Here is a 115,343-nt window from a genome sequence, read left to right as displayed (position 1 = left end):
AACCGGCGATTGTATTACAATCGTACATCTGGCCAGACGCGCAAAGCAGGCGGCTCATTAGGATTTCAAAGTCTTCGAAACCTTGTGCTGAGCCAATTTGTGAATCTAGTTTAATGAAATGGGATTTACCTATCCTGTGTAAATTTGCCTTAGGATCAGGAAGCGTTTCAGACTGACAATAGTGTTCGAAAATAGTTGTGTTTAGTCGCGAATGCTCGAAAATATTCGTGTTTGTTCGAGAATGTTTGACAACTCCGCGTGTTTGGTCGAGATGGTGTATTGCACTGAAAGTGAATGAAAGAGGCTGATTAGACCATTATCAGCTTATCGTATCAGAGTTAGAATTGTGTCGACATGCAGTCTCTCCTTGACCGTCCGCTTCCACATGGACATGGATCATATTTCGTAGTATCCTTTTTTGAATTATAAAATCCATTTCGTCAGTTGGTTGATACCTTTGAACTGACCAATCGCAGAAGACTGTTTTGTGGCTTATGCGAACCGTATGAATCGTAAAGGTTTATTGTTCGAATAGTAATATTTTGATTATTCGGTGATAAACATGTTTGTACGCTATTGTAACTTTCCAGGTATTTCAAAATCAGAATAATACGATATTTCTACTGAGTATGCAGTGACTCGTTATGTCCTGCCATGAGAATCCGTAGTAATGACCTAGTAGTTTTAAATCAGTGCTTTTTCTTAAACTAGACAACCTCTATATGCGAATGTTAAAATTATTTACTCATGATGGTCGGCAAGGTCCCAATGTGGTTGAAATTAGATAGTATAAAGTTAGTTCACAACCTCCCAATATTGACATTTTACGATTTAGCGCTATGGCTGACAAAAATTACAACATATTCATAAAGAGCGAAATATATCCATCTGCATTGGGAATTTTGGGATTCTCTCCAAAGTCCATTGAAGAAATTAAAGAAGACTGCATTTTTGTTATCGACACCAATGCCTTACTTATACCGTATACAATTGATTCTAAAAGCTTAGAAGAAATTAGAAGCGTCTATTTGAACTTGCGTGATCAAAACCGTTTACTTCTTCCAGCACAAGTTGTTCGGGAGTTTGCGGACAACCGACCTACCAAATTAAAAGAGCTTCACAGCGCGCTATCGAAGAAAATGAGTAGTGTGCAAACTTTGAACTTTGGAAAGTATCCTATTCTTGAAAGAAATGGGATCTACGAAGAAATCTTAACACTTGAAAAAGAGATTAATGCAAAACTCAAGCAGTACCGTAAGCTTTCAAACGATCTAATTAAACACATAAAAGGATGGTCATGGAACGATCCTGTAAGTGTAATCTATAAAGAAATATTTACAGACGACAAGATAATAGAGCTCAATACGAAGCAAGAGGATATCCAAAAAGATCTTGAAAATAGATTACGGCATAACATCCCGCCCGGTTTTAAGGATCATAAGAAAGATGATATGGGAGTTGGGGATCTTATAATTTGGCTCACTATTCTACAAATCGCCAGTCCTGGTAGAAATGTTATTTTTATTTCAAACGATTCGAAGAATGACTGGTTCTATCAAAGTGAGAATAGTTCCTTGTATTCACGATTCGAGCTCTCCCATGAATTTCACAGAATAACAAATGGTGGTAGCTTTCAAATGATTAAGCTTTCCGAGCTTCTAGAATTGTTTGGTGTTGGACAGGAAGTCGTGGAAAATGTAAGGGCGGAAGAGCGATTGCCAGAAAAGTTAGAAGGTGTCGATCCAATTCACAAAGTCTATAGCACAATTGTCGACTATTTCGTGGGCATGCACGAGGAAATAAATTACTCAACTCCATCTCATGGAATTCCAACTTTTCTGTTTGATGCACCAAGTGTTAATGAGGCAGCAGTACAAGTAATATATACTACCACTCACAGGCTAACCAATGATCAAATTTATGTTTTGAACGAATTCTGCGGCTATGCATCTGGAATAAAGGGTCTGACTACTTATGTTGTTGTAGTAACCAGAGGCAATTCTTTTTCTAATGAGGATCTCGAATGGCTCGATGAATTAGTCAAGCCATCTTGGTTACGGATTACGTTAATATTTGGACATTTAGTTTCCGGACATTTTATTCAAGATGCGACCTCAGTTGCTTAGACCATTTTTTATAGTGCCTAGCACACTTGGTGAAATATTGCTTATACATGTTTTTTAAAAAGTCATAGTATCATCGGGCCTCCCTTTCTATTCACGAATCTTGCCGTTTCAATGATGCAAATTAGAATATCTGGAAACGCAATCAGCACTTATAGTCTTTTGGGCCACTCAAGGATCAGCTTCCTGATGCAGCCTAATACAAGCCCAACGAGCCTGGTCGCGAACCGAACTACTATGAGACCTATATCCGGCATTCTGTAAGTGCGCCATGGTAGGAAGCTAGACAACAGCTCGTGAATGTAAGGTGTTGATGTAAGTAACTTAGCCTAAAATTAGCGTTTCCACATATTCACTATTTTGTGTTGTGAAATCGTCATTAAATTCTCCGACTCGTTTGTAACAGCGATTCTCATTAATTGATTTAAAAATGTATATATCCTCTTTATCAATTCGAAATTTTAGAAGTTTTAAAAGTGCCCGGTTTTTGTTTACGAGCGGAATTAACACGGTAATTGGGGAAAATGGATCTGGCAAATCAAATCTGTTCCATGCTATTCGCCTACTATTAGATGAGTCACTACCCAGAAATTTAAGGTTGTCTCAGGGAGATTTTAACCGGTCGCTTCGCAATCGCTGGGAAGGACATTGGATTGTTATTTCGATAGAATTTGAAGATCTCGATCCAAGTGATGAAGCGCAGGCCTTGGCAATCCAAATTGCTGGACGCGTCGACGCCGAAAAAAAGGGAAGCTACGCACTATATTTTCGACCTAAATATCAAGTTCGAAAGCAGCTTTTTGATTTCTCTCAAACTCCTGGCAAAAATGCAGGCGATCTTCAATCGTTGCTAGATCAGATAACTATTAAAGACTATGAGACGGTTTTTTTGTGCCGAGGAGGGGGCGATTTCAGCGATGAGGCGACCTACTTGCAATATGTCGGGGACTTTAATAGAATGACCTTTCCTGATCCTGATATGAAGGAAGAGCTAGTCTACGGGAGTTGGATACCGAAAGAGCTGAGCATTTACAATGAAGTTTCCTGCACATTTATCAAAGCTCTTAGAGACGTAGAAGCGGATTTGAAATCTTATAACAACAATCCATTGGTAAACCTTCTAAGAGGCAGAGAGAAAACTGTCGAGGTTAAAAAACAACAGGATATAATAGGGAGCATAAACGATCTTAATAATCAGATAAGTGAATTGGACGAAGTGCAAGATGTGAAAAAGGGGATAGACCGTAGTATAAAAGAGGCAGCAGGGACAACCTACGCGCCCAACATCAACATCAAGTCGGAGCTTCCCAATGAAATGGAGCGCCTTTTTCAGTCACTTAAACTCTGGGTTGGTGACCCTGACGAGGCAGGGTACGAGGGCCGAATATGGGAGCTCAGTCTGGGTGGGGCTAATCTTATCTATCTGTCTTTGAAACTATTTGAATACGAAAAGGTCAAAACAGATAAAATTGCAAATTTACTGTTGATTGAAGAGCCAGAAGCTCATATTCACACGCACATACAAAAAACGCTTTTCGATAACCTTCGCGAAACTAAAACACAGGTCATCATCAGCACGCATTCCACGCACGTTTCATCAGTCAGTAAGATAAGTTCGGTAAACATATTGAGTAGAGGCAATCAGCACGCAAATGTTTTCCAACCTGCAAACAACTTAGTACCGGATGACATCAATAGAATTGAACGGTATTTAGATGCAGTTCGAAGCAATCTCTTGTTTGCCAAGGGTGTCATTTTGGTAGAAGGGGATGCCGAACAAATACTTATTCCCGAGCTATTTAAAAAAGTAATGGGCTTGTCTCTTGATGAGATTGGGGTAAGCCTAGTTAACATCGGTAGTACGGGCTTTTCAAATATAGCAACGCTGTTTCATCAGGATCGTATAGGGAAGTTTTGCGCGATTATTACTGACGGTGACAAATCCGTCGTCGAGCTCCCAGAAGATCCCGAAGATGACGATGAATATCAGGCCCATTGCCGGGCTTCTCAGGCGAGTGGTCAAAAAAGACAAGCAGATTTAGATTTGTTTTGTGAAGAGAGTGACTACCTAAATGCATATTACGCGGATTATACTTTTGAAATTGATCTGCTGTTATCTGACAACTCCTACGAATTTGGCAAATGCCTTAAAAAAATATACAGCCGCAATGCCGATATCGAAAAGTCCAAAGAGAAGTTGAAAGATGACAATGTTAATGTATCCGGGGTTGAGGCGCTACGGCTCGCTGAAAAAGTCGGCAAAGGCTGGTTTGCACTACTACTTGCGGAGGAGGTTTTTTGTCGAACCTTTCTCCCCGACTACATCTTAAAAGCTATTGCGTTCGCTTCATCCCATATTAATCATGCCTCAAAAGTAAAGGCAATCAAATATCGTTTGGAATGCATGCAAAAATATAAGATGAAGTATACTGAGCAAGCCAAAACTTTTCTTGTCGAAGGGAAATCCGACGTAGAGTTGATTGAAGATTACCGTACAACTTTCGAAGATGATCAATTGACTAAATTTTTGGAGTGCTTATGATTACTGGCAAATTGAGTGACGAGCAGCGTGCCGCTGTAGTTCAAAGCGGTCACGTTGTTTTAACCGCCTGCCCAGGCAGTGGAAAAACGCGAGTTCTCATTCATAAACTCGCATTCGAGTTAGATCGAATACAAGCTCTTTCAAGAAAACGGGTTGCGGCGGTAACATTTACTGTCAGGGCATCCGATGAAATTTATCGAAGGTTGAGCGCGATGGGTATAGACGATCGGAAGGCATGGTCGGGAACCTTACACGCCTTTTGCTTGGAGTGGATAATCAGACCATACTCGTGTTATGTGCCGGCACTTCGCGACGGCTTTTCAATTGCCGATGAAAGCTTTTGTTCAGATCTTTTGGACGAATTAAAGGACAAGCACAAACTACGCGCGATTGAAAGTGTCAACACCCGTCTAAGGAGGGACGGTAGCTTCGTTGAGCAATATCCAGCCCATCGCGATGTGCTTGCTGAATATCATCATACGCTTCGCGCACGTAAACTGATAGATTTTGATTTGCTGCTTTACTACGCTTACCGGCTGCTCGAAGACCACCCTACTATTAGCACCGTCCTTTCGAACATATTTACGCTGATATGCGTAGACGAATATCAGGATACGCAGGATTTGCTTTATGCTATCATATGCAGAATTGTAAAGGTCGGTAAGGGCAAAACATCCCTATTTTTGGTCGGTGATACCGACCAGGCCATCTATGCTTCTTTAGGAGGTCTAGCAAAGTCTTTGGCTGAGGTTCAAGAAGAGATTGGTGGTCAGAATTTGACTCCATTAACTCTTTCCGGTAATTACAGAAGTTGTCAGCGAATCATAGATTTCTACCGGCACTTTCAGACACAACCTATCGATATCCGTGCTCTGGGACAAAGTGCGGCAAATAAGGGAAGGATTACCTTCGACTCCCAAATTAATGAGAAGGATTTGGTGACCGAAATCGCCAGATTGATCAATATGAGTTTGGATAGCGGAATCCCGGAGAGCGAAATTTGTGTTCTCGTCCCGCAATGGTGGTTGATAACAAGAATTACCAGGCAGTTAAGAGCACAGATGCCAGCCGTAGCCTTTGATGCTTCCGGTTTGTCTCCTATGTCTCGGAACAGAGACAATATTTGGTATAAGCTCTCGAGACTGTTTTTGACCACACCAAGTCCGAAGATCTATTCAGCAAGAAATCGTTGGGCCAGTGAATTAATCAGCGATTTTATCTCCGAGGTTGGCGGGCATTTTGATGAACGTTTTGACAATCCACGACAATTGCTCAGATTGATAAATTCAATATCCTCGACTGAAACAGAGGGTATCGATTACCTGCAAGATTGCTTTGCGCAATTTACCGCAACACTGGGACTAGACTATGTTGACTTTCCAGGCCTATCAGAAAACTATACGATATTTTTTGACAATGTGAGTAAGCGACTTACTGATCCTGTATTTAATGTACCAAGCGATGTTGAGTCATTCAAGAGTTTTTATAGAGAAATGACCGGAGTAGTGATCAACACATGCGTAGGGGTAAAGGGAGAGGAGTTTGAGACGGTCATAGCGTATGGTCTTTTAAACGGGTATGTTCCACACTGGAACGAGATATTTAATGGCGATCCGCAAGATGCTTCACGGAAATTATTGTATGTTGTTTGTTCGCGAGCAAAAACGAATCTTCATTTAATTAGTGAAACGGGGAGAACCACTCGGGCAGGAACGCCTCTCTATCCAAACGCGGAATTGGATGCCTTAAAATTTGATTTTGACCAGAATGAATTATAACATGGAGAACCGGCATTAATTGGTAACAATTATGTACTTGCTTAGAACAAACGAATCTTGTTGCCATGCAAAAAGATTACAAATGGAAACGCTTTGACCTTATCAATGACGGTTAAATTTGGGAAAGAAAGTTTATCTCCACGAATTTTTGAATCCCCATCAGTCTAAAAGTAAGCTGATTTTTAGGTTTTTGTTTCGTTCTCCTAGGGTCATGTTCTCCTGATCCAGCAACAATTCAAGTTCACGCGATAGCAAGGTTTCATTCCCTGGCGTCAGCGGTTTTCCTGTGTTCTGCTACCTTCTAAGAAGTTTTCAAGGAAAATTACGCAGCAGTTTTTGCCTAAATTTTGATAGATCACCACCAATTCTGTCAATAGTCGCCCAAGCACCCTGACCAAAAATATTCGACTAATGTTCGACTAAACAAAAACAGGCTTTCAAGTTGTTACACTTAAAGGCCTGTTAATCAATGTTGGGATGACAAGATTCGAAGTTGCGACCCGAGCACCCCATACTACGGCGCTTAGCTTAGAAGACACATTGTTTACATCCCCTTCAACCGCTCCCGCAACCCCTTCATATCCTCACTAATCTTCACATCCAATATCTTCGCATAAATCATAGTCTGCTTCAAAGACCGATGCCCCAGCATTTTGGAAACCGTCTCAATCGGCACCTTATTACTCAACGTCACCGTAGTAGCGAACGTATGCCGCGCAATATGAAAAGTCAGCGTCTTTGAAATTCCGCATAGGTTAGCAATCTCCTTCAAATAAGCATTCATCTTCTGATTACTTAGAACCGGCAGCACAACACCAGCCGCACAGCACTGCGGATGATCCTTGTACTTCTCAATTATTTCCAGCGCGGTATCTAGTAGCGGGATACGTGTAGGCGCATCCGTTTTCTGGCGGGTCGTGTCGATCCACGGCTCGCCATCCATGCCGACAACAATATCCGTCGTCTTCAATTGCTTCACATCCACATAAGCAAGTCCCGTGTAGCAGCAGAATAGAAAAATATCCCGCACCTGGCTGATTCTTTCGACTTCAAACACCTTTTCAGTAAGTCTTTTCAGTTCATCCCTGGACAGCGGATTCTTCACAACCTCTTTCTTAGTCAGCTTGAAGCCTTGAAACGGATCCTTTTTCAGCCACTTATTATTAACGCAGATCAGCACAACCTTTTTCAGATTGCTCATGTATTTGATCGCAGAGTTATGGTTGCAACCTCGAGCGCTACGCAGCCAGAAATTGAATTCAGTAATAAATTCGTAATTCAAATCCCTGATCGCCATATCATCCTTCTTGTACTTCCACTTGATGAAGGAAGCGGTATGCTCCTTGGCGGTCTTGTACCGCTTCAAGGTGAGCGGAGCGAACTCTTGGCCGACCAGTGCTTCCATTTGCTCATTATGGCGCTGGAAGACTTCAAGGATAGTGCGAGTCTCATTGCTTTTACCAAGCAGAACATTCTTCAATGCTTCGGCTGTTAATTCCTTGTCATCCTCGATCAGAATCTTCTTCGCTTGAAATACTTTTGAGCTCAGCATGTCCAGATAGGCATTGAGCGTGCGGGTGTCTTCTTTTTGGCCGGTGGCTCTACCCGCATCTGCATTCCATCTGATAGGGCTCCAAAGCTGTTTTGTGGACATTTCGACAGACTTGCCGTCCACCGTAATTCTAAGGTAAACATAACGTAAACCCTCCTTTTGATACTTGGCGTGTTTCAAATAGAAGAACAGGCCGAAAGTTTTTTCTAACATGACGCTAACATTTAAGTGGTTAAATATCGCGTTACCGGCCTTTCCAAACAAGATGTTTACGGCGTAAACAGGTTGTTAATCAGAAACTTACGAGCATTTTCCAGCGTCTTTTTTCGTCAAGCGTTGAACTACACGAATGACGCTGGAAAACATGGGAATTTTTGCATTTTTTGATATAATCTGAAAAACAAAAATGCCCGCAAATCATTGATTTACAGGCATTTTGTTTGACTTTGAACTTATTTCAAGGGAGGGAGACGGGTCTCGAACCCGCGACCTCTAGAACCACAATCTAGCGCTCTAACCGACTGAGCTACAACCTCCATTTAAGTCGCTCGCACCGGGAAACTCCGTTTCGAGGACACAAAAGTAGCAAAAGGTTTACAGCTTGCAAGCGTTTTTAGCTAAAAATTTCGCAGCTGTAAACCTTCTGCCGACTCTTCAAATATTATTTCGCAGAAGTGTAAAGTGCGTCAGCTGCTTTCCAGTCCACTACATTCCAATATGCGTCAATGTAGTCCGGACGCTTGTTTTGGTATTTCAGGTAGTATGCGTGCTCCCAAACGTCCAGACCGATAATCGGTGTTCCTTTGGTTTCTGCAATGTCCATTAGAGGGTTGTCCTGGTTGGGAGTTGAAGTGATCGCAACGCCGTCTCCCGATTTGATCAACCATGCCCAGCCTGAACCAAAACGGCCTGTTGCTGCTTTTTTGAATTCTTCTTTGAATGCTGCGAATGAACCGAATTTAGCAGTGATAGCCTCAGCTAATTTACCGGTTGGTTCACCGCCGCCGCTTGCAGAAAGCGATTTCCAGAAAAATGCATGGTTCCAGTGACCGCCGCCATTATTGCGTACTGGTGCAGGGGCCTTGCTGATGTTCGCGATGATTTCTTCTATGCTTTTACCTTCCAGTTCAGTGCCTGCTACTGCTGCATTCAGGTTGGTAACGTAGGCCTGGTGGTGACGGTCGTGGTGTATTTCCATTGTCAGTGCATCGAAATGTGGCTCCAATGCATTGTTTGCGTAAGGTAAGGGATCAAGTGTAAATGCCATTTTTAGTGTAGTTTAATGATTAATTAATTAATGTAGGACTAGAAGGCTAACAGCAGAAAAATGCTTTATGTTCTTAATTGCCTAAAAAATTTGAGCAGCAATTCCTGTGACTCTTCGGCGAGAATTCCTTTCACAAGTTGGGTTTTTGGGTGTAAGACCGGTTTTCCGAGGTTTGTAAATCCACGTTTTTCGTCTCTCGCACCAATCACCACACGCTTCATTTGTGTCCAATACAGTGCACCCGCACACATCACGCAAGGTTCGAGGGTTACATATAGTGTACAGTCGGTCAGGTATTTTGAACCGAGGTTGTCGGCGGCGGCGGTGATGGCAATCATTTCGGCGTGTGCAGTTACATCGTTGAGCCGCTCGGTCTGATTATAACCTTTTCCGATCACCCGCTCTCCGATCACAACCACCGCTCCTACCGGTATTTCGCCTTCATCATAAGCCCGCTGCGCCTGCCTGAGGGCTTCTGCCATGAAATAATTGTCAAGTATATCGGCCTGAATATCCATTTAGTATAAACGTTAATGAAAGAAAAAGGACATCCATGTTTTAAATGAATGTCCTTTTTAATATCTATAAAAATAAAAACTAAGGTTTCATCACACGCTGTACCGTGCTCAGATTTCCATTCTGAATGCGCAACAGGTATAAACCAGAAGGATAAGTACTGAAATCTACGTCTGTATTTTTCTGCTCAATAGACTTCACGCCTCTGGACCTTCCGTTCAGGTCAATCACCTCAATACTGGCTTGCTTTGGTTTGATAGTACCTGTAACTTCAACCGTACACACCGACTGCACCAGGGTAGGATAAACTTTCACCCAGTCGGCCGGCTGCTGCGGCTCAACGCCCAAAATGGGGTCAACCTGCACTCTTGCAGATCCGGTGCCTTTACCCGCTCCACACGAATTGGTAACAGCCGTGATCGTATAGGTTACAGTTGCAGGAGGTGCAATCTGAAATGTGTATGGGCTCACTGCCGCAGTGATCAGGGTGTCTTTTGTGCCATTATCCAACCTGAAAGTCCAGGGTGCTTTGCCCGTTGTTTCTACTTTAAGCGTCGCCTTTTCTCCAACCAGGATGGTTTGCGCACCGGACAATGTCGCCACTGGCAGCGGACTTGCAGAAATGGTGATCGAGCTTACGCTGCCTTTTACCAGGAAATCAGGGTTTTCGCCGGAGCTGATGACGCGCAGGTAGTAACTGCCGCCTTTGGTCGTGTCCGGGAATGTGGCGGTTACCGAGTTCTGCGTCGCAACCGAAGGTATTGTATAGAACTTACTGTCCTGATTTTCGCTCGCAATCTGAAGTTTAAAACTGTTTTCAGCAGGGAAATCACCCGATTGCTGGAATGGTACTATGAAGGTTTTTCCGGCACAAGCTTCGGCTACCGACGGATTTCCGGAATTGATGGTCGGTACTTTTACGATTACCATCGCATTTCCAATTGGAACACCTTTTCCGCATGCATTGGAAACCTCAGTGACCAGATAGCTGGTCGTAGTGCTGGGTTTTACTTTGACCTGATGGTTTACCTGATCGGTGGTATTAGTCTCACCATTTGACAATGCATAAGTCCATGGGCCATCGCCTGTAAATTTAATATTTAGTGTAGCCTCGCTGCCTAGGTCAATCGTCGAGCCACCTGAAATCGTAGCAGAAGGCAATGATTTAATGTGGATCTTGATTTCTTCTTTCGGACTCTCGCATTTGTTTTCAAGTCCGGTTTGTGTCACATAAAACGAGTAATCCTGGACTTTGTCTGTAAATGGCGTAAATGGAACGCCTTGCCACTCACCGTCTACGGTTCTGTACCATTTCAAAACCGTTCCTGTTGCATCAAGGACCGGCGCGGTTTCACCCTGGCAGTATTCCAGATATGTTTTGGTAGCCGGCTTTGGTGTGGTATTGATCTTTACATCGATTTTTGCCCGGTCGCCCAGGCAGCCGTCAAGCGTTTGTCCGACGTAATAGGAAATCTGGCCACCTTCGGCAGTGGAAGGCGTAGGAGGAGTATCGCTTGAAGCACCGCCACTGGCATTCGTTCCAAACCAATTCAAAGCCGCTTTGGCCATTGGAGTAGCCTTCAAAGGATCTGCATTTACAAACTGACAGTATTCAATCAATGGTTTTTCGATAGTAGGCAGGCCCGGAAGTGGTTTTACGCGAACCTTTTGAGCGACTCTTGTGGTGCTTTCACAGTCCTTTGCACTCAATTGGGTAACATAATAGGTTGTTTCACCAGATGCTTTAAGGTTAACGCTTGGTGTACTCGTTAATGCAGTTCCGCCACTGGCCGCTGCGTACCACTTCAACTTATTTCCCTCGGTAGCTTTTGTAGGAAAAGTGAATGTTTTGTCTTCACGTTCCTGACAGAAAGCTTCTGACAGGATTGGTAATGCAGCCGGTCTTGGGTTTACAACAACGTCAAGTTTAACGCGTGAGCTTTCGCAGACTAACGAGCCGTATGTGGTAGATTGAGTAACATAATAGGCTGTCGTAGCCGCTGTGGTGGTAGATGGTTTTGGCGCAGTAGTTGTGCCTGTCACATCCGTAGGAGACGAATACCATTTAAATGTGGAGCCGGATGGCGTGAGCGCGGTAGCGGTTTCCCCTATACAATACTCTACCGGAGTTGTAACGGTAGGCTTGGCCGCCTCTCTTACATTGACAACGATTTCAACTCTTTCACTTTCGCATCCTGTCGTTTCACTCAGTTGGCTAACAAAGTAGGAATAAGACTTTGCATCTGTGTTGGGAGGCGTCGGTGCCGTAGGTGATCCTTTACCGCCTGTCTCAGAGGTATACCAAAGTAACGTATGTTTCGCCAGGGGAGTCGCTTTTAGCGGAGCTGCGTCAGCTGGGGCCTGGCAGATTGAAAGCGGAGATGAAACTTTTGGCCCTGCAAACTTCTTGCAAGTTACGGTAACAGTAATTTCTGCTCTTGGGCTTTCGCAGCCGGTTGCATTTGTTTGCGAGACATAGTATTTCGTTGTTCCGGGAGTCGTCGTCGATGGTTTGGGAGCAGCACCCAATGCAGGTCCACCAGTCGCATTTTCATACCATTTAAGATTTGTTCCAACAGCAGTCAAAACCGGTGCATTGTCTCCTACTTCGTAAGTTTTATTAGACACAGTTGGCTTGGCAGGCGGGGTACAGTCAGTGACAGTAACAGTTATCTCCGCTCTTTCACTTTCGCAACCGCTCGCATTCGTTTGTGAAACATAATATTTCTTCGTTCCAACAGTAGTCGTCGACGGTTTCGGAGCAGAGGCTAATGCAGGCCCACCGGTCGCGTTTTCATACCATTTAAGATTTGTTCCAACGGCGGTCAATACCGATGCATTGTCTCCAACTTCGTAAGTTTTGTTTGATACCGTTGGTTTGGCTGGCGGGGTACAGTCAGTGATAGTAACAGTTATCTCCGCTCTTTCACTTTCGCAGCCGCTTGCATTCGTTTGTGAAACGTAATATTTCTTCGTTCCGGCGGTAGTCGTCGAGGGTTTGGGAGCTGAGGCTAATGCAGGCCCACCGGTCGCGTTTTCATACCATTTAAGATTTGTTCCAACGGCGGTCAGTACCGGTGCATTGTCTCCTACTTCGTAAGTCTTATTAGACACCGTCGGTTTAGCTGGCGGGGTACATGCACTCACAGTAACAACTATCTCCGCTCTTTCGCTTTCACAGCCGCTCGCGTTTGTTTGCGAGACATAATATTTTGTCGTCCCGGCAGTAGTCGTCGCCGGTTTGGGGGCTGAAGCTAGCGCAGGTCCGCCAGTCGCATTTTCGTACCATTTAAGATTTGTACCGACAGCAGTGAGAACGGGTGCGTTGTCTCCTACTTCGTAAGTCTTATTGGACACCGTCGGTTTAGCTGGCGGAGTACAAGCACTCACGGTAACAACTATCTCCGCTCTTTCACTTTCACAGCCGCTCGCGTTTGTTTGCGAGACATAATATTTTGTCGTCCCGGCAGTAGTCGTCGCCGGTTTGGGGGCTGAAGCTAACGCAGATCCGCCAGTCGCATTTTCGTACCATTTAAGATTTGTGCCGACAGCTGTCAGCACGGGTGCATTGTCTCCTACTTCGTAAGTTTTGTTTGATACAGTTGGTTTGGCTGGCGCCATGCATGCAATAACAGTCACCACAATTTCAGCCCGATCGCTTTCGCAGGTTCCAACAGTTTGAGAAACGAAATAGCTTTTTTTGCCAGGAGTACTTGTATCTGGGACCGGCTTTGTCGCGCCAGCATTACCACCGGTTTCGGCATCATACCATAGCAAACTCGTTCCGGTGGCAGTAAGTGTTGCTGCCTCACCCTGCTGAACAATTACTTCAGCAGTCACAGTCGGAGCCGCAGGTATTGCATTGATCTTCAATGCAGCACTTTCCGTTCCTTCGAATTTTATGACTGCGGCCAATATCGAAACCACCCTGATTTTATAAGCTGTCCCCGCAGCTGTGGCAGGAGGGATCGTAGCGCTGATAGGGCTGGTAGCTGACGAGCCAATTACAGTTGGTGCTGCTCCGAATGCCCCAGTTGCATCCGATAGTTGCGCCTGGTAGGTCGTGAGCGCAGGTATTGTACCCGCCGCAGTAAATGGAACTTCGACTGTACCACCCTGGCAAACCGTTGTTGGGTCTAATACACCTGTTGTAATGCTAGTCTGTCCGAAGGAAGTTGCCGCGTAGAGAAATGTGGCGAGGAATGTGATTAAAGCGCTTCGGGTAAATGGTTTTTTCATGTATTGATCTGAATATCTTTCCGCTAACCTATTGTCTGGTAAAGTTAGAGATATTTTTCAAATACATTTAAACCACATTAAGGAAGCTGACTTTTTCGCTCACGTAAAGAACTGTATACCACATCCTGGATCCTGCGACGTGTCCGCTGAGTGGTAATACCTGTATTTTCGGCATCCGGGTTGACCCTGTTGGAAAGGAAAACAAAAAGCAGCTCTTCCTCCGGATCCGCCCAAACCATCGTCCCGGTAAAGCCGGTGTGCCCAAAAGAATTGATCGACGCTTGCGAAGATACGTACGAGCTGTTCCCGTCCAGGGGGGCTTTGTCCCAGCCGAGCCCGCGGTGATGGGATTCATCATAAATTCTTGAAAAGAACGGAACTGTGCCCTGCTCAAAATAGCGCTTCCCGGCATAATTGCCTTTCCATAAATTCATTTGGAACAAAATGGCAAGGTCTCTCGCGGTACCAAACAAGCCTGCATGCCCGGCGACACCGCCCACGATAGCGGCCATTTGATCGTGAACTGTACCTTGCAGCAACTGTCCTCTGAACCGGTAATCCTGTTCGGTGGGAGCAATTTGCTTTTCAGGAAAGCGGCTTAGCGGATTGAAACCCAGGTAAGAAAGCCCCAGCGGCTCATAAATATTGGCCGATACAAAAACATCCAGCGTTTGTCCCGTCACTCGTTCTACAATTTTTTGAAGCGTCAGGAAGCCAAGATCACTATACAGATAACCGTAACTGCCCGACCGTTGCCGGCTGTTATTCATCGGCGATTGTATTACCCATTTCCAGACAGAATCACGTAATGCGGCCTTCGCGTAAAGCTTGGGCGCTACCTGCAGATAATAGGAAGTGTCGGATCTGGAGCTGTAATATTCAGGTAACAAGCCTCCCGCACTCGTTTTGGTCCGGTCCCAAAGCGGGGGATAGAATGATACCAGCCCCGACCGGTGTAACAGTAGATCCCGGATCGTGAAATTCTGTTTGTTTGTGCCAGCCAGTTCGGGCAGGTATGCAGATGCTTTTGTATCCAGGTCGATTTGCTTGCGATCATAAAGCAGCATGATCGCCTGTAAGGTCGCCGATACTTTCGTCACCGATGCCAGATCGTAAATGGTTTCAGAGGTAACACGTTCAGGAGTGCGGTAATTGAGCCCGCCGAATTGTTTGTCATAAACGATTTTTCCCCTTCTCGCAACCAAAACCTCACATCCCGGAAAAACACGGTCGTTCATTGCTGCGGTAGCGATTTCGTCTATCCTTTTCAATGAGGCTGCGTCCATACCTACACTTTCCGGCGTACCGAATGCGATCCTGTTGATGGTCGTCGTACTTACTCCGGTGCCTGATTTATAGCTCAGTACAGAAACCGGTAATTGACCCTGCGAACTCAATGCGCCGAAAATAATCTGCGGTACAATTTCCTGCTGGTCTTTTCCATCCTGATTTGCACAGATCAGAACGTCGGTTTCAGGAAAAAAACCAATACTGTAAGGTGTCCCAAAAAGACATAGAATAACCTTTTTATTCTGTTGTTTCAGCTGACTGACAAAATCCGTCATGCCTTTGGTCACCCCATAGTTTTTCGCCGGATTGGAAGATATACCATGAATATCAACAACTACCGTATTGTAAGGATCGAGGTAGTTCAGCATTTCTGTAATCTGGTCCTGTGACGACGGGCTTTCGTAGAAAGAGTAAGACCGCATTGGCTTGTATACCGAAAGCATTTTCTGAAAGGAAGCATTATTACCTTCTCCAATGCTCACGGAAGCCATATTGTTATCGATTACCGAGCCGATCGGAATCAGGTTATTGTCATTTTTAACAACAGTAACAGAAGCTTCACACAATGCGCGATAAAGTTCTTTGCTGCTTTCTTTATTCAAATCCGCATACAAATTGTTGATTTCAACCGGCCTATATTGGTTTAAGCCAGCCCAGTACTTCGCCTGCAGCACGCGTTTTACTTTATCATCGATGATTTTTTCGCTGATGATTTTCTGATCGATCGCATTCTTGATTTTTGAAACTGTTTCGGCGATGTTCTCGGGATAGAGCAATATATCATTTCCGGCCACCAGTGCTTTCAGGTTCACGTCCGCTGGTTTGCCGTTTTTCAAAACACCTTTCATATTCATCGCATCGGTGAAGACCAATCCGCGGAATCCAAGGTCTTTTCTTAAAAGCTGCGTAACCACTTTGTCGGAAAGCGAACTGGCCTGCTGTGGGTTGTTATCCAGAGCCGGAATATTCAGGTGGCCGCTCAAGACGCCCATCAGGCTGTCGGCGATCATGGCACGGTAGGGGTACAAATCCGTTTCCTGAAGTTGTTCGATGGAATGGTTCAGTACGGGCAATGTAAAGTGCGAATCCGCGTCGGTATCGCCGTGACCCGGAAAATGCTTTGCAGTTGCGATCACCTTATTGTGTTGCAGCCCTTTCATGTAAGCAATCGCCTTTCTGGTTACATTATCGCGGTCTTCACCAAAAGAGCGTATTCCGATAACCGGGTTTGCGGGGTTATTATTGATATCTGAAACGGGTGCAAAGTTGATGTGAATACCCATTCTCTGGCATTGTTTCGCAATATCGCGGCCCATCAGGTAAATCAGCTCGTCGTTTTGAATGGAGCCCAAAACCATTTGTTTTGGAAATGAAATGGTGCTGTCCAGTCGCATTCCCAATCCCCATTCGCCGTCAATGCCTATAAAGAGTGGAATATCAGTGTGGGCCTGGTACCGGTTGGTGAGCGAAGCCTGGGCTACCGGGCCGCCCTGAAAAAAGATCAGTCCGCCGATATGGAAATCGTTGACCAGCTTGTCGATATAATTGTAATGAGATTCGTCGCGATTGGAGTAGGTAGCCACCATCAGCAGCTGACCGATTTTCTGGTCAATGTTTAAAGTATTGAGTGTACTGTCTACCCACTGGTTTTCGGGAAGTACGAGAACAGGATCGGCTTTTTTTCGGGGAGATTTAACCTGCTTTTTTATAGACTCGTTACTGGCAGGCATCATAGCTGGTATCCGCGTACCCATGAACTTCCAGGCTACGGAAACCATCGTACTTAAAATAACAAGCAGGATAATGCTTAACGCTACACGAAATCGGCTAAAAAACCATTTCTTCATACCTGAAATCACTGACTTTAACGAGGGAATGTTAGGTTGTTCTGCTTCGAAATAAACATCTCAGATTTTCGATAGTCACAATAATAACAAATTTTATACTCACTAAATGCAACAATATCTCGGTTTTAATACAATTCTAATAATTGCCTTTCCGATTATAGCTACAACAACTACCCTTTTGAGGATCAGCTTATTGTGTCAGCATGCGGAATGTGTCTTCCAGTGATTTGCCATTCTGGCGCAGGCTTTCCAGCGAACTGTCATTGACGACGCGGCCTTTGTTGATAATGATCACCCGGTCGCACAGTGCCTCTACTTCCTGCATGATGTGGGTCGAGAAAAGAACGGTTTTATTTTGCCCGGCGGTACGGATCACTTCCCTGATTTCCTGTAATTGATTTGGATCAAGGCCGGTAGTAGGTTCGTCGAGAATGAGTACTTGGGGGTCGTGCAGAAACGACTGGGCCAGTCCGACACGCTGCCGGTATCCTTTGGAAAGCTGACCGATCTTTTTGCGCTTTTCGGCTTCAAGTCCGCACATAGCCACCACTTCGCCCATCCTTGCATTCAATGCAGTTCCGTGCATTCCATAAAGTTTTCCCGAAAACAAAAGAAACTCGGTAACATACATATCCAGGTAGAGCGGATTGTGTTCGGGCAGGTATCCGACCGATTTTCTTGCCGGCATCGGTTGGCTTACTACGTCAAAATCGGAAACCCTTGCGGCTCCTTCGGTAGGTTTGAGATAGCCGGTCAAAATTTTCATCGTCGTAGACTTCCCTGCACCATTAGGTCCCAGAAAACCAACGATCTCTCCTTTTTTCAACGAAAAAGAAATCCCATCAATAGCCCGCTGCGCGCCGTAAGTTTTGGTCAGGTTAGTTACCGATATTGACATATTTTAATGATTGATTAAACTGGGGAGGAAAGGGAGGATGGAGGAAAGGAGGATGGAGGAAAGGAGGAAGAACATATACTTTTTCCCTTCCTCCTTCCTCCTTCCTCCTTCGTCCCTTTCTTCCTTCCTCCATTCTTCATACTTTCAAAAACAGCTTATTTCTAAAAAGTAAATACATAAATGCCCACTGGACAGCTATGAATGCGATGATTTCACCTACTGCTTCCACCGGCTCGGGGAAATAGCTTAATATGCCGCCAAACAATGCATTTGCTGTGTAGCCAAATGAAATGAAGCTTCCGACCATGTAGATCACGATGGAGTTCATTCCTATTACCACAAAAAACAAAGTCCATTTGCGATAGTTCAAAACATCCACCAGCCAATAGAACAATGCCAGCAGCAACACGCTGAATCCGCCCGCACAAAGCACAAACGAGCTGGTCCACAAATTCTTGTTGATCGGGAGAAAGTAATCCCACACCAGACAAACCAGCAAGCTGATAATTCCTGCAAAAATAAGATAGGATACTTTCGTGTTTTTTGAAATGGTATCCTCGCTCGTACGTAAAAGTTCACCCGCAAAAATTCCCATCAATCCGGTTGCTATCGCCGGGATTGTGGATATCAATCCTTCCGGGTCGTGGATCGTCAAATGGAGGCGGCCGGGGATAATCATTCTGTCAAAATAGCTGGCCGGATTACACTCCATCGTCATGAGTCCGGCGCCGCAGCCTGGTACCGGATAAAACGCCATAAAAAGATAGTAGCCAACCAACAGGCCGGCAAACCAGATCCAGCGGGCTTTCTTGCCTGTATACAAATAGATGATCTGTGCGAACATGCCCGCGAGACCAATGCGCGCCAGTACACTAGGGTAGCGCATATCATGCCATTCGGTCTGGAAAATTCCGTTGTTGTAAATAATGCCCAGGAACACCAGCAAAATGCCCCGCTGCACAACTTTTCGGAGTAGCTCCGATTGCAGTACCCCTTTCTCAAGGCGACTTCCGAGCGAGAATGGTGTGGACACTCCAGCCATAAACAGGAAAGTCGGGAAGATCAGGTCGTAAGCACGAAAGCCGTTCCAGTCAGGGTGGGTGAACTGGTGAGCGATCACGATCGCCCAGGACCAGCCGGTAACTTTTGCGAGCACATGAAAAATTTCTTCGCCGCCGGAAATCCAAAACATATCAAAGCCGCGCAATGTGTCCAGCGACAACAGCCTTTGCGGAGGAGTACTATCTTTCATTTGATTAGAAAAAGGAAGGGAAATAAAATTTGGCCAAAGGGTGACAATTTAAAATAAAACTAATAAGGTTTACTGTAAAGATGTTAAATAATACCACTAATACCCGGTGTTTAAATTTTAAATGACTGTAACTTACTTCTTAGATACTTGCGCCTGTGCCAATTCAATTGCGTATGTAGCGGATTTAGCGTCCAAAAGTCCAGAAATATCTAACCATATTCAAAAATCAGAAACGCTAATAAGGGTCGCGATAAATCGGGACCTTTTTTTGTTGTCCGGATTTATGAAGATTTCGGCAATTACCCCAAGCCCCACTCTCACACGATAACAAATCAAATCGCTCCAGCCGAACGTACAACCACATATCACCTTAGTTCGAAGGTATAATGAGCTTGCCGTGCCTGGAAGGATCAAACTTTTCATATTTATACCTAATCATATATCTCGCATTGCTTTGTCCATATGCATTGGTAATAAAGCTATTCCGAAAGTAATTGACTGATTCGCTATCCTGACGCGACAGATTAGTTGTATCCACTTCCCGCTTATTTCGCATATCAGTTGTGTAAATGTGTTCCTCTTCCGAGAGTTGATTTTGAGAATTGTAGCGGTACCAGATACTGTCCGGCCCCTGGACGATGTAGAATTTGCCAAGATACATGTAGTCAAACCAGGCCAGTGCCAGTCTTCCATCCGAGTCATATGCAAACTTTTGGGAAAAGTGATTGACAGTATCTGGATGAGCAGAATCAGGCGAACTCATCACATAAAGCAGGTAATGGCGCTTCAAACGGTTTTTCTCGTCCCGCTCCCATCGATCGATATGAGCCAATTGTGAGTTGTTCCCGTCAATGCCTTCCAGCCTTTCTATTGTATCCCCTTTGGCCGTGTACGTCAAATGTCGCGCATAGGAGTCACTTTTTGACTCCGGCAATGCACCCCGAATGTGCGTTTCCGAAACCAGCCTGCCATTCGCATCAAACTCCCGCGTCACCGTATCAACCGACACATAGCCAGGTGCCGAGCTATCGCTATGATCATAGTAAATGCTTCTCTTTTGCAGGCCGCCTTCGTAATGATGCAGCTCTTTCGAAGACGACCTTCCGAAATTGAATTTTTCAATAACCCGGCCTTCATGGTCATAAAAGACCGTTTCGATATGGCTACCATCACGCCATTTCGTGCGCAGACTGGCAATTTGATCGGCGGGAGTTTGCAAACGCGGAATAGCCTCATCGAGAAAATACTGCTCAGATGAGCCGCATGCATGCAGTACAAGGATTGCGAAGATCAGGAGCAGAAGTCTTTTCATTGGAATGCAAGGTTTGAAAGACTTTATTGTAAAACAAGAAGATCTGAGGTTAAAATTTCTCTGCGTGGCCGATGCTGTAACAATAAAAAACGAGTTTCGCCAACAGCCCTCCCATTCAAATCCAAGTTCTAACATGAGCACCATAAAATTTTAATAATGTTCGTGAAGTAAATATTGGGGAATATTTTTTTGAAGCAGGATAAAAAAAGCCAACGGTTTCGGATATGTTTTTGCGACCGTTTAATAAATGCCGTGAGTAAATAAGAGCATTGAGAAACTTGAAAAACCATTTATGTAAACCTAATATCAGAAATGGACTTCAAAGATCAAATCAAGCAATTCAGCGATCGGGTATCAAAACTGAAAGACAATATTCATACTGAAGAAGCAACGAAGAATGCATTCATTATGCCGTTTCTTCAAGTTCTCGGCTATGATGTATTTAACCCTCTGGAAGTCATACCAGAATTTATTTGCGACATTGGAATTAAAAAAGGCGAGAAGATAGACTACGCTATTTTTCGAGACGGCAGCCCTATAATTCTGGTCGAATGTAAGCATTGGAAGCAAAAGCTCGATGTACATGACGGTCAATTACTTCGATACTTCCACGTTTCAAAAGCAAAGTTTTCAATCCTGACAAATGGTTTGATATTCAGGTTTTATACTGATCTCGTCGAGCCTAACAAAATGGACGAAAAGCCATTTCTGGAATTCAATATTGAGGAGATTAAGGATGGTCAGATCGAAAAGCTCAAAGAGTTTCACAAAGCTTACTTTGATGTAGACAACATATATCAGTCCGCGAGTGATCTAAAATACATCAATGAAATCCGTCATTTGGTTAGCCAAGAATTCTCTGAACCAAATGACGAGTTTGTTAAATACTTTGCGAAACAAGTTTATCCTTCAGTAGTGACATCGAAAGTATTGGAGTCTTTTCGATCTCTGGTTAAGCGGACCATTACAAATATCATTAATGACACCATTAATGATCGGTTAAAGTCGGCGATATCCAGTAACGATGCACCGATTCAGGAGGAACCTGCGCCCGGTACTCTTACAGCCAGCCCAAGTCAGCAAGACAAAGAAGTTGTCACCACTCAGGAAGAACTTGAAGGATTCTATATCGTAAGGTCTCTTCTAAGACAGAAAGTGCAGTCGAATCGCATTACTCATCGGGATGCTCTGTCATATTTTGCCATTTTTCTAGATGACAACAATCGCAAGCCACTGTGTCGCCTTTACCTCAATAGTCCAAGCAAGAAATACATCGGGCTATTTGACGCTGAGAAAAAAGAGACAAAGGTAGAGATTAAATCACTGGATGAAATCTACAATTTTGGAAAGGAGCTCGATAACACTGTTGAAATCTATATCAAATAGTGCCCATTTTACAACAAATGCAACGAGCCCGAAGAGGTTCGGGATTTGTAAAAAAACTATCTGTCTTGTGAAAAAATCTTCCAACTCGTTCTGTTCTGAATGCCATTTCCCCCAATGACTATTAACACTTTTTGGTACAAATAAGATGATCTCGTCACCAGCATTTTTTATAAACACATAATATGGGAATGCTCAGCCATCATGCGACTTAAAATTTTAGTAATAAATCCTAAAAGGTATTACTAACCCTAAGGGCCAACCATCAACATTTGCATACCCCAGGCAATTCCGTTCTCACCCGACAACTTTGCAAGCGGATTTACTTAGTGATATGAGAGAGTAGGAGCCTGTTCGACATTAAGAAACGATAAGCGGAAGGCGTAGTTTAAGCGAGTTAAAGAAAAATTTGCAAGCGAAAACTTACGCAAGAAAAAGACCCCGAACCTCAGGGTCTTTTCTTGCAATATAACAAACCTAAAGTAATAGACTCTTGGCAGGTCGGCAATGACCCTGCCCCAAACAGTTTTCTATCTTTTCATGCTGACTTTCCCGGTCGGATTTCGGGAACGGGTGTGTTGTTATCTGCGCAGGAGACGACGGCGCGATAAATGCGTGCAAATACGGGAGCGCGATGCTGGGGCCATTTGTTTTTGTGAGAATGTTGAACGTTGCGGTTGAGCGGGCTGAGTACGTAAAACTAGCTCGTTTTATATCAGCATCCGTGAGGCAAAGGACGAAACACCCCCAGAACTGTCCGAATGGGGTAAAATGTTTACCAGAATAGAAATCACGAAGTACAGACACTCCCGCTTCCGTACTTTACTGAGCTTTGGTGCTCAATGTAACAAGCTTACGCTTTGCAAAAACCTTAATCCAAGATACTCGATGACCTTGTGATTTTTGTGTCAGCGTATTGCCACGATTCGTCAAAGGCAGATTTGACGGCTTGGGCTTCAGCGGATTTCTTTTGCTGTACCAGAGAATTGTAAAGACCGATCAGCGCCCAGCCGTTTTTCTTCCACGACAGCAGATCCTGCCGGTAAACCTTTTCTGCCTCTGTACTTTTCCCGACTTTGAGCAATACCGCTCCGAGGTGGTGCCGGACAGAGAAAAACCAGTCTGGCGGCTCGTTATAGTTAAGTTTATCTTCAATGGAAATGGCTTCACCCAGCAGGGCAGTAGCCTTGTCGAGTTGGTTTTGCTGCACAGCAATCCCTGCCGACAAAACTTTGGAAGCGATCTGTACCAGGTCGGCGGTCGTGTTGATGTTCCAGATAGTAAGGTCCTGCAAAGTTGTATCTGCAGCCAGCGAACTAAGCTTGCTCAACTCTTCCCGCCCATTGACCAGGTCATGTTTACCCAGGAAAGCCATGCCCCTTGCGTAATGCCAGATCGCCTGCGGATATACCAGGCCATCGGCAGGTCGTGGCATCGAAAGAATGTCGTCCCACATCGAAAACTTCACTGCTATGTAATAGGGTATTGTATAATAATGCTGGAGCGTGCCCCAGCCGGGTGTCCGCATAACCTCCTTCGCCGTGTACTGCTGAACCTTTCTGGCGGCCAACCAAGCCAGGTGCGAATTCCCTTCCATCGTCGCCGTAGCTGCCAGAAAATGATAGTTGTGCGGAAAATAAGCGAGTGGATAAGCTCCCTGTGCATAACAAGCCGTGATGTAGCCGCTATCGGCTTTCACGGCACGGATATTTGAGAGCGAGCCAAGGTGGTAATCACCGGTGTTGATGTAAATGTGCGACGGCATGTGAAGCAGGTGCCCGGCCCCGGGGACCAGTGAATCGAGCAGCGCGGCAGACCTGATGGCTTTTTCCGGTGTAGCTGAGGCCTCATAGGCGTGAATAAAGAGGTGATTCACGCCCGCATGCCGTGGGTTCTTTTTCAGGAGATCTGCGAGAGTTGCTGTTACTGCCGGTGTCCACGATTTGGGGGCTTTCGTACTTTTCTCATACAAATCCCACGGGTGCAGGTCCATCAGTGACTCCGCATACAAGGCTCCGACATCCGGATCTGAGCGATATTGCGCGTATACTTTCTCCATAGCCCTGGAGTACGCCATGTCCAGAGGTCCCCTGTCGGCCGGCGGTACTTTTGCATACCTGGCCGCAAGTGCCCCGATGAGTGCGCGTTCTTTGGGGGTACATCTGGCCGCCAAAGATTGCGCCTTTTGTCCCGCCTCCCAGGCACGCTGAAAGTTACCCTCCTCCATCCCCGCATTGTAGTTGGGACCCAATACATAGGCAAACCCCCAGTAGGCCATGGCACAGGTCGAATCAAGCCGGATCGCTTCATAAAACGACCGTGCGGCTTCGGCATGGTTAAAGCCGTAGGCCAGCATCATTCCCTGGTTGAAATATGCCTGTGCTTCCGGGTTAGAGGTGGAAATTTTAAAATCGATGCCTTTCAATCCTTCGAGCCGCGGTGCTTTTTTCCCCGAACTATACCACTCCAGGTCGGTGATTTTGGGATTGTAACAAGCCGTGATCCCCAAAGTACTGTCAGACGGTTGGTTTTCTTTCTTCTCCTGTTTCTTGAAACAGGCCAAAGTTATAAAAGCGATCAATGCGAGATAACAATAGCCGGGCTTCATAGAAAACGAAGGTTAAGTGAGGAATTACATGAAAGACTACTCGGACCGATAAGCATAAAGATAACCAGCGTAACACTGCAAATCAGCAAGTTATGCTATTTTATTACTTAACGGTGTCTCATGTAATTCGAATAGCTGAAAGTGACCGCGGTGTGCAGGCGCAGCTATCTTACACTACAACAATATCTTCTTCATCATAATATCCGTCTGCTCATCTTCACCAAATTTAAAGATGTGTTTGTCAAATGCGACAAAGCCATTCTTTTCATAGAACCGGATCGCTTTCAGATTCTCTTCCCAAACACCCAGCCAGATGTATGCTTTCTGTTCCTGCTGTGCTGTTTGGAGTACTTTGTCATACAATAGCTGACCCACTTTTTTACCGTGAAAGGCACTTTTTACGTAAATACGCTCGATTTCAATGGAAGCCGAATCCTTCAATTCCGTTTGCGCGTGGCCAGTATTTAATTTCATATATCCGACCGGATTTTCGCCGAGCCAGGCCATGAAGAATTGCGATTCCGCATTGTTGAGCTCAGCAGACATTTTCGCTTCGCTGAAATTCTCGGCCAGGTATTTATTCATATCTGCCTCCGTATTAGCTTCTGCAAACGTCTCAAAAAATGTTTCTCTGCTGATCTGCTGCACCATTGCCAGACTTTCGGCATTCGCTTTTATTATCCTTATCTGCTCCATTCAATGCGTACTTTTTTTACAAAAGTTTTATAAGAAAGGTCATGCTGCAACGTGCAAACAGCATTGGCCCGCAGAGCAAAGCTAGTAAGACTGGCGATTACTTTATCATAAAGTCTGACCTTTAAGGACTGCCTCGATCTCGGCCTTGGAGGTAGCTCCCTTTTTCTCCCAAACTATCTGTTTGTTCCGGTAAAGTATTAGAGTAGGAAGACCAATAACACCCAATTCTTTCACCAGGCTTTTATTCTCATAAGCCTCAATCTTGATCACCTTCACAGTCGAAGCCTGCTCAGTTTTGATCGAATCAATCGTCGGATCGAGTCTTTTGCAGCCCGGGCAGTAGCGTGATCCGAAATCGACCAGGACCAGCTTATCACTTTGGAGAGAAGCCTGATATTCGTCGAGCGAAAGCCCTTTTCCCGTCGTTGAAACCACAGGCCTGCCGAGCCCGATCCATTTGCTCAGGCCGCCCGGGATCTCGGTCACGTCCCTGAAGCCCGCGTTTCGTAAATCCCTGGCAAGCATGCCGCTGCGCCCGTTACCTATCGAATAGATGAAAGTTGGTTTGTCCTTTTCCAGCTTTGCGGATTGCCTGTCGAAATCGCTCTTATCTTTAACATTGAAACTGATCGCTTTTTCAAGGTGGTTCTGGGCGTATTCCTCCGGGAGCCGTGCGTCCAGGATCTGTGCATCCTTTCCCGCGGCTTTCAATTTAGCTTCGAATGCTTCAAAGGACAGTAGGTCGCGTTTTGTAGTTTGTGAGAATGCATTGGTCATACCAACCAGCATCAACAAGATTAAAAGTCTCAGATTTTTCATTTTCAAATTACAGTTTAGAAGTTGTATCATTCATTCCGGCGCAGATTTGGTATTTTAGTTTCAGGCAAAAACGTAATAGTATATACGCCAGGTCAAAAAGTTGGCGGGCGCCTGTTCGGCCGTGCAGCTGGCGCACCGATCGGGTTGGCCGGCTTGATCTTTTCGTAATCCACAACCCCGGTCCGCTCGGCCCATTTTGCATAGTCAGCCGACAGTTCATTTACGATATCTGTTCTGCTGCCGGCAATGTCCGCTGTTTCGCCGCGATCAGTTTCCAGATCATAAAGCTCCCATTTGTAGGAAGGATAGGTTGACACGATTTTCCATTTGCCTTTGCGGACGGCCCGGTTGCCGGCGCGCTCCCAGAAAATAGGCTCACCCCGCTCTACTTCGCCGGCTTTACCTGTGAGTACCGGCACGAGGCTCTTCCCCGGCAGCGGGTTGATCTGGACACCCTTTTCGGCAGCAGGGTAAGTAGCTTTTGCCAGATCGTAAAATGTGGGTGCAAGATCTATTAAATGTGCCGTGCCTTTCGCAATGGTGCCTGCCTTGATTTGTTTGGGAAACCAGGCGATAAACGGCGCGCTGATCCCACCTTCATGCATATTGTTTTTGTAGCTCGCATGCGGCGTGTTGGAAACATATGCCCAGGGTTGGTCCTGGTACGCATAAGATCCGGCCGACCCCGCCGGACCGGAATTGCGCTGCGGCCTGCGCGCCGACGCACCGGCATATCCTCCCTGCGCCCCATTATCCGAGATAAAGACAATGAGTGTGTTATCGTCTTTTTTCAATGCCTTCAACTTCTCACGCAGCTTGCCAATGTTCTGATCTACGCGGTCGACCATTGCTGCGTAAATCTCCATTTTACGTTCCCAAAGTAATTTTTCATCATAAGGCACATTCTCCCAGGGTGTTACGTCCGGATCGCGATTAGCCAGGGCTTGTTTTGGATCTGTGATCCCGATCGCCTTTTGCCGCTCAATCCGTTCATTTCTAAGCGAATCCCAGCCGATACTATATCTGCCTTTGTATTTGGCAATATCCTCTTCATAAGCCTGCAGCGGCCAGTGCGGCGCATTGAAAGCCAGGTATAGAAAGAACGGTTTCGGCGTTTTGCTTTGCGCTTCGATGAAGGAAATCGCATGGTCGGCAATCTCGTCGGTCAGGTATTTACCGGGTGGCAGATGGATACGTTTGTTATCTTCAACCAGCTCAACCTTCGGGCCTTTACCATATTTACCAATATCAAAATAATTACTGGCGCCATTGATAAAACCGTAAAAACGGTCGAAACCACGCTGGTTTGGCCAGGCCAGACTATCGTTCCCCACGTGCCATTTTCCGCTGAGCAAGGTACTGTAACCAGCCTTTTGCAATACCTCGCCGAACGTGAGCGATTCCTTATTGAGGTAACCCTGATAGGCCGGGAGGCCCAGATTTACATTGAAATAACCTACTCCCGCTTTGTGCGGATACTGCCCGGTAATGAGCGACGCCCGGGTCGGGGCGCAGATGGAATTGTTGTAAAATTCGCGGAAACGGATGCCCTCGCTCGCAAGCTGGTCAATATTGGGCGTTTTAATTTCCGAACCGTAGGCGCCAATGTCGGAATATCCCAGGTCGTCGACCATAATGAGGATAATGTTCGGGCGTTGGTCTGGGGCGGACTTTTTCTGTGCATATGCTCCGGAAAGGCCCAATAATGCAATAGTAAAGAATGTAGAAATCCTCATAGGAAGAGTAGCTTAAAAAAATGTAACAGAGGACGCGCCCTGAGAAGACGCCTCAAGAGTTAAATGTGCGACGGTGTGCAGACCCATGCAGGATCAACAACAGCGACCAAGCGGTGCCGGTAAAATGCAGATAGGAGCCACCATGATCTTCGCAAAAATTATCCGTTCTGAATGTGCATTCATAAGTAGATATGATAAATACTTAAAAGAGTTATCTCTGTTGGTGGCTAACAGAGTATCCTATTAATTTGATAGACAAAGTAAACTTTTAATATTTGAAGAAAAAAGAAATTTGTTCGAAATTTCCGCTGATGTGTGCAAGTAGAGTTGCGGCGATCGTGTTTCGTGCAAGTTTGTAACCATTAAGCCCAAATCGTTTAGTTTTCACCAGACAAAACAACGCACTATGCCTGAGAACAGATTTTCCGATATTATTGAGCTAATCCACTACGCCAGGGAAAACGCTATCCAATCGGTTAACACCGCGCTTATCAATCTCTATTGGCTTATTGGGCAACATATTAGTAGCAAAATAGAAGCTGCTTCGTGGGGTGAAAAAACCGTAGATGAACTGGCAAATTACCTGAAAGTAAGTCACCCGGAATTAAAGGGTTTCAGTCGGCGTGGTTTGTACAGAATGAAACAATTTTATGAAACCTATGCCAGCAGTAAAATACTTTCAGCTCCTCCCAAACAAGGCAATGAAAAAGTGAATGAAATTGTGTCATCGGCGATGACACAATTTGAAAATGGAGGTATAAGAGATTCGTTACTAACACAACTTAGCTGGACGCACCATTTGATATTGCTGTCGAGAGCTAAAACAGAGGAAGAGCGGGAATATTATTTGCGTCTTTGCATTCAGGAACGATACTCTGTAAAACAGCTGGAGAGACAAATTAATAGTGGAACATTCGAACGGGTCATGCTAGGTAACTACAATCATCCTCCCGCGTTGAAAGAACTAAAACAGGATCTCAGCAATGTATTTAAGGACAGTTATATTCTGGAATTTTTGAACATTCCCGAGCCTCACGAAGAAACCACACTTCAGAAAGCGATTATTAGTCAGATGAAGAGCTTTATTCTGGAGCTAGGAAGGGATTTTCTTTTTATAGGGGAAGAATATCGCCTTCAAGTTGGAAATAGCGACTTTAAACTAGATTTACTTTTTTATCATCGTGGTTTACAGTGCTTGGTTGCCTTTGAGTTAAAAGCGGACAAATTCAAACCCGAACATTTGGGCCAATTGAACTTCTACCTGGAAGCTTTGGACCGCGATGTTAAAAAGGATAATGAAAATCCCAGTATCGGAATTTTGCTTTGTAAAGACAAAGATTCAGAAGTTGTCGAATATGCCCTGAGCAGAAATCTTTCCCCTGCACTGGTCGCAGAATATAAAACACAACTACCCGACCGAAACGTATTACAACAAAAGTTGCATCTGCTTTTTGCAAATACCTGAAAAATATTTGGCGAAGAATCAATCGGAATATTACGCTCATTTAATCCCCTCAATCCTTACATCCTTAAACATAAAAGTGTTATCGCTAACCCGCACTGCCTTGCCGCTGGCGGTTGTTACATTCCTTAATACAACCTCTCTGGTTTTTACATAGGGAAATTTCTCCTGGTAAGAGTCATCCTTCATTTCCGGGTTGAAGTTGGTGAAAATAGCCGGGCCCTGATAATTTTCAGGATGCTGCGAGTCTTCGATCCGCAGGTTTTCAATGGTGATTTTTTGAGGCATATAGCAGGTATACCCGAAATCATGCTGCCCTGAGTACGATCCGCTGATCAGAGAAACATTGCCCGGCTTTCCGTTTGCAGGCACAAAGACACAATTGCGGATCACCAGTTCTCCCTGCCAGGTACTGCCGTAGTCGGAACGAAGGTTGACGATGCTCCTGCCCCTGATAGTCGAATTTTCCACCAGTAACATTCCGCTGCCAATCGCATTGATCCCCATATGCCCCAGCGTAGAGTTGCGGATCGTGGCATTGGCTACACCCTGATGGGCGTCAAACCGGGAAAGCGTACAATGGTCGTAAAGCAGGTTTTTGCAGAAGTTGGAACCGAGGATACCCCAGTACGTATTGTCGTTAATGTCATTGGTTTGGGTGCAATTCACAAAGGAAACATTGAGCGCACGGTTAACCGAAAGGTCGTAAGTACCCATTGTGACGGGCTTTCCGGCCGCGCCGATGGTGCTGTAAGTCTTATGTCCGGTCAGCACGGTATTTTTGACCGTCACATAAGAGCAGTCGCCGATATTGATGAAACCTCCATAAGGTGCTCCATGATCGCCTTCGCCCGTAATGCGGTGTTCCAGCCCATCGACAATCACATTTGAACGCCTGATCGCGATGTTACGGTTATAATAGGTATACTTCGATTCAGCTTTATTGGCAATGGTGGTGAAACGTCCGCCTGTGATTTTCAGCGGATTTTCATCAATAGGGAGGGCGGTAATTTCTGTGATCTGATCAAAATCCCAGATGATCGGTGCATTCATATCCACCTTACCATTTTTATCAACTACAAAAATGTCAGTCTGTGACGATCCATTATTCTGGTTCAGCCCAAACCGGATGTATTGCTTTACATTGGCATTCGTGACCGTGATCAGACAGGGGCCAGGCAAGGACGCATCGATTTTTTCCTGGTTCCGTTTAAGTGAAGTTACCGCTTGAAGGTTAAACGGTTTGAGCGCTGAACTGACTGTAAAAACGGCCGCATGGCGATTTTGCACTTCGGTATCGTCAATGATAAATGCCGCCTTACCAAAATCAGTATCGGTCCGGATTACAGCTGTGCGCTCCTTTCCGCTAATATAGTAGGTAGCATTATCGTCGGCTTTTACCCGCAAACCGTGCGCATTGGCAAATGCGTGTGTTGCAGCAATTGCATTAATATCGTCCGTTTTACCATCGGCTTTCGCACCAAAGTCGCTGTACCGGACCAGGCCGGCGGTTTTATATTTGCGGACATCCTTTGGCGATACGTTCATCCGCAGTTGACTATTCTCTTCATATATTCTCGTTTCACCTTTTTCAGATGATATCACTACATTCCCGAGAGGAGTTTTTTGCTGGGCATTGATAGCGGATGCAAAGCACAGGAGGAACATCAGCGGCATATATTTCATGCTAAGGGTCAGTTTGGTTGTTCTCAGTTTCAAAGAAGTTTGTGCACGAACCTTACCCTTCTGCACGATCGGATTTCCATTAAAGTGACTGGTACCATAAAAAGAATAACTAGAATTATTTGTTTAAAATTAATTTGACACAAATAAATAACTGCCTCAATCATTTGTGTATTTTTGGTTACAAAATCACCCTTTTATCTCTTTATCTATCAGTAAATGTTTACCAAATTCCTTGCGGCAGTTGCTGTCTGCACATTACTTTTTGCCGGGTGCGCCCCTAAAATCCGGACCAACATTGCACAAAAATATCCGCCGCTCCATTTTAAGGAAGAGGTATGGACAATCCCCGAGGAAACCGACGCACCAGCCGGGGCCGAACTGCTCGGTACGGTGCATGTAGGCGATGCCGGTATGACTACAAACTGCAGCTTTTCGGTAGTATTGGAAAAGGCAAAAGAAGAAGCCAGAAAATCGGGCGGGAACGCAATCCGTGTCACCGAACACAAAACGCCTAACTTCATGAGCTCGTGCCACCGGATTACCGCCGAAGTATTGCGCCTCAGCCAGGACCAAATCAGTATTTTCCGGCAAGCAGAAGTTGAAACCGACTCGCTGATCGACCACGCCATTCTTTATGTGTACCGGAACGGTGGCGCCGGGGCTTTTGTATCGTATAACGTCAGCATGGGAGACTCGGTCATTTGCCGGGTAACCAACAAATTCCGCCAAAAAATCGAGATCCGCAGCCAGGGAGCTTACGAGTTGTGGGCCAAAACCGAATCGAAGGCTTCCGTCCCCGTGGAGTTCAAAATCGGCCGGACATACTATTTACGCTGCGGAATTGGCATGGGCGTACTGGTAGGCCGCCCTACCCTGGATATTGTAGATGGTCCTACCGGCAAACGTGAATATTTCAGCAAACGCAAATAGCCCCCTTCCATGAAACAAATATTACTCATTTTGCTCGTCTGCCTGATGCGGGCCGGCAGTAGCCTGGCACAGGATCTTATCGTCACAACCGCCGGTGATTCTATTTTTTGCAAAATAACACGTGAACGCGACGGTTACGTTTATTTCAACTATATCAAGGAAGGAGTATCAGCCAACACGCTGATAGCAAGCGACTCCATTGCTGAAAAGCGGATGGGTCTGTATAAAACACGCGTCAGAAATGTGGGGGAGGCAGGCTTTACCCGGTGGCAGTATCGGTTACAAGGCGGTTACTCAAGGCGCATTGCCCGGGTCAGCGACCAGGTGGCCCCCGGTGTAAAAGATTATCTTACCAAAATGAAATCCGGCTACACACTGGGCGGCGACATACACTATTTCATTTCCGAGCCGCTTGGTTTGGGTGTTAAATACAACTTTAACGCTTATCAGTACAAGGACACGGATTTTGAGGATAAGGTTAAAATGCATTACATCGCTATTTCGGCTCTCAATCGACTTGTACTCCGGTCAGATAATGAAATTTCCCTGGGGGTTAATCTGGGTTATCAATCCTACCTCGACCAACTCACATCCCTGGGAACTGACCTCCATATCACGGGCGGCACGCTTGGCGCGGGCCTGGAAGCGGGATATGCTTTCAGAGTTGCCAAATCGGCCAAAGCGTTTTTAAACCTGGCGTGGCTGAGTAGTACTATCACCAAAATCAATGTGGAATCGGGTGGCCGGAAAGAAACCATCAAACTCAGAAAGGACGAGTTCGAAGGTCTCGGAAGGCTGGAAGTGACCGCAGGCCTGCTTTTCGGAAAGTAAGTAACATTCAGCGGCTGGCCTTATTCGCCCCTCAAACTTTTGACGGGATCGAGCAATGCAGTACGAATGGCCTGATAGCTTACTGTTACCAAGGTAATCGCGAGCGTTCCTAAACTGGCCAACGCAAAAATCCACCATGAAATCTGGGTATGGTACGTATACTTTTCCAGCCAGCGATCCATCATATACCAGGCAATAGGCGTGGCCAACAAGCAAGAAACGACTACCAGAATTACAAAATCGCCGGAAAGCAGCTGCCACAGGTTGGCAACGGATGCGCCAAGCACTTTACGGATGCCTATTTCTTTCGTACGCTGCTCGGCAATGAATGACGCCATTCCAAAAAGTCCAAGGCAACTGATGAAAATAGCCAGACCTGTAAATACCGTAGCCAGCTTGCTGATCCTTTCTTCAGCGGCAAACTTTAATGCAAATTCCTGGTCCGCAAACTGGTAACTGAACGGAGAGTCGGGGCTGTATTTTTTAAATACGGCCTCGATGTGTTTTAAAGCCGCCGGTGCATTCGCAGCCGGGTTTAATCTGGCCGTTATAAAGCGGCCGCCTTTCGGATGGATGAAAAAGATGGACTTTTTCACCGGATCGTAAGGCGATTCCATAATCATATCCCTGATCACACCAATAATCTGAAAACGCCTTCCGTCCCAGGTTACCGTTTCTCCGATCACATCATTCAGGTTCTGTTTTCCGAGGCCCATAAACTTCACTGCGGCTTCATTTACCACAAATCCCGCAGAGTCACTGGATAGAGTTTTGGTAAAATCGCGCCCTGCGGTAAACTGCCAGCCCACTGTTTTGCCAAAATCATGTGAAACACCTATGGTAGCAAACTCAGACTGCAGGCCAGGATCTTTGCCTTTCCAGTTGAAGCCTACATTTGCTGAAAATACTTCAGTAGGCGGAGCGGCCGATTCCGCTATTGATATTACACTTCCGGTTTTTACAAGATCATCCAAAGCAGCGTCGAAATGCGTGTGAATGTCCCTGCTATTTGTCAGTATAGTCACAAGTCCCTGCCGGTTGTAGCCGATAGGCCGGTTTTTGGCGTGCAGGATTTGTCTGTAAACCACCACCGTGCCGATGATCAGTGTGATAGAAACTGTGAATTGAAGAACCACGAGGATTTTTCTTGGTAACGTCGCGCGCAATCCAAGCGGCGTCCATTTACCTTTGAGTGCTTTAACTGGCTGAAATGAGGACAAATAGAACGCGGGATAACTGCCCGCAATGAGTCCGGTCAGCAGTGCGAACACGAGGCCGCTCACAAGAAAAACAGGGTCGACCCAGGGAATATGCATTTGTTTGTCTGCAATTGCATTGAATGTTGGCAAGACCAGCCGGGCGAGTACTAATGATAAGAAAAAGGCAAAGAACACCACCAGCAATGATTCCCCGAAAAATTGGCCGACCAGTTGCAGTCTTACGGAGCCGATCGCTTTTCGGATTCCCACTTCTTTGGCGCGTTTCTCGGAACGCGCGGTACTCAGGTTAATGAAATTAATGCAGGCCAGCAGCAGCACAAACAGGCCAATAATTCCAAAAAGCCAAACAAACTGAATTCGTCCACCCACATTAACTCCATTTTCCCATTCGGAATACAGGTGCCAGCGGTTCATGGGATGCAGGAGGATTTGTGGCTTAAATTTTCGCTCACTTTCATCCGCTTTTTTAACTTTAATGTCCCTGATTTTATTGGAAATTGTATTCAAATCGCTATTCTCAGTCAGCTGCACCAGGATTTGGAACGAACTGCTTTCCCATTCATCGTTTTCCATGGCCTCTTTCACCCAGGGAGTAGACGAAACGAACAGATCGAATGGCGCGATAAATCCCAGCTCGTGAAACTCCGAGTTGTAAGGAATATCTTCATAAACCCCCACCACTTTCACATCCAGTTCTTTATTGATCTTCATCATCTTATCCACCGGATCGGCCTGCCGGAATATCGCTTTCGCCACCGATTCGGAAAGCAGGATCGTTGCGGGATCTTTCAGGGAAGCACTTCCGCTGATCATTTTCAGAGACAGCATTTCCGCTGCACCGACAGACATGAAGTTACCCGGTTTTGTAAAACCCGATTCCCCGTAAGTCAGTGTATGTCTTTGAAGCCACGAAGTAATCACGACATGACTAAAATCTGAATGAAAGTTGTTATGCAACTCTTTGAACAGGGGTATCGGCACGTTATTGCCCGTGTTTATTTCTTCATCCAACGTTTGCTGTTGCATGAGCCGTGCAATCCGAGGGTAGTTTTGATGGTATTTGTTAAATGAGAGTTCGTCATAAATCCACAGCCCGATCAACATAGCGACCGCCATCCCCACTGCAAGCCCGCCAATGTTGATTGCGGAGTAAGTGATGTTACCGGCGATACTGCGCCAGGCTATCTTTAAATAGTTACGAAACATGCTGGCAGATAGTTTTTTGAATAGTGAAAGACCATAACCGCAAGTTGTTACTGCCTGATACGAACCTTACGATCACGCCGCAACATTTCCCGCCCTCTTCCGCAACCGGTAACGCATTCAAGCTGGCCCAAATCATGGTATTTCTCCCTTTAACGACATTTATATTCCTTTTCGCGTCATTTCCGGCGATCGGCGAACATATATCTTTGTCTCAATATAATTAGTCTAAATAAGTGAGAAATCCGCTACGCTACTCAGTATTATTAATCTTCCTTCATCTCAGCGCTTTTGCCCAGATGGCATCTCCCAAGCTGGCCACTTTGAAAGGCCGGATCAGAGACGAAAAAGGTTTGGCTGTCGGATATGCGACCGTCCGGCTGAAAGGAAGCGAGATAGCAACGCATTCTGAATCAGACGGGTCCTTCGAATTGAAAAGTGTTCCTTATGGAAATCAGGAGTTGCTGATTACTTCTGTGGAGATCAAAGCTAAAAGCCACAAACTCCATGTCCACAAGACATTCCACGAACTTGGGCTGTCTGTAATCAAATCTGCACATGATCTCAACGAAGTTCAGATCGTTCAGAAAACCGAAAAGAAAGAGATAGAAACACAGGGTTTTGCGGCCAATGTGATCGAAACGAAGACAGTGGCCACCCGTAATTTTCAAACGAACGAACTGCTGGACAGGACTGTGGGCGTGCGGGTAAGACAGAATGGCGGTCTTGGTTCGGCTGTCAATTATAACCTCAACGGAATGTCGGGCGGCTCAGTCCGTATATTCATTGACGGTATCCCCATTTCAACTTTCGGCTCGTCATTTAGCCTGAACAGCATTCCTCCTGCCAATATCGAGCGCATTGAAGTATATAAAGGCGTGATCCCCGCGCATCTGGCCGACGACGCCCTGGGCGGTGCGATCAATGTAATTTTGAAAAAAGGACTGAATAACAGTCTTGCCGCATCGGTTTCCTATGGTTCGTTCAATACGCTTCAAAGTAGCCTGAGCGGCATGTACCGCAATCAAAAAAATGGCCTGACATTCAAAGGATCGGCATTTTACAATTACTCGGACAACGATTACGAGGTCTGGGGAAAATTTGTCCGCAACATTTTGCCGAACGGGCGCTATGAATATGTGCGTGCCAGACGGTTCAATGACGCGTATCGCTCGGTGGGCGGGCAGTTTGAAGCAGGTTTTACGGACGTAAAGTGGGCCGATCAGTTTCTGATCGGTTACAATGGTTCAAGCGACTACAATGAAATCCAGCACGGACAATATATGTCCATTCCCTACATGGGCAGGTTTTCAGAATCGAGTGCGCATGTTTTCAGCTTGAATTATAAAAAGAAGGACTTCCTGACCAAAGGCCTTGAGGCAACGCTCAACGCGATGTCGAGCAACCGGAAAGAAGTCGTTACGGATACGGTTAAATGGAATTACAACTGGTTTGGTGAAAAGAGCCTGGGACTGGGCGGCAACCCGATTCTGCGCCCAACCGGTGCTCAGCAGGGTGCGCCTACGATCAACCACATCCAAAGGAATGTGACCACTATTCGTGGCGGGTTTAATTACGATTTTCACCCCAACCACAGGATCGTGGTTAACCACATATTGTATCAGATAGACCGGAAACAGCAGGATTTTATGCGTTCGGCCGTAGAAAGGGAATTTATAGGGACCCGCGATCTGACTAAAAATATCACTTCCGCTGCTTATGAACTGAAAGCCTTTGATTCTAAGCTCAAAGCAAATGTTTTTGGTAAATACTACCAGCAAAAAATTGAAAGACTGGACCCGAAACTCGTCACAACCAACGGGGAGCAGAAGCGCATCGAGGAGCGGGCCAACAGCAAAAAAGCGACAACCGGCTACGGAGGCGCGGTATCATTTGCCGTCAAATCCAATATCTACCTGCTGACTTCCGCTGAGAAAGCGGTGCGGCTGCCGTCGGAAGGCGAGGTTTTCGGAAGTCCTGGTGAAAATATCATTGAAAACTTCGGAATTCGTCCGGAAGTAAGCAATAACCTCAACCTTGGTTTAAGGGCCGGGCCTTTTTCGGTGAATAAGCACAAATTTTCATTTGCCGCATCCGGCTTCCTGCGCGACACAAGAGACAAGATCGTAAGGCGGGTAAACCCAAGGCTGAACGACGCAGTGCAGACGGACCCATTTGAAAACCTGGGAAAAACAAAGTCTGTCGGTTTCGAGGGAGAAGCAAGCTACATTTTTAACAATAACCTGAACATAGGATTTAATTTTTCAAGGTTCAATTCGGTGTTTAATATGCAATACGACCCGAATGGAAGGGAATATGATTACTATAACAAACAGCTGCCGAACGAACCTTTTTTCACCATCAATGCCAACGCCCAGTATGGTATCAAAGATCTTTTTCTCGAAGATGCGATCCTGAATATTTATTACTCTTTCGGGTTTGTAGAGCGTTTTTACACGACCTGGCTGGATATTGAAGACTTCCGGACGCCCCGCCAGTATATCCAGGACATCGGGATCAGCTATGTGTTGCCCGGCAAGAAATGGGTGGTCAGCGCCGATCTGAAAAATGCTTTCGACCGGCAGGCTTACGACAATTTCGCAGTGCAAAAACCCGGACGTGCCTTTTACCTCAAATTGAATTACACGATTAATAATTACTAATAATTGCAATACAAAATGAAAAGACAATTTCTTAAATTCCTGTTGTGCGGAGCGCTTTTTGTGCCAATGACATTGACCTCGTGCAATGATGACAACCCGAGCAATCCTGAGCCGCAGCCAACCGACGAGCGCTGGATTACAGTGGCAGGCGCATTGATGGGAACCGATCCCGGCGATGGAAATGGCGGCACGATGGTTTATTCCGTAAGCCGGGCCGACGCGCTTAACCCTGACAAAACGATCAGCGTATACGACGATGGTTTTGCTGTAAAATCCAACAGGACAGCACGTTTGCAATCCTCGGAAGACGGAACTACACTTTTCAACATCGCTTATACCGGTGACAATGGCGGGGAATTTTCGAGATATAAAGTAGAAGGCGCGGGCAAGTTCACACAGGAAGATGTGACCGTCAATATTTCGCAGTATGCCAGCACTTCTCCACGCTGGGTGAAGCTTTTCGACGGTGACAAAACAGGTATTGCTGTAAACGTGGCTAACATTGCAGCCAACAACGCTGGTGACGGCACAACGCCAAATGATCCTTTCAAATATTTCCGCGGAACTGCAACCGTCCTTGCATTGAACCTGCAGGATGTTTTAATCTCGGGTTACAAACAATATCAGATCCCTTTAACTCCGGAAGAGGAATTGCTGGGACACGCTATTTTCCGTCTTGACGCGCCTGTTTTGAATAAGGCTCAGAACAAACTGATTATCGGAACCTGGATGCAAAAAAGAAACCCTGCGACGGGCTTGACTGAGAGTGGCTTTACAAGACTTGGATCAAAGGCGGTTATTGTAGATTATCCTTCTCTTGAAAATCCGAAGGTAATCACTTCCACCGTAGGTTTCGGTGACAATAGCGGGTACCGCAGCCACAATTCGTTCCTCGGCACTGATGGAAATATTTACCAGGCTACCCAACGCGATTCCAAAGGTTCTCACATTTTGAAAATCAACCAGAACAATGAATACGACAATTCTTACGTGTTCAGCCTCGACGCGGCATTGGGTGTAAAAGATGTGTACATGGACTGCTGGAAATATGCCGGTGACGGTATCGCCTACGCGCTTTATACGCACGACGGTTCGAGCCAGGGATATGTGGCGCGTCTTGACCTGAATGCAAAAACCGCAACGAAAGTAGACCTGCCTTACGACGAAAGCCTGGATTTCGGCCAATACCAGGGAATGCTGGTAAACGGCGACGAGGTATTCATCGCAGTGACTCCGGTTGGAAAGGATGGTAACATTTATGCTATTAACCGGAAAACAGGTGCTGTAACAAAAGGTGCCAAGCTGGTTAACAAAGCTGGAAACCATTATATCGGTATTTTCTAGTACCTGGTATTAAACGAGTTCTTGTTAAAGGTTAACATTATTTTTAGGATACAGTCGCATTGCGCGGCTGTATCTTTTTGGTTTCGGCTTGTTTTGAATGTTCGTAAAGGTGGAGAAGCACCTGTCATCGAAAAAATAATTTCTCATTTTTTTTCTTCCCCTATGAAAATTCTGAAACATTAATTTACTTTGGAATACAAAGTACTTTTTTGCTTTCAAATACTGCATACCTTAATAGATTCAGCAGTCCATGACAATAAAAGTTCTATCTCTTTCTATATTAACTTTGAAATACAAAGTACTTTTTTGAAAAAAATTACAAGCAATAAATGATAAACAATCTACAATAATCAAAAAGCCTAAGAATGACAGACCATGTTAACTACCGACAAAATGAAAGAACAGATCATTAGTAACATCGAGAATCCCAGACAACTGGAAGAATTGTACCGGGACAACAAAGCGACTTTCAGGGGCGCTTTTAATATGGCTTATGCGGATATCAGGGAGCATATCACTGCCCAGATCTGGCACGAAAGGCTCAACTTCGAAACCAATGAAATCTCCTGGGGAACAGGCAGGGAGTTGATTTTTGTCATCATCGCCTCTTTCCTGTCAGGATTAATTGCAAAAATTCCGGGATTGGCCGGTCTGGACCCTGAATACTTTTACACACGCAACGTACCCTTCATTGTATTTCCGGCACTGTCGGCCTACTTTTTATGGAAACACCATGTAAGGCCGCAGAAAATACTGATCGTAGCCATTGCGATGCTCATCCCTGCGGTATATATCAACCTGCTGCCGGATAACCCCAAAAGTGATACACTGATCCTCGCTTGTATCCATCTGCCGCTTTTTCTCTGGACCGTTCTCGGTTACGCATTTGCCGGTGATAAGCTGAACAGTTACAAAAAGCGACTGGACTTTCTGAGATATAACGGAGATCTGGTGGTCATGACAACGCTCATCCTGATCTCAGGCGGCTTGCTGACCGCAGTATCAAACGGCCTTTTTTCCCTGATAGGCATTCATATTGAAGAATTTTATTTTCAGTACATCGGTATTTGGGGACTCGCCGCCGCTCCTATGGTTGGCACTTATCTCGTGCAGACAAACCCGCAGCTGGTAAGCAAGGTTTCGCCTGTTATTGCCAAAGTGTTCACACCGCTGGTACTGGTAATGCTTACTATTTACCTCGTGGCCGTTGTTTACACCGGCAAAGATCCCTACAATGACCGCGAATTCCTGCTGATATTCAATCTGCTTCTGATAGGCGTAATGGCGCTGATCCTCTTTTCGGTCGTCGAAACCTCTAAAAATTCGGGGGGCAGGATTTCGCTGTTTATGTTGCTTGGATTGGCAGTTCTGACCATAACAGTGAACGGAATCGCATTGTCTGCAATCGTTTTCCGGATTTCAGAATGGGGTATCACGCCAAACAGACTGGCAGTCCTGGGCGGGAATGTACTGATCCTGGCCAATCTGATACTGGTGACTTACAGACTTTTTCAAACGATCCGGAACGATGATTCGATTGAAAAAGTGGAAGATAGCATTGCCCTTTTTCTTCCGATTTACGGCTTTTGGACAATTCTTGTAACATTCGGTTTTCCGTTGATTTTCAGTTTTAAATAGCTTACAATTAAGAGCATTGGGAATTGTGAAGAATGAGGATCGTACCATTTTTGCAGTGACCAAACCGCCGGGCGGCCCCGGTTAAAGAGTTGATTAAACAGTATAATAGACTGACGGCATGGGCCGCCCCGCGATCCCCAGTGGAGTGCAACTTCGGGGTTTTTAGATTTAAAAAGAAAGAGGAGACGTGATTTAAGGGCTATTGTGGATGCTTTGTTGTACATCGTTCGAACAGGCTGTCAATGGAGAAATTTACCGTCTTGTTTTCCCAAATGGCGATCAGTTTACTGGTACTTTAACAGGTGGAAAAGAAATAATGTACTTGCCGAAATCAACGTTTTCCTCAACCAGTCAGACAGAAAAGCCAATAGCAAGGATAAAAACCCATCCGCATTTTGTATTGACAGCCAAAGTGTTAAGCTACCTCCGCCCGGCGGCCCGGCTATGATCTTTGAAAAACGAGGGTTGGATGCGAACAAAAAAGTAAACGCGGGACCGCCCGGCGGCCGTAAAAGGCAGCTGCTGGCTGACACAGACGGTAGAATATGGCATGCACATGTTCAAGCTGCAAATGAGCCGGATGGCGTTACGGCTTTAAGTCTTTCGGCAGAAATCCTTTGTCAAAATGAGCGTCTTGAAAAGATTTATGGCAATCAGGCCGCTTCGGCGGTCCGATTACAACGGAATTTTCGCTCGTAAGGTGAAAGAGTTCGATATAGAATTTGAAAAAGCCTTACGCCCAGAATCGGCAAAGGGGTTTGTGCCGGTAGCAAAGAGGTGGGTGGTCGAGCGATCCATAGCATGGACCAACTTCTTCAGGAAAATTGTAAAAACTACGAATTCCCAACACGTTCTAAACCGATAAATAACCCTCGATACCGGGTAATAATTTTAGTTAATTCTATGCGATTTAATTTGTAATTAGATGCTAGTTATATACAGCTGCTTTAGTAAAAGGCCCCTATTTTAGCGCAATAAGATCAATGATTAGTGTTATCTAAAAAAGCCCAATCGACGAGTACATATAAAATATATCTTCACTAAACATCATTTTTATGAGAAAAATCTTTCGTCTACTATTGGTCTGCGTTTTACTACTCTGCCTGACTATTTCCCCTACTTATGCAAAGAGAAATTGTGAAACTAATGACCTTGTCTATTTCGATAATGTGTTCGCGCTTTCCATATTCAGTTGGTCAGTAAACACAAATAATTGCTGTTCACCGACTTCTGGTAGCGCATTTTTTTCCGCAAATTACTATGATCAGTATGGTAATTATCAATTCACGGTTCAAGGATATATATCAATTGCAAATGCGCAATACCTTTACGGTTGCGATGGCTGGTCTTAATTAAATTCCAAAAATCTATGTATATGAAAACTATCTTGTATGCTATTCTGGCAATCTTCTTCACAGCCTGTGCCAATAAAGAGGAAAAGGTGCCAGCAAATCAAAATCAAGAAATCGTGATAATACCATCCAGTGAAGATCTGGAACTATTTCCAACGTTAGTGGCAAATGATCCGAATTACAGTAAAAGGAACAGTCGGGAGTCGCTGGTAGCTAGTGATTTGAAAATTGCCAGTATAGACCGTGAAGTTGAAGGAGTTGCTCCTTTTCCTACTCTGTCAAAGCCAATAAAGGTGGCAGATCAAATCGAAGCTTTGAAATCCTATAGGAAAATGTCAGCTCATTTTAAAGCAGATCAATTCATTAATGACCCGATTATAATAAGCACATTTCAGGCTTCTTATTCGAAAAAGATTCTATTTGATTACAACTTAATCAATTCAGAACATTATGACCAGATAAAGTTTTTAACAAATGAACTTATTATTTCGAAAATGGGAGATTATTCGACAATAATTGCATCACTTCAGAAGTTGAAAAATAACATCAATGAAAAATCATTTAATGATCTTTTAGAGAGAACAAATGTGCAAATACAACAGAGCTTCGAAAGAGAAAAGGCTACCAAATTGATGATAGAAAAGTTAGTTATTGAATTAGAGACTAAAAACAAATTGGCGGTTTCCAACGGTGCCAGTAAAAAGGCAGCAAAAGAAGTTAGAATGATGCAATTTCATTTAGCCACACTAAAAAATCGATTAAAGGTTGATCGGGTACAATTATTGCATAAATATTCCCAAGAGATTAATGCAATCTAATTGAAACAATAGCTTCAACGCGTATAGTCGGACTGGGCTTTTGCATTTTATGGACTCTAAAAACACCTAGACGATTGGGTAGTGTTTTTAGAGTCCATTTTCGGTAAACACGTTCTAAAAAAAAGGCTCAGAACAGGATGCGGACATTTAGTCTGCCACCTATTTTGAGCCTTTTTTTAGTATGTCTGTAACGAAAATAGCTTTCATTAAAATAACACTTTAACCGAAAGCGAACATGAGCCAGATCAGAAAAGAAGATATCAAACAGGAGGTTTTTGATCTTTACGACGACTATGCGCACGACCGGATCGACAGAAGAAATTTTATGCAAAGTCTGTCTGCCTACGCGGTTGGCGGGATTACCGTAGCATCGTTGATGAGCTTTTTAATGCCTGACTACAAAGGCTTTGTACAAATACCAGCGAATGATCCCCGGTTAAAATCAGATTATATTACTTACGATTCCCCCAAAGGCGGTAAGAGTATCAAGGCACTTTTGTCGAAACCGGAAGGTGCTACCGGTAAACTGGGCGGGATCATTGTTGTCCATGAAAACCGGGGCCTGAACCCGCACATTGAAGACGTTGCACGGAGAGCTGCGCTGGCAGGGTTCGTTTCCCTCGCACCCGACGCACTGACGCCGCTGGGTGGGTATCCGGGAAATGATGATCAGGGCAGGGAAATGCAGAGCAAGCGCGACAGAAATGAGATGTCGGAAGACTTTATTGCTGCCTACGATTACCTCAAAAATCACAAAGACTGTAATGGAAAAGTAGGCGTGGTCGGCTTTTGCTTTGGCGGCGGAATCGCCAATATGATGGCCGTCCGCATTCCTGAACTTTCTGCTTCTGTACCTTTTTATGGCGGTCAGCCTGCGCCCGAGGATGTTCCGAAGATAAAAGCGCCGCTGCTTTTGCACTATGCTTCACTGGATACGCGCGTCAACGAAGGCTGGCCTGCATACGAGAAGGCATTGAAGGAAAATAAAAAAGAATATACAGCCCATATGTATCCTGATGTAAATCACGGTTTTCACAACGATACCACGCCCCGCTACGACAAGGCTGCCGCGGAGCTCGCCTGGAAACGCACAGTCGATTTTTTCAAAGAAAAGCTGGCATAACGCTCAGAACAAGCTCCTGTCACAACTGGTTTTTTTAAGTTTTACCAGCTGGAATAACGGACTGGTGTAAATGGTGTCGATGTTATTTTCAGGGACAAATTCGGCCAGAAGTGAGGGATCGTCGGATAGAATGTAATCGTAACAGAAATCCTTTTGCGCATTTTTCAATACCATCAGCTCCTGGTTATAGCGGATATAAGCCATTTTTCCAGGTTTTTCAACCTTGCTGGCGATCGCACCCCAGAAATGATAGAAACCATTATTGCGTTTTAAAAATATCCCAACGTTCCTGTTGTCTCCTTCAATTTGATCGAGCAGCGGTTTAAAATTAATGTAGTTGTTTGGGTGGCTGAGAAAATAGGCTTTGCCGCGTTCCATACCTATGATATTGGAAGAGCGGTCAAGATCGTAGTAGCCTACTTTTTCAAGCAACCCGAAAACCTTTCGGCGCTCGCTGTAACCTGGCCAGGATTTGAGGGGATGACAGTGATCTGCGCCAGGAAATTGATAATATGCGCCGAGGTATTTTTCGTATAATGCTGCCTGCTCACCGCCCGTTTCACAGATTGCAACCGGAATATGCCCGATCGCTTTTCGGGTTAGAAAGTTGATCGAAACTAGCTCCTTATTCGGATTTCCATAAACGAAAGGAAGAGAAGCCAGCATCAGCGGAATGGCCAGCAACGTCTGTTTCCAGCGAAAATTGGTAAAAACAAATGCGACCAGCAATGCTCCCATTGCAAAAAACGGCATTTGAGTGCGGGTACTCCACAATTGAAATTTCATCAGCGTACAAAAAGCGACAAACCCAAGCACCGCACAGATCCAAAGCCATTTGACATCCCACCGGCCCGGGACAAACAGCAGCATGATACTCATGATCAGAATAATCCAGAAGTGCAGCGTATTGGGCACCATATCCTCATGAACTGAATATTTGACCACAAAATCATCCACACTCAACTCCTGATCATTGATATCTACGCCCATACTTTTGTGGAAATCCCTGATGCCGGTATCTACGAATCGGTTGAAGCGGGTATCGGGTAGTCCGAGGTTCAGACCTGCGTTCTTTATTATTCCGGAGAGCGTATAAGTGACCGAGTGCTTTTGTGTGTTCAGCACTTCGGAAGCGAAGACCGTCGTGCGAAGCGGCCTCATCACGTGCCCGAACAAAGTGTAGTTTCTATAAAAAAGTGGCCCGAAAACTATCATGAGGCACATTATTGCGAGAAGTAATACGCGACCTGCATATAGTAGGCGGTATTGGACGAGAATTTTTACAGCAAAATAGACTGTAAAAGGCAGGGCAAACAGGAAGATCGTGTATTTGGAAAGCCCGCCGAATGCGAGCGACAACAGAAATGCAGCAAGCGTCAGCGCCGACCTCCTATTCAGCAACTGATATCCAAAATAAACATAACAGATGAAAAAGAAGCATGCGCAGTAATCGACCTGCGTACTGGTACTTTCAAAAATCCCGATAGGTAATGTAAGCAGGAACACGGTTGCGAGCAGCTGTCCACCCTGTTTCATACCAAAATGTTTCGCGAGCAGGCCGATCCCCGACAACGATCCCAAAAATGCACCAAACTGAACAAGCCCCGAAAACTGGTCTGAACCGGAGAGCAGAAATGTGTCGAGCACCAGGTATTCTGCAAATACATTGAGGTAAAGTTGTTGCAGGTACATCGTTGGAAAATGGTCCAGATTACCATTATTGATCCACAGCAGGATCCGTGTTAAATGGTAGAGGTGGGAATCGTAGTTATTGGGAGGCGCGTATACAGCCAGGAAAAACAGCGGCAAAACGTAAAATAACAGCGCACATAAAATGATCCATTTATATGCAGGCTGCACACCTTTCAGCTGCGATACATCCACTAACCTAGCCAGGTAGGTATTGCGAATGCGCCCCGCAATATGTACATAAACTGTGAAGCCAATCAATACAAGTACCTCAGCAGACCAGAACATTTTGGCCGTGGAAGCATTGACGGCATCAAGGGCAGAAAAAACTTCATTGTATATGAAAATCACTCCTGCATTTGCAAGCAATGCGTAAATGAACGAAGTCCGGATATTGGTATAAATACTTTCGGCGGGACGGGTAAGCAGGAACAGGACAAAAAATAACGCGACAGAAAGAAGGAGTAAGCAAAAAGCCATTATATCTTGTAAAGTTGTCCAGCTAATATCGGAGGGGCTGTTAATATTTAGAAACCGGCTATTTCTCACCGTTAAATGAGGTAAAAATAGCGAACGCGATCCTGCATGAAAAGCCTTTTATCCATTCTTTTTTGCCTCGGCCCTTTTTGTTCAGCTGCACAGGTTTTTGAATTGAGTATCAAATCATTAACAACATTTGATAAAACACAGCTGAACCCGTCGCTCAGCGAACGTGCGGGAGGGCTATCTGCTATGGAATACCGGGCAGATACAGACAAATGGCTGGTAGTTGCCGACCGCGAAAAGGTGGCAAAAACAAGTACTTTCTTCAACTTAAGGCTGGCAGCTGGTGATATCAATCAGACTTTCGGGGATTTCCAGACCTTACCCGATGTGCAGAACGTAGAGTCGATCCGCTATCATCCCGGTCAGCAAGGTTTTTACTTTGTGATGGAAGAGGATGAAGAAAGCAAAATCGCATTCTGGAAAGAAGGCCGGAAACCGGAAGTGGTTTTCACCGAGTCGCGCCCAGGCATGTATCTTACTTCCAACCGAGGCATTGAGGGATTAGCGATCATGCCCAACAATGATTTGTGGTTCGCATTCGAATCGGGTGGTTCGGCTACCTGCGGGAAGGACAATTTTACGGTTTTTAGAAAAGTAACCTATCGCCAGGGACGCAGGCGGCATTATAATTTTAACAAAAAGAAGAAAAAAGATTACCGCTACGAAATTAACCGCTGCGTCTGTATGGACAGTACGCAAGCTTTTACCTCCACGTTGGGAAACGGAATTTCCGAAATTCTGGCACTGGATGATCAGCACTTGCTGGTGCTGGAAAGATGTTATGATGGCCGCCAAACGGCTGTCAGGTAAAACTATTCCTTGCCACTATCAAGGAAAAACAGGCGATTATTGAAAAAACGAAGATGCTGTTTGATTTTAACGATCCCACATACATGCCTGCTGTTAAAACCGGCTGGCTGCCTGACAATCTCGAAGGGATGACCTGGGGATCAAAGGAAAATGGAAACAGAACACTTTACCTCATTAGCGACGACAATTTCAGGGCAAATCAGCGGACGCAGTTAATCGTACTTGAGGTAAAAAACTGAACAAAGAAATATTGATGGATTAAATCCATATTAATGGAATATTTCCATAAATTTACAACTCCATATTTGATCAAAAATTAAATTGGGTTTAATAGGGTTGTATAATGAAAACACCTTGCCTGCGCTGCGGACAAGGTGTTTCTGCTTTTGAGCTGCTATTTTTGTGTGAGCCGCATTTAAAAATGACGAAAATGGAAAGAAAAGTAAGCTTATTAGTCCGGCACTGGGTGTTTGTCGACGAGGTCAAGTTTTTCGGCCCGGGCAGGCTCGAATTGCTGGAAAAGATCCAGGAAACAGGCTCCATTGTCCAGGCTGCGAAAGCAATGGGAATGTCTTATAAAAAAGCCTGGGCAATGGTAGACCACATGAATACCCACGGACAACAACCCTATGTGATCACCCATAAAGGCGGTCAGCAAGGCGGTGGGACCGAGTTGACAGAAACTGCAAAAAAGGTAATTGAAGCCTACAAAAATCTGAATACCAGGCTCAGCGAGATTGTAGCCGCAGAAAAACAACTTCTATCCCTTATTTGAATTTCCCCTTAGCAATTAAGAATAGCACGCTTTATATTTGCGATATAGTCGTCTGTACATATCGCTTTTATGATCAGAGTTTTTCCTCTTTTAACTTTATTAATACTTTCTGGCCAATCTTTATCTGCCCAGTCGCAGCCAACAGTTTCCAGCAGGACTTTTGACCTCGGGGAAGTGACTATTCCGGGAAAAATGGTGACAGATAGTAGTCAGCGGATTTCTTCCCGGGAGATCGAGCGGTTCAACCGGACGGATATTGCCGGTGCACTGAATACACTTCCCGGTATAAGTATCGGTAATATCGGCCCGCGTAATGAATCTGTGGTGTATGTTAGAGGTTTTGACCTCAGGCAAACTCCTGTTTTTATCGATGGAGTGCCTGTATATGTTCCTTACGACGGTTATATCGACATGGGCAGGTTTACCACTTTCGATCTGGCCGAAATCAATGTCTCCAAAGGTTTTGCATCGATTTTATATGGTGCCAACACCATGGGGGGCGCTATCAACCTGGTATCAAGAAAGCCGGTTGAAAAATTTGAAATCAACGGAAGAGCGGGTATTTACAGCGGAAACGGATATCGCTGGAATGTGAATGTGGGTTCCAGGTTTGATAAATTTTACTTTCAGGCAGGTATTTCCCAGCTAAAACAGGATACTTATCCCCTGTCTGATGATTTCAATTTAAAAAAATTCCAGACAATTCGGGAGAGGGAAAATGCCTATCGCGACGACCGTAAAGCCAGTGCAAAAATAGGTTTCACGCCCAACGCCACCGATGAATATGTGATCGGTTATGTCTATCAGACAGGCGAGAAAGGTAACCCGCCTTATGTGGGCGACGATCCGAAAGTCATGACGCGCTTTTGGAAATGGCCAAAGTGGGACAAACAGAGCCTTTATTTTATTTCAAATACCGCATTAGGCGAAAAAAGTAAGATCAGAAGCCGGCTATATTATGATACTTTCGTCAATTCACTGCTTAGCTACGATGACGCGACATATACTGGACAAACGAAAGGTTATGCTTTCCAAAGCTACTATAACGATTACACCTTTGGCGGCAATGCCGAGTTTGAGTCGCGCGCTTTGGGACGTAACATTTTCAGGGTGAATGTACAGTACAAGCGGGATGTTCACCGGGAAAATGACCTTAATGAACCGGTACAGGCCTATATTGACAACACCGCCTCTGTTGGAATCGAAAATACCTACCAGCTCACACCATCCTTAGCGCTCGTGCCGGGTGTCAGCTTCAATATGCGAAATGCAGCTCAGGCGCAGGAATACAATGCTGCTACAAAAGAACTTACTGATTTTGAAAATAGTACAAACAAGGCAGTCAACGCGCAGCTGGGCCTTTTCTGGGACATGGCAGATAATCAATCCATACGTACTTTGATCGCGCGAAAAACGCGTTTTGCGACCATTAAAGACCGCTATTCTTATAGAATGGGACAGGCAATACCGAACCCGGACCTGAATGCAGAGGTTGCCCTGAACTTCGATCTCAGCTATTCCGGCAAAATTGCTAACAAGCTGAATTGGCAGGCAAGTCTCTTTAACAGCAGCATTACCGACATTATTCAGCAGGTAGACAATGTCCAGCCCGGCAAGTTTCAGCTTCAAAACGCTGGAAAAGCCCGGTTTTACGGAGCGGAAGCTGGTTTGGATTATAACATCCTGAACAATCTCAAAATCGGCTCCAACTATTCTTTTATCAGGAGAAAAAACAAAACTAATCCACAGATTTTCTTTACTAATGTGCCCGAACATAAGGTTTTCGGCTATCTGGATTTCTCGTTTCTCAAACGCGCCGACCTGCTGGTCAGTGCGGAGTATAACAGCGACCGTTACAGTACCAGTTACGGCACGCAGGCAAAAGCTTACATGCTGGTCAATGCAAAGGCTTCGGTCAGGATGTTCAAGTTTATATCCGCGGAGGGAGGTGTGAATAATATGTTCGACAAAAATTATAGTCTGGTAGAAGGCTTTCCGGAGGCAGGTCGAAATTTCTTCATCAACCTGGTATTCAATTATTTAAATAATAAATAAAAAATTAATTCAGACTGAAATATGAAACTAAAAGCATTGAAGAAACTGGCCGTAACATTGTCGCTCCTGCTCGCTTTCGGTAATCTGACATTAGCACAAACCCTCACAGTGAGCGGTGAAGTAGCGACGCAACTGAAGCTAAAAACGGAAGATCTGGCTTCCTATAAACAAGTTACGTGCAAAGTAAGTGACCACGGCACAGAGCATGATTTCAAAGGTGTCGCATTATTTGAAATCCTGGAAAAGGCCGGGGTACCGGCTGGCGGGAAATTGCGGGGGAAAAACCTGCTTAAATATGTGCTGATCAAGGCAGCGGACGGATACGAAGTCATTTATGCCCTACCGGAGATTGATCCCGAATTCACAGATCAGGTAATCATGCTGGCGCTTGAAAAAGACGGAGAGCCGCTCCCAAAAGGCGAAGGGCCGTTTCGGTTGATTGCGCCAAAAGATAAAAAGGCGGCGAGATGGGTTCGGGAAATAGTAGAAATTAAAGTGCTTACTGCAAAAGAATGATCCTTTCCAGGCCAGGGAAAGGATCATCGTCATGTTATAAATCAATCAGGCGCTAGTCAGTTACAATTACTTTTTGCTGAACTATGCCATCCTGGTCTTCCAGCCGGACAATGTATAGCCCGGAAGTAGCCTCATGTAGTGGAATGCTGATCTCACCGCTTTTGCCGGTAATTTCTTCCCGTAAAAAAACCTGCCCGCTCGCATTCACCAGCTCTACGAACTGAAACGAGCGATCAAGGTTTAGGTTCAGCTTGTTATCATTGATAATCGTCGGCCTAACATACGCGCCGGCCATTTTTTCATCTGTCTTTACTGTAATGATCCTGGAATACTCAAAAGTTTCGTCCAGATCAACCATTTTGAGCCGGTAGTATAGGTTTCCTGTGTTTTTTGTCAAATGTGAAAAACGGTAAGCAGAGCCGGTGGCGTGATTTGCAGCCTGCACCGTACCAACATTTTCGAAGTTGCGTGCATTCGTACTGAACTCGACTTCAAAATTTCCAAATGCTTCTTCCATCGTTGTATTCCAGGTTAGGTTAATACCTTCATTACCTTTTTCTCCCTGGAAATTAGCCAGTCTGACGGGCATTGGTTCTTCCGCATAAATCTGATAAACGGCATTCGCTTTCACCGCGTAAATTTCCCCTGCCTCATCTTCGCCAATATCTACGGTACCAGCAAGTTGCCCCTCCTCATAACCAATATAAGACTGACTCCGAAGTATCTTGTGAATATCACCGGAGAAATAATCAGTACCTATATAAAATCCGTACATCAACGGATAAGCCGTTCCCCTGTAAACTACTCCGCCGATTACCGACCTACCACGGTCATCACCATTGGTGTAGGCATAAAGTGGCGCTACATAATTTTCAGGCGGCAAACATCCTGTCTGGTCGATTCCCGGAGTTGGGATATCACCTTCAAAACAACGCCAGCCAAAATTGGAATTGGCGATCAGAGTAGGGGGACGAAAATCGATTTCCTCTCTTGCACCCTGGCCCACATCACCGATCCACATGTCGCCCGTAAGCCGGTCGAAACTCCATCTAAACGGATTGCGCAGCCCCAAAGCAAAAACCGGGCTCCCTGGAATCGGGTTCGTAGCCGGGATCTGGTAAGGTAATGGAGCGCCATCAGGTACATTTACATCGATCCGCAAAATTTTGCCGAGCCAGGTTCCGGGATTCTGGGCGTTGTTTGCATCATCGTTCGCGCCGCCCCCATCTCCTGTAGAGAGATACAGAAAACCGTCCTGCCCGAAATGCAACTCGCCTCCATTGTGGTTGGTAGCACCGGGATGCGGTATCAGGAGAACCTGCTGATAGCTGGCTGATGTGGCAGTATTGCCGGAAGCTGTATATCTGGCTACCACTAGGTTGCCGCCGAGATTGGTATAATAAACATAGAAGAAGCCATTTGTCTCAAATTGAGGATGAAAGGCAATACTTAGCAAGCCATCTTCACCATCCGCGGACCTGACGATAGCAGTTGGATCATTCATGTTAAGGAATGGGACTGCTGTGGTAGGGGCAGCGGGCAAAACCACTTTTACCGTGCCTGCCCTTTCGGCAATAAAAATACGGTTCGTACCATCGCCTGCATGCGTCAGCTGCATTGCATTATCCAGGCCTGAAATAGCCGGGTTATCCAAATCGATCTCCACATTCGGATTTTGAGAGGTCGCTTTTAAGAAAGTAAAAAGTACAAATGCAGCAGTGAAGATCAGTGTTGTTTTGATTCGGCTAAATTTTCTCATAATCAGTATGTTTGATTGAACGAAATACTTAATACTATTTCTACTAACCTGTGAGTTTGTTCTACAATATCTATGCCTTTTAAATATTCTTAAACATAAAAAAGCCTCCCGGGTATTATCCGGGAGGCGCTGGTATCTGATTGTTTTTCTATCAATAAACGAACTTGCCGAATTCGCTTTCAATGGTAAGTTTCTTCTCACGTGCTTCTTCCACCCTTCCTACAACCTGTGCCGCTATTCCGAATGAATCTGCGGTAGCAATTACCTGCGCTGCAAACTCTTCCGGCAAATAGATTTCGAGCCTGTGTCCCATATTAAAAACCTTGTACATTTCCTCCCAGCCAGTCCCGCTCTCTTCGCGGATCATCTGAAAAAGTGGGGGAATGGGTAGCAGGTTATCTTTGATAATGTGAAGGTTATCAACAAAATGTAGAATCTTCGTCTGCGCACCGCCGCTGCAGTGTACCATGCCATGGATATGCGGACGAATTTCATCGAACAATGCTTTGGCCAAAGGGGCGTAAGTGCGGGTAGGTGACAAAATAAGCTGGCCCACATTCAGCGGCGTACCTTCCACTGCATCTGTCAGATTTTTACTTCCGCTGTATATCAGTTCGTCATTTACCTCCGGATCAAAGCTTTCCGTGTATTTTTTCAGATACTTTCCTAAAATATCATGTCGGGCAGAAGTAAGGCCATTACTTCCCATTCCGCCATTGTATTGCGTTTCATAAGTCGCCTGACCATACGAAGCGAACCCAACGATCACATCTCCCGGCCTAATGTTCGCATTATCAACAACTGCTGCGCGTTTCATGCGGGCGATAACCGTACTATTCACAGTCACTGTCCTGACCAGGTCGCCAACATCCGCAGTTTCACCGCCGGTACTGTAAATCTCCACGCCGTAGCTGCGCAACATTTCCAGCACTTCTTCTGCACCATTGATGATTTCCGCTATCACTTCTCCCGGAATACGGTTCTTGTTCCGATCTATCGTAGAAGAATACAGCATCGGGCCCGTTGCTCCTACGCACAGCAGATCGTCGGTATTCATGACTATCGCATCCTGTGCAATGCCTTTCCAGACTGAGATATCGCCCGTTTCTTTCCAGTACAAATACGCCAGGGAAGTTTTGGTACCCGCACCATCAGCGTGCATAACGGTGCAATAGTCGGGATCGCCTGCGAGCGTATCCGGGACGATCTTGCAAAAAGCCTTCGGGAAAATGCCTTTGTCAATTTTTTCAATGGCCTTGTGCACATCTTCTTTCGAAGCCGAGACACCGCGCTGGAGATATCGGTCGGTAGTATTCATCTGGATTTTCATTAAATCGGACAGTTCTTAATCAGGCACAAAAGTAGGCAAAAAGGCTTTTAAAGCTTTACTTTAATGAGTAGGTGCTTAACGCATTACGCTCAGTCATTTACAAAATATTGCCAAAAATTAGTATTAATTAGAATTAGGATACTCAAAATGTTCCTTTTAGTTTTACGTTATACCGTTTTCAATCTGAAAAACCGTAGAATCTATTGTTTGAGAGTTCAAGAGTCGCAACCTCCTACCCTTCATGACATTTGCCAAGCGTTTCGTTTTTATAATTGCCGGTTTGCTTTTCATTCATGCATTTGGTCAGCCTGCTTATAGCAACGACCTGAAATCCAGCAAAGTCGCGGCTGATTCTCTCAATAATGTTCAGTCCCTGGTCAATTTTGCCACGAAACATTTACACATTCCTTACCGCTCGGGCGGCTCTTCCAAAAAAGGTTTTGACTGTTCCGGATTTGTTCGCTACTGCTTCAACAAGCTTGATATTACACTACCACACTCAAGCGCTGCACAGGCCAAACATGGCGAGACCGTCGAACTAGATAATGCAAAGCCCGGAGATCTTATCTTTTTCAAAGGTGAAAGCACGAAAAGTAAGCATATCGGACACGTAGGCATTATTACCGAAGTCGCGCCGGGTTATGTGAAATTCATTCACTCTGCATTCAAAGGTGGCATCCGCTACGATCTGCTGCACGCATCCTACTATCAGAAGCGCTTCGTCGCTATTAAGAGGCTGTTTTAGTCTTGTTTTGTTCCGTTCACTGAAGTGAACGGTCATTGATTTTCGCGGGTTTACCAAACCCTGATCATTACCCGTCGACTTCAGTCGATGGATCGCGCTATACCCTGCGATCTGCGAAGCCCTATTCCGCTCACTGAAGTGAACGGTCATTGATTTTTGCGGTCTTGCCAAGCCCCAATCATTACCCGTCGACTTCAGTCGACGGATCCCGCTATACCCTGCGATCTGCGAAGCCCTATTCCGCTCACTGAAGTGAACGGTCATTGATTTTTGCGGTCTTGCCCAAATCCTGATCATTACCCGTCGACTTCAGTTGATGGATGATTTTAATTCACTTGTGGCCAATTATTTTTCATTGCAAAAGCATTGATCTCTTCTTTGAATGTCTTCGCCGAATGGTGTGCTTCCTGATTAAGAATATAGTGCCTAACCCGGTCGACGTGCCGCTGGCTCACACTTGCGGCCCAGTAGTCGTCTTGCCAGACGAATTTTTTACGTGTCAGTTTATTCTGATTGATCCAGCAGGAAGATTCTCCTTTGATTTGCTGCACGATCTTACTCAGTGACTGCTCACGCCCCATAGAAATCAGACAATGCGCGTGATCATGGTAGCCATTAATCACATCAATATGAATGCCTTTTAAATTAGCATTTTCCTTCATATGAAGAAAAATGGTCAGACGAATCTCGTCGTTGAGAAAACGGTGGCGGTATTTGGTTGCAAATACGACGTGAACCCAAATGTTTGTCCAGCTCATAAATGATGAAGGTTATAGCATTTGGACGATAAACCTTTACAGAAGTAACTGCAGATAATATTGAAAAATCCCAAACCATAAATTTCCGTCAACTTCAGTGGACGGAATAAGGGTTATAATCGCGAATGCGCGTAAATTTGAGGCTCAATTGCTTCCTTTTTAATCCACTAACAGCCACATATTTTGAAACTCTGGCAAAAAGAAAATACTGTTACTTCTGAAAAAATCGAACGATTTACCGTTGGCAGAGACCGTGAAATGGATCTTAACCTCGCGGAATTCGATGTACTTGGCAATATTGCACATGCCATTATGCTCGAAACCATCGGTCTGCTGACCTCTGATGACCTGAAAGTATTGACCGCAGAGCTGAAACATATTTACGAACAGGTTAAGAATGGAGAGTTTGTGATTGAAGACGGTGTAGAAGATGTGCATTCGCAGGTGGAGCTGCTTTTGACCCGAAAACTTGGGGATACCGGTAAAAAAATTCATAGCGGGCGCTCCCGGAATGACCAGGTGCTGGTAGACATGAAACTCTACACCCGCGCGCGGTTATTTGACGTGGCAACTGCTACGGAAAAGCTTTTCAATGTATTAGCTGCAAAATCCGAAGAACATAAAAACGATCTGCTGCCCGGCTATACGCATTTACAAATCGCGATGCCTTCTTCGTTCGGGCTTTGGTTTGGAGCTTATGCAGAGGGATTGATTGATGATATTATACAGATAAATGCGGCTTACCGGCTCGCAAACCGCAATCCGCTGGGATCCGGGGCGGGTTATGGTTCTTCATTTCCGCTCAACAGGCAACTCACCACCGAGTTACTGGGATTTGAAGGGATGCACCACAATGTTGTGTATGCGCAAATGAGCCGCGGCCGTACCGAGCAGGCCGCGCTCACCGCCATTTCGTCGCTTGCTGCTACGGTTTCCCGGCTGGCGATGGACGTTTGCCTGTACAATAGCCAGAATTTTGGATTTATAATTTTACCAGATGATCTAACCACTGGTAGCAGCATTATGCCGCATAAGAAAAATCCGGACGTGGCCGAATTGCTTCGAGCTAAAACCAACCGGATGAAAGCCCTGCCGATGGAGGTAACAATGGTTTTGAGCAACCTGCCTTCCGGCTATCACAGAGATATGCAGCTGCTGAAAGAGATATTGATGCCTGCATTTGACGAAATACTCGACTGTCTGGATATTGCTGCTTTCATGCTGGAAAATATGAAAGTAAAGTCCGATTTACTGAATGACCAGAAGTATGATCTGCTATTCAGTGTGGAGCGTGTAAATGAGCTGGTAATCAATGGTGTACCTTTTCGGGATGCCTATCGCCAGGTTGGGAGTGAAATCGGGGATGGAAGTTACATTGCGCCGCGCGATCTGAAACACACCCACGAAGGTAGTATCGGGAATCTGCAAACTGCCGAGATCAGTGCCAGAATGCAAAAAGAACTTGCGGCATTTGGTTTTGAAAAAGTACAGAAAGCGCTTGATCAATTGATAAGCTGACCATGATGCGCACTCCAGAAAAAGGACTGTTTCTTTCATTCTTGATTTGGAGTGGCTGCCTGTCGGCAAACCTGGCCTGGAAAAGGCCGGAAGTAAATGCTATTGTTTTTACTCAAAAACTACCTGCCGACTCCGTTGCCGAGGGAAAGCTGCTTGCGAAAGATTACTGCCAGCGCTGTCATCTCTTTCCTGAACCGGCGTTATTAGACAAAAATACCTGGGTTACCAGCGTACTGCCCAATATGGGCGAGCGGCTCGGACTTCGATTCGCCGGCCAAAATCCACTTGCAGATTTGATCCCGGAAGAAGAAAAGATCATTCGACAGCTGAATATTTACCCTGAAACACCGCTGATCTCAGAAGCAGAATGGAAAAAGATCGTAGCATATTACCAGCATGAAGCGCCGGTCCAGCCGCTCCCGCAGGTCGCTCAAAAGCCCGTTTCTGATTCTCTTTCGATGTTTTCCGGGCAATATGTGAGTCTTGAGAATATTGCGGTCCCCAAAACCACCTTACTTAAATTCGACGCTACTACCTCGCAACTGTATGTAGGCGACGATCAAAATGCATTGATTACACTCGACATTGCAATGCAGCCGAAAGAAAATTTCTGGATCGACTCCGCTCCTACTGATATCGATTTCCCTGAAAACGCTGCACCGAGACTGCTGACAATTGGCGTTTTCAAACCTTCCGACCAGCGAACCGGCAGATTAATGTCTGTATCGAAAGCCGCTATCCCGACCCAGGAAATCGTTAACATTCAGCAACTTCCGAGGCCTGTACATTTCACCTCCGGCGATTTGAATATGGACGGGAAAGCCGACGCCCTGATCTCCGGCTTTGGTAATCACAGTGGAAAACTATTCTGGCTTGACGATTTTAAATCAGAGAAAGAACATATTCTGAAAGAGCTGCCCGGCGCGAGGAAAACGGAAATTTTTGATTTTAATAAAGATAAAAAACCGGACATAATCGCATTAATGGCGCAGGCCAGGGAAGAGATTTCTATCTTCTATAATTTTGGAAACGGAAAGTTCAGGGAAAAGGTATTGTTGCAATTTCCGCCGTCCTACGGAATGGCTTACTTCGAGCTGGTGGATTTCAACAAAGACGGATTTCAGGATATTCTCGCTACGAACGGCGACAATTGGGATCTCTCACCAGTTGCTAAGAACTATCATGGTGTCAGGCTTTATCTTAATGATGGGAAGGATAACTTCAAGCTCGCGTGGTTTTATCCGCTGCACGGCGCCAGCAAGGCGGTCGCAAGAGATTTTGATAGAGACGGAGACCTGGATATTGCCGCGATCTCCTTTTACAGTGATCTGGAAAATCCGGCACACGGATTTATATATCTTTCCAATGAAGGTAAGTTGACCTTTAACGCTTACTCAACCCCGCCGGCAGCCGCCGGCAAATGGCTTACCATGGAAGTAGGAGACCTGGATCAGGATGGGGATTTCGACATTATTCTGGGTTCGTATTTTCACACAATAGGAGAAATAACCAGCTTAATGGCCCGCGGAACAACTTCCTTTCCTCAGTTACTGGTTCTAAAAAATCTTAAAAGATAATCCTTCACGAAAAAAAAGAGGCAGACCAGCTGGTCTACCTCTTTCTAAATGTTAACTAAATCTATTCTTTTAATCAGGGTCAATTATTTAACATCCCAGAAAATCCGCTGCGTCAATTTATCCGTATCTCTTACAGAAGCGTAGTTTTCAGGGTTGTAAGTAGCCTCATGGCCCGGGTAAGTCCATCTTACCGGAGGCAAAGTCTGGTTGTTCGCATTGTCAGTCTGAAACTGCAATGTAGGCACATCCATTCTGCGCACTTCGGCCCAGTTTTCGTAGGCTTGTACCAGGTTGAAATGCAACCATTTCTGTGTAGCGATCAGGCTTAACTTTGCAGCGGGAGTGCCAGCAGCAGTCCAGTTTACACCTTTTCCTGCGATGTATGCAGTTATCGAAGCATCAGTTGCAGGGCTAGGAATAGTCGCGTCGGAAATGCCGGTTGCATTGGTGATTGCAAGTATGCCGTTGTAGAATTTGACGGATTGTGAAATGGCGGCCTCATAAGCCGTTTTTGCCAAAGCGTCATTTCCAGTGTTCAGATAGTACTCTGCTTTGATCAGGTTCACCTGGGCTGCATTGATGATCACACCTGGGAAAAACTGGTTGTGGCTCAATGTATAGCGGTTGTAGATCGACACCAGTCCATCCTGATACATTGTGAATTGCATCGCATTGGTAGCAAGCGGGTCAATACCTGCATATACTCCCTTCGCTTTTTGGCCAGGCTCGAAAATGATCGGCAAACGTGGATCTGCATTGGTATTCATGTGGTCGATGATCTTTTTACCGGCAGTATTTCCAAACCAATCTCCGCCGCCAGAGGCAATACCATCCTTAAATCCTTTTGAATTGACATCCGTGTTGACGTCATAGACATTCATCTGGATATTTTGCTCGTTGGTTTCAACAATTGGGAAATTGGCTGTGTTCGTCAGAATTTCATTCATCTCGGCAGTAGCTCTTGCTTTGAAATCAGGAGCACCAGACACACGGCTTAGCATACGCAGGCGAAGTGAGTTGCAGTAGCGTTTCCACAGATCAACACTTCCTTTGTTTACTATATCAGCCGTTTTGAATGCTTGTTGATAGTTCTTAAAGCCTGGATTTGCGGGAATGGTATTTAACTCCGTCGCTATTGCTTTAAGATCGTCCAGCATCAGTGTATAGATGGATTCGGCGCTATCAAACTTCGCATTGGATACAGCATAGTCACCATTGTTAGCGCTAAGCATTCCAGCCTCAGTAAAAGGTATTGCACCGAAGATATCTACAAGGCGCTGCGTATAGTCATACAGATAAATCTTTGCAGTGACCAGGAAGATCCGCTTGTCTGTTTGCTCCGCCGCTGGCCTGGTTGCGTATACCCGCTCCATTTCGCGAAACTGCGATAATGTGTGGTAGTAATTAAACCAAAGATCCTGCGCTCCGGCCGAACCAGGAACATAATTTCCAGATTCAAAAGGCCACCCAACCGCCTGTGTGTAACGGTTAATGGACGTGCGTAACGTTACAAAGTAATTTCCGTATCCCGGCAATACCCATTCCCGGTTTCTATACATAATACCTGTATACTGCTTTTCCACGGATGTCTCAGCAATTTTTGCAGGGTCCGGGTACCTTTCAGTAAACTCGGTTTCTTTGCAGGACACTGCCACCAGCATTAGTCCCGCCAATATGAATGATGATATCTGTTTCATTGTCATGATCATTTTAAAATTAGAAGCTGGCTCTCAGCATAACACCCATAGTACGGAAAGAAGGATTGCTACCCGCATTGCTGATGTTCTCATACCACCTGGTACTGATGTTGGTTTGCTCTGCATCCAGGTCTTTTACAGTTCTGTAAAGGAAGAACAGGTTACGTCCGAAAACCGACAGCGAAATATTCTGAGCACCCAGCTTTCTTCCGATGTTGGAAGGAAGGCGATAAGCAAGTGAGAGCTCACGCATTTTAAAATAGGTGTTTTCCTGGATAAACAGCTCGTAACGCGAATTCCCGTACTGAGGACCACCCCAGTTGTAAGTTGCGTTATAGTATGTCGCCTGAGAAACCACGTTTGTATTCACTTCACCAGCTGCTGTTACACCTTCCATCAGCATACCGTCATGATAAACCGGCTGACCTGTTGGTCCGGCTGATTCGGAAGTCTGAACGCCTTTTCCATTTGCATCAACATAGTATGACAAGCCGCCACGCTCTTTATCCATATTGTTAAGGCTTTCTTCAGTCAAACCTCTGGAAGTCATCCAGTTGATACCGGTCGGCATGATGTGACCTCCAATTCTGAAATCCACAACGGCATCAAGCGTGAAGTTTTTGTAGCTGAAAGCGTTGATAAGACCACCGGTTAGCTTAGGCATTGCATTACCTACTTTGATCCAGTTAACTCCGTCCAACTGGTACAAACCGTTTGGTCCGACAACATTCTGTCCTTTCGCATTTTTCAAAATACCATGCGCGTAAATATCTCCCATCGGCTGACCCACGATCGATCGTACCTGAGCAGCGTTTCCATCATAATCAGCGTGCAGCAATTCTTTCGAGTTATTTGCAAGCTTCTCTACTTTATTGATGTTTCTTGCCAGGTTTAAGGTCAGGTCCCAGTTGAAACCGCTTAGATTAGTAGCTCTAACCGGGCTTACATTGAAAGCAACTTCCACACCCTGGTTCCTCAATGTTCCGATGTTGGTCAGAATTGTTCTTGAACCTGTCGTCGTTGCAATATTAAGGGGAAGAATCTGGTCGACGATCTGTGCGTTGTAGTATGCGATATCTAGACCAATGCGGTTTTTGAACAATTTCGTTTCCAAACCAAATTCGAATTCACGTTTTTGCTCAGGACGGATCAGGTCGTTGCCACGCTCATCAGTCATGTAAGTATATAGAACCGACGCGCCGCCTTTTTCCTGAATACCCAGATTACCCTGATTGAATGCCACGTTTGCACGATAGATCTCAGGATAATTACCCACAACCCCGAATGAGCCTCTCAGTTTACCATAGCTTAGGAAGGAAGGCATTGAAAGCGCATCAGTAAATACAAAGCTGGCATTCACAGAAGGATAAACGAATGCATTGTTCCCTTTTGCCAAAGTAGAAGTACGGTCTCTGCGGATAGTACCTTCCACAAACAGGAAGTTTTTGTAATCGAAGTTAACAGTACCCATGTAAGCGTCTCTCAGGTATCTGCTTCTTGTTTCCTTCCCACCTGCAACGTTCACACTTGCAGAAACATCGAAGAAATTTTCAGTGCTCAACCCACCGTTGGTAGATCTTGACACAAATGTGTTCAGCGTTCTGTTAGCTGTATAACCTCCCAATGCCGAAAATGTAGCGTCTTCACCGATTTTTTTGGTATAAGTCAAAAGAACATCACCGTATACATTATTGTACAGGTTGTTGTTCATCCCGAAATCACCGGAGTAACCAAATGCAAGAGGAACAGCGCTGTAACCACGGCTTTCCAATCTTTCATTGGTATAGTCGGTAGCGATACGGCCTCTCAGTTTCAGGCTCTCCAGGATGTCCCAGTGCTGCGTAATACTTGCAATTACACGGTCACTATACTCATATGACTTGTTTTTTCTTGTATTCCAAACGTAATCCGCGATATCGCCTTTGAATCCATTATAACGAATATTTTCGTCAGGAGTCAAACTTTGGGTTCCCGCACCATTTACGAATTTGTATCCCAGACTAGTCTGATATTTTTCATTGTACCAATCAGCTGATTCGAAACGGTCCATCATACCTGTAAAGTTGTTGATCATACGATCCACTTTAAATGGTCTGTTGTACGTGTTCTGATTTACGTAATTCACCATCAAATCCGTTCTCAACTTTTTGTTAAGGTTGAAGCTGGCGGTCAGGTTAGCGATATTCTTGCTGTTTTTGGCGTCATAGCTGATCATTCCATTATCCTGGCGGGTGAATGAAAAGCGGATATTCGCATTGTCAGTAGCTTTCGAGATAGAAAGGTTGATATTGGAGCTGCTCGCATTCTCGAACAAATCAGCATAGCTGTTATTAGAAGCGACATAAGGTCTGATTTTTCCATCCCATGACATTACAGGCTGGCCATCGAACTTAGGGCCAAAGTTTACAGTTGCTCCAAGTAAACCTCTTGTTTCTTTCGTACCGTCACCGTCGGTATCATAGTAGATAAATCCGGCGGCATCCTGGCCACCATTATTGTAGTTCAAAGGATAACCAGGGCCGCGTACATTCTGGTAGCGCGGCAGGTAAGCAATCTTGTCTACATTGTAGCTTGCATTGAAATCAACGCCCAGCCCTTTTTTGCCTTTACCCGTTTTGGTAGTAACAAGCAAAACACCGTTTACCGCTTCCGAACCGTACAATGCAGCAGCAGAAGCACCTTTCAATACCGAAATGTTTTCGATATCGGCAGGGTTCAAATCCAGAAGACCGTTACCGCGCAAACGCTGGTCGCCCCAGTAATCGCCGTTTCTTGACTCGCCGTTACGAATGGGGATACCATCCAATACGAGTAATGGCTGCGTGTTACCGGTAATCGAGCTGAAACCGCGGATGTTGATACTTACCCCGGAAGTTGCGCCACCCGGAGTCGCGTTGATCGTCACACCCGGTGCTTTTCCGTAAAGTGCAGTCGCGAAGTTAGGAGACGCGGTTTTGATCAGCGCTTCATTGTTGACGATCGCAGTTGCATAACCTACTGCCCGCTGCTCTTTGGAAATACCCAATGCCGTAACAACTACTTCACCAAGCTGATTGGCATCTTCCAATAAGGTAATGTCAAGTACCGTCTGGCTTCCAACCGGCGATTCAATCGTTTTGTAGCCGATATAAGAAAATACCAGTGTGTTACCAGAAGTTGCCCCAATAGAAAAATTTCCGGAAGCATCTGTCGTAGTACCGTTTGTCGTGCCTTTTACCAAGACAGAAACACCTGGCAAGGTGGTACCGTCTGTTCCTGATTTGACGGTCCCAGTGATAGTCTGGGCGAAAACAGGACTGCTTAACATCAAAAACATGACGAAAAGCCTGAGTAGATTTTTTCGCATAATTAGGTCGCGTATTAGATGAGGACTATAAAATTAACACAATTTTAACATTAAATTTTTTAACACCTCAATTGTTTTTAAAAAAAATTATTAACTGAGCGCAAAAAGTAGATTTTTTGAAGAAAATAGACAGTTTATTTTGCGGCCATACACTTTTGGCCGAACAAAATTTGGAGTTTAGTAAGAAAATTTTGAATGAACGTCTTTGCGCAGAAAACGATGTTTCAAAGTGTAATTGCAGTGCCAGCCGCCGACCGCGTCGACCTGAGCAGGTCGTCTGCGTGACAGATGCTTACGCGCGTCACCCCGGCGCGCAGCGCAGCAAAAGCATTATCGAGCTTAGGGATCATTCCTTTATATATAGCACCGGAAGATTTGAAAGATTCGTAAGATTCCGGAGTAAGGTTTGAAATGACCGAGTCGTCATCTTCCGGATCGGACAACACGCCTTTTTTCTCGAAACAATAGATCAGATTAACCCCAAATTCTCCCCCCATAGCAACGGCAATAGCGGACGCCATTGTATCAGCATTGGTATTAAGAAGTAACCCTTCATCACTATACGTTAACGGAGCAATGAGCGGAACCAGGTTGCTGTTGAGCAATGCCATGATTTGCTTGGCATTAACCTCCTCAATATCACCCACGAAACCATAGTCGATCGTTTTCAGGGGACGTTTTACGGAACGTATGATTCCACCGTCAGCGCCGGTGAGGCCAATTGCATTGCATTGTAACGCCTGCAACCGGGCAACCAGGTTTTTGTTAACCAAACCACCGTACACCATCGTTACCACATCCAGCATAGGCTTGTCTGTAATCCTCCGGCCATCGACCATCTGCGTTTCGATCTGTAACTTTGCGGCGATCTGTGTAGCTACCTTTCCGCCGCCGTGTACCAGGATCTTTAACCCATCCAGTCTGGCGAAATCAGCGAGGAAACGTTCGCAGGCTTCCGGGTTATCAATTACATTACCCCCGATTTTGACGATGTATAAAGGCTTTGGCATAAGGTCAGATTTGCTTCACGGAATTTCAGTCGGCAAAGGTAACAGAAACCGGGGGCGGAGAAAACCAGAATTTCACTTGATGAATTTTTTTGCCAAAATTACGTTCAATATGAGACCACAGCTCTACTGAATAATAGCTATTGACATGAAACGTATTACCACCCTATTGCTCTGCATTTGCTCCATTATCTCGATTTCGGCAATTGCGCAGCTTCAACAACCAAAGGCAAAATGGACTTATACGCTATCCAAGCCTGAGGTGAAAAAGGGTGAAACTATAGACCTGATCTTTACTGCAACAATCGAAAAAGATTGGTATATGTACTCCTCCGACTTCGATCCTGACCTGGGGCCGATGCTTACGACTTTTACTTTTGAAAAGAACAATACGTACGAAGTCGTTGGGAAACTTAAACCGCAAAATCCGAAGACGAAATTTGAAGAGGTTTGGGGCGGAAATGTTAAGTATTTTGAAGGAAAGGGCGTTTTTAAGCAAACGATAAAGATCCTTACAGATAACCCTGTTATCAAGGGTACATCTGAATACCAAACCTGCAGCCACGTTACCGGCATGTGTATTGCGGGAGGGGAAGATTTCGAATTTAAAGGTTTGAAGGTCGCTGCCGCAGGGGCCGCCCCGCAACCAGAGAATAACGCAACTGATCAAAATCCAGTAGCTTCCGCCGATTCCGCTCAGTCTGTTACTGCCGTTGCTGCACCTGTGCATACCGACAGTACTTTTTCCGAAACCTCTGAAAAACCGGTCTCGGCCAATAACAATCCCGAAGATACTAATGTTGCCGACGGCTCTTTATGGGCTTTTGCGCTGGCTGCATTTCTTTCGGGTCTGGTCGCTTTACTTACTCCCTGCGTGTTCCCGATCATCCCGATGACGGTGAGCTACTTTACTAACCAACAGGGCGGCAAAGTGAAAGCGTTTGTTTACGGCGCGTCGATCATTTTGATATATACATTAATAGGCACATTGGTTTCGAGGCTGAATGGCCCTGCGTTTGCCAATTTCCTAAGTACGCACTGGTTGCCCAACCTGCTGTTTTTCGCCATTTTTATCGTATTCGGACTCTCCTTTCTGGGGCTTTTCGAGATCGTATTACCGAGTGGTTTTGTGAATAAAATGGATCAGAAAGCGGATAAAGGCGGTTATGCCGGCGTTTTCTTTATGGCGTTTACTTTGGTACTGGTTTCTTTTTCCTGCACCGGGCCGATCGTCGGGAGTTTGCTGGTAGCCTCAGCAGGTGGCGAGGTGGTGAAACCTATTATAGGTATGGCAGCATTTTCGGCTGCATTTGCGATCCCGTTTACTTCGTTTGCATTGTTTCCGCAGTGGCTCAAATCTTTACCGAAATCGGGTGGCTGGCTGAATACCGTAAAAGTAGTGCTGGGCTTCCTGGAACTGGCGCTGGCTTTGAAATTTTTCAGTATTGCAGATCAGGTTTATCACTGGGGACTGCTTGACCGTGAGATTTACCTGGCTTTCTGGATCGTCATCTTTGCCATGCTCGGGTTTTACCTTTTGGGCAAAATAAGGACACCTCACGATTCACCTCTAGAAAAAGTAAGCGTGCCCCGGCTTCTGCTCAGCATTATCACTTTCACATTTGTAATATATATGCTGCCAGGCATGTGGGGTGCTCCGCTGAAAGCATTGGCAGGCTACCTTCCCCCCCAGTCTACCATAGACTTTGACCTCAACAAAAGAAGTGCCGGCACCGCTGCTGGCAGCAGCAGTGAAATCGCTGGAAAATATGCTGATCTGTTTCATTTACCGCACGAGCTCAACGGTTTTTTCGACTATAAGGAGGGACTGGAATACGCAAAAAAAGTAAATAAGCCAGTTTTTATCGATTTCACCGGACACGGTTGCGTCAATTGCCGCGAAATGGAGGCGAGGGTATGGGTTGATCCTGCGGTTTTGCAAAGACTTAAAAACGATTATGTAATCGTCGCGCTTTATGTCGACGACAAAACCGAATTGCCGGAATCGCAGTGGTATACTTCCAAATATGATAACAAAATCAAGAAAACGATAGGCGCCCAGAATGCTGATTTGCAGATTGTGAAGTACAACAACAATGCGCAGCCGCACTATTGTCTGGTCGATCACGAAGGCAATTTGCTTGTAAAGCCTAAAAACTACGATCTCAACCCTGCCAACTTTGCATCGTTCCTGGACAGCGGAAAAGCAGCGTTTCTGAACAAGTGAGGCTTTCTCGTCAGCTGAAGCAGATGGGAAGTGACTCGATAATCAATTACCGTCTGCTTTAGCTGACGGTAATTACTAACTTTCGTGCTAATCCTTATTATTGCGAAAGTTTCTTCAACGTCAAATTATCCTAAATCTGCTGGCTCATGAATAGATGCTTGTCTTTTTTGCTACTGTCCCTTACTTCGTTCTCTCTTTTTGCCCAAACATTTCGCCCGCCGGCTACTCCACTTGTTACGATTGACCCTTATACGAGTGTCTGGTCCTTTGGTGATGCGTTGAATGCTTCTGTTACAAAACACTGGACGGGGAAACCGCATCCGATGGACGGGCTGATCCGTGTTGATGGCAAGACTTACAGGTTTATGGGCGCTCCGAGCCCTGTTTTCAAAATCATCATTTCAACTGCAAAACAAGCGAAATATCAGGCCAGCTATACCACCGAAAAACCAGCAGCAGACTGGTATAAGGCAGATTTCAGCGACGCCGGCTGGAAAAAGGGAGACGCGCCCTTCGGCACCAAAGACCGGAATGATGCGATGGTGAAAACAGGTACCGTATTCCCCAAGGAAGTGTGGTACCGCCGCGAGTTCACATTGACAACCGCCGATTTTGAAAAACCAACACTGAACATTTTCCACGACGATGACGTGCAGGTTTATATTAACGGCATTCCTGCATTTGACTGTTCCCCCTGTTACACTGGCGATTACGAATTTAAACCGATTGGCGCTTCGGCAAAAAAAGTGCTTAAAAAAGGTAAAAATATCTTAGCCGCCTATTGCAAAAACGGTGCAGGCCCCGGTTATATCGACATTGGGCTTTCGGATGAAATCATGTTGAAAGGAGCTCAGGTGATTCAGCCCGCGAAACAGATCGCATTCGAGATGAAAGCCACGCAGACGATTTACACCTTCCAGGCAGGGCCTATTCAGTTAAAAGCGCGTTTTGTGGCGCCACTTATCCTCAAAGATTTGCACCTGATCTCGCGGCCTGTCAATTATGTAGTTTACGATGTAGAATCTACTGATAAACAAGCACATGAGGTAGAAATCCTGAATGCAATATCAGGTCTTTGGGCCGTCAACGACAACAGTCAGCAGGTAACGGGCAAACGCGAAGCCCGGGATGATTTTTTCCTGCTGTCCCTCACCAATACGGAACAGAAAGTGCTGGGCCGTAAAGGTGACGATGTGCGCATCGATTGGGGCCGTGCCTTCTTGTCGGCTCCGCATAGATTTGTTAAAAGCTCCGGATTTGGCCCGTCGGAGGAATTAATTGAAATGTTTGCAAAAAGTGGTGCTGTCACTGCAAACCAGCAAACTGCCGCAAATGCAGACACGAGATCTATGGCTTACGTGCTTGCCTTTGGCAACAAAATAGGCCCCGAAAGCAAATCAATTCATGCTATAATAGGATACGATGATGTGTATTCAGTCCAGTATTTTGGGCAAAACCTGCGCCCCTGGTGGAATAAGGAAGGTGACAAAACCATCGAACGTGAGCTGGCAGACGCGGAAAGGGACTTTGATAAAGTGATGAAACAATGTGAGGCCACGGACGAAATGATTTATCAGGATGCGTTGAAAGCGGGCGGAAAACAATATGCCGAGCTTTGCGTTTTGGCTTACAGACAGGCCATTTCCGCACATAAGCTTGTCGCAGATCCTTCGGGCATGCCATTGTTTTTATCCAAAGAAAATTTCAGCAACGGGTCCATAGGGACGGTTGACATCACTTATCCGTCGGCACCGTTATTCCTGCTTTATAATCCAACATTGTTGAAAGGAATGATGGAACCAATCTTCTATTATTCAGAAAGCGGCAAATGGACGAAACCCTTTGCTGCGCATGATGTGGGCACATATCCCCTTGCAAACGGCCAGACTTACGGCGAAGACATGCCCGTGGAGGAATCGGGTAACATGCTGACGCTGACTTACGCCATTTGTAAAGCTGAGAACAATATTGAATTTGCCAAAAAGCACTGGAAAACGCTTTCTGTCTGGGCCAACTATTTGAAAAAAGAAGGCTTCGACCCTGCCAACCAGCTTTGCACCGACGATTTTGCAGGTCACCTCGCCCGCAATGCCAACTTGTCGATCAAGGCTATTATGGGATTAGCTTCTTATGCAAAAATGGCCGGGCAACTGGGTGAAACCAGGGAAGCCACAGAAGTAAATGCATTGGTAAAAGACTTCGCCAAGAAGTGGATGGAGCTGGCTGACAGCGGTGATCACTATGCCCTCACATTCGACAACAAAGATTCATGGAGCCAGAAATACAACCTCGTTTGGGATGAACTTTTGCAACTGAACGTATTCCCGAAAACGGTTGCAGAAAAGGAGATCAAATATTATCTCACCAAGCAAAAACCATTCGGCCTCCCGCTCGACAGCCGCAAAACTTATACGAAGTCCGATTGGATAGTCTGGACCGCAACCCTGGCTAAAAATCAATCCGACTTTGAAGCATTGATCAAACCCGTTTACAAATACGCTATGGAAACCCCGGATCGCATCCCCCTTTCCGACTGGCATGAAACAATGAACGGCAAGTCGGTAGGGTTTCGCGCGAGGTCTGTGGTTGGGGGATATTGGATGAAGGTATTGGGGGAGAAGTGGAAGTGATTTTGATAAATTGTATTAAAGCAAAGGCCGCCTCAGACGATTCCGGGCGGCCTTTTCATTAACATTCATTACAATAATTATCAATCCAACTGTTGCAGCGCGTTTTCTTTCACAAGGATATTAAGGTAAGTGAATACATTCTCAGTATCAGGACGAGAAAAGACGTAAAATCCGTGAGTCTCTTTCGTGGCCGTAAAAATAATGCTATCTGTTATCCATTGCCCCTCTTTCCCAGCGAAGTATATTGTTTTTTTAGCAATGTGGGGATCCAAATCACCTACCCTGACGTCCGCACTTTCACTATATGGCATTTGAGAGCCCAAACGCTTTGAGGTAGAAAGACTGAACGTTACTTTGTATTTTTTCCCAGGGATTAATCCTTTCATTCCAATAGCAGAATGGGCGGGCGCTGACTTAAATGCCTTTATCGTTACAAAACTAGACGGGCCTGGAAATACGACTGGCAAAGGATTTTGCCAAGGGGCCAAAGGATCGCCTAGTATGTTACTGTAATTTGACACGCCAGCAAGTGAGGGACTTTCCACATTCCAACCTGGCAATAAACTAGAAGAACTTGCATTACCTGTAACAGGCCCTTGGGTCGACGGAATTGTGTAACCACGAGTCTTTAAATTCGCGCCCGATGCGACTATGCTTTCAGCATCAGGTTGCCTCGCCGGCGCCACTCCATCTTCCTTCGAGCAGCTGCTCAGCATCATCATGCAAGCCAGCCCTAAACCAATCGGTAATTTTTGTACTAAATTCATTTTTCGAAAAATTTGTAATTGAACATTTGTTTTTGTTACTGGCAACAAATGAAGTGGGCGGGCGGGGAATAAGTCCTTGAAAATGAGTAGCCGTGCAGTAAGGGCTATTCTGCGGTGAAAAGGGACTTATTTGACTTATTTTGTGATTACCGCTTTGTAGTTATTGTGAATTTATCGCTCGACATAACTCGCATCGGACGCTAACAAAAACTGACAGTTTATTCTATAAGCTCTGCCTGGAAATGCCAATTCGCTTTTTCAAGTGGGTTAGTATTGATGCCAGGAGACTCCGATGTTCCTATTTCCGACTGGCATGAAATAGGGGATGGTAAGTAGGTTGAGTGCAGATTATAAAGCAAAGGCCGCCTCAGACGATTCCGGGCGGCCTTTGCATTTGACATTGAAGTACTTAGTTTACTTCTTTGATGGAGTTTTTGTCCACAAAGATATTTGCATATGAATATTCTCCATCTTTTGCGGAGGCACAAGCGAAACCGAAATCAACCTCCGTGGCTCCGATCGTGTCAAATATTATAGTTTTCGATACCCAAACCGCCTCTTTGTTGTTTAAGTCGACATAGTATGCTTTACTAAAAGAACCGTTAGGGCCGGAGTAGCTTAAGGAAATACCTGCTTCTTTGGCATAACCTGATGTAAATGGTGCAGGAACGACATTTTTATGGGTGCTTGCAACATAGAAGGTCAGAGAATATTTTTTTCCCGGTTTTAAATTCTTAATCGTTGTTTTGACAGCCGAGTGGTCAGTGAGATAAAAAAAATTGGATTTGCTGGAAGTAACAGTTACAATTTGACTTCCGTTTGGTACTTCATTGATTGCTTGAATCGCCTTTGTCCAGGGCAATGATGCATTTCCCCACAGGTGGGTGGAGGTTGATGTGCCTGTTGGCAATACATTCAAAGTTAATGCATTAAGATTAGGTATTACCACTCTTTTCCAATGCGCTGGATATATATTAAAACCTGTGGCACCAATTGTCGAAGGAAATACGGGCAATGCCACTACGCCGCCAGTTTCTTCCCTCAACCCCGAACTCTCATTCACCCCACCCACCTGCGGCTCGGGCGCAGATACATCTTCCTTCGAGCAGCTGCTCAGCATCATCATGCAAGCCAGCCCTAAACCGATCGGTAATTTTTGTACTAAATTCATTGTTGAAAAATCTGTAGTTGAACATTTGTTTTTGTTACTGGCTACAAAAAAGGGCATTTGCAAATGAATAATGGTCCTAAAATGAGTTGAGGGACACTTGGGCTTATTCTTCGGCTGAAGCGATAAATCCAAGAACAGTAGTGATAGTCGTATTGTAGTATTTACTAGTGTTATGTTCCAGGTAGCTCGCTCAGGACATTGACAATTTAATGCAAAGAAATGCCGCCTTAGCAAAAGCTAAGACGGCAAGTAATTGAGACAATGAAAGATTTCCTTGGCCTATGCTTATTATTGAACTACCATTGGCTGAAAGGCATTTAACTCCCTTATCGAATTGCGATCCACAAAAAGATGAATGTAAGAATACACATTTCCTAGCGGCGTTAAACCTGAGAAAGAAAATTTGGCTTGATCAGCGTTCGCTTTAAATGTAATTGTCTTTTTTACCCATGTAGCCTCTTGTCCATAAAAGCCGATATTCGTTGTATTGCTTCCGCCGTTAACATTTAAAATTTTGATCTCGGCAGAGGTTGCATACACAGATCTCTCGCCATTGCTTCCAAGCCCATTAACTATGGTACTTGCCACATAAAATGTAACCACGTACGTTTTTCCCGGCTTTAAGTTTTTAAGCCATGTGAATACACTTGATTTGTCACTGCTCTCGGCAGCGGTATGAGCAAAGCTCTTGACTGTTACCACAGTATTTGCCGCTGGAATTCCAGGAACCGCTGGTAATGGCTTCACCCATTTTGGATTCACTAATGGGCTCCAGTTCACAATTCCCCAAAGTGATGTAAGTGACGACGAGCCTGCGGGTATTGATTCGCCTGGCCCTGTCGTTTTGATCCAGTCCATAGGATACTTTTCAAAACCGGTTACCCCAAATGTTGATGCAAAATAAGGGGCTGCTCCTTCCTCTCCCGCATTCGTCTTCGCGCCGGAATGCTCATTCACACTTCCCGCCATTGGTTGCGGTGCCAGGGTGTCTTCTTTCGAACAGCTGCTCAGCATCATGGCGCATGCGAGGCTGAGGGCGATGGGTAATTTTTGTACTAATTTCATTTTCACAATTGTTTTGGTGAAACATTTATTCTATTACTGAGCCACAAGTAAAGGTCTTCTAAAAGAAGATAAAGACTTAAATGAGCCTGCGGAAGACGAGGATTATTCTTTGGAAGAGTCCTGAAAACGCCTTGGATGCGAGAATAAATGAATTGTACTTATTCCGGATTAAACTTGCGAATTAACTCTAAGTTGGAGAGAGATATCAAATGAAAGGCGGCCCGGGAAATTTCGCGGGCCGCCTTTGTCTTATCAATGGATTTAACAATCCTGTATTAATTCACTTGCTTAACTGCTCCGGAGGAAACCAGCAGGTGCGCATAGGCATACTGCCCCGCCTGAGCTGGAGATGCCGAAAAAGCCAAATCCATTTGTGGACCCAATGCTGTGAAAGCGATCACTTTCTGAACCCAGCAAGCCTTGTAGCTAGTCAGATCCACAACAGTTTCTAAAGAAGTGTTTTGATATCCCAGGGTCAACAAGCAGCTTTTTGCAAAAGTCGCGTATGGTATACCGGGAGCCGCTTTAGGGAGAGAGGACCCTACATATACGGTAAGCGCATATTTTTTTCCAGGCCATAGACCAGTGATTTTAGTTTTTACCGACGACTTGTTTGTTTTACTCAGAATGCTCGAAGTAGTCACTGTAATAAATGCGTCAAGATTACTTGCCCATGGGATTAGGGGCATACCTTGCACAAAAAGCTTTGCAGGGTCCCCCCATAAGCGATATCTATTAGAGACGCCTACGGGATATGCCTCAGGATTGGTAGAGAAACCTGTATTATTCCTCTGCCAGCCATTTGGAAGAATAGCCTCTCCCAAGTATTCTGTCTGGGTCGGCAAGATAGAAGGAGAAAGAGACTCCACCTTCTCATTTGAATGCATATTTATACTTTCCGCTTGTGGCTGCGGTGTTGCAATGTCCTCTTTCGAACAGCTGCTCAGCATCAATGCGCAGGCCAGGCCCAGCGCTACTGGTAATTGTTTTGTTAGTTTCATCTTCTTACGTTTTGGTTGAACATTCATTTGTCGGCTACAAAAGAAGGTATTCACCAATAGCAATACGTTGAAAATGAGTGCGTGGGCGGGTGCGATTATTCTGCGGAGTGACTCAATACAGGGTGTGGAAATAGGTATTTTGGAGGCTTATACCTATTACGAATAGGTTCTACGATATAACTCGTATCGTGGACTACTAATTGATTTGCTGCAGGGATTTGCAAAAACTTATGACAGAACCCGCATCGTTTTATCTAACTATTTCAGGTTTACGATTCCGCTAAACCACAAAATACAAAATCCCCTTTCGGGGATTTTGACTGATGAGGAAAACTTGCAATGTTACGCTTCTAAAACCAACTCCTCTTTCCGCTGCTGCTGCTTCTCTTTGCGCTTAGCGAAACGCTCCTTCACCTTATCCACCACATAATACACACTAGGAACAAGAAATATCGTCAGCAACAGTGAGCTTGTCAAACCGCCAATAATCACCCAGGCCATACCATTTTTCACTTCGGCTCCGTCGCCGGATGCTAAGGCGATCGGCAGCATACCGGCGATCATCGCGATCGTGGTCATCAGGATCGGGCGGAGACGTTCTTTTCCGGCTTCGATCAATGCGTCTTTCAATGCGTGGCCTTCTTCTTTCAATTGGTTGGTAAAATCGACGATCAGAATCGCGTTTTTAGCTACCAGACCCAGCAACATGATCATACCTACGATCGAGAAAATCGTTAAGCTTTCCATTGTCAGGGCCAGGGCAGTCAATGCGCCGACCAGTGCGACAGGGATCGAAAACAATACAACGAACGGATAAATGGTACTTTCGTAAAGCGCGACCATGATCAGGTAAATGAGCACGATACCGAGCACAAGCGCCAATCCGAGACTTCCGAATGCGTCGGCCTGGTTTTTCAGGTCACCGCGATATTCGATAAAAACCCCGTCCGGCAACTTCACACTTGCCATTTTTGCCTGAATATCAGCTCCGATAGAACCGGATGGACGACCTACAACCTGTGAATTAATGGTGATCGAAGACAGACGGTCGATCCGCTGCAGCACGCTTTCGCCCATTCCCTCCTTCACCGTTGCAAATTGGGATAGCTCGAATGTTTGTCCAGAGCTATTTACAAAAGTCAGGTGACGGATATCGTCCGCTTTGGAACGGTTGAACTGATCCAGCGTCACCATAATATCATATTCCTTACCATTCTCCTTGAATTTTGAACGGTCATCTCCGCGGAATGCAGTCTGCAGTGCAGCTCCAACTTCGGCGGCATTGATGCCGAGTTGTGACATTTTCTCACGGTCCAGCTGCACACCCACTTCCGGCTTTGGATCATCCACAGAGTAGTCGACGTTGGCAGTTCCAGGTATGGAAGCAACCACTTCTTTTACCTGTGCAGCTGTCTTCCGAATAGTCGCCATGTCAGTTCCCTTTACAGCCACCTGGATAGGCGCCTGGTTGGCGTTACCGGTAATGGAAGTAGGCGCTACCGTCACTTTTACGCCGGGTATTTGCAGGATTTCCTTTTGAATTTCGGTTCCGAAATCATCTGACGACAAAGTACGGTCCTTCTTGTCTACCAATTGAACGGTCAAATCGGCAATGTTACTATTGGAAGTTGTTCCCAAACCGTTATTGGCGTACCCCACATTTGTAAATACTTTGGTTACTTCTTTTCTGGTCAGTAACAGCTTTTCAACGCGCTGTGCAACCTGGTTTGTTTGGTAGATAGAGGCAGTTGGCGCCAGTTCAATTGACACATTCAACTCACCGCGATCACTCTGCTGCATAAATGCTGCTCCGATAAAACCTCCCGGGACCAATGCGATTGAACCAATGATCAAGGCGAGCGATCCAAGGAACACATATCTTTTGTGACCCAAAACCCAGGTCAGCAAACGACCGTACTCTTCTTTTATCCTGTCCAAGAAATTTTCAAAACCAATGTTCAGCTTGCCCCAAAGTGTGTTTTTGTCCAGTATTTCAATTTTACCGAAACGAGAAGCCAGAAGCGGGGTCAATGTAAAGGAGACGAACAAACTCATGAGTGTTGAGAAAACAACCACCAGCGAGAACTCTCTCAGAATATTACCGATCAAACCCTGCGTCATCGCAAGCGGCACGAATACCACGACGTCAACCAACGTGATCGCCAAAGCCGTAAACCCGATTTCAGCACGTCCGTCCAACGCAGCCCTCCATCGGCTCTTGCCCATTTCCATGTGGCGGTTAATGTTTTCCAGCACCACAATCGAGTCGTCAACAAGGATACCCACCACCAGCGAAAGCGCCATCAATGTCATCAGGTTCAGCGAGAAGCCCAGCAAGCTCATCATAATGAACGTCGGGATCATCGAAGAAGGCAATGCCACGAGGATGAACATCGAGCTGCGGAAACTGTGCAGGAACATCAACATCACGATCGACACGATCAGTACCGCCAGTCCAAGGTCAAATACAACCGCGTCGGCCGAGGCCAGTGTGTAAATGGATTGGTCAGATGCAATATTGAATTTCAGTCCGGCCGACTCATATTGTTTTTCCAAAGTCGTCAAACGCTCCTGCGTTAACTTGCTTACTTCCACCGCATTGGCATCAGATTGTTTCTGAATTTGCAACGCTACGGAAGGCTTACCATTAATGTGGTTTACTGCTGTGGCATCTGCTGTGCCGTCAAACACTTCGGCAATGTCTTTCAGAAAGACCTGCCCGCCGGTAGTATTGCGGCCCACGATCACATTTCTCAGATTTTCAACAGTCGTCAGTTTCGCATCAAAACGAATGGAGAGCTGATCTTCCTGTGTTTTCACCTGACCTGCCGGGTATGAGGTATTTGCATTATTAATCGCCGTAGAAACCTGCGCGATCGACAAGCGATAGGCTTTTAATTTATCCTGACTGATATTCACCTGTATCTGACGCTCCGTACCACCAATGATCGTTACCTGGCCTACGCCGGTTACGTTCGAAAGCTGTGGTTTCAACTTCTCGTCGATCAAATCATACAATGCGGATGGCGAGAGGTTGGCGGTAACACCCATTCTCAAAACCGGTATTTCATCGGTAGAAAATTTGTTGATCACGGGACGGTCGGCATCGTCGGGCAAAAGTGAAATCACCTGCTCCACTTTACGCTGCGCTTCCTGCTGCGCCAGATCGACGCTGATACCTTGTTTCAATTGAATTACCACAGAAGAAACCCCTTCCTGAGAAGTTGAATTGATCTGGTCCAAACCTTCGATCGCCGAAACAGCGTCTTCGATATGTTTGGTGACATTAGTCTCAACTTCATCCGCAGCGGCGCCACGGTAAGTCGTCATTACACTTACCACATTCGCCTCAAACTTTGGCAACAAGTTGTAAGACAATTGTTTATAGCTGATCACACCAAATAGTATCAATACTGTGAATACTACTATGATGAAGAGCGGTCTTTTTACTGCTACTTCGGTGATTGACATTTTCTGATTCGTTTACTGATGAAAACTATTTAGTGACATTAACCGCGGCACCTTCGCTGAGGTTGATCTGGCCGGTTGTAATCACCGTTTCGCCCGATTTCAATCCCGACAAAACCTCGATATGATCGCCCACTTCGCGGCCCACCTCGATTTTACGTTTTTTGGCAGCACCATTTTCGACGGTGTACACATATGGATTACGTATACTCTCAACCAATGCACTTCTCGGGATCAGCAATGCATTCTGACTGCTTTTTTGCTTGAATTCCACCGTCACGAATGTTCCGGCGCGCAGTTGATTTGAGTTTTTGATCACGATTTCCACCGGATAGTTGTGCGATTCGTCGCCCTGCGGTGCAATGTATGAGATCACGCCGTCGAGCTTTTTATCAGGGAAAATACTTGTGCTAACTGCCACGTGCTGACCTTCTTTCAATTTATAAACATCATTTTCAGAGATCATCACCTGTACTTTCAGGCGCGAAACATCCAGGATCGTTCCCAACGAAGTTCCTACGTTCACAAACTCGCCCGGCTCTATGTTCTTCTTAATCACGCGGCCGCTTATCGGCGCTGCAATCGAAGCATCATTAATCTGCTGCTTAATCTGCTCAGCCTGGTTCAATGCATTTTCGTAGCTGTATTTGGTATCGTTCACCTGAATTTCTGTCGCCGCATTTCCCGCCAAAAGTTTGGTGTAACGATCCGCGTCTTTTTTCAGTTTGTTGATATTCAATTCAGTTGCTTCCAGTGAAAGCTCTTTGAGTTTACTGTCCACTTTTACAAGCGTCGCACCCTGCGAAACGTAAGTTCCGAGGTCGTATTTAACTGATAAAACTTTACCCGCAGAAGTCGCCATAATCTCGGCTTCTTTGAATGGGATCAGGCTACCGGTACGCACCAGGTCCTGACTTGTGCTACCTTCTTTCACTGCCACCGCAGTTACCGGAATCGTCACATTTTTGTTATCCGGCATTACTTTCTTCGCGTCCATCTTGGACTTGTTTGCTACCAAACGGAACCCGATCAGAAGGCCGATTACGAGTATGGAGCTTATTATGATTATTTTCCTTTTCATGATCAATTTTGAATGACTGAATGACTGAATGTTTTCTTATTGAATATTAATGGCTTATTGACTACCAATGACCTAATGACAACCAATGACCATTTGTGACCTGTTTACGGTAATGCTGTATAGAAGTCATTTAAGCTACCCTGCGATTGTTCTAATCCCAGCTTGGCCTGGTAGTAGCTTAGCATGGAGTTGATGTAGTTGCTTTGGGCCTCTTTGTAGGAAGTTTCGGCATTTAGCAGGTCTGAGAGCGGCACGGTGCCTTCTCTGTATTGCAGTGTGGTTACATCGTATACCTCTTTGGCCAGTGTTACGTTTGCTTCATCGTTGCCCAGGTTCAGTTTCGCTTTTTGAATCTGCGTTGTGGCATTGTGGTTTTGAAGCTCGTAATTCTGAACATTCAATTTCAATTGTTCATTCTGGGTCAGAAGATTCAGATCAGCCTGCTTGTATTGGGCGTCTCTTCTGAAACTATCGAAAATCGGAATGGTCAATTTCACGCCTACCGCCCCAAAGCTGAACCAGTTGTTCCAGGACTCTCCCAAATTATTACCCAGCGCCTGCACGCCGTAACGGCCGTAAACAGACAATTTAGGAAGGTAACCTGCCTTAATCCGCTCTTTCTCCAATCCCTGCAATTCCATATTCAGGTTCTGGATTTTGAAGTCAGTTAGGTTGGCAACATCCAGTTTGGCCGGCTCAAATAATTTGAACGGCTGGTTCAATGGATTGTCAGTCAGTTCCAGCTGCTCTGTCAGCGGCATTCCCATTTGGAATTTCAATTGGTTTTGGGCCAAAACCAGATTGCTTTCCGCAAGTGTCAGCTGTGATTTAATGTTGTTCAAACTCACCTGCGTACGGTCATAATCTACTTTTTTGATCACACCATTGTCCAATTGCAGCTGCAAAGTCCCTAGTATCTGCTGCGTTTTGTCGAGATTGTCTTTCAAAAGATCAATCTGTGCCTGCGTTACAAATACCTGATAATAACCATTAGCTACATTGTAAATGATGTTCTCTTTCGTTTTATGAGAATTTAACTCCGCATTTTCAATGTTGGGCTTGTTGGCTTTTAGTCCAACCAACAGTTGCTGGTCGAAAATCACCTGATCCGCCTGCGCTGCTACGTTCGTTGAGTACTTGGTACCCAGTGCCACGCGGCGATCTTCACCTCCGAACAGCGCCCCCGGAAGTACGGTAGACTGCAGCTTGATATTATTGTCTAATGCGCCGCTACCCGCTACCTGAGGCAGGTAACCCGCCAGCGCCTCCCGGCCTTGCTGCGCCGCAATACTCTCCTGGTACTGTGCGATTTTCACATTCCCGTTATTCTTGATCCCGTAGGCAATGCAATCTTTCAGGCTCAGCCGGGTTTGCGCCCAGGTACTTCCCGAAGTTGCTGCTATTGTGAGGATTGCGATAATCCATGTCCGTTTCATTTCTCTGATTTTCTGATTTAACTATTGTGGCTAACCTCCATTTAGTTGACCCGTCTACTGGTGACATATCAACTATTTATATAAATTTTTTTATTTTTCGATGACTGCTGCTACTCTGTCCAGATAACTGATAAAAGTCTTGCGCTCCTCTTCTGTAAAGTGCTCCATTACCTGGTTATCAAATGCAATAACCAATGCCTGAATGCGCTCGCAGACGAATTTACCACTGGCAGTCAGCGTAACCATATTCTTTCTTTTATCCTCTATATCACTTTCAATCTTCAAGAAACCGTCTTTATGCAAAGTCTGCACCGATCGCTGAATTCCCGCTTTATCCTTTTGGAGCACATTTGCGATATCCTGTTGTGTCATCGCGTGTTCCTGGAAATATACAACCATCAAAATCGGCAGCTGCTCAGCCAGTACCGGAATACCTTCCTGAACAAGCTGCGCATTCATTCTTTTAAAAACAGTTTTGGTAACGAGCCCCAGCTTAAACTGAAGCGAGTTTTTCATTTCGTCTTTCAAACAGGAAAATTTATTTAATGTCGCGTTCATGATGATGCAAAAGTAAATTGTGTTGACATATCAACCAAATTATTTTGAAAATAGTTTTCTGAACGGTAAAATTTTCGGGATGAATGGATTTTGGATTGGGTAACAAGAAAATGCCCGCGAGATGAACACTCACGGGCATTGGTTTGTGATGCTTACCCTCCTACCTTCCCAAGGTTTTAATCAGCGTTCCCTTAGTAACTTTATCTGAAAGCCCCATTCCATTGATGATCGCGAGCTCGTCCAATTTGGCGTCAGCCTGATTGTTGTCCTTCAATGCATCTTTCAATGAACCGTCGCGCTGCACTGTTTTAATGCGGATGCGCTCGGGTTGTCTGTTCAAAATGTTAGGATCAGAGACAGATTTGAAACCTTGCGCCACTGACTTGAACTGCCCCAGGTTACCGGCGAAATTCGCAGCCTGCGCCACGCCGTGGATCACATAAATGTTGCCTCCGTATTGAATCAGCCAGCTCGCTACCTGGATCGAGTTCTGTGTTGGGGCTGCTGGTTGTCCCGACTGCGTCTGAGCTGCCTGAGTGGAGATCATTGCGATCGCAGGGTTCCCATTGATCGTTGTTTTGTTGTTTTCCGAAACCTGCAGACTGTAATTTTTAACAACAGTCTGAGCCGCGTCTTCCAGAGATTTGCCTTCAGCCAACGTAAAAAGCATCATTGACTTTCCGTCTTTCGCCGCCATTTGAAATTGTGCGGGCGAATTTTCGTATTGCCAGCCGCTCGGAACCGGGAACTGGAATTTCAGTTCGGGATGGTAAAACTGGTTTTTTTCTACAAATCCCTGTTTCGGGTCGGTACCATATATAATACCCTCAATTTTGCGCAGATAAGCATCGCGATTGACATTATATTTACCAGGATGCTCAGTTTGATACTGTACCGCCAGCTTATCCACTTTGTTTTTCCTGTCGCCCGGATCCGGGTGCGTTGACTGGAATGTCGGAATCGTCTGTCCTGCTTTTTCGCTGATCTTTTTAAGCGTACCAAAGAAATCGGCCATTTCTTTCGCGTCGTAGCCAATCTTACTGGAATATTCCACACCGATCTTGTCGGATTCAGTCTCGTGCTCCCGGCTGTAACTTAATAATAGCAAACCCAAAGCCTGCTGTGTCTGCTCCGCCAATCCGCGGACTGTCTCCGAAAGCACCATTCCGGCCATTAACCCTACCTGGCCGAAGATCTGGGAAGTCTGCTGACGGGCCGAGTGACGGGCAGTAATGTGACCGATCTCGTGGCCGAGTACTCCGGCGAACTCGGCTTCATTATTAAAATGAGCCATAATTCCCCGTGTAAAGTATACGTAACCGCCAGGCACTGCAAAAGCGTTTACTACAGGCGAATCGACGATGAAAAATTGATAGGGTAAATCGGGCCGGTGCGAGATATTTGCCATTGCCTTACCTTTCTCATTTATAAAGGATTGCAGGTTTTTATCATCATAAATACCCATTGTAGCCACGATTGAGGGGTGTGATTCCGCTCCGAGCGCAATCTCCTTCTCCTTTGACATGAATATTATTTCCTTCTTTCCTGTGACTGGATTTTTTGAACATCCGGTAAATAAACCTGCTGCCACAAGACCGAGCAGGATGTGAAACTGAAATTTCATTTTCATAAAATTCTAAAAATGATTGTTATAAAAGGCGTCGATCAAAATAGGTTTGCGCATCTGGTAACACGAAAGAATCATGCCAATAAGAAAAGCCCCTGATCAATGAAGATGCAATTAAATATATTTCTTATTAACTCTCCTTATTACCTAAATTACGGCCGGTTGGTATAATAGTTTTTGATCAAAGTCTCAAAAACCCTTTCGCCTTTGAAGTACATTTCCCTGACACTATGAATTTAAAAAAGACAACATTTAGTCTCCTGCCGCGCTGGCTTGTCAGGTTTGACTTTTTTGGCATTTTCGAAAAAGACCCGTTCGGAAATTACTTGATTTTCAAACGGTTACTTATTTTTATATTAGGCTGGTTTACCTATTACAGATACACGGCGGTCAACAAAATAGAAATCATCGGCGGCGACCAGCTCCTCGACCTGCCCGATCACGGCGTACTTTTCCTCTCCAACCATCAAACATATTTTGCCGACGTAATCGCATTCTACCATATTTTTTGCGCAGCCAAATGGGGGTATAAAGATACCATCCGACCCCCATTTTACCTCTTTTCACCACGCGCAAGGTCTTATTACGTAGCGGCTTCGGAGACGATGAAAGAGGGTATTTTACCCAAGTTGTTCAGTGCGGGCGGCGCGATTACTATTGAAAGGTCCTGGCGTGCCAATGGGGAGAATGTAAAAAGGCAGCTGGACAACTCCGCCCAGGACAGGATCGGAATGGGACTGAGCCACGGCTGGGTAATTAGTTTTCCGCAGGGCACCACCAAACCGTATGCGCCTGTACGCAAGGGTACCGCGCACCTTATCAAAGAACATCAGCCTATTGTGGTACCGGTTGTGATCAATGGATTCAGACGGGCTTTCGATAAAAAGGGTTTGAGATTCAAAAAGCGGAATACCCGGCTGACTGTCCATTTCAAGCCCGCAATGCATTTTCTACCTGACGAATCTGTGGAGAGTATGGTTGAAAGGGTAACGAAAGCGATCGAACAGGAGCCTCCGGGCGATAATGCTATTGCCACTGATAATTAGCGGGCACGCATTTTATCACCTTTCATCTATATGAAAAAAAAGGTATTGATCACGGGCGGGACCGGCCTTATTGGTAAAAGGCTTACAGAACTTTTGCTTAAAAAAGGCTACGAAGTGGCTTATCTGAGCCGGAATAGAAAGGCTGTTCCATCTGTAACGGTATTTGAATGGGATGTTGAAAAGCAATATATAGAAGACGGTGCATTAGAAAACACACACTTCCTGATCCACCTCGCGGGTACCGGCGTTGCTGAAAAGCGCTGGACAGACGAGCAGAAGAAATCCATTATATCAAGTCGGGTAGATACGATTGGATTAATCGCCCGAAAATTAAAAGAGAAAAATATACGTCCGGCTGCATTCACATCCGCCTCGGGAAGCAGCTATTATGGTGAAGATAGTGGTAATGTAAAAAACACCGAAGATTTCCCGCCAGGGAAAGACTTTCTATCGCACGTGACCATAGAATGGGAAAAAGCAGCGGACAGTATTGCGGATCTCGGCGTAAGAACGGTGAAACTGCGCACGGGAATTGTACTAAGTGATGAAGGAGGCGCACTAAAGCAGATCGCTGCGCCCGCCAGATTCGGCTTCGGAGCGCCTCTTGGTTCCGGAAAGCAATGGATCAGCTGGATCCACATCGACGATCTTTGCAGGATGTATATTGGCGCGCTTGAAAACGAAAACTGGCACGGGGCCTACAATGCAGTTACAGACGCGGTTACCAATGAAGACTTCACGAAATTAATATGCAAAGTGCTGAACAAGCCGCAATGGGCACCCAATGTACCTGCATTTGCATTACGTTTGGTTTTCGGTGAAATGGCGAATGTAGTACTCGGCAGCAGCTACTTGATTAACCAGAGGATTAAACAGGAAACAGATTTCAAGTATCAGTATCCGGAACTTGAAGGCGCTTTGAGGGAGATATTGGGATAGCTGTTAGCTACTAGCCGTTAGCTATTAGCTGTTGGCTATTAGCTTTTAATATATACCTTTTACTGTAATTTTGCTTTTCGTTTTGATTACTGGCTAACAGCTAACAGCTAACAGCTAACAGCTAACAGCCAACAGCCAACAGCCAACAGCCAACAGCCAAAAACTTAATCGCCTATTCCTCCTCCTCTTCCTGTACCGTCAAAACCTGCACGGTTGCTAGCCACTTATCTCTCTGCAATTTAGCCCGAAAATCGTCGAGTACGTTGAGCTGGATGTTACCATTGCTGAATACCGACATTTGCAACCCGACAAAAGACAATGCTTCGTTAAGGCGGTTTTCCAGGGGTTCATTTGTAAAAATGCATTCTCGCCAGTACCATTCCAAGGATTCTCCTGCTACTTCTTCCACGATTGCTACTTCTTCCACGATCGAAATGTAGTCTTCTACTGAGTAGCCAATGAAAGGTTTGCCAAATCGTACCCAGAGCAACCGCATGACGTCGTCAAGCGATTGTTCGTGGTTTGTTTTTTTACGTATAAACAAGTCGAGGATCAGGGCTACCAGGGCGCCTTTGTGGTAAACCGAAACTTTGCGGTCTGGGATGCCTTTTTCGTAACCATCGAGCCAGAGATCGAAAGAAGACTCGGCAAGCGACTGAGCTGCGTGCGCTGCATTCTCAAAATGCCTTTTCATATATACCTGCAACTCTTTTATATAAGCCTCATCGGTAAATACGCCGGCACGTTTCAAGAAAAGATCGCCATAGTAAGTAGTACAACCTTCGGCTACGAAACAGGTTTGGAAGTAGTTTTCTTTGGTAAAATCATAGGGTAAAAGCTCTTTCGGACGAATGCGGATGATATTCCAGCTGTGAAAAAGCTCGTGGGAACTTACGCCCAGCAAATCAGAATAAAGTCCTTCACCCTCATCGTCTGGGCCAAGTACGATCATCGTGGAATTTTGGTGCTCGACTCCGTGATAGAATGCGGTAGGAAGTATCAGATTAAGGAAGTGATATTCCGTTTCCGGGAACTCTCCCATCATCGCAATCTGCTCCCGCGAAAAGCGCCTGAAATCGCGCTCAATCCGCCGCCAGTTGGGCCGCAGGTTACCGTGCATCCAGATCCTGAATTTGACGCCCCTAACTATATACTCACATTTCTGCAACGATCGGGAGGCGAGCAGCGGGCTATCTACCAACTGATAAAAATCCCTCGCCGCTAGTGTGTTATACCCTGCCGCCGGCAAACCGCATGCAATGGTGTAACCTTCCGGAAGTGCAAGTGTAACCTGGTAAGGTTCAGTGATCCTCCCTTCGGTATACATACAAAAGTTAATGAAATTGAGGTACCAGAGCTCTTCATCCACATAACTGGTGCCGGCATTCTGGCTCACTGCATAATAGGAATAGCGTATCCTGACTTCTTTTTGGCTTTCTGTTCCAACTCGCCAGCGGTCTTTGGTTACTTTATGAATGGGCAGTTTATCTCCGTAGACAGAAATTGCTTCAATAAATTGAATATTTTTGGCAAAATTTTGAAGTTCATATCTTCCGGGCCGCCAGGCTGGTAGCTGTATTTCAATAAAATCATTTTCAATGTCCGGTATTGTGTAAGTGATTAATAGGAAGTGGGACTGCGGATCGGCTACCGAAATATGATAATGCATAAAATGTTCAGTGGTATTAGAGGGGCCTGTGCGGGAAAACCTGATAAACCAAAAACTAAGTTTCAGTCGTTACCAGTTAACAATACGATAAAATAAATGATTTTAAGATGAAAAGCAAAATCCTCCTGAGTTGCACACTGCTATTAAGTATCCTGATCAGCCCCTCTCTTTTTGCCCAAAACGATGAATATTACCGCCCAGATTCACTGAGAAAAGAAACTCCGGGCCGCACCACGGAATACACGCCGACGGATACGAACAGACTTGCCGAGAAGAAGAAAGAAGTTGATTTCAAACAATTACCATTTAAAGAAAGGCTACGTGCAGGAGGCGGATTCGGGTTAAGCCTGGGGACATTTACGAACATAAATTTGTCTCCCATGGTGGGTTATGAAATTACGGAAAAGCTCGTCGGCGGAGTCGGGATCACCTATATGTTTTTCAAGCAACGTCATTTCGACTCTTACAGCTATTATGGCGGGAAAGGCTTTCTGATGTATAATGTGATCAAACCGGTCAATATTATCGCCGAGCTGGAGCCTTTGAACGTGGTAGGAAATTACCAGAAAAGGCAATGGATCGTGTCGCCTATGCTTGGGGCAGCTTATTCAGTCCCGACAGGGGGGCGCATTGCAAAGGCAGTACATTTTACGTTATTATATAATCTTAACTATTATAACCAAGTAGATAATTCGGCCGGCCCTGCTGCGGCTATTACTAATCTGTCCCCGTACGGAAGTCCGCTGGTTTTCCGCATCACTTTACTGTAATTACATTTGGCCCAGTGGCCTTACTTTTTTGTCTTCATTTGAACTCTTCGCGCAAATGGAGACTTTTTCTTTTTACAAACTACAATTATGGAAAATCCGGTTTTAATTTTTGGCGCAGGCGACCTTGGCGTGCAGGCACTCGATATTTTTAAGAGAAACAATGTATTGGTATATGGGTTGCTTGACGATACCACGGAACTTCATGGTAAAGAATTTGGCGATGTAAACGTACTCGGTTCCACGGATGACACTGGTTATCTGAGTATTCTTGGATCAAAATGCGAAGCTTTTGTGGCGATTGGTGATAAGGTGGTCAGGGAAAGATTGGTAGAAACATTGACCGAAGAGTACAAGGCAATGCCTGTGAATGCAGTGCACGATACAGCGGTCATTTCGCAGATGTCTGCAATTGGTCACGGTAACCTGATTGCGGCCAGGGTAACTATCGGCGCAAAAACGGTTGTTGGTCATCATTGCTTGATCCAGACTGCCTCGGTGCTGGATACCTCGGTCCGCGTGGGTGATTTTGTTACCATCGGGACCGGTGCGATTATTAATGACCGCGTGATACTAAACGATGGCGCATTTATCGGTTCCGGTGCAATTATTGTTGCTGGTATCGAAATTGGTAAAAATGCAAGAGTGGGAGCAGGCTCAGTAGTGGTGGAAAATGTACCTGCGGGTGCAACTTACTTTGGGAACCCCGCCAGGAAGATTTGACAAAATTTCGTCACGTCTTTTTTATTAATCTCAAACACATTACCTTTGCACTCCTTTTTGAGATCAAAAGTGAAAGAGCTAAGTAAATACAACATAGACATTTACGGTTTGGAGGACAAACAGTATGACTATGATATGGAATCGGGAGATGCTTTTTTCGAGGAATTGGATCAGGATCTGATTGAACATGGACACTTCAAAACGCACGTTGTCCTGAGCAAATCAGCCACGATGATCCAGCTTCATTTTCATACTGAAGGAGCAGTAACTTTGATCTGCGACAGAAGTCTGGAACCTTTTGAAGAGCCCATTGACTCAGACGAGCGTATTATTTTAAAGTTCGGAGATCACAATGAGGAGCTCACAGAGGAAATTGAAATCATCAACAGGAATACAAACAGGATCAACGTTGCACGTTATCTGTTTGATTTCATAGCGTTATCGCTACCAACCAAAAAGATCCATCCCAGTTTAAGAACGGATGAAGATGAGCTGGATCCTGAAGATGATGAAACAGAAGCAACACTAGTCTATTCTTCCGCAAAAAATGAAGAGGAAGAGCCTGGCGAAGATCAAAAAATAGACCCACGCTGGGAAGCATTGAAAAAGCTGAAAGGCGAATAACGGGACCCGGTTCCGTCGGGCAAAAGAGACCAGATACCGTCGGCTAAGCCAACGGAAATTAAATAAGTAGTCAATTACCGCCGGCTTCAGCCGACGGGCTTTTAAAAGAAAAACAAAACAATTAGACATAAAGCATCATGGCACATCCTAAGCGGAGACATTCCACTACACGTCGCGATACACGCAGAGCGCATGACTTCCTTACCGGAAAGCAACTAGGCACTGATTCTACAACCGGAGAAATCCACCAACTACACCGCGCCCACGTTCACGAAGGCAACCTGGTTTACAGAGGAAAAGTTGTAGTTGAAAACTATACTAAAACAGTTTAGTATCAGTCACTGAATATATCAATTTCGCAGCAGCCCTATAAAAGTTGTTGCGAAATTCTTTTTTACTACGGCACATCTGCTAAATTTACACCTTCGATTTCATACTTATTAGTCTTAAATAACAGCGTGTAAATGAAAATTGCGGTAGATGCTATGGGGGGAGATTTAGCTCCGCAAGCAATTGTCGAGGGGGTTATTCAAGCCTCCCCTGAGCTACCATCCGAGGCGAGAATCGTTTTAATCGGACGTGAAAGTGTGATCTGGGACATATTCAACCAGCACAACTTCATCCCTACTAATATTGACGTCGTTCACGCAGAAGATGTGATTGAGATGGGCGAGCATCCTACAAAGGCGTTGTCTCAAAAACCCAACTCGAGCATCGGTGTCGGCTTTAAACTTCTGAAAGAAAAAGAAGTAGACATTTTCTGCAGTGCGGGAAATACAGGCGCGATGCACGTGGGCGCTCTTTTCAGCATCAAAGCAATTGAAGGGATATTGCGGCCAGCTATCGCTGGATTCGTACCGCAGGTAGATGGTGGATACTCGATCATGCTGGATATCGGGGCCAATGCAGATTGTAAACCAGAGGTTCTTGCCCAATTTGGAGAAATCGGATCCATCTTCGCACAATATACTTTTCAGATAGAACGTCCCCGGGTCGCCTTGATGAATATCGGGGAAGAGGAGCAGAAAGGCTCACTGACCACTCAGGCCGCTTACCCGCTCCTCAAACAAAATAAGCGCATTAATTTTATAGGAAATATTGAAGGGAAAGACCTCTTCACGAATAAAGCCGATGTAATTGTTACGGATGGTTTTACTGGAAATGTATTATTTAAGCTGGGCGAATCATTATATGAAATATCCCGGAAAAGAGGTTTTCAGGACGATTTTATCGACCAGACAAACTACGAATCAATTGGAGGCAGCTCTATTATAGGTGTTAACGGAAATGTGATGATTGCGCACGGGGTCTCATCGCCTCTCGCAATTAAAAACATGATAGGCTGGGCTTACAAACAGGTGAAGTCCAAAGCATATTTGCATATATTACAAGCACTGAGTTAATCGGAAACCACCTATGATTAAACAGCAACTGTCTCTTTTACCAAAACCTATTCGGATTTTGAATAGTTAATTTTATCATGACCCATATAAAAGCCTCTATAACAGGAATACAAGGGTATGTGCCTGATTATATTTTGACGAATGCCGAGTTGGAAACAATGGTTGCGACGAATGATGAATGGATTGTGAGTCGCACAGGTATTAAAGAAAGGCGTATTCTGAAAGGTGAAGGTTTAGGGAGCTCACATATGGGTGCTGAGGCAGTGAAAGGTTTGTTAGCAAAAACCAACACGCACCCCGCAGAAATCGATCTGCTGATCTGCGCAACTACTACTCCCGACTTCATATTCCCTTGTACAGCCAACCTGATCTGTGATATGGTTGGCATCCGAAATATAGGGAGCTTCGATATTCAGGCTGCTTGCTCAGGATTTCTTTATGCATTGACGCTGGGCTCTCAGTTTATTGAGACTGGAAAATATAAAAAAGTCATCATTGTAGGATCTGATAAAATGTCCGCAATAGTTGATTATACCGACAGAAAAACCTGTATTCTTTTTGGCGATGGTGCAGGCGCTGTGCTCCTGGAACCAAATTCCGAGGGATACGGTGTAATTGATTCAATTATCAAGTCCGACGGAGCTGGTTATCCCTACCTGAATCAAAAAGCAGGAGGAAGCCGCTATCCGCCTACCCATGAGACAGTTGAAAACCGCCAGCATTTTGTATTTCAGGACGGTGCCCAGGTATTCAAATTCGCTGTAACGAACATGGCCGATGTTTCAGCTGAAATAATGGACCGGAATGGTTTGAAAGGCCCCGACGTCAACTGGCTGGTTCCGCACCAGGCCAACCGTCGCATCATCGAAGCGACTGCCAACAGAATGGGTGTGGGAATGGAAAAGGTGATGATGAACATTCAGAAATATGGCAATACAACAGCCGCAACAATTCCGCTATGCTTGTGGGATTACGAATCACAACTGAAAAAAGGAGATAACTTGGTTCTCGCTGCATTTGGCGGCGGCTTCACCTGGGGTTCCATTTATTTGAAATGGGCTTATGATCCCAAATAAGTTATCCTTATCAAGGCATTAATATTAATTTAAAAAAAATGGCAACTACTGCAGATTTGCGTAACGGACTGGTGATCAATTTCAACCATGATCTCTTTCAGGTAATCGAGTTTCAACACGTGAAGCCTGGGAAAGGAAATGCATTCGTCCGGACCAAGCTGAAAAGTCTTACTTCCGGGAAGGTTTTAGATAATACCTTCTCTTCCGGTGCCGGCATCACACCTGTTCGTGTCGAGAGACACAAATTCCAGTATTTATATAAAGATGAGGTAGGATATAACTTCATGAACGCTGAAACATTTGACCAGGTTTTGATTGACGAAAAGCTGGTAACAAATGCTGATCTGATGAAAGAAGGCCAGGAAGTGGAGATCCTGATCAATACGGAGAATGATTCGGCTTTACTTTGCGAATTGCCCCCGTTTGTTGAACTGGAAGTAACGTACTCAGAGCCCGGATTAAAAGGGGATACAGCCAACTCACCAAAAAAAGCGATCGAAGTGGAAACTGGTGCGAGAATTATGGTTCCTTTGTTCATTGAAGAAGGCCAGAAAATCAAGGTGGATACCCGCACATACGACTACGTAGAAAGAGTAAAATCATAACTTTTGAATACTGTGAGCGGTAAATGGTGTTAGTCCGCTTCTTATAAAAGCCTTGACTTCATCGCTCCCCACAGTTTAAATTTGACTAAATGGAAACCAGAGAAATCCAAAAATTGATTGACTTCATTGCCCAATCGGGACTTGATGAAGTGAATATTGAGACAGCAGATTTAAAAATCAAGGTAAAACGCTACGGCGCTGCCCCCGTGGTAAGCTACTCGCCTGCCGCTGCCACACCGGCACCAGTGACGGCACCGCCTGTGCCAACTGCACCGGTAACACAATCTGCACCGGCTGAACCGGTAGCAGCCAGCGAACCTGCATCTTCGAATCTTGTTACCATTAAGTCCCCGATGATCGGTACCTTTTACCGCGCATCCAGTCCTGATACGCCATCGTTTGTTAACATAGGAGATGAAATCAAGCCTGGCAAAGTGGTTTGTGTGATTGAAGCCATGAAGCTTTTTAATGAAATCGAATCGGAGATTTCTGGAAAAATTGTAAAGGTTCTGGTTGAAAACGCCACTCCTGTTGAATTCGACCAGCCACTATTTATTGTGGAGCCTGCCTAAGGCAATGGACGTTCTGTAAAACTAAATTTATTTTATGTTTAAAAAGATACTCATTGCCAACCGGGGTGAAATCGCCTTGCGGGTTATTCGGACCTGCCGTGAAATGGGCATTAAAACTGTGGCGGTTTATTCAACTGCGGACAGGGATAGCCTGCACGTAAGATTTGCCGACGAGGCAGTATGCATTGGCCCCCCGCCGAGCAGACAATCCTATTTAAGTATACAAAATATCATTTCAGCAGCGGAAGTAACCGGCGCCGACGCAATTCACCCGGGTTATGGATTTTTGTCTGAAAATGCTGAATTCTCGCAGATCTGCGCAGATTACGGCATTAAGTTTATCGGTGCTACTGCTGCCCAGATCAATGGAATGGGCGATAAAGCCACCGCGAAAGCGACCATGATCCAGGCTGGCGTACCCGTTGTACCCGGCTCGGAAGGCCTGCTCGAATCCATCGAACAAGGTAAAAGACTCGCCGAAGGCATTGGATACCCCGTTATCATCAAAGCAACTGCCGGCGGTGGTGGCCGTGGAATGCGGATTATTAATAAGCCTGACGAATTTGAAAAGGCATGGAACGATGCACGCACAGAATCTGCTGCTGCATTTGGAAATGACGGATTGTATCTTGAGAAATTTGTAGAAGAGCCCCGCCATATTGAAATCCAGATTATCGGAGATCAGTTTGGTAAAGTTTGCCACCTTTCTGAACGCGACTGCTCAATCCAGCGTCGCCACCAAAAGCTGGTAGAAGAAACACCTTCCCCTATTATCACGCCCGAATTACGTGAGAAAATGGGCGCCGCCGCCATCAAAGGCGCGCAGGCAATTGGTTATGAAGGAGCTGGTACGATTGAGTTTCTTGTTGATAAACACGGGGATTTCTATTTCATGGAAATGAATACCCGCATTCAGGTTGAACATCCTATCACAGAAGAAGTTACTGATTTTGACCTGATCAAAGAACAGATTAAAGTAGCTTCCGGAGAACCGATTTCAGGTCAGAACTACACTCCGAAATTATACGCAATGGAGTGCCGGATCAATGCAGAGGACCCTTCAAACGGGTTCAGACCAGCTCCGGGCAAAATTACCAACCTGCATTTCCCGGGTGGTCACGGGGTTAGGATCGACAGCCACGTTTACAGCGGCTACACGATCCCTCCAAATTACGATTCGATGATCGCTAAGCTGATTGTCAGCGGACAGTCGCGGGAAGAGGTATTGACCAGAATGAAAAGAGCCTTGCAGGAATTTGTGATCGAAGGCATCAAAACGACGATTCCTTTCCATATCAAACTAATGGACGATCCTGGTTTCAAATCCGGAAACTTCACTACGAAATACCTGGAAACATTCGATTTTTCGGCGCTTTGACAAATTTTTAGTCATAAAAAAACCTGAGATATATCCTCTCAGGTTTTTTTATGAACATGAGGTAAGTTATGGTAGTATCGTATGCTTCGTTCAGGTACGATAGCAGCGTTTTATTGTATTTTCTCAACCTACTCCTGTAATCTTCAATACGCTTCGGCTTGGCAAACTTGTCACCTTCTCTACTCCGGAGATATTCATCGACAATCATCAAGGTTGCACTGTAAGCTGTACCTGCCGCCATTTGAACATACTTGATATCCCTGTATTCATTCCCATCTTTTTGAGCTTTTGAACCAAGGATTTCTTTCGCATTGGCTAGATACCCGTTGATCTCGGGATAAGTAATAATGTGTGTGCTCATTTATGTTACTGATTTGAAACAGTAATCAAGATAATAAAAGAGCCCGATGTTAGCTCGGACTCTTAGAAGGTATATTTCAAACCACCTCCGGCAGCGAATAGGGCGCACGGTATTTCCTTGTCAGCATTTTGTTCGCTTCCTCGTCGCCTATAAACTTTTCGGTCTTAGGATCGAATGTCAGCGCCCGGCCAGTGCGGTAGGCAATGTTGCCTAAATGGGCAAGGCCGGATGATAAATGCGCCGTTTCAACCGGGCCGTTCAGCAGCTTCGGATCTTTGGCGACTACTGCATCGATGAAGTTTTTATAGTGATCCCCGCCTGCTTTGCGGGTAGGCCCCGCCTTTTTTTCTTTACCTAAAAACGTCTCGTAGTAATCATAGCCTTTGACTACCATATACCCCTCGGAACCATAAAATATATTACCAATACCAGCCCCGCCCTCGTCATTCGTCATCCAGGGACGTACTTCGAATTCGATGATCTTTTTTTCCTTCGGATAGATAAATGAGGAGCTCAGCAGCTCCGGTGTTTCCTTCGCGTCGTTCCACAAAAATTTGCCTCCTGAAGAAGTGATTTTCTCAGGGAAACTGTCTACCCCCAACCCCCACATACACATGTCAGTTTCGTGGATTCCCTGGTTGCCGATGTCGCCGTTTCCATAGTTCCAGTGCCAGTGCCAATCGTAATGCACGTAATTTTTAGAGAACGGCTTCATTTCTGCCGGGCCGGTCCACAAGTCGTAGTTCAGACCTGCCGGGACTGGCTCTGTGCCTTTGTCGCCGATATCCGGCCGCCATTTATATACCAGGCCGCGTGCCATATATACATTTCCGATTAATCCGTCACGTAAATGCTTCACAGCCTCTTGTAATGCAGCAGAACTCCTCAACTGCACGCCGTGCTGCACTACCCGCTTATATTTATGCGCCGCCTCAACAAGCTTACGCCCCTCGTGGAGGTTGTGCGATCCGGGTTTTTCAACATATACATCTTTCCCGGCCTGACAAGCCCAGATCGCTGCCAAGGCATGCCAGTGATTAGGCGTCGCAATGCTTACTACGTCGATCGTTTTGTCTTCAAAAACCTTCCTCAGATCGTTTTCAGTCTTAACTTTTTTACCTGTCTTTTCTTCAAATTCCTTTGCTCGTAACTGGAGCACATTGTTATCCGGGTCACAGAATGTCGCTACTTCTACATTGGGGAGGTTATTGAAACCTTTGATATGATCCTTACCACGGCCATTTACGCCCAGCACCGCCACGCGTACCCTGTCATTCGCGCCGAATGCATTCGCCGGAATAATGTATGGGATAGTTAATGCGACGGCAGCGCCGGTTGAATTTTTAATAAAATCCCTTCTTGAAACTTCGTTCAGTTTTTCCATATGCAAAAGTTTAAGATTTCCCTCTAAATGCGTAACCAATTTACCCGCAAAGGGTTAGACGAACTTTCAGGCACCTTACCCGTTAGCACACTTTAAAAAAATACTAGCGTTTCGCATTTTAATACTACCGGATTTACAAAATTTTAAATACCCCATAGCCGCTGACAGTTAATATGGAAACCACACTGATCCAGAAAAAGATGTCGTATATCAGTGAAGGCTTTAATGCTTCCGGCAATTCCCTAAAGCGGAATACCAGCGATACATACACGATCAAAAGAAGCAATATAGAGGTGGCGATACCGCCGAGGATCACCATCATAACCGGCGCCTGAAAGAACAAAAACAGTACACACCACGCCAAAGGCAATATCCAGGACAGAATGCCAATGGTTTTACGCTGATTTTCGGCTGAGTCAAACTTCATCCAGCCGATCACGCCAAATGCATCTCCCCAGACCCTCGCCCAGCTCGCGGTGGCGGTAAAAAGAGTGGAGTACAAGACAAAAAAAGCACCGACCAGGAACAAATTCTTGGCCCAGGGACCCAGCGTTTCTGTAAAAATCCTGGAAAGAACTTCAATCATATCATATCCTTCCGGCACGACCCCGCCGCTATGCAGCACCGCTGCGCCCAGCAAATAGAATGCTGCTGTAACCACAGTATATACAATCATCGAGAGCACAGCGTCCAGGTACATCACCCTGAACCAGCCTTTGGCCCGGCCGGCCCATTCGCTCGTGCCGTCATTCGGCCCTGTGTAGGCGGCATAACCCTTCTCGATGCACCAGTAATTGTAGTACATGATCTCATCCCCTCCGACTCCTGTGATTCCAAAAGCGCCAAATGCAACGGCGACCATTCCTGCGGGAAGTGAAAATTCGAGACCTGTTTTAATCTGCGGCCAATGAATCGCATATTGTGTCCCCTGAAGCAGGAACAGAGAAATTAAAATAACCCCGGTGAAAAGCATGATCATCACCAGAGAACCTTTTTCGACGGGACCATAATTGCCTCTGTAAACCAAAAGCGACGTAACAAGAACGGAAATCACTGCCCAAAGATTGACGGAAATGCCAGGCCAGGCCATATTCAATACAATCGCCACCCCTCCTACTATGCCGCCCACCTGCAATAACTTCAACCCCTGAAGCGACAGCCACAGCCAGATACTCCAATGTGTTTTTCGCAGTTTCAGCCCCGGCAGCTGATTGAAATTATGCATGACAAATGTGCCGGTGTAAATCGCATTTTTGCCGAATTCAAGCTGTAATGCCACTTTTACCAAACAACTCAGGATAATAATCCAGAACATCACGAAGCCCGCTTTGGCGCCTAGTGCAGTCGTGGCGATCAACTCGCCGGAACCGACGATGGCCGCGGACAGAATAAAGCCGGGTCCGAGGTATCGAAGCCGGCCAAACAAAGTAGAAGGGGGAGTCAGGATTTGGGCCATTAATAAAATGGTTTATTGCCAAAAGCCTGATTTTGATTTAGGATACTCTAAGTCTTTTGCCACGAATACACGAATGGAACACGAATACATTAGTGCTCCATTCGTGTATTCGTGGCAAAAAAAGGTTAAAGATTCCCAACAGCCTGATGAATCTGTTTCACAGTATCGACATAATTGTCTTCGCTGGGCAATCCGAAAAGCGATTTTTCTTTAATAATCTTCGCTACATTCTCAGGTACCAGTTTTTCCCAGCCGGGCTCTCCCCGTTTTATTTTTTCAAGAACACTATCAGTCGTAATATGCATATGTTCCTTATTAAAATTCCTGATATCCTCTATCTTATCATTAATAGTAAGATACTGAAAAAGAGGCTGCAAGTGAGCAGGCACCACAAAATTGGCGCAGCTATAAACCGAACCGTCAGGCTGTAATGTGGGGTATATAAACAGCTTCACCTTCCTGCTGAAAAGCGTCGCGAAGGATTCAAGAATACCACCCGGAAGAAATTCATAATGCTTTTCTTCAAAAATATCCTGCAGGCTCGGACTACCCAGCAATAATCCCGCTTTCAGTTTGGTCAGCCGCGAGAGATAAGCGACAAGGCGATAGTATTCATGGTGGTTCGAGATCATTACCATATGCCCCAGCGAACAAAGAATGTCCACCCGGTCGAGAAAATCCTTTTCGTCAATATCCCGATCGCCGGCTTTCAGATTATGCAGCGTCAGCTCCGAGATTAGCACTACTTTGGATTCGTCTACGTCTGGCTCCGCCAGAAATTGCTTTTGCCCGTTGCTGATCAGGTCCACATGCACATTGGTAATGGGCCTTAGGCGGCCGCGCATCATCAGGATATGCTTTTTGTATAAGGCTTCCGAAGGTTGTAAAACGCCACCGTCACTGCCGAATAAAGCGGCATCGGTAAAACCGTTTTTCACCAGCCGCAAACTCATCAACCGATTATCTACTTTTGCAAAATCCGGCCCGCTGAACCGCACCATATCAATCTCAATCCGATCGGTCGTCAGATCGTCCATGAGAGACAACAATAGCGTTTCGGGCGACTTATAGTAAAAAAAGCAACCATACATCAGGTTTACCCCGATAATCCCCAAAGCCTGCTGCTGAAGTATATTTTCATCGTCGCGCATGCGGACGTGAATGACCACATAGTTGGTCGGGCCCATCGGCGTAAGCTGAAACTGAAGTCCGATCCACCCGTGCGATTCGTTGGTTTTCTGAAAGTTGAGGGCTACTACGGTATTGGCAAATGCAAAAAACTGACTTTCCGTGCCACGCTTTTCAGAAAGCCGCTTCTCCACCAGATTGTATTCCCGATTGAGCATCTTCATCAGCCGCGATTCGACCACATACCTTCCTCCCTCCTCTGTCCCATAAATCGCGTCGCTGAAAGTCATATCATAAGCTGACATTGTTTTGGCGACTGTTCCCGATGCGCCTCCTGCTTTGAAAAAATAAGCTGCTGTTTCCTGTCCTGCCCCGATCTCTGCAAATGAGCCATAAATCCGGCGGTCCAAATTGATTCTGAGCGCCTTTTGTTTTGTACCAAGATTTTTTTCGTACATAACTTTAATTTAATTAGATGAACGGCCTTACATGTAAATATAAAAAAAATACACTTATTATGTAAGTAGGTTTCATTCGGATATATAATCAGAATGGAAAAGTTCTATAAATTATTGCTAAATGCCGACGATTTTAATACCCACAAACCTTCTTCCGAGTTGACCAGGCTTTTTACATACGGAACATTAAAAAGAGGATTTGACAACCCTTTTGCGCAGAAGCTACACGCAAATGCAAGCTACGTAGGCAAAGGATTTTTTCACGGAAAGCTCTATAAAATCGACTGGTATCCCGGCGCCGTTTACGAGCCGGGAAGCGCGGGCAAAGTGTACGGGGATATCTTCCAAATACAGGATCCTGAGCTATTACGGGAGTTGGACGAATATGAAGAGGTACTCGAAGACGAAGCTGCCAGTCTGTATATTCGGCGGGAGATTCCCATTTTTATCGAAAACGAATCGACAATGCCTTGCTGGACCTATTTATTTAATCAGCCGGTGCAGGATTTGGGGCTTATCGAATCAGGGATTTTTGCAAACTAGCTCCTGACTTTCTCTCCGATAACCCGCAGCCCGTCCAATGTTAACTTATTATCAATTTCGACAAATTCATCGCGGAGCGTATCGATAATGGAGGACAATCCGCCTGTTGCTACCGCGATGCAATCTCCACCAAGCTCGGCCCGGATCCGTTGCAAAAGTGATTTGACAAGCCCCTCATAACCCAGCAATATACCAGCCTGAATAGCCTCCGTCGTGTTTTTCCCGATTGCGGTAGAAGGGAGCACGAGCGGGACCTCGGGAAGCTGGGCAGTATTGGCAAACAATGCTTTTACTGCTGTCAGCAAACCCGGCAAAATCGCTACGCCCAGTATTTTATTGTCTTTTGAAACGGTCGTAAAAGTGAGCGCGGTGCCGAAATCTACGACTACACAATTTTCTTTGTAGCGCGACATGACAGCCACTGCGTTGGCGATCAGATCTGCGCCGATTTCATGCGGATGGTCTATCTGTATTGCAAGATCCGGGTAAATATCCGGGCCGACTACGATGATATCTTCTCCAAAAAGTCCACGCAGCATTTTCAAAATCGTCGGCGTTAATGCCGGTACCACACTGCTGAGGACAACCGTTTCTACGTCCCCAAACCAGAGCGAGGCTTCCAGAAAATGCAGGCGCAGTTTCGATTCGTAATGCGATTCACTTTCCTGAGGAAGCGACCGCATGCGCCACAAATGCTCCCAGTACCCAAATTGGTAAAGTCCGAAGACCGTATCGGTATTTCCGACATCAACCGCCAACAGCATAGCAAATCATTTACGTACGGCGGCAAATAAAAACATTATTCAAATAAAACCTGATCATTCCCCACTTTAACATCTGTTTCTTTTTGATAATCTATAATTTTATCAAAAAAAATGGTTTGCCAAAACGCACTTTCTGCCCGGCGGACAACTATTTCTTAACACGAAAAATATGTTTTTCAATACCCGTCTCGCAAATATCCTGCTCTGCATTACACTCGCTTTGAATTCATTATGTGTCTATTCTCAGGCAATTCCCGAGTGGCAGGACCCGCAGGTGATCAGCATCAACACCGAGCGGCCTCATGCAGATTTTACACCATACCCAACTGAAAAGGCCGCGCTGGCGGGCGACAGAAAAGCAGCATTGATGCAGTCGCTGAACGGTAATTGGAAATTCAAATGGGCCTCGCATCCCTCAAAAGCACAACTTAATTTTTACGATCCCAATATATCCGACGCAGCCTGGGAAACGATCCCTGTCCCTTCCAACTGGCAGGTATTCGGGGCCAGAGAAGGTCGCCAGTATGACCGCCCGATCTTCTCCAATATCAAACATCCGTTCAAAGCCACGCCGCCCCGGATCACTGCCGACACCAATGCGGTGGGTATGTACAGAACTACCTTCAATGTGAGCCCGGAAAGCAAGGAAAAACAGATATTCCTGCACTTTGCGGGCGTACAGTCCGCCTGTTATGTTTGGCTGAACGGTGTCGCAATCGGTTATCACGAAGACGGAATGACGCCGTTTGAATTTGATGTGACCGAAGATATCAGGCCCGGACTTAATCATTTGGCGGTTGAGGTAATCAACTGGTCTGATGGAAGTTACCTGGAAGACCAGGATTACTGGAGATTAGCCGGAATTTTCCGCGATGTGAACCTGCTTATTTTGCCGAAGGTAATACTCACCGATTATACGGTCAGGACTATTTTAGACCAAAATCACGAAAACGCTACACTGAAATTAAGTGCTTACGTGAAAAACTACAGTCCGCAGACCATTCACGCGCATCAGGTTCTATTCACACTTTACGATGCTAATAAGGCGGTCGTTACTACGCCGGTAAGCCAGATGGTGAATGCATTGGAAACCGGCAAGGAAGGCGCGGTCAGAGTAGATGTACCGATCACAGCCCCGATCAAATGGAACGCAGAAACGCCTTATTTATACACGCTGACTATCCAATTGATGAATTCGGATGGAAAAGTATTGGAAAGTACCAGTCAGAAAGTTGGGTTCCGGGATGTGAAAATCAAAGGCGGACAATTGCTGGTTAACGGAAAACCGATCACGATTAAGGGCGTCAACAGGCACGAATTTGACCCGGAAACTGGCCGGGTAATCAGCCGGGAATCCATGATCAGGGACATCACGCTGATGAAGCAGCACAATATCAATGCAGTCAGAACGTCACATTACCCCAATAACTCGGAATGGTACGATCTCTGCGATCAATACGGGCTGTATGTGATGGACGAAGCCAATATTGAAAGTCATGAACTGTGGCGGCAGAACATCATACTTGCAGATAACCCGCAGTGGAAAGCGGCATTTATCGCACGTGGAAATGCGATGGTGGAGCGGGATAAAAATCATCCTTCGGTCATTATCTGGTCCCTTGGGAATGAATCGGGGATGGGCCAGAATTTTACTGCAATGGCAGATTTTATCCGCCTCGCCGACCCGTCGCGACCAATCCATTATGAAGGACGCAAAGATTACAAACCGACTGCATTAAGCAATTTCGATATTATTTCGGTCATGTATCCCTCGACCCAGGATATGACCGAGCTTGTTAAAAAGGATAAAACGCGGCCGCTGATCGTCTGCGAATATGCCCACGGAATGGGCAACAGCATCGGAAATTTGAAGGAATACTGGAAGGTCATAGAAAAATCGCCGACCATGCAGGGCGGTTTTATCTGGGATTGGGTTGATCAGGGCTTACAATTAAAAAGAGCTGACGGAACTACTTACTGGGATTATTTCAATTACATCGACGGCGCGAATGCCGGTGATGGGCTGGTGAACCCGGACAGAACCCCTCAGCCCGAATTGAATGAGGTCAAAAAAGTATATCAGTATATTAAATTCGAGCTGCCCGACACGCTGCGCCCCGGCCAGAACCAAATCACCATATTGAACAAGTTTGATTTCCAATCTTTAAACGGCTTTGAACTAATATGGGCTTTGCAGGAAAATGGAAGACCGGTTGGTAAAGGCGGTACGATTTCAAACCTGGCTATTGCAGCTGGACAAAAACAACAACTGAATATTCCGTACGAGCTTCCCGCCAATCAGAAACCAAATGTGGAATATTTTCTTAATCTCAGTGTAAGGTTAAAAGAAGCAACAGCCTGGGCGCCAAAAGGACATGAAGTTGCCTGGCATCAGGTTCCGGTTGTGAAGCCTGCTCAGACTTTGCCGAATCTCAGTCTGTACAATACCAAACCGCTCCGGGTTGTCCAATTGGCTGCGGGCCGCGTTCAGATCAGCGGCGACGATTTTTCGGCCACTTTTGATAAAACCGCAGGAAGGATCATTTCTTTTAAAAACAAAAAAGAAGAAATGATGGAAATTGGCGCGCACCCAAATTTCTGGCGCGTTCCTACCGACAACGACGAGGGCGGGGGAGCAGAAAGCTACGCCTCGCGCTGGCGTGCAGCCGGACTGGATACGCTTGAAATTACTTCATCCGATATCAAAACACAGCGATTAACTGCCCAGGTTTACAGGGTAACATTATCGCAGACCTTGAAAAGCCTGAAAGGCGAAATGGCTGTTCTGTCGGAGTATATGGTTTATTCTTCGGGAGATATTTATGTCCAAAATACATTCACGCCTTCCGGTGAATGGCCGCCGCTTGCCAAAGTAGGTATGCAGTTTCAAATGCCGGCTACTTTTACCAAAACACAATGGTACGGAAACGGCCCGCACGAAACTTATGCCGACCGGAAAACGAGCGGAAAGATCGGTATTTATGCGGGGACAGTCGCTGATCAGCACTTCTCCTATATCACGCCACAGGAGAATGGAAACAAGACGGACGTTCGCTGGGCAACTGTTGTGAATGCGGATGGAACAGGAATTCTGGCAGCCAGCGATTCGGTATTTAATTTTAACGTACGTGACTATACGGACAAAGATCTGCTCGCAGCCAAAAAGCGCGGTGCAACGCTCGTGCGCGGCGCGACAGTAGTCAATATCGATCTGGCCCAAATCGGTCTAGGCGGAGACGACAGCTGGTCGCCGCGGGTGCATGAGGCATACCTTCTTCCAGCCAGGACCTATTCTTACAGTTTCAGACTGAGAGCGATCGACAACACTTCGAACATAGAGCAGATACTAAGTTCGCAGCTACCCTATATCAGAAAATCAACCGGAAATAGCACTACTGCTTCGCAAACTGAGGATAGCATTATTGAGGCTGACATGGAAGAGGAGGAAGAGGTTATTGCCGCGCCAGTCCGCAAGCCGGTTGTCAGGAAGGCGCCGGCGAAGAAAAAATATACGCGCCGCAGGCGGCGGCGTTAGCGTTAATCCTGGCAAGTTTTAAAGACTCTCCAGGATTAACGCCTCAAAACATATTCCGCTTTTACCTGGATAACCTGCGCGATTTTGACAAAGACTACCTGCGGAATTTCGATCTTGTGATCCGTCAGCGGCACTTCGAAATTTGAAGTAATCGTAATTTTATCACCTTCCACTTTCAGCTTGCCTTTCAGTTTACGCTCTTTTGTAACACCGTGAACCGTGAACTTTCCGATAGCTGCCACATCATATTGCCCGTCTTTGGAAAAATCGGGCACATTATCGATTTTCCCACTGAATGTGGCTGTCGGATATTTGTCCGATTCTATATAGTTTTCATTGAAATGCTCCTGCATCAGCTTATTTGGAAAAACAAAGTCCCTCATATTCATCCGGATAGCCATTTCTCCGTTCGCCGTATTCAAAATCGCCTGCGACTTTTTATTCTCCGCGTTGATATTTTCCAGGGGAGTTTCTGACGAAAATTTGGTGTTACCAGCGCTTGTCGAAAATTTACTTCCCTGCGCAATCAGCTCTTCGACAGGCCAAGAAATAGCTAGCACGGCGACCAGCGCCACGCGAACAAAATGTAGTTTCATAGTCTGTTACTGTTCAGTTGATTTCGGCCTTCTGTTCTTTTTATCAAAACTGAAAGTCCGGGAAATATTGAAGCCGTAATGAATATCCCCTTTCCCCCATGTACCTGCCGTTTCACCGATAAATTGCTTCTCAATCATCCCAAGAGAATTGGTAAAATGTAGCTGAAACACGTGCCCGCCGGTTTCAATATCAACCCCGAAAGACATTGAATCGTAGTAAGGAGCTGTTACCGTATTTTTTTCTCTTGCCGTATAAAAGTATTCGCCGTTGAGGGAAACGCGTTTCGAAAGTTTGAACCGGCCACCGATCCCGATCGCCAGCAGCAATTTTTCATCTCCCAAAACCTCCGGCCGGTTGCGGAAAAGGTAGGTCGGTGAAAGTTGCAAGGAGAGCCGCTCGCCAAACTTACGTGCTACCAGCACCTGGGCAGAGTAATATATTTTATCCTGAAATTCGAGCTCTTTATTAACTGTGGCAACGCCCGTTCCTCCAAAAAGTGTCACCGAAACGGGAATTGACCTGGCGCCGGTGCTTTGCCTGAGCAATTTATATTTACCAAAAAAATCGTAGACCTTCTGAGAAGTGCTCCTGCCTACGCCCACCATCAGATCGTCGGTGATACCATATTCAAAACCCATTCGCATTGTCGCCTGGTCGAGCCCGAAAAACTGGTAGGCGCCCGAATTCAATCTTCCGAAACGGTGGGATATCCGGAAATCAAGGTGCTTTTTTTTCATTGTTTCGACAGAATGTCCGTTGACGACACGCGTGGATTTGAAAGTAGCACTCACAGGTATTTTTTGTGCACTGTCCTGTTTGGAAAGCTCACTCAGCAAATCGTCCTGCGCATAAAGGCTTGTTGAACAAACCATTAGCAATAAAAAGCGGAGGCATTTCATAGAAATCAGTCGTTTATGCGGTTACTGTCAGCGTGTTGCCGTCGGCCGACAGCGCGGTTTTGAAGGCTTTCAATGCAGCAGTCGCCGGACCCTGCTCCACCGCGCCGGTGGTTGAAAATTCAGAAAGGTGATTGGGGCATTGAAAATCGTTTTGAGTAAGGCGGTACTGGATATTGAAACCTTCGTGGGTACATCTTCTCGCCAAAGCAACATAACCGCCGCCACTCGCCAGCGCCACGATGGTGTCACCGATTATCTCAAAACCGCCGACAGTTTTCAACTTTGTTACCTTGGTCAGATCCACTGTGAAGTTGATGGAATTTCCCGTTGTCGTGCCCGAAATACCATTTCCACCGCCGCCCGGATCAACCGGCTCGGGTTCATTCTCGCTGGACCCGCAGGCGGTCATGGTGGTGCCAATGCAATAAAATGCCATTAAAGTGGAGGTACTCAGTCCCAGACTTCTCAGGAACTCCCCTCTTTTCATTTTTTCTTGGTTGTTAGTCTCCATGGTGAATGGTTAAAAATTAGCAGTTATGATTTATTATCGGCAATGCGTGATCTACCGGAAAGCAGGCGTATAGCGCAGGGAAAGCCAGAAGCCCATTGTGACCAGGTTCACTTTGCCGTAGCCTACTCTTTTGAGCGGGATCCTTGCATAAGGTTCTCCCATTAATGAAAGCTTGTTGGAAAGCCGGTATTCATAGCCGACGGATGCATTCAGGTGGCTCAGGAAATACCAGCCTGTTGATCCTTTCCAGCTCGGGTATTTGATATGCGGATCGTCCGGGTTCTTATAGTTGTATTTGTATTTCTCGTTCAGCATATAATAAGAGGATGCACCTGAGCCAATGAAAAACCGTGATTTTTGCCCTGAAATAATATCATATCTCAGGTTCAGCGGAATTTCAAGCACTTTACAGATTCCGTCGACACTTTCCGGTTTGGTGTAATAGCCCCATTTAGGGTTCAGTATGTAACTACCTGCCTCTGCGAAGTAATCTTTCCTGCTCCACACCGCGCCAGTCTGCACAAACAGTCGGGGCGATACTGATAACTCAGCCAGCAAAGCAACCGCAGCCCCGGGTTTGGTGAAATTTTTCAACCCTACTGTGCTAAGATCGGGTGAATAACCAAATCGCACAGCCCATTTAGCCTGCTGTACTTCCTCTTTTTGCGGTAGCGGTTCGGGTTCTATATCCGGTTTTTCAAAATCAATTTTGGGCATTACTCCTGCATTGTTCCAGCTCAAAGGACGATTCTGAAGCATTGCAGCTGACACGAATGTTCGCTCCGCTACATGTTCTTCCTGAGCAAAAACTTTTTCCGCACCTTTTAAGCCGCTGCCTGCACTTGTCGAAATGGCCTGCTCATTTGCAGGTAAAATAAGAGCCCCGTCGCCCCCTTCCCCCTTGGAGCGGTTAGGCTCTAAGTACACTCCGCCTGCCTTAGATCGGCTCCGGGGCAATAATGGTCTGCTGTTTGTATCAGCAGCTTTCGATTCTGATTTTGGAAAAGGTTTACTAGCTGTCTTCTCAACGCTCGCGATTGCTCTACTGCCTTCTCTTTTAGAAATTGCTGAGTTTTTCGCGTCTGTTTTACCGGTTTCAAAGTTCCTTGTCTCGCTTTTCGTTTTTGTCTGATCGTTATCTGGTGAACTACGATTCAAACCCCGACTGTCCTTTGCCTCTCCTTCCGAGGTTACCGGTAATGCGGGCTTTGCGCTGGCTGCAGACCGTTTCAATTCGTTTTCTCTCCGCAGTGCTACGTAACTTTTTGCGTCTTTTTTATCTTTCCCCAGATAAACAGCCACGCCCGTAAAAATCAACAGCAGCAACAGTCCCAGCGGCCACCATTTTTTTAGCCACGCGCCGCCCGCCGTGCCGTCCTGTTCGTCGAGACGTCTTTTCAGTTTGTTCCAATCATCCGGATCATAGGGAGGATCAAGCTCTTCTGATGACTTTTTGAAGAGCTTGTCCAGTTCGTCATCTGGCAACTCTGTCATAATCGTCAATATTGATTTTGGATAACATTTCTCTCAATTTTTCCCTTGCACGCGACAAATTCGACTTTGACGCTCCAACCGAAATATTCAGCTGTTCTGCAATTTCTTCGTGTGTATAGCCGTCAATAACCGATAAACTAAAAACAATGCGGTAAGCGGGTGTAAGTTTATGTATCAAACCCATCAGCTCTTCATGAGAAAGTTTGCTGATAACTGTTTCATCTACGGACACATTTTCCGCAATTTCCACATTTTCAAAAACATCCCTCCGGACCTCGTGCCTGTAGTGGTCCAGCGCCGTGTTGATAATTACCCTGCTCAGCCAGGTCTTGAATGAACGGTCCGTATCAAAACTTTCGAGCTTCGTAAAAACCTTTAAAAACGCATCGTTGAGTATTTCCTTCGCCTCTTCCCGGCTGCGTGTATAGCGTAAACAGATGCTCATGGCATAGCCGTAAAACTGTTTGTACAACAGCTCCTGGCTACGGCGGTTTCTTTTTAAACAGCCGGCGAGTAGTTCATGAAGAACGGCGGAGTCATACCCGGGCATGCTATTTGCTTTTTATACCCATTACGGAAATTTCAGAAGGGCGGTTGCTTCCAGCGTATAACAAATTGCAAAAATTTTATAACTATTTAATAATCTTATAGTTAGTCTGTTAAAATTCTGGATTATTTCACCCGAACTGATTGTAAAACGTTGAAATTTTCATGATTTTCGTAGAACACCGTAAGTTCATATAACAGTGTAAGATATTCCTCAACGTTTAATTAACTCCCCAGTGGAGCAGCACCTATGTACACCTATCCCATTAAAGAACCGCAAGGCATTGCCGAGCGGCATCAAGAATTGGACGCGCTCAGAGGCCTTGCGGCCATCAGCATTGTCCTGTTCCACTTCACGATCAACAACAACGCCAAGTTGCTTGGATGGCAGTTCAACTATGGAGTTACCGCCGTGGATATCTTCTTCATGATCAGCGGCTTCGTGATTTTTCAATCTATCAGGAATATAACGAAATGGCAGGACTTTGTAGTCAAACGTTTTGCCAGGCTATACCCGGCATTCTGGTATTGCATGCTGATCACTGCTTTTGTTGCAGTACTGATGGAGCCTCATTCGGTTGACGCGACACGTATCCTCGCCAATGCAACGATGGCTTCTATCTATTTTGGTGTGGAAGACCTGGACGGTTCATATTGGACATTGCTGATTGAGCTTGTCTTTTACACCTGGATCCTGGCCATATTTGTGTCTAACCGGGTTAATGCGATCGAACAGATCGGTGTATGCTGCATTCTGCTGATTGTTGCTTTCCACGCAATGCGGCCATTATATCATGATCTCTATCAGTTTCTTACCAGAAAAGTACAGCTGCTAAACCATTTCCCCCTCTTTTACTCGGGGATACTTTTTTACCAGATTAAACGCAGCCGGCATGTCTATCGAAACAGCGCATTACTGATCCCGGCAATACTCGCGTCATTTTATCTTCACGACAAAGGCGGCACTTCCCAATACCATATTTCTTTTGTCGAGCATTGTGTAGTGATTACCATCTTCCATATCATTTTTGTTCTTTTTATTATCGGAAAGCTCGGTTTTCTTGTTGCCAAACCTTTATTAATGCTTGGCAATATATCTTACTGCCTGTACCTGATCCACCAGTATGTAGGACTTCAGATTATTGCCAAGCTGACCGGTGATCTGGGTATCAATGTTTACTTCGCGATAATTTTTACGATCTCTGTCTGTATATGCATTGCTACACTCATCACAACTTATATTGAAATACCTTGTTACCAGCTTATCAGAAACTGGTACAGCCGCAGCAGCAGCATATTCCGGCAGCAGGATAACGATCTGGCTATTCACTAAGACTTCGAGAATATGCTACCGGCATCGTATCCCTTGATTTTTTAGCTATTTTTGCAGCCTGATAGACCGTAAGTATCAGGACAGTCCGATCGCGGCTGTCAATACACTATGTTTATGAATAATGGCCAAAAATGAAAGTGCTGATCCTGTGCAATCCCCTTTTTCTGTAAGGAAAATTAGCTGGAAAGGCCTCCAAACCACCCTTAGTCTTTTTAGATATCTTCGCCCTTACCGCGTTACTTTCTTCATTGGACTTGTATTTCTGGCACTCTCTACCGCCACTTCACTCGCCTTCCCGAAGTTGGTGGGAAGTATGATCGAAGTGATTGAAGGAAAATCGAAATACACCATCAACCAGATTACCGTTTTTCTATTTGTAGTACTGATCGGGCAGGCTGCTTTTTCCTATTTCAGGATATATCTTTTTACCAAAGTAAGCGAGCTGGCGATGACCAATATCCGGCTGGATGTTTTCAGCAAGATCATCACACTCCCTATTACTTTCCTCGAGCAACGCAGGGTCGGCGAGCTCACAAGCCGCATAACATCCGACGTATCTCAATTGCAGGGGTTATTGTCATTTACCCTGGCTGAGATCTTTCGCCAGTTTGCAACGCTGATTGTCGGAATGGCCATCCTTTTTTACACATCCTGGAAACTCACGCTGTTTATGCTCGCCACTTTTCCGGTGCTGGTTGTAGCCTCCGTATTTTTCGGGCGACATATGCGCCGACTTGCCAAAAAGGCGCAGGATGAGCTTGCAGCAGCGAATGTGGTAGTGGAGGAAACACTTCAATCTATTCATGTGGTTAAAGCATTTACAAATGAACCGCTGGAAGTAGGGCGTTATAATACGATTCTCAGGCGCGTAGTCGATCTTTCACTGCACGCAGCCTCATTTCGTGGCGGCTTTGCTTCGTTTATCATTTTCGCATTGTTTGGCGGGATTGTCGGGGTGGTTTGGTACGGCGCTGGCTTGGTGGAATCCGGCGAATTTGGACTGTCCGATCTCTTCACATTTATCCTGTATACCACATTCATCGGCGCGTCGATCGGCGGAATGGGCGATTTGTATGCGCAGGTTAACAAAACCATCGGGGCTTCGGAAAGGATATTTGAAATTCTGGAAGAAGAGCCTGAAATATCCGTCGAAGAAGCGCGGTCGGCAGTTCCGGGTATTATCGGTGGCCAAATCGTTTACGACAATGTACATTTCTCCTATCCCTCACGACCCGACTTACCTGTATTAAAAGGCATTTCGTTCCAAATCCGTGCTGGCGAGAAAATCGCGCTGGTAGGTTATAGCGGTGCGGGAAAGTCTACGATTATTCAACTGCTGATGCGGTTTTACGATCATCAGTCAGGCAATATTCTAATCGACGAGAAACCCGTTTCTGAGTATGGCCTCTCTGAATTAAGGAAAAATATGGCGATCGTCCCCCAGGAAGTAATGCTTTTCGGCGGTACCATTTATGAAAATATCGCCTACGGGAAACCCACCGCTTCCCGCGAACAGATCTACGACGCAGCCAGAAGGGCGCACGCGCTTGACTTCATTGAAACGTTTCCCGAAAAATTTGAAACGGTTGTCGGCGAGAGAGGTATTAAACTTTCAGGCGGACAGCGGCAACGCATTGCGATCGCGCGCGCCATTTTAAAGGACCCGAAGATATTGATCCTGGACGAAGCCACCAGTTCGCTGGATGCAGAATCAGAAAAACTGGTGCAAATCGCATTGGACGAACTCATGAAAGGCCGCACTACGATCGTAATTGCGCACAGGCTCGCCACGATCCGGAAAGTAGATATGATCTACGTGATCCGGGAAGGTCAGATCGCCGAGTCGGGCTCGCATCAGGAGCTATCGCTGCTTCAAAACGGCCTCTACGCCAATCTCATCAAATTGCAGTTTGAAACTGCCGAAAGTCATTAACCGTAACCCACCATTTTGAAAACCTCCTCCCAAATATTCTTTGAAAAAGAGCTGGCAGATGCAAAAGCAGCTGAAAAAGCAGCACAGGAAAGATCAAATCTGTTATCGGTCGCCAGGCTGACCGTTTTTGCCGGGATGCTCCTGTCAGCCTGGCTGTGGAATTCGAACGGACATTCAGTATGGCCGGTAATGATCGCTGCGCTGCTTGCGGCGTTTTTATTTTTAATGAAAAAGCACCAACAGGTAAAGCGTACGCGCAATTTTCATAAGAATATTCAGGAGATCAATGAGGACGAAATCGAGCGGCTACAACTGCAGTTTAAACGCACGGACACTGGCTTGCATTTTGTGGAAAAGGAGCATGCATTCGTATCAGATCTTGATATTTTCGGCGAATACTCACTTTACAAACTGCTCAACAGAACGCGTACCTCGGAAGGCAGCAAGCGTCTGGCCAACTGGCTCAAAAACCATGCGTCGCCGGAAGAAGTGCAGGCAAGGCAGCAGGCGGCAGCGGACTTCAAAGCATCTCCGCAACTAATCCAATCCTGGGAAGCCACCGCTTTATTGCATGAACATGCGGCGGCGCAGGTTACCTCATTTCGCGCGTGGACTACCGAGACGCTGGACCCGAAACTGGCCAATCTGCTGAAATGGCGCTGGTTTCCATTGATTACATTAGCAGTTCTCGTATTGATTTTGCTGAAGATAGCGCCGGCCTGGGCCATCTTCGCGTGCCTGGCAGGGCATTTTTTCATACTAAAAAGCTTTCAGACGACTATTCAGGGGATTACAAACAGAACCACTACTTTGGGCCACACCCTGGTCGCCTATGCAGAGTTGCTTAATCATGCGGAATCAGCGCCCTATGCGGCAGCATGGTGGACTCAGCGCAAGGCATTGATTTCCGGATCTTCGAAGTCGCTCCACCAGGCAGGGGCATTGTTTGAAAGGCTCGATTACAGGAACAATCCATTTTTCGGGCTTTTTGTCGGTATACCTACGCTTTGGGATATCCACTGCCTGGCCGGACTGGAGAAATGGAAAGAAACCAACAAATCGAACTTATGGCATTGGCTCGATGTGCTCGCAGATACTGAGGCGATGAACAGCCTTGCCGGACACGCATTTGCCAATCCGGATTACATTGTGCCAGCAGTGACATCGCAGCAGCAGGTTTTTATCAAAACAACGGAAATGGGTCACCCGCTCATCCCGGCAGAAAAACGGGTTAGCAACGACTTTTCCCTCGAAGATACCGGCGCAACAATGCTGGTGACAGGTTCCAATATGTCTGGGAAAAGTACTTTTTTGCGTACGATCGGACTTAACCTGGTACTTGCGCAAATGGGCGCGGTGGTCAGTGCGGCTCACTTCACATGCGTTCCAGTCCGCGTTTTTAGCAGCATGCGGACGCAGGATTCACTTGAAGAAAGTACTTCCTCTTTTTACGCGGAGCTTAAAAGACTAAAACAGCTGTTGGAACTGGCTTCCGGCAATGCCGCTGCTCCCGTTCTCTATCTTCTGGATGAAATATTAAAAGGCACTAACTCGGCGGACCGTCACAGGGGCGCGGAAGCATTGATCAGGCAGCTACATAACAAAAATGCCTCAGGACTGGTATCCACCCACGACCTGGAACTCGGACAATGGGGGGAAACTGAAAATTACGTTCATAACTTCCACTTCCGGTCCGACGTCGAACAGGGGCGCCTGCACTTTGATTACCGACTGCATGAGGGCATCTGCAAAAGTTTCAATGCATCGGAGCTCATGCGTATGATGGGTATCGACATCGACGTGCCAAATAAAAATACTGCTCAAATTGACTGAGCGGGCATTTTTATCCTAATCAAAGTATTTACGTAACTTTACTGATTACATTTACGTTTCTAATGCTGAGAAAAGCAACAGCTATTCTATTCTTTCTGATTTTAACGATTACTAATAACGATTAATAACCTGAATGGAAGTATTAATAATGGCAGGACAGCTCATTTTGGGCTTGTCGATTTTGGTAGGATTACACGAGTGGGGGCACATGGCAGCTGCCAAAATGTTCGGAATGAGGGTTGAAAAATATTTTATCGGGTTTCCGCCCAAAATATTCAGCATTCAGCGGGGAGAAACAGAGTATGGAATAGGTGCCATCCCGCTGGGAGGATTCGTCAAGATTTCAGGTATGATCGACGAGTCGATGGACACTGCTACTATGAATCAGGAACCTCAGCCCTGGGAATTCCGCTCCAAACCGGCCTGGCAGCGCCTTATCGTTATGCTGGGAGGTATTATCGTCAATGTGATCGTTGGTATCTTCATTTTCATTGTGATCGCTTATAAGGAAGGTGATCAGTTCCTTTCTATTAACGAGGTCAATAAATACGGAATTGTAGCAGGAGACCTCGCGCAGGAGATTGGCTTGAAGACCGGTGACAAAATCGTGAAAGTGAATGGTAAACCTTTTACCAATTTCAGTGAAGTTGTCAGCTCGGAAGTGTTCCTTGGCAGCAATAGCTCCTACACGGTAAACCGGGACGGTAAAGAAGTACTGATCGAAATCCCGAACAATTTTATAGAGAAACTTTCTGATCCTCAGGAAAAAGGAAACTTCATCCGTGCCCAGGAACCGTTCAAGATCGGAGAGGTTGTGCCTGATTCACCTGCGGAAAATGCGGGCTTGAAAACCGGAGACAAGGTGATTTCGGTGAACGCAACGCCGATCCGGTTTTTTCACCAGATGCAGGAGGAACTGGCCAAATTGAAAGGCAAACAGGCACAGATTGTCGTTCAGCGGGGTGCAGAGCAAAAGCAACTTAACCTGGACGTAGCTGAGGATGGTACCATCGGTTTTTATCGTACTCCTTTGCTGAATTACACGGCCGTGGAATACACGCTCGGCGAGGCGATCAAGGTTGGCACAAATGACGCTTTCGCTATCGTTTTTGATAACATAAAAGGCTTTGGCAAAATATTCCGGGGCGAAGTATCTGCTTCAAAAGCACTCAGCGGCCCTATTGGTATCGCGAGAATGTTTGGCGGTGTATGGGACTGGAGCCGCTTCTGGTACCTCACAGGTTTATTATCAATGGTACTCGCATTCATGAATGCACTGCCGATCCCCGCACTTGACGGTGGCCACGCGGTGATCCTTACCTACGAGATTGTTTCAGGCCGCAAGCCTTCCGATGCCTTTCTTGAAAATGCTCAAAAGGTGGGAATGGTGCTATTACTGGGCCTCATGGCATTTGCAATTTTCAATGATGTTTGGAAAGCTGTTTTTTAGGGGAGAATGGAGGAAGGGAGGAAGGAGGAAAAGGTTAATAGTCCTTTTTTCCTTCCTCCCTTTCCTCCTTTCCTCCTTCCTCCTATTTTCACTCACTCCGAAACATGAGTACCACGTATCGGTGACGCACATGCAGTTTAATCCGGCTGCCAAATCATTTGAAGTGAGCATCCGGATCTTCACAGACGACCTCGAAAGAGCATTATCCCAAAGCAACAACGGTCAGCGGTTTATGATCAGAAATGATGATAAGAACGACCCGTTTGTTGAAAAATACATCCGGAGGGCATTTGTGCTGAACGATATTCAAAAAAAACCTGCCGAGATACGTTATGTAGGAAAAGAGCAGGAGGAAGATGCTACCTGGATTTATCTGGAAATTCCGTTTCAAGGAAAGCTCGAAGGATATCAGCTCCGGAACATCGCATTGCTGGAGGTTTTTGAAGACCAGGTAAATATGACCAATCTCAAATTTGCCTCGGACAAAAAAACCTTCCTTTTTAAAAAGGGACAAACGGTACATATGCTCTAAAAAGCCGTTTTGCACAGCCTGACACGCGACTGTTGGCATAGCTATTTTGTTTTATTATCCCTTTCTTTTGAAAGTCGTTATTTATATATTGGGAAAACGTTATCTGTCAATTTGGCAGAATGCCTATGAAATTTGAACCTTCTGACTTATATAGTCGGCTACTTATGTCTGACTCCGACATGGACAGCCTCGAAATTGTTCCCCTCGGCGGACCGGATGGATCCGATGAGCCTTTTGAACTCCCTAATGAACTTGCCATATTACCGATCAGACAGACTGTGTTGTTTCCGGGAATGGTTATTCCCGTAACTGTGGTGCGTCAGAAAGCAATTCGTCTGGTCAAGAAAATATATCGTAATTCGGATATCAATCAGCGGATACTGGGCGCAGTTACCCAGGCTATTCCGCACAAGGAAGACCCTACGGCGGAAGATCTTTACAATGTGGGTACAGTGGCCCAGATCCTGAAAATGATCACGCTTCCCGACGGTAATGTAACCATCATCGTGCAGGGCAGGCAACGTTTTGAGATCAAGGCGATCGTTCACGAAGAACCTTACCTCACTGCCGAAGTGCGTGCGATCGAGGATTCATTTGCTGGCCCGACCAAGAAAGAATCCAAAGCATTGCTGCAATCGCTCCGCGACGGCGCGCACAAGATCATGCGGCTGAATCCTGAGATACCCCAGGAAGCACGTATTGCACTCGATAATATTGAAAGTCCGATATTCCTCATCCACTTCTTGTCTTCGAACATCAATGTAGAAGTCGCTGACAAGCAAAAATTGCTCGAAGAAAGAAACGGCCACAAACAGGCTACTCTATTGCTGCAATATATGATGCGGGAAATCGAGATGCTGGAACTGAAAAGGGAAATCCAGACCAAAGCCAGCTCCGATATCGACCAGCAGCAACGCGACTATTTCCTGCGTCAGCAAATTAAAGTGCTTCACGACGAGCTGGGAATGGATAGCCCGGAAAGAGACCTTGACGAGATCCGACTGAAGGCGAGCCAGAAAAAATGGACCAGTCAGGTACGCTCTCATTTTGACAAAGAACTTACCAAATTACAGCGGATCAACCCGATGGCACCAGAGTATCCGGTAACGATGAATTACCTGGAAACGCTCGTGGATCTGCCCTGGGGCCAATATACGAAAGACAATTTCGACCTGGTCAGAGCACAAAAAGTACTTGATGCAGATCATTTTGGTCTTGAAAAAGTAAAAGAGCGGATCATTGAATACCTCGCGGTCTTGAAACTAAAAGGAAACCTGAAAGCGCCGATACTCTGCCTTTACGGACCTCCGGGAGTAGGAAAAACCTCGCTAGGGAAATCGATCGCGAAAGCTTTGAACCGGGAATATATCAGAATGGCGCTCGGCGGCGTGCATGATGAAGCCGAGATCCGGGGTCACCGGAAAACATATATTGGCGCAATGCCTGGCAAGATCATCCAGAACATTAAAAAAGCAGGATCAGCAAATCCGGTTTTTATTCTGGACGAAATAGATAAGGTAAGTTCCGACTACCGGGGCGACCCTTCTTCCGCATTACTGGAAGTACTTGATCCTGAGCAGAATTCATCATTTACAGACAATTACCTGGAAGTTGAGTATGACCTCTCCAAGGTACTTTTTGTAGCGACCGCCAACTCACTCGATACCATTCACCCTGCATTGCGGGACCGGATGGAGATCATCGAAATGACAGGCTATACAATCGAAGAAAAATTGCAGATCGCAAAACGCTACCTGGTTCCCAAGCAGCGGAAAGACCACGGACTGAAATCAACCGATATTAAAATCGACGATTCAGCTTTGTTGAAAATTGCCGAAGGTTACACAAGAGAATCTGGCGTAAGAAACCTGGAACAAAAGGTAGGTACCGTGGTGCGGAAAATTGCCAAAGCGGTGGCAATGGAGCAGGATTATCCTAAAACGCTGAAAGGTGATCAGGTAGAGAAATACCTGGGTGCTGAGATATTTGACAAAGATCTTTATCAGGATAACGATTTTGCCGGTGTTGTCACCGGCCTTGCGTGGACTTCCGTTGGCGGTGAGATCCTATTTATAGAAACCAGTTTAAGCCGGGGTAAAGGAAATCTTACACTTTCCGGTCAACTGGGAGATGTGATGAAGGAATCGGCAGTCGCTGCGTTATCTTACCTGAAAGCAAATGCGGACAGGCTTGGCATTGACTACCGTATTTTTAACCACTACGACCTGCACGTGCACGTTCCGGCGGGGGCAGTTCCGAAAGACGGCCCTTCTGCGGGCGTTACGATGGTAACTTCTATGGCTTCCATTTTCACGCAGCGCCGGGTTAAGCCTTTCATTGCGATGACGGGCGAAATTACCCTGCGCGGAAAGGTACTTCCGGTTGGCGGGGTTAAAGAAAAGATACTTGCGGCACGACGGGCAGGTGTGAAGGAGATCGTTTTGTGTGTTAAAAATCGCAAGGACGTGGAGGAAGTACCGGCTAACTATATCAAAGA

General features: G+C 45.6%; 82 protein-coding genes, 1 tRNA gene and 1 pseudogene (1 of these 84 running past the window's edge). 42 read left to right on the top strand and 42 right to left on the bottom strand.

Annotated elements, in window-relative coordinates:
* The first annotated feature begins 839 nt into the window (after positions 1-839).
* From FXO21_RS12435 to FXO21_RS12425, 3 genes are all read left to right on the top strand, one after another.
* Positions 840-2,126 (top strand): PIN domain-containing protein, encoded by a 1,287-nt coding sequence (locus FXO21_RS12435; RefSeq protein ID WP_149640371.1) that lies wholly within the window; start codon positions 840-842, stop codon positions 2,124-2,126.
* Between the two features lie 427 nt (positions 2,127-2,553).
* Positions 2,554-4,665 carry an ATP-dependent nuclease gene (locus tag FXO21_RS12430; protein WP_149640370.1) on the top strand — a complete coding sequence of 704 codons (2,112 nt, stop codon included), beginning with the start codon at positions 2,554-2,556 and terminating at the stop codon, positions 4,663-4,665.
* Positions 4,662-6,443, top strand: a complete 1,782-nt coding sequence (locus tag FXO21_RS12425; protein WP_149640369.1) for a UvrD-helicase domain-containing protein — start codon at positions 4,662-4,664, stop codon at positions 6,441-6,443. The genes FXO21_RS12430 and FXO21_RS12425 overlap by 4 nt, the downstream gene beginning before the upstream one ends.
* A 544-nt stretch (positions 6,444-6,987) precedes the next feature.
* Here the strand turns inward: FXO21_RS12425 and FXO21_RS12420 are convergent.
* The 9 genes from FXO21_RS12420 to FXO21_RS12380 form a co-directional block, all read right to left on the bottom strand.
* Complete coding sequence (locus FXO21_RS12420) at positions 6,988-8,208, bottom strand: site-specific integrase (RefSeq protein ID WP_149640368.1); 1,221 nt, start codon at positions 8,206-8,208, stop codon at positions 6,988-6,990.
* A 248-nt stretch (positions 8,209-8,456) separates the two neighbouring features.
* Positions 8,457-8,532 (bottom strand) — tRNA-His (locus tag FXO21_RS12415).
* A gap of 124 nt (positions 8,533-8,656) precedes the next feature.
* On the bottom strand, positions 8,657-9,262 hold the full coding sequence (locus FXO21_RS12410) for a superoxide dismutase (RefSeq protein WP_149640367.1): 606 nt from the start codon (positions 9,260-9,262) through the stop codon (positions 8,657-8,659).
* Positions 9,263-9,327: 65 nt separating this feature from the next.
* Positions 9,328-9,780 (bottom strand): nucleoside deaminase, encoded by a 453-nt coding sequence (locus FXO21_RS12405; RefSeq protein ID WP_192579210.1) that lies wholly within the window; start codon positions 9,778-9,780, stop codon positions 9,328-9,330.
* A gap of 79 nt (positions 9,781-9,859) precedes the next feature.
* Entirely contained in the window at positions 9,860-14,017 is a 4,158-nt protein-coding gene (locus tag FXO21_RS12400) for an Ig-like domain-containing protein (protein ID WP_149640366.1), read from the bottom strand.
* Positions 14,018-14,094: 77 nt separating this feature from the next.
* Positions 14,095-17,154: a glycoside hydrolase family 3 N-terminal domain-containing protein gene (locus FXO21_RS12395; RefSeq protein ID WP_149640365.1), complete on the bottom strand. Its 3,060-nt coding sequence runs from the start codon at positions 17,152-17,154 to the stop codon at positions 14,095-14,097.
* 190 nt (positions 17,155-17,344) lie between these two features.
* On the bottom strand, positions 17,345-18,052 hold the full coding sequence (locus FXO21_RS12390; RefSeq protein ID WP_149640364.1) for an ATP-binding cassette domain-containing protein: 708 nt from the start codon (positions 18,050-18,052) through the stop codon (positions 17,345-17,347).
* 136 nt (positions 18,053-18,188) lie between these two features.
* Positions 18,189-19,304, bottom strand: coding sequence for an acyltransferase family protein (locus FXO21_RS12385; RefSeq protein WP_149640363.1), 1,116 nt, complete (start codon positions 19,302-19,304; stop codon positions 18,189-18,191).
* Positions 19,305-19,674: 370 nt separating this feature from the next.
* Positions 19,675-20,616 (bottom strand): hypothetical protein, encoded by a 942-nt coding sequence (locus FXO21_RS12380; RefSeq protein WP_149640362.1) that lies wholly within the window; start codon positions 20,614-20,616, stop codon positions 19,675-19,677.
* A 312-nt stretch (positions 20,617-20,928) separates the two neighbouring features.
* Between FXO21_RS12380 and FXO21_RS12375 the strand changes: the two genes are divergently transcribed.
* A complete protein-coding gene (locus FXO21_RS12375) occupies positions 20,929-22,002 on the top strand; it encodes a type I restriction endonuclease (protein ID WP_149640361.1) in 1,074 nt (357 codons plus the stop codon).
* An 868-nt stretch (positions 22,003-22,870) separates the two neighbouring features.
* On the opposite strand, the gene FXO21_RS12370 is transcribed toward FXO21_RS12375, so the two are convergent.
* The 4 genes from FXO21_RS12370 to FXO21_RS12355 form a co-directional block, all read right to left on the bottom strand.
* Complete coding sequence (locus FXO21_RS12370; protein WP_149640360.1) at positions 22,871-24,607, bottom strand: tetratricopeptide repeat protein; 1,737 nt, start codon at positions 24,605-24,607, stop codon at positions 22,871-22,873.
* A gap of 174 nt (positions 24,608-24,781) precedes the next feature.
* Entirely contained in the window at positions 24,782-25,303 is a 522-nt protein-coding gene (locus FXO21_RS12365; protein WP_149640359.1) for a GNAT family N-acetyltransferase, read from the bottom strand.
* Positions 25,304-25,408: 105 nt separating this feature from the next.
* Entirely contained in the window at positions 25,409-26,122 is a 714-nt protein-coding gene (locus tag FXO21_RS12360) for a thioredoxin domain-containing protein (protein ID WP_149640358.1), read from the bottom strand.
* 92 nt (positions 26,123-26,214) lie between these two features.
* Complete coding sequence (locus FXO21_RS12355; RefSeq protein WP_149640357.1) at positions 26,215-27,858, bottom strand: arylsulfatase; 1,644 nt, start codon at positions 27,856-27,858, stop codon at positions 26,215-26,217.
* A gap of 406 nt (positions 27,859-28,264) precedes the next feature.
* Here FXO21_RS12355 and FXO21_RS12350 point away from each other — a divergent pair, with 406 nt between their 5' ends.
* On the top strand, positions 28,265-29,323 hold the full coding sequence (locus FXO21_RS12350) for a PDDEXK nuclease domain-containing protein (protein WP_149640356.1): 1,059 nt from the start codon (positions 28,265-28,267) through the stop codon (positions 29,321-29,323).
* 36 nt (positions 29,324-29,359) lie between these two features.
* Here FXO21_RS12350 and FXO21_RS12345 read toward each other — a convergent pair whose 3' ends face one another.
* Positions 29,360-31,006 (bottom strand): hypothetical protein, encoded by a 1,647-nt coding sequence (locus FXO21_RS12345; RefSeq protein ID WP_149640355.1) that lies wholly within the window; start codon positions 31,004-31,006, stop codon positions 29,360-29,362.
* 216 nt (positions 31,007-31,222) lie between these two features.
* Here FXO21_RS12345 and FXO21_RS12340 point away from each other — a divergent pair, with 216 nt between their 5' ends.
* Positions 31,223-31,936 carry a hypothetical protein gene (locus FXO21_RS12340; protein WP_149640354.1) on the top strand — a complete coding sequence of 238 codons (714 nt, stop codon included), beginning with the start codon at positions 31,223-31,225 and terminating at the stop codon, positions 31,934-31,936.
* Between the two features lie 9 nt (positions 31,937-31,945).
* Positions 31,946-32,767 (top strand): porin family protein, encoded by an 822-nt coding sequence (locus FXO21_RS12335; RefSeq protein WP_149640353.1) that lies wholly within the window; start codon positions 31,946-31,948, stop codon positions 32,765-32,767.
* Positions 32,768-32,787: 20 nt separating this feature from the next.
* Here the strand turns inward: FXO21_RS12335 and FXO21_RS12330 are convergent, their stop codons facing one another.
* Complete coding sequence (locus FXO21_RS12330) at positions 32,788-35,193, bottom strand: ABC transporter permease (protein ID WP_149640352.1); 2,406 nt, start codon at positions 35,191-35,193, stop codon at positions 32,788-32,790.
* 233 nt (positions 35,194-35,426) lie between these two features.
* Between FXO21_RS12330 and FXO21_RS12325 the strand changes: the two genes are divergently transcribed.
* From FXO21_RS12325 to FXO21_RS12300, 6 genes and pseudogenes are all read left to right on the top strand, one after another.
* Entirely contained in the window at positions 35,427-37,853 is a 2,427-nt protein-coding gene (locus FXO21_RS12325; RefSeq protein WP_149640351.1) for a TonB-dependent receptor, read from the top strand.
* Between the two features lie 15 nt (positions 37,854-37,868).
* A complete protein-coding gene (locus FXO21_RS12320; protein ID WP_149640350.1) occupies positions 37,869-39,197 on the top strand; it encodes a hypothetical protein in 1,329 nt (442 codons plus the stop codon).
* Between the two features lie 393 nt (positions 39,198-39,590).
* The gene (locus FXO21_RS12315) at positions 39,591-40,835 is read left to right on the top strand and encodes a hypothetical protein (protein WP_149640349.1); all 1,245 of its coding nucleotides are present in this window, start codon (positions 39,591-39,593) and stop codon (positions 40,833-40,835) included.
* 192 nt (positions 40,836-41,027) lie between these two features.
* Positions 41,028-41,534 (top strand): annotated as a pseudogene (locus FXO21_RS12310) (transposase); the annotation flags it as partial.
* A gap of 676 nt (positions 41,535-42,210) precedes the next feature.
* Entirely contained in the window at positions 42,211-43,005 is a 795-nt protein-coding gene (locus FXO21_RS12305) for a hypothetical protein (RefSeq protein WP_149640348.1), read from the top strand.
* A 235-nt stretch (positions 43,006-43,240) separates the two neighbouring features.
* Positions 43,241-44,128, top strand: a complete 888-nt coding sequence (locus tag FXO21_RS12300) for a dienelactone hydrolase family protein (RefSeq protein ID WP_149640347.1) — start codon at positions 43,241-43,243, stop codon at positions 44,126-44,128.
* Between the two features lie 3 nt (positions 44,129-44,131).
* Here FXO21_RS12300 and FXO21_RS12295 read toward each other — a convergent pair whose 3' ends face one another.
* The gene (locus FXO21_RS12295; RefSeq protein WP_149640346.1) at positions 44,132-46,297 is read right to left on the bottom strand and encodes a glycosyltransferase family protein; all 2,166 of its coding nucleotides are present in this window, start codon (positions 46,295-46,297) and stop codon (positions 44,132-44,134) included.
* 105 nt (positions 46,298-46,402) lie between these two features.
* On the opposite strand from FXO21_RS12295, the gene FXO21_RS12290 reads away from it, so the two are divergent.
* The 5 genes from FXO21_RS12290 to FXO21_RS12270 all read left to right on the top strand — a co-directional run bounded on the left by FXO21_RS12290 (position 46,403) and on the right by FXO21_RS12270 (position 50,519).
* Positions 46,403-47,173: an esterase-like activity of phytase family protein gene (locus FXO21_RS12290; protein ID WP_149640345.1), complete on the top strand. Its 771-nt coding sequence runs from the start codon at positions 46,403-46,405 to the stop codon at positions 47,171-47,173.
* 17 nt (positions 47,174-47,190) lie between these two features.
* Positions 47,191-47,412 (top strand): esterase-like activity of phytase family protein, encoded by a 222-nt coding sequence (locus FXO21_RS29090; RefSeq protein ID WP_310586942.1) that lies wholly within the window; start codon positions 47,191-47,193, stop codon positions 47,410-47,412.
* Between the two features lie 104 nt (positions 47,413-47,516).
* The gene (locus FXO21_RS12280) at positions 47,517-47,948 is read left to right on the top strand and encodes a winged helix-turn-helix domain-containing protein (protein ID WP_310586904.1); all 432 of its coding nucleotides are present in this window, start codon (positions 47,517-47,519) and stop codon (positions 47,946-47,948) included.
* Between the two features lie 69 nt (positions 47,949-48,017).
* A complete protein-coding gene (locus tag FXO21_RS12275; RefSeq protein WP_149640343.1) occupies positions 48,018-50,003 on the top strand; it encodes a TonB-dependent receptor plug domain-containing protein in 1,986 nt (661 codons plus the stop codon).
* Between the two features lie 21 nt (positions 50,004-50,024).
* Positions 50,025-50,519 (top strand): molybdopterin-dependent oxidoreductase, encoded by a 495-nt coding sequence (locus FXO21_RS12270; RefSeq protein ID WP_149640342.1) that lies wholly within the window; start codon positions 50,025-50,027, stop codon positions 50,517-50,519.
* A 52-nt stretch (positions 50,520-50,571) separates the two neighbouring features.
* Here the strand turns inward: FXO21_RS12270 and FXO21_RS12265 are convergent, their stop codons facing one another.
* Positions 50,572-52,278: a PQQ-dependent sugar dehydrogenase gene (locus FXO21_RS12265; RefSeq protein WP_149640341.1), complete on the bottom strand. Its 1,707-nt coding sequence runs from the start codon at positions 52,276-52,278 to the stop codon at positions 50,572-50,574.
* 151 nt (positions 52,279-52,429) lie between these two features.
* Positions 52,430-53,596, bottom strand: a complete 1,167-nt coding sequence (locus tag FXO21_RS12260; protein WP_149640340.1) for an AIR synthase related protein — start codon at positions 53,594-53,596, stop codon at positions 52,430-52,432.
* A gap of 253 nt (positions 53,597-53,849) precedes the next feature.
* On the opposite strand from FXO21_RS12260, the gene FXO21_RS12255 reads away from it, so the two are divergent.
* Complete coding sequence (locus FXO21_RS12255; protein ID WP_149640339.1) at positions 53,850-54,353, top strand: C40 family peptidase; 504 nt, start codon at positions 53,850-53,852, stop codon at positions 54,351-54,353.
* Positions 54,354-54,679: 326 nt separating this feature from the next.
* Here FXO21_RS12255 and tnpA read toward each other — a convergent pair whose 3' ends face one another.
* Positions 54,680-55,111 (bottom strand): IS200/IS605 family transposase, encoded by a 432-nt coding sequence (tnpA, locus tag FXO21_RS12250; protein ID WP_149640338.1) that lies wholly within the window; start codon positions 55,109-55,111, stop codon positions 54,680-54,682.
* A gap of 183 nt (positions 55,112-55,294) precedes the next feature.
* On the opposite strand from tnpA, the gene argH reads away from it, so the two are divergent.
* The gene (argH, locus tag FXO21_RS12245) at positions 55,295-56,629 is read left to right on the top strand and encodes an argininosuccinate lyase (RefSeq protein ID WP_149640337.1); all 1,335 of its coding nucleotides are present in this window, start codon (positions 55,295-55,297) and stop codon (positions 56,627-56,629) included.
* 2 nt (positions 56,630-56,631) lie between these two features.
* Complete coding sequence (locus tag FXO21_RS12240) at positions 56,632-58,206, top strand: FG-GAP repeat domain-containing protein (protein WP_225865666.1); 1,575 nt, start codon at positions 56,632-56,634, stop codon at positions 58,204-58,206.
* An 83-nt stretch (positions 58,207-58,289) separates the two neighbouring features.
* Here the strand turns inward: FXO21_RS12240 and FXO21_RS12235 are convergent, their stop codons facing one another.
* The 3 genes from FXO21_RS12235 to argB form a co-directional block, all read right to left on the bottom strand.
* Positions 58,290-59,903, bottom strand: a complete 1,614-nt coding sequence (locus FXO21_RS12235) for a SusD/RagB family nutrient-binding outer membrane lipoprotein (protein WP_304487022.1) — start codon at positions 59,901-59,903, stop codon at positions 58,290-58,292.
* A gap of 19 nt (positions 59,904-59,922) precedes the next feature.
* Positions 59,923-63,249 carry a SusC/RagA family TonB-linked outer membrane protein gene (locus FXO21_RS12230; protein WP_149640335.1) on the bottom strand — a complete coding sequence of 1,109 codons (3,327 nt, stop codon included), beginning with the start codon at positions 63,247-63,249 and terminating at the stop codon, positions 59,923-59,925.
* 224 nt (positions 63,250-63,473) lie between these two features.
* Complete coding sequence (gene argB / locus FXO21_RS12225; protein WP_149640334.1) at positions 63,474-64,259, bottom strand: acetylglutamate kinase; 786 nt, start codon at positions 64,257-64,259, stop codon at positions 63,474-63,476.
* Between the two features lie 145 nt (positions 64,260-64,404).
* Between argB and FXO21_RS12220 the strand changes: the two genes are divergently transcribed.
* Together FXO21_RS12220 and FXO21_RS12215 are read left to right on the top strand one after the other, a co-directional pair.
* A complete protein-coding gene (locus FXO21_RS12220; RefSeq protein ID WP_149640333.1) occupies positions 64,405-66,483 on the top strand; it encodes a protein-disulfide reductase DsbD family protein in 2,079 nt (692 codons plus the stop codon).
* Between the two features lie 146 nt (positions 66,484-66,629).
* On the top strand, positions 66,630-69,113 hold the full coding sequence (locus FXO21_RS12215; protein ID WP_149640332.1) for a glutaminase family protein: 2,484 nt from the start codon (positions 66,630-66,632) through the stop codon (positions 69,111-69,113).
* Between the two features lie 80 nt (positions 69,114-69,193).
* Here FXO21_RS12215 and FXO21_RS12210 read toward each other — a convergent pair whose 3' ends face one another.
* The 9 genes from FXO21_RS12210 to FXO21_RS12170 all read right to left on the bottom strand — a co-directional run bounded on the left by FXO21_RS12210 (position 69,194) and on the right by FXO21_RS12170 (position 81,290).
* The gene (locus FXO21_RS12210; RefSeq protein ID WP_149640331.1) at positions 69,194-69,880 is read right to left on the bottom strand and encodes a hypothetical protein; all 687 of its coding nucleotides are present in this window, start codon (positions 69,878-69,880) and stop codon (positions 69,194-69,196) included.
* 409 nt (positions 69,881-70,289) lie between these two features.
* A complete protein-coding gene (locus FXO21_RS12205; RefSeq protein WP_149640330.1) occupies positions 70,290-71,108 on the bottom strand; it encodes a hypothetical protein in 819 nt (272 codons plus the stop codon).
* A gap of 231 nt (positions 71,109-71,339) precedes the next feature.
* Positions 71,340-72,116 carry a hypothetical protein gene (locus FXO21_RS12200; protein WP_149640329.1) on the bottom strand — a complete coding sequence of 259 codons (777 nt, stop codon included), beginning with the start codon at positions 72,114-72,116 and terminating at the stop codon, positions 71,340-71,342.
* 275 nt (positions 72,117-72,391) lie between these two features.
* On the bottom strand, positions 72,392-73,117 hold the full coding sequence (locus FXO21_RS12195; protein WP_149640328.1) for a hypothetical protein: 726 nt from the start codon (positions 73,115-73,117) through the stop codon (positions 72,392-72,394).
* Between the two features lie 342 nt (positions 73,118-73,459).
* Positions 73,460-76,588: an efflux RND transporter permease subunit gene (locus FXO21_RS12190; RefSeq protein ID WP_149640327.1), complete on the bottom strand. Its 3,129-nt coding sequence runs from the start codon at positions 76,586-76,588 to the stop codon at positions 73,460-73,462.
* Between the two features lie 25 nt (positions 76,589-76,613).
* The gene (locus FXO21_RS12185) at positions 76,614-77,666 is read right to left on the bottom strand and encodes an efflux RND transporter periplasmic adaptor subunit (protein ID WP_149640326.1); all 1,053 of its coding nucleotides are present in this window, start codon (positions 77,664-77,666) and stop codon (positions 76,614-76,616) included.
* 104 nt (positions 77,667-77,770) lie between these two features.
* Entirely contained in the window at positions 77,771-79,102 is a 1,332-nt protein-coding gene (locus FXO21_RS12180) for a TolC family protein (protein ID WP_149640325.1), read from the bottom strand.
* 90 nt (positions 79,103-79,192) lie between these two features.
* Positions 79,193-79,660: a MarR family winged helix-turn-helix transcriptional regulator gene (locus tag FXO21_RS12175; RefSeq protein WP_149640324.1), complete on the bottom strand. Its 468-nt coding sequence runs from the start codon at positions 79,658-79,660 to the stop codon at positions 79,193-79,195.
* Positions 79,661-79,820: 160 nt separating this feature from the next.
* The gene (locus FXO21_RS12170) at positions 79,821-81,290 is read right to left on the bottom strand and encodes a M48 family metalloprotease (protein WP_149640323.1); all 1,470 of its coding nucleotides are present in this window, start codon (positions 81,288-81,290) and stop codon (positions 79,821-79,823) included.
* A 227-nt stretch (positions 81,291-81,517) separates the two neighbouring features.
* Here FXO21_RS12170 and FXO21_RS12165 point away from each other — a divergent pair, with 227 nt between their 5' ends.
* Entirely contained in the window at positions 81,518-82,333 is an 816-nt protein-coding gene (locus tag FXO21_RS12165) for a lysophospholipid acyltransferase family protein (protein WP_149640322.1), read from the top strand.
* A gap of 30 nt (positions 82,334-82,363) precedes the next feature.
* Entirely contained in the window at positions 82,364-83,272 is a 909-nt protein-coding gene (locus tag FXO21_RS12160; protein WP_149640321.1) for a TIGR01777 family oxidoreductase, read from the top strand.
* Positions 83,273-83,444: 172 nt separating this feature from the next.
* On the opposite strand, the gene FXO21_RS12155 is transcribed toward FXO21_RS12160, so the two are convergent.
* Positions 83,445-84,941 carry a M61 family metallopeptidase gene (locus tag FXO21_RS12155; RefSeq protein WP_149640320.1) on the bottom strand — a complete coding sequence of 499 codons (1,497 nt, stop codon included), beginning with the start codon at positions 84,939-84,941 and terminating at the stop codon, positions 83,445-83,447.
* Between the two features lie 107 nt (positions 84,942-85,048).
* Here FXO21_RS12155 and FXO21_RS12150 point away from each other — a divergent pair, with 107 nt between their 5' ends.
* The 9 genes from FXO21_RS12150 (at position 85,049) to accC (ending at position 92,089) form a co-directional block, all read left to right on the top strand.
* Positions 85,049-85,711: a hypothetical protein gene (locus FXO21_RS12150; protein WP_149640319.1), complete on the top strand. Its 663-nt coding sequence runs from the start codon at positions 85,049-85,051 to the stop codon at positions 85,709-85,711.
* An 87-nt stretch (positions 85,712-85,798) separates the two neighbouring features.
* Positions 85,799-86,431 (top strand): NeuD/PglB/VioB family sugar acetyltransferase, encoded by a 633-nt coding sequence (locus tag FXO21_RS12145; RefSeq protein WP_149640318.1) that lies wholly within the window; start codon positions 85,799-85,801, stop codon positions 86,429-86,431.
* Positions 86,432-86,500: 69 nt separating this feature from the next.
* A complete protein-coding gene (locus FXO21_RS12140) occupies positions 86,501-87,055 on the top strand; it encodes a YceD family protein (protein WP_225865665.1) in 555 nt (184 codons plus the stop codon).
* 137 nt (positions 87,056-87,192) lie between these two features.
* On the top strand, positions 87,193-87,387 hold the full coding sequence (rpmF, locus tag FXO21_RS12135; protein ID WP_082489058.1) for a 50S ribosomal protein L32: 195 nt from the start codon (positions 87,193-87,195) through the stop codon (positions 87,385-87,387).
* A 132-nt stretch (positions 87,388-87,519) separates the two neighbouring features.
* Entirely contained in the window at positions 87,520-88,458 is a 939-nt protein-coding gene (gene plsX, locus FXO21_RS12130; RefSeq protein ID WP_149640317.1) for a phosphate acyltransferase PlsX, read from the top strand.
* 77 nt (positions 88,459-88,535) lie between these two features.
* Positions 88,536-89,534 (top strand): beta-ketoacyl-ACP synthase III, encoded by a 999-nt coding sequence (locus FXO21_RS12125; protein WP_149640316.1) that lies wholly within the window; start codon positions 88,536-88,538, stop codon positions 89,532-89,534.
* Between the two features lie 38 nt (positions 89,535-89,572).
* Complete coding sequence (gene efp, locus FXO21_RS12120) at positions 89,573-90,139, top strand: elongation factor P (RefSeq protein WP_149640315.1); 567 nt, start codon at positions 89,573-89,575, stop codon at positions 90,137-90,139.
* Between the two features lie 89 nt (positions 90,140-90,228).
* On the top strand, positions 90,229-90,711 hold the full coding sequence (gene accB / locus FXO21_RS12115; RefSeq protein ID WP_149640314.1) for an acetyl-CoA carboxylase biotin carboxyl carrier protein: 483 nt from the start codon (positions 90,229-90,231) through the stop codon (positions 90,709-90,711).
* 34 nt (positions 90,712-90,745) lie between these two features.
* Entirely contained in the window at positions 90,746-92,089 is a 1,344-nt protein-coding gene (gene accC / locus FXO21_RS12110; protein WP_149640313.1) for an acetyl-CoA carboxylase biotin carboxylase subunit, read from the top strand.
* Positions 92,090-92,096: 7 nt separating this feature from the next.
* On the opposite strand, the gene FXO21_RS12105 is transcribed toward accC, so the two are convergent.
* The 4 genes from FXO21_RS12105 to FXO21_RS12090 all read right to left on the bottom strand — a co-directional run bounded on the left by FXO21_RS12105 (position 92,097) and on the right by FXO21_RS12090 (position 96,876).
* Positions 92,097-92,450: a DUF5618 family protein gene (locus tag FXO21_RS12105; protein WP_149640312.1), complete on the bottom strand. Its 354-nt coding sequence runs from the start codon at positions 92,448-92,450 to the stop codon at positions 92,097-92,099.
* Positions 92,451-92,526: 76 nt separating this feature from the next.
* Positions 92,527-93,834, bottom strand: coding sequence for a Gfo/Idh/MocA family oxidoreductase (locus FXO21_RS12100; protein WP_149640311.1), 1,308 nt, complete (start codon positions 93,832-93,834; stop codon positions 92,527-92,529).
* 133 nt (positions 93,835-93,967) lie between these two features.
* Complete coding sequence (locus tag FXO21_RS12095) at positions 93,968-95,290, bottom strand: Nramp family divalent metal transporter (protein ID WP_149640310.1); 1,323 nt, start codon at positions 95,288-95,290, stop codon at positions 93,968-93,970.
* A 125-nt stretch (positions 95,291-95,415) separates the two neighbouring features.
* A complete protein-coding gene (locus FXO21_RS12090; RefSeq protein ID WP_149640309.1) occupies positions 95,416-96,876 on the bottom strand; it encodes a TonB-dependent receptor in 1,461 nt (486 codons plus the stop codon).
* A 93-nt stretch (positions 96,877-96,969) separates the two neighbouring features.
* On the opposite strand from FXO21_RS12090, the gene FXO21_RS12085 reads away from it, so the two are divergent.
* A complete protein-coding gene (locus tag FXO21_RS12085) occupies positions 96,970-97,419 on the top strand; it encodes a gamma-glutamylcyclotransferase family protein (protein ID WP_149640308.1) in 450 nt (149 codons plus the stop codon).
* Here the strand turns inward: FXO21_RS12085 and FXO21_RS12080 are convergent.
* Positions 97,416-98,183, bottom strand: a complete 768-nt coding sequence (locus FXO21_RS12080) for a type III pantothenate kinase (protein WP_149640307.1) — start codon at positions 98,181-98,183, stop codon at positions 97,416-97,418. The genes FXO21_RS12085 and FXO21_RS12080 overlap by 4 nt on opposite strands.
* Before the next feature lie 169 nt (positions 98,184-98,352).
* Between FXO21_RS12080 and FXO21_RS12075 the strand changes: the two genes are divergently transcribed.
* Positions 98,353-101,718 (top strand): glycoside hydrolase family 2 TIM barrel-domain containing protein, encoded by a 3,366-nt coding sequence (locus FXO21_RS12075; RefSeq protein ID WP_149640306.1) that lies wholly within the window; start codon positions 98,353-98,355, stop codon positions 101,716-101,718.
* A 35-nt stretch (positions 101,719-101,753) separates the two neighbouring features.
* Here the strand turns inward: FXO21_RS12075 and FXO21_RS12070 are convergent, their stop codons facing one another.
* The 5 genes from FXO21_RS12070 to FXO21_RS12050 all read right to left on the bottom strand — a co-directional run bounded on the left by FXO21_RS12070 (position 101,754) and on the right by FXO21_RS12050 (position 105,769).
* A complete protein-coding gene (locus FXO21_RS12070; RefSeq protein ID WP_149640305.1) occupies positions 101,754-102,314 on the bottom strand; it encodes a YceI family protein in 561 nt (186 codons plus the stop codon).
* Positions 102,315-102,320: 6 nt separating this feature from the next.
* Positions 102,321-103,214 (bottom strand): DUF5777 family beta-barrel protein, encoded by an 894-nt coding sequence (locus tag FXO21_RS12065; RefSeq protein ID WP_149640304.1) that lies wholly within the window; start codon positions 103,212-103,214, stop codon positions 102,321-102,323.
* A 13-nt stretch (positions 103,215-103,227) separates the two neighbouring features.
* The gene (locus FXO21_RS12060) at positions 103,228-103,701 is read right to left on the bottom strand and encodes a QcrA and Rieske domain-containing protein (protein WP_225865664.1); all 474 of its coding nucleotides are present in this window, start codon (positions 103,699-103,701) and stop codon (positions 103,228-103,230) included.
* 75 nt (positions 103,702-103,776) lie between these two features.
* Positions 103,777-105,219 carry a porin family protein gene (locus FXO21_RS12055; RefSeq protein WP_149640302.1) on the bottom strand — a complete coding sequence of 481 codons (1,443 nt, stop codon included), beginning with the start codon at positions 105,217-105,219 and terminating at the stop codon, positions 103,777-103,779.
* The gene (locus tag FXO21_RS12050; protein ID WP_149640301.1) at positions 105,200-105,769 is read right to left on the bottom strand and encodes an RNA polymerase sigma factor; all 570 of its coding nucleotides are present in this window, start codon (positions 105,767-105,769) and stop codon (positions 105,200-105,202) included. Before FXO21_RS12050 ends, FXO21_RS12055 begins: the two co-directional genes overlap by 20 nt.
* 246 nt (positions 105,770-106,015) lie before the next feature.
* On the opposite strand from FXO21_RS12050, the gene FXO21_RS12045 reads away from it, so the two are divergent.
* The 6 genes from FXO21_RS12045 to lon form a co-directional block, all read left to right on the top strand.
* Positions 106,016-107,098, top strand: a complete 1,083-nt coding sequence (locus FXO21_RS12045; protein ID WP_149640300.1) for an acyltransferase family protein — start codon at positions 106,016-106,018, stop codon at positions 107,096-107,098.
* A 121-nt stretch (positions 107,099-107,219) separates the two neighbouring features.
* Positions 107,220-109,031 (top strand): ABC transporter ATP-binding protein, encoded by a 1,812-nt coding sequence (locus tag FXO21_RS12040; protein WP_149640299.1) that lies wholly within the window; start codon positions 107,220-107,222, stop codon positions 109,029-109,031.
* Between the two features lie 15 nt (positions 109,032-109,046).
* The gene (locus FXO21_RS12035; protein ID WP_225865663.1) at positions 109,047-110,864 is read left to right on the top strand and encodes a MutS family DNA mismatch repair protein; all 1,818 of its coding nucleotides are present in this window, start codon (positions 109,047-109,049) and stop codon (positions 110,862-110,864) included.
* Positions 110,865-110,997: 133 nt separating this feature from the next.
* Complete coding sequence (rseP, locus tag FXO21_RS12030; protein ID WP_149640297.1) at positions 110,998-112,314, top strand: RIP metalloprotease RseP; 1,317 nt, start codon at positions 110,998-111,000, stop codon at positions 112,312-112,314.
* 130 nt (positions 112,315-112,444) lie between these two features.
* Positions 112,445-112,846, top strand: coding sequence for a DUF6702 family protein (locus FXO21_RS12025; protein ID WP_149640296.1), 402 nt, complete (start codon positions 112,445-112,447; stop codon positions 112,844-112,846).
* 164 nt (positions 112,847-113,010) lie between these two features.
* Positions 113,011-115,343, top strand: partial view of an endopeptidase La gene (lon, locus tag FXO21_RS12020; protein WP_192579209.1) — the 5' portion only. It continues 145 nt past the right edge of the window; the window shows 2,333 of its 2,478 coding nt (coding positions 1-2,333); its start codon is at positions 113,011-113,013; the stop codon falls past the right edge of the window.

This window comes from Dyadobacter sp. UC 10, assembly GCF_008369915.1.
Lineage (GTDB): Bacteria > Bacteroidota > Bacteroidia > Cytophagales > Spirosomataceae > Dyadobacter.
Note: the sequence above shows the minus strand (reverse complement) of the source record. Positions and strands in the feature narration are given on the sequence as shown.

Coding starts and splice junctions, on each gene's coding strand:
- FXO21_RS12055 (WP_149640302.1), bottom strand. CDS start 105,219: ATGACAGAGTTGCCAGATGACGAACTGGACAAGCTCTTCAAAAAGTCA.
- FXO21_RS12340 (WP_149640354.1), top strand. CDS start 31,223: ATGTTTACCAAATTCCTTGCGGCAGTTGCTGTCTGCACATTACTTTTT.
- FXO21_RS12205 (WP_149640330.1), bottom strand. CDS start 71,108: ATGCCCTTTTTTGTAGCCAGTAACAAAAACAAATGTTCAACTACAGAT.
- FXO21_RS12170 (WP_149640323.1), bottom strand. CDS start 81,290: ATGAAAATGAAATTTCAGTTTCACATCCTGCTCGGTCTTGTGGCAGCA.
- FXO21_RS12435 (WP_149640371.1), top strand. CDS start 840: ATGGCTGACAAAAATTACAACATATTCATAAAGAGCGAAATATATCCA.
- FXO21_RS12095 (WP_149640310.1), bottom strand. CDS start 95,290: ATGGCCCAAATCCTGACTCCCCCTTCTACTTTGTTTGGCCGGCTTCGA.
- FXO21_RS12235 (WP_304487022.1), bottom strand. CDS start 59,903: ATGAAACAGATATCATCATTCATATTGGCGGGACTAATGCTGGTGGCA.
- FXO21_RS12220 (WP_149640333.1), top strand. CDS start 64,405: ATGAAACGTATTACCACCCTATTGCTCTGCATTTGCTCCATTATCTCG.
- accC (WP_149640313.1), top strand. CDS start 90,746: ATGTTTAAAAAGATACTCATTGCCAACCGGGGTGAAATCGCCTTGCGG.
- FXO21_RS12050 (WP_149640301.1), bottom strand. CDS start 105,769: ATGCCCGGGTATGACTCCGCCGTTCTTCATGAACTACTCGCCGGCTGT.
- FXO21_RS12270 (WP_149640342.1), top strand. CDS start 50,025: ATGAAACTAAAAGCATTGAAGAAACTGGCCGTAACATTGTCGCTCCTG.
- rseP (WP_149640297.1), top strand. CDS start 110,998: ATGGAAGTATTAATAATGGCAGGACAGCTCATTTTGGGCTTGTCGATT.
- FXO21_RS12355 (WP_149640357.1), bottom strand. CDS start 27,858: ATGAGGATTTCTACATTCTTTACTATTGCATTATTGGGCCTTTCCGGA.
- FXO21_RS12080 (WP_149640307.1), bottom strand. CDS start 98,183: ATGCTGTTGGCGGTTGATGTCGGAAATACCGATACGGTCTTCGGACTT.
- FXO21_RS12075 (WP_149640306.1), top strand. CDS start 98,353: ATGTTTTTCAATACCCGTCTCGCAAATATCCTGCTCTGCATTACACTC.
- argB (WP_149640334.1), bottom strand. CDS start 64,259: ATGCCAAAGCCTTTATACATCGTCAAAATCGGGGGTAATGTAATTGAT.
- FXO21_RS12025 (WP_149640296.1), top strand. CDS start 112,445: ATGCAGTTTAATCCGGCTGCCAAATCATTTGAAGTGAGCATCCGGATC.
- FXO21_RS12360 (WP_149640358.1), bottom strand. CDS start 26,122: ATGAAAAATCTGAGACTTTTAATCTTGTTGATGCTGGTTGGTATGACC.
- FXO21_RS12060 (WP_225865664.1), bottom strand. CDS start 103,701: ATGAAAAGAGGGGAGTTCCTGAGAAGTCTGGGACTGAGTACCTCCACT.
- tnpA (WP_149640338.1), bottom strand. CDS start 55,111: ATGAGCTGGACAAACATTTGGGTTCACGTCGTATTTGCAACCAAATAC.
- FXO21_RS12420 (WP_149640368.1), bottom strand. CDS start 8,208: ATGTTAGAAAAAACTTTCGGCCTGTTCTTCTATTTGAAACACGCCAAG.
- FXO21_RS12275 (WP_149640343.1), top strand. CDS start 48,018: ATGATCAGAGTTTTTCCTCTTTTAACTTTATTAATACTTTCTGGCCAA.
- FXO21_RS12180 (WP_149640325.1), bottom strand. CDS start 79,102: ATGAAACGGACATGGATTATCGCAATCCTCACAATAGCAGCAACTTCG.
- FXO21_RS12395 (WP_149640365.1), bottom strand. CDS start 17,154: ATGAAGAAATGGTTTTTTAGCCGATTTCGTGTAGCGTTAAGCATTATC.
- FXO21_RS12265 (WP_149640341.1), bottom strand. CDS start 52,278: ATGAGAAAATTTAGCCGAATCAAAACAACACTGATCTTCACTGCTGCA.
- FXO21_RS12280 (WP_310586904.1), top strand. CDS start 47,517: ATGAAAACACCTTGCCTGCGCTGCGGACAAGGTGTTTCTGCTTTTGAG.
- FXO21_RS12305 (WP_149640348.1), top strand. CDS start 42,211: ATGAAAACTATCTTGTATGCTATTCTGGCAATCTTCTTCACAGCCTGT.
- plsX (WP_149640317.1), top strand. CDS start 87,520: ATGAAAATTGCGGTAGATGCTATGGGGGGAGATTTAGCTCCGCAAGCA.
- FXO21_RS12380 (WP_149640362.1), bottom strand. CDS start 20,616: ATGAAAAGACTTCTGCTCCTGATCTTCGCAATCCTTGTACTGCATGCA.
- FXO21_RS12085 (WP_149640308.1), top strand. CDS start 96,970: ATGGAAAAGTTCTATAAATTATTGCTAAATGCCGACGATTTTAATACC.
- FXO21_RS12290 (WP_149640345.1), top strand. CDS start 46,403: ATGAAAAGCCTTTTATCCATTCTTTTTTGCCTCGGCCCTTTTTGTTCA.
- FXO21_RS12215 (WP_149640332.1), top strand. CDS start 66,630: ATGAATAGATGCTTGTCTTTTTTGCTACTGTCCCTTACTTCGTTCTCT.
- FXO21_RS12405 (WP_192579210.1), bottom strand. CDS start 9,780: ATGGATATTCAGGCCGATATACTTGACAATTATTTCATGGCAGAAGCC.
- FXO21_RS12195 (WP_149640328.1), bottom strand. CDS start 73,117: ATGAAACTAACAAAACAATTACCAGTAGCGCTGGGCCTGGCCTGCGCA.
- rpmF (WP_082489058.1), top strand. CDS start 87,193: ATGGCACATCCTAAGCGGAGACATTCCACTACACGTCGCGATACACGC.
- efp (WP_149640315.1), top strand. CDS start 89,573: ATGGCAACTACTGCAGATTTGCGTAACGGACTGGTGATCAATTTCAAC.
- FXO21_RS12160 (WP_149640321.1), top strand. CDS start 82,364: ATGAAAAAAAAGGTATTGATCACGGGCGGGACCGGCCTTATTGGTAAA.
- accB (WP_149640314.1), top strand. CDS start 90,229: ATGGAAACCAGAGAAATCCAAAAATTGATTGACTTCATTGCCCAATCG.
- FXO21_RS12175 (WP_149640324.1), bottom strand. CDS start 79,660: ATGAACGCGACATTAAATAAATTTTCCTGTTTGAAAGACGAAATGAAA.
- FXO21_RS12315 (WP_149640349.1), top strand. CDS start 39,591: ATGAAAGAACAGATCATTAGTAACATCGAGAATCCCAGACAACTGGAA.
- FXO21_RS12090 (WP_149640309.1), bottom strand. CDS start 96,876: ATGTACGAAAAAAATCTTGGTACAAAACAAAAGGCGCTCAGAATCAAT.
- FXO21_RS12385 (WP_149640363.1), bottom strand. CDS start 19,304: ATGAAAGATAGTACTCCTCCGCAAAGGCTGTTGTCGCTGGACACATTG.
- FXO21_RS12410 (WP_149640367.1), bottom strand. CDS start 9,262: ATGGCATTTACACTTGATCCCTTACCTTACGCAAACAATGCATTGGAG.
- FXO21_RS12040 (WP_149640299.1), top strand. CDS start 107,220: ATGGCCAAAAATGAAAGTGCTGATCCTGTGCAATCCCCTTTTTCTGTA.
- FXO21_RS12365 (WP_149640359.1), bottom strand. CDS start 25,303: ATGGAGCAGATAAGGATAATAAAAGCGAATGCCGAAAGTCTGGCAATG.
- FXO21_RS12430 (WP_149640370.1), top strand. CDS start 2,554: ATGTATATATCCTCTTTATCAATTCGAAATTTTAGAAGTTTTAAAAGT.
- FXO21_RS12425 (WP_149640369.1), top strand. CDS start 4,662: ATGATTACTGGCAAATTGAGTGACGAGCAGCGTGCCGCTGTAGTTCAA.
- FXO21_RS12260 (WP_149640340.1), bottom strand. CDS start 53,596: ATGAATACTACCGACCGATATCTCCAGCGCGGTGTCTCGGCTTCGAAA.
- FXO21_RS12400 (WP_149640366.1), bottom strand. CDS start 14,017: ATGAAAAAACCATTTACCCGAAGCGCTTTAATCACATTCCTCGCCACA.
- FXO21_RS12320 (WP_149640350.1), top strand. CDS start 37,869: ATGAAAAGACAATTTCTTAAATTCCTGTTGTGCGGAGCGCTTTTTGTG.
- FXO21_RS12370 (WP_149640360.1), bottom strand. CDS start 24,607: ATGAAGCCCGGCTATTGTTATCTCGCATTGATCGCTTTTATAACTTTG.
- FXO21_RS12255 (WP_149640339.1), top strand. CDS start 53,850: ATGACATTTGCCAAGCGTTTCGTTTTTATAATTGCCGGTTTGCTTTTC.
- FXO21_RS12345 (WP_149640355.1), bottom strand. CDS start 31,006: ATGAAATATATGCCGCTGATGTTCCTCCTGTGCTTTGCATCCGCTATC.
- FXO21_RS12300 (WP_149640347.1), top strand. CDS start 43,241: ATGAGCCAGATCAGAAAAGAAGATATCAAACAGGAGGTTTTTGATCTT.
- FXO21_RS12335 (WP_149640353.1), top strand. CDS start 31,946: ATGAAACAAATATTACTCATTTTGCTCGTCTGCCTGATGCGGGCCGGC.
- FXO21_RS12330 (WP_149640352.1), bottom strand. CDS start 35,193: ATGTTTCGTAACTATTTAAAGATAGCCTGGCGCAGTATCGCCGGTAAC.
- FXO21_RS12390 (WP_149640364.1), bottom strand. CDS start 18,052: ATGTCAATATCGGTAACTAACCTGACCAAAACTTACGGCGCGCAGCGG.
- FXO21_RS12065 (WP_149640304.1), bottom strand. CDS start 103,214: ATGAAATGCCTCCGCTTTTTATTGCTAATGGTTTGTTCAACAAGCCTT.
- FXO21_RS12295 (WP_149640346.1), bottom strand. CDS start 46,297: ATGGCTTTTTGCTTACTCCTTCTTTCTGTCGCGTTATTTTTTGTCCTG.
- FXO21_RS12045 (WP_149640300.1), top strand. CDS start 106,016: ATGTACACCTATCCCATTAAAGAACCGCAAGGCATTGCCGAGCGGCAT.
- FXO21_RS12105 (WP_149640312.1), bottom strand. CDS start 92,450: ATGAGCACACACATTATTACTTATCCCGAGATCAACGGGTATCTAGCC.
- FXO21_RS12240 (WP_225865666.1), top strand. CDS start 56,632: ATGATGCGCACTCCAGAAAAAGGACTGTTTCTTTCATTCTTGATTTGG.
- FXO21_RS12350 (WP_149640356.1), top strand. CDS start 28,265: ATGCCTGAGAACAGATTTTCCGATATTATTGAGCTAATCCACTACGCC.
- FXO21_RS12230 (WP_149640335.1), bottom strand. CDS start 63,249: ATGCGAAAAAATCTACTCAGGCTTTTCGTCATGTTTTTGATGTTAAGC.
- FXO21_RS12100 (WP_149640311.1), bottom strand. CDS start 93,834: ATGGAAAAACTGAACGAAGTTTCAAGAAGGGATTTTATTAAAAATTCA.
- FXO21_RS12155 (WP_149640320.1), bottom strand. CDS start 84,941: ATGCATTATCATATTTCGGTAGCCGATCCGCAGTCCCACTTCCTATTA.
- FXO21_RS12145 (WP_149640318.1), top strand. CDS start 85,799: ATGGAAAATCCGGTTTTAATTTTTGGCGCAGGCGACCTTGGCGTGCAG.
- FXO21_RS12185 (WP_149640326.1), bottom strand. CDS start 77,666: ATGAAAAGGAAAATAATCATAATAAGCTCCATACTCGTAATCGGCCTT.
- FXO21_RS12150 (WP_149640319.1), top strand. CDS start 85,049: ATGAAAAGCAAAATCCTCCTGAGTTGCACACTGCTATTAAGTATCCTG.
- FXO21_RS12210 (WP_149640331.1), bottom strand. CDS start 69,880: ATGAATTTAGTACAAAAATTACCGATTGGTTTAGGGCTGGCTTGCATG.
- FXO21_RS12125 (WP_149640316.1), top strand. CDS start 88,536: ATGACCCATATAAAAGCCTCTATAACAGGAATACAAGGGTATGTGCCT.
- FXO21_RS12190 (WP_149640327.1), bottom strand. CDS start 76,588: ATGTCAATCACCGAAGTAGCAGTAAAAAGACCGCTCTTCATCATAGTA.
- FXO21_RS12165 (WP_149640322.1), top strand. CDS start 81,518: ATGAATTTAAAAAAGACAACATTTAGTCTCCTGCCGCGCTGGCTTGTC.
- FXO21_RS12070 (WP_149640305.1), bottom strand. CDS start 102,314: ATGAAACTACATTTTGTTCGCGTGGCGCTGGTCGCCGTGCTAGCTATT.
- FXO21_RS12375 (WP_149640361.1), top strand. CDS start 20,929: ATGGACTTCAAAGATCAAATCAAGCAATTCAGCGATCGGGTATCAAAA.
- FXO21_RS12200 (WP_149640329.1), bottom strand. CDS start 72,116: ATGAAATTAGTACAAAAATTACCCATCGCCCTCAGCCTCGCATGCGCC.